The organism is Enterobacter sp. Li2LvB3 (assembly GCF_056156645.1).
Genome location: NZ_JBSICG010000003.1, coordinates 1 through 113,694, shown reverse-complemented (window position 1 = coordinate 113,694; position 113,694 = coordinate 1). Strand labels below are relative to the sequence as shown.

Annotated in this window: 115 protein-coding genes, 2 tRNA genes, 1 other RNA gene, 1 pseudogene and 1 other annotated feature; of the genes and pseudogenes, 48 read left to right on the top strand and 71 right to left on the bottom strand. The window is 52.9% G+C overall.

Annotated features, from left to right (window positions below):
- Positions 1–41: 41 nt before the first annotated feature.
- Complete coding sequence (grxD, locus tag ACS603_RS03530; protein ID WP_014069964.1) at positions 42–389, bottom strand: monothiol glutaredoxin 4; 348 nt, start codon at positions 387–389, stop codon at positions 42–44.
- A 338-nt stretch (positions 390–727) separates the two neighbouring features.
- Between grxD and ACS603_RS03525 the strand changes: the two genes are divergently transcribed.
- Both ACS603_RS03525 and sodB read left to right on the top strand, forming a co-directional pair.
- Positions 728–1,486 carry a C40 family peptidase gene (locus tag ACS603_RS03525; protein ID WP_182060768.1) on the top strand — a complete coding sequence of 253 codons (759 nt, stop codon included), beginning with the start codon at positions 728–730 and terminating at the stop codon, positions 1,484–1,486.
- 121 nt (positions 1,487–1,607) lie between these two features.
- Positions 1,608–2,189: a superoxide dismutase [Fe] gene (gene sodB, locus ACS603_RS03520; protein ID WP_014069962.1), complete on the top strand. Its 582-nt coding sequence runs from the start codon at positions 1,608–1,610 to the stop codon at positions 2,187–2,189.
- A gap of 36 nt (positions 2,190–2,225) precedes the next feature.
- On the opposite strand, the gene ACS603_RS03515 is transcribed toward sodB, so the two are convergent.
- Together ACS603_RS03515 and cydH are read right to left on the bottom strand one after the other, a co-directional pair.
- On the bottom strand, positions 2,226–3,392 hold the full coding sequence (locus ACS603_RS03515; RefSeq protein ID WP_474943772.1) for an MFS transporter: 1,167 nt from the start codon (positions 3,390–3,392) through the stop codon (positions 2,226–2,228).
- A 165-nt stretch (positions 3,393–3,557) separates the two neighbouring features.
- Positions 3,558–3,647 carry a cytochrome bd-I oxidase subunit CydH gene (cydH, locus tag ACS603_RS03510; RefSeq protein WP_041162048.1) on the bottom strand — a complete coding sequence of 30 codons (90 nt, stop codon included), beginning with the start codon at positions 3,645–3,647 and terminating at the stop codon, positions 3,558–3,560.
- Positions 3,648–3,944: 297 nt separating this feature from the next.
- Here cydH and purR point away from each other — a divergent pair, with 297 nt between their 5' ends.
- Entirely contained in the window at positions 3,945–4,970 is a 1,026-nt protein-coding gene (gene purR / locus ACS603_RS03505; protein ID WP_182060765.1) for an HTH-type transcriptional repressor PurR, read from the top strand.
- A gap of 16 nt (positions 4,971–4,986) precedes the next feature.
- Here purR and punR read toward each other — a convergent pair whose 3' ends face one another.
- Positions 4,987–5,898 (bottom strand): DNA-binding transcriptional activator PunR, encoded by a 912-nt coding sequence (gene punR, locus ACS603_RS03500; RefSeq protein ID WP_182060764.1) that lies wholly within the window; start codon positions 5,896–5,898, stop codon positions 4,987–4,989.
- 114 nt (positions 5,899–6,012) lie between these two features.
- Here punR and punC point away from each other — a divergent pair, with 114 nt between their 5' ends.
- The gene (punC, locus tag ACS603_RS03495) at positions 6,013–7,212 is read left to right on the top strand and encodes a purine nucleoside transporter PunC (protein WP_182060763.1); all 1,200 of its coding nucleotides are present in this window, start codon (positions 6,013–6,015) and stop codon (positions 7,210–7,212) included.
- Positions 7,213–7,513: 301 nt separating this feature from the next.
- Entirely contained in the window at positions 7,514–8,662 is a 1,149-nt protein-coding gene (gene cfa / locus ACS603_RS03490) for a cyclopropane fatty acyl phospholipid synthase (protein ID WP_182060762.1), read from the top strand.
- Positions 8,663–9,215: 553 nt separating this feature from the next.
- Here cfa and ACS603_RS03485 read toward each other — a convergent pair.
- The gene (locus tag ACS603_RS03485) at positions 9,216–9,854 is read right to left on the bottom strand and encodes a riboflavin synthase subunit alpha (protein WP_182060761.1); all 639 of its coding nucleotides are present in this window, start codon (positions 9,852–9,854) and stop codon (positions 9,216–9,218) included.
- A 224-nt stretch (positions 9,855–10,078) separates the two neighbouring features.
- On the opposite strand from ACS603_RS03485, the gene mdtK reads away from it, so the two are divergent.
- The 4 genes from mdtK (at position 10,079) to ACS603_RS03465 (ending at position 13,476) form a co-directional block, all read left to right on the top strand.
- Positions 10,079–11,452 (top strand): MdtK family multidrug efflux MATE transporter, encoded by a 1,374-nt coding sequence (gene mdtK / locus ACS603_RS03480; RefSeq protein ID WP_182060760.1) that lies wholly within the window; start codon positions 10,079–10,081, stop codon positions 11,450–11,452.
- A 153-nt stretch (positions 11,453–11,605) separates the two neighbouring features.
- Positions 11,606–11,682: transfer RNA gene (locus tag ACS603_RS03475), tRNA-Val, on the top strand.
- Positions 11,683–11,686: 4 nt separating this feature from the next.
- Positions 11,687–11,763: transfer RNA gene (locus ACS603_RS03470), tRNA-Val, on the top strand.
- Between the two features lie 117 nt (positions 11,764–11,880).
- Positions 11,881–13,476 carry an FAD-NAD(P)-binding protein gene (locus ACS603_RS03465; protein ID WP_474943771.1) on the top strand — a complete coding sequence of 532 codons (1,596 nt, stop codon included), beginning with the start codon at positions 11,881–11,883 and terminating at the stop codon, positions 13,474–13,476.
- 28 nt (positions 13,477–13,504) lie between these two features.
- Here ACS603_RS03465 and ACS603_RS03460 read toward each other — a convergent pair whose 3' ends face one another.
- A complete protein-coding gene (locus ACS603_RS03460; protein ID WP_182060758.1) occupies positions 13,505–14,140 on the bottom strand; it encodes a carbonic anhydrase in 636 nt (211 codons plus the stop codon).
- Between the two features lie 228 nt (positions 14,141–14,368).
- Between ACS603_RS03460 and ACS603_RS03455 the strand changes: the two genes are divergently transcribed.
- The gene (locus tag ACS603_RS03455) at positions 14,369–14,509 is read left to right on the top strand and encodes a hypothetical protein (RefSeq protein ID WP_003857665.1); all 141 of its coding nucleotides are present in this window, start codon (positions 14,369–14,371) and stop codon (positions 14,507–14,509) included.
- A gap of 48 nt (positions 14,510–14,557) precedes the next feature.
- Here ACS603_RS03455 and ACS603_RS03450 read toward each other — a convergent pair whose 3' ends face one another.
- The 7 genes from ACS603_RS03450 to ACS603_RS03420 all read right to left on the bottom strand — a co-directional run bounded on the left by ACS603_RS03450 (position 14,558) and on the right by ACS603_RS03420 (position 20,262).
- Positions 14,558–14,731 carry a hypothetical protein gene (locus ACS603_RS03450; RefSeq protein WP_259349651.1) on the bottom strand — a complete coding sequence of 58 codons (174 nt, stop codon included), beginning with the start codon at positions 14,729–14,731 and terminating at the stop codon, positions 14,558–14,560.
- 239 nt (positions 14,732–14,970) lie between these two features.
- A complete protein-coding gene (locus ACS603_RS03445) occupies positions 14,971–15,138 on the bottom strand; it encodes a hypothetical protein (protein ID WP_182060757.1) in 168 nt (55 codons plus the stop codon).
- 309 nt (positions 15,139–15,447) lie between these two features.
- Complete coding sequence (locus ACS603_RS03440) at positions 15,448–17,319, bottom strand: DUF4209 domain-containing protein (protein ID WP_474943770.1); 1,872 nt, start codon at positions 17,317–17,319, stop codon at positions 15,448–15,450.
- Between the two features lie 104 nt (positions 17,320–17,423).
- The gene (fumD, locus tag ACS603_RS03435) at positions 17,424–17,633 is read right to left on the bottom strand and encodes a fumarate hydratase FumD (protein WP_014069945.1); all 210 of its coding nucleotides are present in this window, start codon (positions 17,631–17,633) and stop codon (positions 17,424–17,426) included.
- 108 nt (positions 17,634–17,741) lie between these two features.
- Positions 17,742–18,554, bottom strand: coding sequence for a MetQ/NlpA family ABC transporter substrate-binding protein (locus tag ACS603_RS03430; protein WP_003857677.1), 813 nt, complete (start codon positions 18,552–18,554; stop codon positions 17,742–17,744).
- A gap of 24 nt (positions 18,555–18,578) precedes the next feature.
- Positions 18,579–19,247 carry a methionine ABC transporter permease gene (locus ACS603_RS03425; RefSeq protein ID WP_474943769.1) on the bottom strand — a complete coding sequence of 223 codons (669 nt, stop codon included), beginning with the start codon at positions 19,245–19,247 and terminating at the stop codon, positions 18,579–18,581.
- On the bottom strand, positions 19,240–20,262 hold the full coding sequence (locus tag ACS603_RS03420; protein ID WP_474943768.1) for a methionine ABC transporter ATP-binding protein: 1,023 nt from the start codon (positions 20,260–20,262) through the stop codon (positions 19,240–19,242). Before ACS603_RS03420 ends, ACS603_RS03425 begins: the two co-directional genes overlap by 8 nt.
- A 400-nt stretch (positions 20,263–20,662) precedes the next feature.
- On the opposite strand from ACS603_RS03420, the gene ACS603_RS03415 reads away from it, so the two are divergent.
- The 5 genes from ACS603_RS03415 to lpp all read left to right on the top strand — a co-directional run bounded on the left by ACS603_RS03415 (position 20,663) and on the right by lpp (position 25,536).
- The gene (locus ACS603_RS03415) at positions 20,663–22,033 is read left to right on the top strand and encodes a pyridoxal-phosphate dependent enzyme (protein ID WP_315688398.1); all 1,371 of its coding nucleotides are present in this window, start codon (positions 20,663–20,665) and stop codon (positions 22,031–22,033) included.
- 11 nt (positions 22,034–22,044) lie between these two features.
- Positions 22,045–23,190, top strand: a complete 1,146-nt coding sequence (locus tag ACS603_RS03410; RefSeq protein WP_474943767.1) for a trans-sulfuration enzyme family protein — start codon at positions 22,045–22,047, stop codon at positions 23,188–23,190.
- Positions 23,191–23,263: 73 nt separating this feature from the next.
- Positions 23,264–23,560, top strand: coding sequence for a protein YnhH (gene ynhH / locus ACS603_RS03405; protein WP_474943766.1), 297 nt, complete (start codon positions 23,264–23,266; stop codon positions 23,558–23,560).
- 7 nt (positions 23,561–23,567) lie between these two features.
- Positions 23,568–24,989: a pyruvate kinase PykF gene (gene pykF / locus ACS603_RS03400; protein WP_182060748.1), complete on the top strand. Its 1,422-nt coding sequence runs from the start codon at positions 23,568–23,570 to the stop codon at positions 24,987–24,989.
- A 310-nt stretch (positions 24,990–25,299) separates the two neighbouring features.
- Positions 25,300–25,536 (top strand): murein lipoprotein Lpp, encoded by a 237-nt coding sequence (lpp, locus tag ACS603_RS03395; protein ID WP_001082307.1) that lies wholly within the window; start codon positions 25,300–25,302, stop codon positions 25,534–25,536.
- A 57-nt stretch (positions 25,537–25,593) separates the two neighbouring features.
- Here lpp and ldtE read toward each other — a convergent pair whose 3' ends face one another.
- From ldtE to ACS603_RS03345, 10 genes are all read right to left on the bottom strand, one after another.
- Positions 25,594–26,607 (bottom strand): L,D-transpeptidase LdtE, encoded by a 1,014-nt coding sequence (gene ldtE, locus ACS603_RS03390; protein WP_182060747.1) that lies wholly within the window; start codon positions 26,605–26,607, stop codon positions 25,594–25,596.
- Positions 26,608–26,704: 97 nt separating this feature from the next.
- Positions 26,705–27,121 (bottom strand): cysteine desulfuration protein SufE, encoded by a 417-nt coding sequence (gene sufE, locus ACS603_RS03385; protein ID WP_182060746.1) that lies wholly within the window; start codon positions 27,119–27,121, stop codon positions 26,705–26,707.
- A 14-nt stretch (positions 27,122–27,135) separates the two neighbouring features.
- On the bottom strand, positions 27,136–28,356 hold the full coding sequence (gene sufS, locus ACS603_RS03380; RefSeq protein WP_474943765.1) for a cysteine desulfurase SufS: 1,221 nt from the start codon (positions 28,354–28,356) through the stop codon (positions 27,136–27,138).
- Entirely contained in the window at positions 28,353–29,624 is a 1,272-nt protein-coding gene (gene sufD / locus ACS603_RS03375; RefSeq protein WP_474943764.1) for a Fe-S cluster assembly protein SufD, read from the bottom strand. The genes sufS and sufD overlap by 4 nt, the downstream gene beginning before the upstream one ends.
- A complete protein-coding gene (sufC, locus tag ACS603_RS03370; protein WP_446492870.1) occupies positions 29,599–30,345 on the bottom strand; it encodes a Fe-S cluster assembly ATPase SufC in 747 nt (248 codons plus the stop codon). The genes sufD and sufC overlap by 26 nt, the downstream gene beginning before the upstream one ends.
- 9 nt (positions 30,346–30,354) lie before the next feature.
- Positions 30,355–31,845 carry a Fe-S cluster assembly protein SufB gene (gene sufB / locus ACS603_RS03365; protein ID WP_182060742.1) on the bottom strand — a complete coding sequence of 497 codons (1,491 nt, stop codon included), beginning with the start codon at positions 31,843–31,845 and terminating at the stop codon, positions 30,355–30,357.
- A gap of 8 nt (positions 31,846–31,853) precedes the next feature.
- Positions 31,854–32,222: a Fe-S cluster assembly scaffold SufA gene (sufA, locus tag ACS603_RS03360; protein ID WP_182060741.1), complete on the bottom strand. Its 369-nt coding sequence runs from the start codon at positions 32,220–32,222 to the stop codon at positions 31,854–31,856.
- Between the two features lie 565 nt (positions 32,223–32,787).
- Positions 32,788–33,294, bottom strand: a complete 507-nt coding sequence (locus ACS603_RS03355) for a YqhG/Tai3 family protein (protein WP_182060739.1) — start codon at positions 33,292–33,294, stop codon at positions 32,788–32,790.
- Positions 33,294–33,662 (bottom strand): hypothetical protein, encoded by a 369-nt coding sequence (locus ACS603_RS03350; RefSeq protein WP_474943763.1) that lies wholly within the window; start codon positions 33,660–33,662, stop codon positions 33,294–33,296. The genes ACS603_RS03355 and ACS603_RS03350 overlap by 1 nt, the downstream gene beginning before the upstream one ends.
- Before the next feature lie 228 nt (positions 33,663–33,890).
- The gene (locus ACS603_RS03345; protein ID WP_182060737.1) at positions 33,891–34,136 is read right to left on the bottom strand and encodes a hypothetical protein; all 246 of its coding nucleotides are present in this window, start codon (positions 34,134–34,136) and stop codon (positions 33,891–33,893) included.
- A 270-nt stretch (positions 34,137–34,406) separates the two neighbouring features.
- On the opposite strand from ACS603_RS03345, the gene fdhF reads away from it, so the two are divergent.
- Entirely contained in the window at positions 34,407–36,557 is a 2,151-nt protein-coding gene (gene fdhF / locus ACS603_RS03340; RefSeq protein ID WP_474943762.1) for a formate dehydrogenase subunit alpha, read from the top strand.
- A gap of 40 nt (positions 36,558–36,597) precedes the next feature.
- On the opposite strand, the gene ACS603_RS03335 is transcribed toward fdhF, so the two are convergent.
- Positions 36,598–37,230 carry a LuxR C-terminal-related transcriptional regulator gene (locus ACS603_RS03335; protein WP_182060735.1) on the bottom strand — a complete coding sequence of 211 codons (633 nt, stop codon included), beginning with the start codon at positions 37,228–37,230 and terminating at the stop codon, positions 36,598–36,600.
- A gap of 122 nt (positions 37,231–37,352) precedes the next feature.
- Here ACS603_RS03335 and ACS603_RS03330 point away from each other — a divergent pair.
- Positions 37,353–37,493 (top strand): annotated as a pseudogene (locus ACS603_RS03330) (helix-turn-helix domain-containing protein); the annotation flags it as partial.
- 31 nt (positions 37,494–37,524) lie between these two features.
- On the opposite strand, the gene ACS603_RS03325 reads toward ACS603_RS03330, so the two are convergent.
- From ACS603_RS03325 to ACS603_RS03300, 6 genes are read right to left on the bottom strand one after another with little or no spacing between them, the layout of a single operon-like run.
- Positions 37,525–38,124 (bottom strand): LuxR C-terminal-related transcriptional regulator, encoded by a 600-nt coding sequence (locus ACS603_RS03325; protein ID WP_182060734.1) that lies wholly within the window; start codon positions 38,122–38,124, stop codon positions 37,525–37,527.
- 15 nt (positions 38,125–38,139) lie between these two features.
- Entirely contained in the window at positions 38,140–38,655 is a 516-nt protein-coding gene (locus tag ACS603_RS03320; protein ID WP_474943761.1) for a fimbrial protein, read from the bottom strand.
- A 7-nt stretch (positions 38,656–38,662) separates the two neighbouring features.
- Entirely contained in the window at positions 38,663–39,610 is a 948-nt protein-coding gene (locus ACS603_RS03315) for a fimbrial protein (protein ID WP_474943760.1), read from the bottom strand.
- A gap of 1 nt (position 39,611) precedes the next feature.
- On the bottom strand, positions 39,612–42,152 hold the full coding sequence (locus tag ACS603_RS03310; RefSeq protein WP_315688393.1) for a fimbria/pilus outer membrane usher protein: 2,541 nt from the start codon (positions 42,150–42,152) through the stop codon (positions 39,612–39,614).
- A 43-nt stretch (positions 42,153–42,195) separates the two neighbouring features.
- On the bottom strand, positions 42,196–42,873 hold the full coding sequence (locus ACS603_RS03305; protein ID WP_315688392.1) for a fimbrial biogenesis chaperone: 678 nt from the start codon (positions 42,871–42,873) through the stop codon (positions 42,196–42,198).
- A 57-nt stretch (positions 42,874–42,930) separates the two neighbouring features.
- The gene (locus ACS603_RS03300; RefSeq protein ID WP_182060730.1) at positions 42,931–43,461 is read right to left on the bottom strand and encodes a fimbrial protein; all 531 of its coding nucleotides are present in this window, start codon (positions 43,459–43,461) and stop codon (positions 42,931–42,933) included.
- 444 nt (positions 43,462–43,905) lie between these two features.
- Here ACS603_RS03300 and ACS603_RS03295 point away from each other — a divergent pair, with 444 nt between their 5' ends.
- Both ACS603_RS03295 and ACS603_RS03290 read left to right on the top strand, forming a co-directional pair.
- Positions 43,906–44,565, top strand: coding sequence for a winged helix-turn-helix transcriptional regulator (locus ACS603_RS03295; RefSeq protein ID WP_182063566.1), 660 nt, complete (start codon positions 43,906–43,908; stop codon positions 44,563–44,565).
- 66 nt (positions 44,566–44,631) lie between these two features.
- Complete coding sequence (locus ACS603_RS03290; protein ID WP_182060729.1) at positions 44,632–45,261, top strand: helix-turn-helix domain-containing protein; 630 nt, start codon at positions 44,632–44,634, stop codon at positions 45,259–45,261.
- A gap of 45 nt (positions 45,262–45,306) precedes the next feature.
- Here the strand turns inward: ACS603_RS03290 and ACS603_RS03285 are convergent, their stop codons facing one another.
- From ACS603_RS03285 to ydiJ, 3 genes are all read right to left on the bottom strand, one after another.
- Positions 45,307–45,501 (bottom strand): YdiH family protein, encoded by a 195-nt coding sequence (locus tag ACS603_RS03285; RefSeq protein WP_014069924.1) that lies wholly within the window; start codon positions 45,499–45,501, stop codon positions 45,307–45,309.
- A gap of 94 nt (positions 45,502–45,595) precedes the next feature.
- Positions 45,596–46,006: a 1,4-dihydroxy-2-naphthoyl-CoA hydrolase gene (menI, locus tag ACS603_RS03280; RefSeq protein ID WP_474943759.1), complete on the bottom strand. Its 411-nt coding sequence runs from the start codon at positions 46,004–46,006 to the stop codon at positions 45,596–45,598.
- On the bottom strand, positions 46,003–49,059 hold the full coding sequence (gene ydiJ / locus ACS603_RS03275) for a D-2-hydroxyglutarate dehydrogenase YdiJ (protein WP_474943758.1): 3,057 nt from the start codon (positions 49,057–49,059) through the stop codon (positions 46,003–46,005). Before ydiJ ends, menI begins: the two co-directional genes overlap by 4 nt.
- 197 nt (positions 49,060–49,256) lie before the next feature.
- On the opposite strand from ydiJ, the gene ydiK reads away from it, so the two are divergent.
- Both ydiK and rprA read left to right on the top strand, forming a co-directional pair.
- Positions 49,257–50,369, top strand: a complete 1,113-nt coding sequence (ydiK, locus tag ACS603_RS03270) for an AI-2E family transporter YdiK (protein ID WP_474943757.1) — start codon at positions 49,257–49,259, stop codon at positions 50,367–50,369.
- Between the two features lie 196 nt (positions 50,370–50,565).
- Positions 50,566–50,673, top strand: an RNA gene (rprA, locus tag ACS603_RS03265) — antisense sRNA RprA.
- Between the two features lie 5 nt (positions 50,674–50,678).
- Here rprA and ACS603_RS03260 read toward each other — a convergent pair.
- The 3 genes from ACS603_RS03260 to ppsA all read right to left on the bottom strand — a co-directional run bounded on the left by ACS603_RS03260 (position 50,679) and on the right by ppsA (position 57,073).
- Entirely contained in the window at positions 50,679–53,054 is a 2,376-nt protein-coding gene (locus ACS603_RS03260) for a glycoside hydrolase family 3 N-terminal domain-containing protein (RefSeq protein WP_474943756.1), read from the bottom strand.
- Between the two features lie 3 nt (positions 53,055–53,057).
- Complete coding sequence (locus ACS603_RS03255; RefSeq protein WP_474943755.1) at positions 53,058–54,458, bottom strand: MFS transporter; 1,401 nt, start codon at positions 54,456–54,458, stop codon at positions 53,058–53,060.
- 236 nt (positions 54,459–54,694) lie between these two features.
- On the bottom strand, positions 54,695–57,073 hold the full coding sequence (gene ppsA / locus ACS603_RS03250) for a phosphoenolpyruvate synthase (protein ID WP_182060723.1): 2,379 nt from the start codon (positions 57,071–57,073) through the stop codon (positions 54,695–54,697).
- Between the two features lie 337 nt (positions 57,074–57,410).
- Between ppsA and ppsR the strand changes: the two genes are divergently transcribed.
- From ppsR to ACS603_RS03210, 8 genes are all read left to right on the top strand, one after another.
- Positions 57,411–58,244 carry a posphoenolpyruvate synthetase regulatory kinase/phosphorylase PpsR gene (gene ppsR / locus ACS603_RS03245; protein WP_182060722.1) on the top strand — a complete coding sequence of 278 codons (834 nt, stop codon included), beginning with the start codon at positions 57,411–57,413 and terminating at the stop codon, positions 58,242–58,244.
- A gap of 152 nt (positions 58,245–58,396) precedes the next feature.
- On the top strand, positions 58,397–59,443 hold the full coding sequence (gene aroH, locus ACS603_RS03240; RefSeq protein WP_182060721.1) for a 3-deoxy-7-phosphoheptulonate synthase AroH: 1,047 nt from the start codon (positions 58,397–58,399) through the stop codon (positions 59,441–59,443).
- A gap of 176 nt (positions 59,444–59,619) precedes the next feature.
- A complete protein-coding gene (gene hemP, locus ACS603_RS03235; protein WP_182060720.1) occupies positions 59,620–59,808 on the top strand; it encodes a hemin uptake protein HemP in 189 nt (62 codons plus the stop codon).
- A 77-nt stretch (positions 59,809–59,885) separates the two neighbouring features.
- Positions 59,886–61,871 carry a TonB-dependent hemoglobin/transferrin/lactoferrin family receptor gene (locus tag ACS603_RS03230; protein ID WP_182060719.1) on the top strand — a complete coding sequence of 662 codons (1,986 nt, stop codon included), beginning with the start codon at positions 59,886–59,888 and terminating at the stop codon, positions 61,869–61,871.
- A 48-nt stretch (positions 61,872–61,919) separates the two neighbouring features.
- Entirely contained in the window at positions 61,920–62,948 is a 1,029-nt protein-coding gene (chuS, locus tag ACS603_RS03225) for a hematinate-forming heme oxygenase ChuS (protein WP_474943754.1), read from the top strand.
- Positions 62,945–63,766 carry a heme/hemin ABC transporter substrate-binding protein gene (locus ACS603_RS03220; protein WP_474943753.1) on the top strand — a complete coding sequence of 274 codons (822 nt, stop codon included), beginning with the start codon at positions 62,945–62,947 and terminating at the stop codon, positions 63,764–63,766. Before chuS ends, ACS603_RS03220 begins: the two co-directional genes overlap by 4 nt.
- A complete protein-coding gene (locus ACS603_RS03215) occupies positions 63,766–64,758 on the top strand; it encodes a FecCD family ABC transporter permease (RefSeq protein ID WP_182060716.1) in 993 nt (330 codons plus the stop codon). Before ACS603_RS03220 ends, ACS603_RS03215 begins: the two co-directional genes overlap by 1 nt.
- Positions 64,751–65,530, top strand: a complete 780-nt coding sequence (locus ACS603_RS03210) for a heme ABC transporter ATP-binding protein (RefSeq protein WP_474943752.1) — start codon at positions 64,751–64,753, stop codon at positions 65,528–65,530. Before ACS603_RS03215 ends, ACS603_RS03210 begins: the two co-directional genes overlap by 8 nt.
- Here the strand turns inward: ACS603_RS03210 and selO are convergent.
- From selO to thrS, 14 genes are all read right to left on the bottom strand, one after another.
- Positions 65,527–66,969 carry a protein adenylyltransferase SelO gene (selO, locus tag ACS603_RS03205; RefSeq protein ID WP_474943751.1) on the bottom strand — a complete coding sequence of 481 codons (1,443 nt, stop codon included), beginning with the start codon at positions 66,967–66,969 and terminating at the stop codon, positions 65,527–65,529. The genes ACS603_RS03210 and selO overlap by 4 nt on opposite strands.
- Before the next feature lie 64 nt (positions 66,970–67,033).
- On the bottom strand, positions 67,034–67,744 hold the full coding sequence (locus ACS603_RS03200) for an EAL domain-containing protein (protein WP_474943750.1): 711 nt from the start codon (positions 67,742–67,744) through the stop codon (positions 67,034–67,036).
- A gap of 294 nt (positions 67,745–68,038) precedes the next feature.
- The gene (locus tag ACS603_RS03195) at positions 68,039–68,503 is read right to left on the bottom strand and encodes a C40 family peptidase (RefSeq protein ID WP_014069907.1); all 465 of its coding nucleotides are present in this window, start codon (positions 68,501–68,503) and stop codon (positions 68,039–68,041) included.
- Between the two features lie 73 nt (positions 68,504–68,576).
- A complete protein-coding gene (btuD, locus tag ACS603_RS03190; protein WP_474943749.1) occupies positions 68,577–69,332 on the bottom strand; it encodes a vitamin B12 ABC transporter ATP-binding protein BtuD in 756 nt (251 codons plus the stop codon).
- Entirely contained in the window at positions 69,332–69,883 is a 552-nt protein-coding gene (locus tag ACS603_RS03185) for a glutathione peroxidase (RefSeq protein WP_182060711.1), read from the bottom strand. The genes btuD and ACS603_RS03185 overlap by 1 nt, the downstream gene beginning before the upstream one ends.
- A 35-nt stretch (positions 69,884–69,918) precedes the next feature.
- Complete coding sequence (btuC, locus tag ACS603_RS03180; RefSeq protein ID WP_474943816.1) at positions 69,919–70,899, bottom strand: vitamin B12 ABC transporter permease BtuC; 981 nt, start codon at positions 70,897–70,899, stop codon at positions 69,919–69,921.
- A 101-nt stretch (positions 70,900–71,000) separates the two neighbouring features.
- Entirely contained in the window at positions 71,001–71,300 is a 300-nt protein-coding gene (gene ihfA / locus ACS603_RS03175) for an integration host factor subunit alpha (RefSeq protein WP_003857805.1), read from the bottom strand.
- 4 nt (positions 71,301–71,304) lie between these two features.
- The gene (gene pheT, locus ACS603_RS03170; RefSeq protein WP_474943748.1) at positions 71,305–73,692 is read right to left on the bottom strand and encodes a phenylalanine--tRNA ligase subunit beta; all 2,388 of its coding nucleotides are present in this window, start codon (positions 73,690–73,692) and stop codon (positions 71,305–71,307) included.
- A 15-nt stretch (positions 73,693–73,707) separates the two neighbouring features.
- Complete coding sequence (gene pheS, locus ACS603_RS03165; RefSeq protein ID WP_014069902.1) at positions 73,708–74,691, bottom strand: phenylalanine--tRNA ligase subunit alpha; 984 nt, start codon at positions 74,689–74,691, stop codon at positions 73,708–73,710.
- Between the two features lie 62 nt (positions 74,692–74,753).
- Positions 74,754–74,878, bottom strand: a sequence feature (Phe leader region).
- Entirely contained in the window at positions 74,829–74,873 is a 45-nt protein-coding gene (gene pheM / locus ACS603_RS03160) for a pheST operon leader peptide PheM (protein ID WP_001386830.1), read from the bottom strand. (Overlaps the previous feature by 45 nt.)
- 117 nt (positions 74,879–74,995) lie before the next feature.
- Complete coding sequence (gene rplT / locus ACS603_RS03155; protein ID WP_000124850.1) at positions 74,996–75,352, bottom strand: 50S ribosomal protein L20; 357 nt, start codon at positions 75,350–75,352, stop codon at positions 74,996–74,998.
- Positions 75,353–75,404: 52 nt separating this feature from the next.
- Positions 75,405–75,602, bottom strand: coding sequence for a 50S ribosomal protein L35 (gene rpmI, locus ACS603_RS03150; RefSeq protein ID WP_003030583.1), 198 nt, complete (start codon positions 75,600–75,602; stop codon positions 75,405–75,407).
- 97 nt (positions 75,603–75,699) lie between these two features.
- On the bottom strand, positions 75,700–76,242 hold the full coding sequence (gene infC, locus ACS603_RS03145) for a translation initiation factor IF-3 (RefSeq protein ID WP_014069901.1): 543 nt from the start codon (positions 76,240–76,242) through the stop codon (positions 75,700–75,702).
- Between the two features lie 3 nt (positions 76,243–76,245).
- Positions 76,246–78,174 (bottom strand): threonine--tRNA ligase, encoded by a 1,929-nt coding sequence (gene thrS, locus ACS603_RS03140; RefSeq protein ID WP_315688380.1) that lies wholly within the window; start codon positions 78,172–78,174, stop codon positions 76,246–76,248.
- A gap of 142 nt (positions 78,175–78,316) precedes the next feature.
- On the opposite strand from thrS, the gene yncL reads away from it, so the two are divergent.
- Complete coding sequence (yncL, locus tag ACS603_RS03135) at positions 78,317–78,589, top strand: stress response membrane protein YncL (protein WP_474943747.1); 273 nt, start codon at positions 78,317–78,319, stop codon at positions 78,587–78,589.
- A gap of 100 nt (positions 78,590–78,689) precedes the next feature.
- Positions 78,690–78,797, top strand: a complete 108-nt coding sequence (gene yniD, locus ACS603_RS03130) for a small membrane protein YniD (RefSeq protein ID WP_008500658.1) — start codon at positions 78,690–78,692, stop codon at positions 78,795–78,797.
- A 211-nt stretch (positions 78,798–79,008) separates the two neighbouring features.
- On the opposite strand, the gene ACS603_RS03125 is transcribed toward yniD, so the two are convergent.
- Together ACS603_RS03125 and ACS603_RS03120 are read right to left on the bottom strand one after the other, a co-directional pair.
- Positions 79,009–79,242, bottom strand: coding sequence for a YdgH/BhsA/McbA family protein (locus tag ACS603_RS03125; protein ID WP_166716884.1), 234 nt, complete (start codon positions 79,240–79,242; stop codon positions 79,009–79,011).
- Positions 79,243–79,507: 265 nt separating this feature from the next.
- Positions 79,508–80,266 carry a DUF481 domain-containing protein gene (locus ACS603_RS03120; RefSeq protein ID WP_182060650.1) on the bottom strand — a complete coding sequence of 253 codons (759 nt, stop codon included), beginning with the start codon at positions 80,264–80,266 and terminating at the stop codon, positions 79,508–79,510.
- A gap of 295 nt (positions 80,267–80,561) precedes the next feature.
- Here ACS603_RS03120 and pfkB point away from each other — a divergent pair, with 295 nt between their 5' ends.
- From pfkB to ACS603_RS03105, 3 genes are all read left to right on the top strand, one after another.
- Positions 80,562–81,494, top strand: a complete 933-nt coding sequence (gene pfkB / locus ACS603_RS03115) for a 6-phosphofructokinase II (RefSeq protein WP_182063563.1) — start codon at positions 80,562–80,564, stop codon at positions 81,492–81,494.
- A 103-nt stretch (positions 81,495–81,597) separates the two neighbouring features.
- A complete protein-coding gene (ghoS, locus tag ACS603_RS03110; protein ID WP_474943746.1) occupies positions 81,598–81,888 on the top strand; it encodes a type V toxin-antitoxin system endoribonuclease antitoxin GhoS in 291 nt (96 codons plus the stop codon).
- Positions 81,889–81,993: 105 nt separating this feature from the next.
- Positions 81,994–82,854, top strand: a complete 861-nt coding sequence (locus ACS603_RS03105) for a fructosamine kinase family protein (RefSeq protein WP_182060648.1) — start codon at positions 81,994–81,996, stop codon at positions 82,852–82,854.
- Positions 82,855–82,891: 37 nt separating this feature from the next.
- On the opposite strand, the gene ACS603_RS03100 is transcribed toward ACS603_RS03105, so the two are convergent.
- On the bottom strand, positions 82,892–83,428 hold the full coding sequence (locus ACS603_RS03100) for a YniB family protein (protein WP_315688379.1): 537 nt from the start codon (positions 83,426–83,428) through the stop codon (positions 82,892–82,894).
- 149 nt (positions 83,429–83,577) lie between these two features.
- Here ACS603_RS03100 and hxpB point away from each other — a divergent pair, with 149 nt between their 5' ends.
- The 4 genes from hxpB (at position 83,578) to ACS603_RS03080 (ending at position 87,350) form a co-directional block, all read left to right on the top strand.
- Entirely contained in the window at positions 83,578–84,249 is a 672-nt protein-coding gene (hxpB, locus tag ACS603_RS03095; protein WP_474943745.1) for a hexitol phosphatase HxpB, read from the top strand.
- 137 nt (positions 84,250–84,386) lie between these two features.
- Positions 84,387–85,148: a 2-dehydro-3-deoxy-D-gluconate 5-dehydrogenase KduD gene (gene kduD / locus ACS603_RS03090; RefSeq protein ID WP_474943744.1), complete on the top strand. Its 762-nt coding sequence runs from the start codon at positions 84,387–84,389 to the stop codon at positions 85,146–85,148.
- A gap of 93 nt (positions 85,149–85,241) precedes the next feature.
- A complete protein-coding gene (locus ACS603_RS03085) occupies positions 85,242–85,832 on the top strand; it encodes a metal-dependent hydrolase (protein ID WP_182060644.1) in 591 nt (196 codons plus the stop codon).
- A gap of 126 nt (positions 85,833–85,958) precedes the next feature.
- Entirely contained in the window at positions 85,959–87,350 is a 1,392-nt protein-coding gene (locus ACS603_RS03080) for an L-cystine transporter (protein WP_182060643.1), read from the top strand.
- A gap of 48 nt (positions 87,351–87,398) precedes the next feature.
- Here ACS603_RS03080 and cedA read toward each other — a convergent pair whose 3' ends face one another.
- The 8 genes from cedA to osmE all read right to left on the bottom strand — a co-directional run bounded on the left by cedA (position 87,399) and on the right by osmE (position 93,728).
- On the bottom strand, positions 87,399–87,653 hold the full coding sequence (gene cedA / locus ACS603_RS03075) for a cell division activator CedA (protein WP_220458416.1): 255 nt from the start codon (positions 87,651–87,653) through the stop codon (positions 87,399–87,401).
- A 213-nt stretch (positions 87,654–87,866) separates the two neighbouring features.
- Positions 87,867–88,625, bottom strand: coding sequence for a chitin disaccharide deacetylase (gene chbG, locus ACS603_RS03070; protein ID WP_182060641.1), 759 nt, complete (start codon positions 88,623–88,625; stop codon positions 87,867–87,869).
- Positions 88,626–88,636: 11 nt separating this feature from the next.
- The gene (locus tag ACS603_RS03065; protein ID WP_315688376.1) at positions 88,637–89,992 is read right to left on the bottom strand and encodes a 6-phospho-beta-glucosidase; all 1,356 of its coding nucleotides are present in this window, start codon (positions 89,990–89,992) and stop codon (positions 88,637–88,639) included.
- A 111-nt stretch (positions 89,993–90,103) separates the two neighbouring features.
- A complete protein-coding gene (chbR, locus tag ACS603_RS03060) occupies positions 90,104–90,922 on the bottom strand; it encodes a transcriptional regulator ChbR (protein ID WP_182060639.1) in 819 nt (272 codons plus the stop codon).
- 29 nt (positions 90,923–90,951) lie between these two features.
- A complete protein-coding gene (chbA, locus tag ACS603_RS03055; protein ID WP_014069884.1) occupies positions 90,952–91,299 on the bottom strand; it encodes a PTS N,N'-diacetylchitobiose transporter subunit IIA in 348 nt (115 codons plus the stop codon).
- Positions 91,300–91,346: 47 nt separating this feature from the next.
- A complete protein-coding gene (gene chbC, locus ACS603_RS03050) occupies positions 91,347–92,705 on the bottom strand; it encodes a PTS N,N'-diacetylchitobiose transporter subunit IIC (RefSeq protein ID WP_014069883.1) in 1,359 nt (452 codons plus the stop codon).
- Between the two features lie 80 nt (positions 92,706–92,785).
- Positions 92,786–93,127: a PTS N,N'-diacetylchitobiose transporter subunit IIB gene (gene chbB / locus ACS603_RS03045; RefSeq protein WP_259349714.1), complete on the bottom strand. Its 342-nt coding sequence runs from the start codon at positions 93,125–93,127 to the stop codon at positions 92,786–92,788.
- A gap of 256 nt (positions 93,128–93,383) precedes the next feature.
- Positions 93,384–93,728 carry an osmotically-inducible lipoprotein OsmE gene (osmE, locus tag ACS603_RS03040; protein WP_182060638.1) on the bottom strand — a complete coding sequence of 115 codons (345 nt, stop codon included), beginning with the start codon at positions 93,726–93,728 and terminating at the stop codon, positions 93,384–93,386.
- A 231-nt stretch (positions 93,729–93,959) separates the two neighbouring features.
- Here osmE and nadE point away from each other — a divergent pair, with 231 nt between their 5' ends.
- Both nadE and cho read left to right on the top strand, forming a co-directional pair.
- Positions 93,960–94,787, top strand: coding sequence for an ammonia-dependent NAD(+) synthetase (gene nadE, locus ACS603_RS03035; RefSeq protein ID WP_474943743.1), 828 nt, complete (start codon positions 93,960–93,962; stop codon positions 94,785–94,787).
- A gap of 155 nt (positions 94,788–94,942) precedes the next feature.
- Positions 94,943–95,821, top strand: coding sequence for an excinuclease Cho (gene cho / locus ACS603_RS03030; RefSeq protein ID WP_474943742.1), 879 nt, complete (start codon positions 94,943–94,945; stop codon positions 95,819–95,821).
- Here cho and ves read toward each other — a convergent pair.
- From ves to astC, 7 genes are all read right to left on the bottom strand, one after another.
- A complete protein-coding gene (gene ves, locus ACS603_RS03025; RefSeq protein WP_474943741.1) occupies positions 95,799–96,356 on the bottom strand; it encodes an environmental stress-induced protein Ves in 558 nt (185 codons plus the stop codon). The two genes, cho and ves, sit on opposite strands and share 23 nt — an antisense overlap.
- Positions 96,357–96,650: 294 nt before the next feature.
- Entirely contained in the window at positions 96,651–97,148 is a 498-nt protein-coding gene (gene spy / locus ACS603_RS03020) for an ATP-independent periplasmic protein-refolding chaperone Spy (protein WP_315688374.1), read from the bottom strand.
- Positions 97,149–97,519: 371 nt separating this feature from the next.
- Complete coding sequence (gene astE / locus ACS603_RS03015) at positions 97,520–98,485, bottom strand: succinylglutamate desuccinylase (protein ID WP_446492831.1); 966 nt, start codon at positions 98,483–98,485, stop codon at positions 97,520–97,522.
- Positions 98,486–98,495: 10 nt separating this feature from the next.
- A complete protein-coding gene (astB, locus tag ACS603_RS03010; RefSeq protein ID WP_474943740.1) occupies positions 98,496–99,821 on the bottom strand; it encodes an N-succinylarginine dihydrolase in 1,326 nt (441 codons plus the stop codon).
- Entirely contained in the window at positions 99,808–101,295 is a 1,488-nt protein-coding gene (astD, locus tag ACS603_RS03005; protein ID WP_474943739.1) for a succinylglutamate-semialdehyde dehydrogenase, read from the bottom strand. Before astD ends, astB begins: the two co-directional genes overlap by 14 nt.
- Complete coding sequence (gene astA / locus ACS603_RS03000) at positions 101,292–102,326, bottom strand: arginine N-succinyltransferase (RefSeq protein ID WP_182060631.1); 1,035 nt, start codon at positions 102,324–102,326, stop codon at positions 101,292–101,294. The genes astD and astA overlap by 4 nt, the downstream gene beginning before the upstream one ends.
- Positions 102,323–103,543 carry a succinylornithine/acetylornithine transaminase gene (gene astC, locus ACS603_RS02995; RefSeq protein ID WP_474943738.1) on the bottom strand — a complete coding sequence of 407 codons (1,221 nt, stop codon included), beginning with the start codon at positions 103,541–103,543 and terminating at the stop codon, positions 102,323–102,325. Before astC ends, astA begins: the two co-directional genes overlap by 4 nt.
- A 433-nt stretch (positions 103,544–103,976) precedes the next feature.
- Between astC and xthA the strand changes: the two genes are divergently transcribed.
- The 6 genes from xthA (at position 103,977) to ACS603_RS02965 (ending at position 110,177) form a co-directional block, all read left to right on the top strand.
- Positions 103,977–104,783: an exodeoxyribonuclease III gene (gene xthA / locus ACS603_RS02990; protein ID WP_474943737.1), complete on the top strand. Its 807-nt coding sequence runs from the start codon at positions 103,977–103,979 to the stop codon at positions 104,781–104,783.
- 6 nt (positions 104,784–104,789) lie between these two features.
- Complete coding sequence (locus ACS603_RS02985) at positions 104,790–105,470, top strand: TVP38/TMEM64 family protein (protein WP_474943736.1); 681 nt, start codon at positions 104,790–104,792, stop codon at positions 105,468–105,470.
- Positions 105,471–105,492: 22 nt separating this feature from the next.
- Positions 105,493–106,656: an ABC transporter substrate-binding protein gene (locus ACS603_RS02980; RefSeq protein WP_474943815.1), complete on the top strand. Its 1,164-nt coding sequence runs from the start codon at positions 105,493–105,495 to the stop codon at positions 106,654–106,656.
- Positions 106,629–108,164, top strand: a complete 1,536-nt coding sequence (locus tag ACS603_RS02975) for an ABC transporter permease family protein (RefSeq protein ID WP_474943735.1) — start codon at positions 106,629–106,631, stop codon at positions 108,162–108,164. Before ACS603_RS02980 ends, ACS603_RS02975 begins: the two co-directional genes overlap by 28 nt.
- Positions 108,164–108,784 carry an ATP-binding cassette domain-containing protein gene (locus tag ACS603_RS02970; RefSeq protein ID WP_182060626.1) on the top strand — a complete coding sequence of 207 codons (621 nt, stop codon included), beginning with the start codon at positions 108,164–108,166 and terminating at the stop codon, positions 108,782–108,784. Before ACS603_RS02975 ends, ACS603_RS02970 begins: the two co-directional genes overlap by 1 nt.
- A gap of 85 nt (positions 108,785–108,869) precedes the next feature.
- Positions 108,870–110,177: a sulfurtransferase gene (locus tag ACS603_RS02965; RefSeq protein WP_474943734.1), complete on the top strand. Its 1,308-nt coding sequence runs from the start codon at positions 108,870–108,872 to the stop codon at positions 110,175–110,177.
- Here ACS603_RS02965 and ACS603_RS02960 read toward each other — a convergent pair.
- Together ACS603_RS02960 and ACS603_RS02955 are read right to left on the bottom strand one after the other, a co-directional pair.
- Positions 110,174–110,791, bottom strand: coding sequence for a CDP-alcohol phosphatidyltransferase family protein (locus tag ACS603_RS02960; RefSeq protein ID WP_474943733.1), 618 nt, complete (start codon positions 110,789–110,791; stop codon positions 110,174–110,176). The genes ACS603_RS02965 and ACS603_RS02960 overlap by 4 nt on opposite strands.
- On the bottom strand, positions 110,784–111,353 hold the full coding sequence (locus ACS603_RS02955; protein ID WP_446492821.1) for a carboxymuconolactone decarboxylase family protein: 570 nt from the start codon (positions 111,351–111,353) through the stop codon (positions 110,784–110,786). Before ACS603_RS02955 ends, ACS603_RS02960 begins: the two co-directional genes overlap by 8 nt.
- A 75-nt stretch (positions 111,354–111,428) precedes the next feature.
- Between ACS603_RS02955 and ACS603_RS02950 the strand changes: the two genes are divergently transcribed.
- A complete protein-coding gene (locus tag ACS603_RS02950) occupies positions 111,429–111,839 on the top strand; it encodes a pyrimidine (deoxy)nucleoside triphosphate diphosphatase (RefSeq protein ID WP_315688362.1) in 411 nt (136 codons plus the stop codon).
- On the opposite strand, the gene ACS603_RS02945 is transcribed toward ACS603_RS02950, so the two are convergent.
- Entirely contained in the window at positions 111,805–112,077 is a 273-nt protein-coding gene (locus ACS603_RS02945; protein ID WP_446492819.1) for a YnjH family protein, read from the bottom strand. The genes ACS603_RS02950 and ACS603_RS02945 overlap by 35 nt on opposite strands.
- A gap of 227 nt (positions 112,078–112,304) precedes the next feature.
- Here ACS603_RS02945 and gdhA point away from each other — a divergent pair, with 227 nt between their 5' ends.
- Entirely contained in the window at positions 112,305–113,648 is a 1,344-nt protein-coding gene (gene gdhA / locus ACS603_RS02940) for an NADP-specific glutamate dehydrogenase (RefSeq protein ID WP_315688361.1), read from the top strand.
- Positions 113,649–113,694 lie beyond the last annotated feature (46 nt).

Below are 113,694 nucleotides of genomic sequence, written 5' to 3'. Positions count from 1 at the left end.
AAGCGACCTCGACAGGTCGCTTTTTTATTTTCGCAGATAACTTACTCTGCGTCTGGTTCTTCAGTTTTGTACTTAGCAGCAGTTTCTTTGATCAGCTGTTGCAGTTCGCCACGCTGATACATTTCGATCAGGATGTCACAACCGCCAACCAGCTCGCCATCAACCCACAGTTGCGGGAAGGTCGGCCAGTTAGCGTATTTTGGCAGCTCAGCGCGAATGTCCGGGTTTTGCAGGATATCAACGTAAGCAAAGCGCTCGCCACAGGCAGACAGCGCCTGAACTGCTTGTGCGGAGAAACCGCAGCTTGGCAGTTTCGGAGAACCTTTCATGTACAGGAGAATTGGGTTTTCAGCAATCTGGTGCTGGATTTTTTCAATAGTGGTGCTCATGTCTTGCTTCCTTTAACTTCTGTTACGGCATTCGTCTGACATTGTAGCGGTTCAGAGCGGCATCGGAAAATAACATTTTTTTCACGTCTATATATTTTAAACGTTACCGGCATAAGTTGCATTCCAAATGTAGCTTAACCCTACTGCAGATAAGGTTTTGCTTAAGGAGTAAGCAATAATGCTACAGATTGATGTTTTTTTTTGCACTTGCTAACGAAACACAATTTTAGATTGAAAAATGCTATTAACTTCTCGGGTTTTTATAGATTAGAATCGACAGGTTTTGAAAATCACACGCAGGCATGATTGATGACCTGCATTTACCAGGGGACTGGCCAGTGGCGCGGATAAATAAAATCTCGATCACGCTCTGTGCTTTATTGTTTACAACACTCTCTTTCACGCCAGTGGCTAACGCCTCCCAGCAGGCGCGGCATTCTGCTGTACAAAAAACGCACCTGGCTAAAGTCACAGAACGTAAGAAAAAAACCACCAGTAAGAACGAAAAGAAAAAAACCACCACACAGACTAAACGTACTGCCTCCAGCAAAGCTAAAACCACTCACACCACTTCGCGCAAAGCCCAGCAAACTGCCGCTAATCTCGTTACCGAAAAATGCACTGCCCGCAAAGGTCACAAAGCGAAGTGCGTCAAAGTCACGAAAGTAGCGGAAGTCCATAAGGTACGCGTCCAGAAAGCGCAAAAAACCGCGATGAACAAGCTGATGGGACAAATTGGCAAGCCTTATCGCTGGGGCGGAACCTCACCCCGTACCGGTTTCGATTGCAGCGGTCTGGTGTACTACGCCTACAAAGATCTGGTGAAATTCCGTATTCCGCGTACTGCGAACGAAATGTATCACCTGCGCGATGCTTCACCGGTCGATCGTGGTGAACTGGAAAGTGGCGATCTGGTCTTCTTCCGCACTCAGGGTCGCGGCATGGCCGACCACGTGGGTGTTTACGTTGGCAACGGGAAATTCATCCAGTCGCCACGTAGCGGCCAGGACATCCAAATCACCTCTCTGAGCGAAGATTACTGGGTACGCCACTACGTTGGTGCACGCCGTGTGATGACCCCGAAAACCATCCGTTAATCCTTGCCCTGCCGCGTCTGCGGCGGGGTAAGTTCCTCTTTTGCATACCCTTTCAATTTGCTACTCTATCCCTGTTGTCTTTATGGTTATTGGCAACGTAAAAATAATAAGGAGAGAAGCAATGTCGTTCGAATTACCTGCACTACCGTATGCAAAAGACGCCCTGGCTCCACACATTTCCGTGGAAACCCTGGAATATCACTACGGCAAACATCACCAGACGTATGTCACCAACCTGAACAACCTGATCAAAGGCACTGACTTTGAAGGCAAAACGCTGGAAGAGATCGTGCGTAGCTCAGAAGGTGGCGTGTTTAACAACGCCGCTCAGGTCTGGAACCACACGTTTTACTGGCACTGCCTGGCACCTAATGCAGGCGGAGAACCCACCGGTGAACTGGCCGCAGCCATCAATGCCGCGTTCGGCAGCTTTGCTGATTTCAAAGCGAAATTCACTGACGCAGCAATTAAAAACTTTGGATCTGGCTGGACCTGGCTTGTGAAAGAAGCCGATGGCAAACTGGCTATCGTATCAACATCCAACGCGGGTACACCGCTGACCACCAGCGCAACCCCGCTGATGACCGTCGATGTGTGGGAACATGCTTACTACATCGATTACCGTAACGCACGCCCGAACTACCTGGAGCATTTCTGGGCGCTGGTTAACTGGGAATTTGTTGCGAAGAACCTCGCAGCGTAAGAGACACGCAGAAGGGTTCGCCCTTCTGCGTTATGATTATTCAGCCGCGCAGGCCGTTTCTGGCTGTTTACGACCCGACATCAGTACCAGCAGTAACCCCAGAGCCGCAATAATCGCCCCCATTACCGGCACAAAGCTGTACCCCAGGCCACCCGAAATCACTGCACCACCGGCCGCAGCGCCCAGTGCATTACCCAGGTTAAACGCACCAATATTCACGGATGAAGAGAGTCCTGGCGCTTCATGCGCCACACGCATTACCCGCATCTGCAACGGCGGAACCACGGCAAAGGTCGCCGCACCCCATACCACCATCGCAATGGCTGCGCCAAATTCGTTACGCGCCAGCCACGGAATGGCCACCATGATGACAATTAGCAGCGTTAAGAAGCCTTTCAGCGTGCCACTCACGGAACGGTCTGCCAGCTTACCGCCCAGGTAGTTACCGATAGAGAACCCTACGCCAATCAGCACCAGCATCGCGGTAATAAAGACCGGCGTGACATGAGTAATGTCGTGCAGCACGGGCGAAATATAGGTATAGAGCGTGAACATCGCCCCAGCCCCCAGCACGGTGGTCAGCAGCGCAGACAATACCTGAGGACGAACCAGCACGGACAGCTCTTTGCGTACATCAGGGCGTTCGCCTGCGCTGCCTTTTGGCAACGAGAAGAACAGTGCGACCATAGCAATCACGCCCAGTGCAGCGGTTGCCAGGAACGACATACGCCAGCCGATCGCTTCACCCAGCCACGTGGCCGCAGGTACACCGCCGATGTTGGCAATGGTCAGACCCATAAACATGGTTGCCACGGCGCTGGCCTGCTTATGTTTAGGTACAACGCTTGCTGCAACCACCGAGCCCAGTCCGAAGAAGGCACCGTGGTTAAGGCTGGTCAGGATACGTGACAACATCAGCGTCGTGTAATCCGGTGAAAGCGCGGAAAGCACATTCCCCAGGGTAAAAATAGCCATCAGGAAAATCAGCGCATTACGGCGCGCACGGTGTGAAAGCAGCAACGTCATTAACGGTGCCCCTACCATCACGCCAATCGCGTAGGCGCTAATCAGCATACCGGCCGCCGGGATAGAGACGTCTACACCCCGGGCGATAACAGGCAATAACCCCATCGGGGAAAATTCGGTGGTGCCAATCCCAAAAGCGCCAATCGCCAGGGCCAGCAGAGGATAATTGATTTTCATGAGTCAACTCCGGATGCCGTGTCGTACCGCGACACAGAACAAAGAAGCAAAAAGCATGACACCAATCACAAAAAATGAGAAGTTAACAATTTGGCAAAAGATTATTGCCGGAGAAGTAACAATCAGCGAGGAATGTGGAGGGAGAGAACTCTCCCCCCGCGTAAATCAGTGCAATACAGCCGTCAGACCAGCTGCAACAATCAGTGCCAGCACGATAACGGTGGTCGTCAGCGAAAACTTAAGATCGGTACTCATCAATTTTTCTCCTTTTAATCACCTTACGAAAAGTGAGCTTGCTCATTTTTACACAGTTTACGTCAAAAATCTTCCTGGATTTAAACTGATATCCACTTTTGCTCTTCCCCTTTTCATCAAGATAGGACAAAATTCCACGCTAAATTTATTAGCGTACCGGCCATTGACCCCCTCCTGACGTCCTGTGTCGTTTTCCCGGCGTGTCGCAATTCCAGATTGCGTGATAAGGGTGAGAGAAGGCAAACGTTTACCTTCAAGTTTTTCAGGAGCTTAGGATATGGTCTGGAGTGACATTTAATGGCAACAATTAAAGACGTGGCAAAACGCGCAAACGTTTCCACTACAACCGTATCACATGTAATTAACAAAACCCGTTTTGTAGCGGAAGAGACGCGTAATGCCGTCTGGGCGGCGATCAAAGAACTGCACTATTCGCCAAGCGCGGTCGCACGTAGCCTTAAAGTTAATCACACCAAATCCATTGGTTTGCTGGCCACCAGCAGCGAAGCTGCATATTTCGCAGAGATAATCGAGGCGGTCGAGAAAAACTGCTTCCAGAAAGGCTATACCCTGATCCTGGGTAACGCGTGGAACAACCATGAGAAACAGCGCGCTTATCTGTCAATGATGGCGCAAAAACGCGTGGATGGCCTGCTGGTCATGTGTTCCGAATACCCGGATTCTGTGCTCTCCATGCTGGAAGAGTACCGTCACATCCCAATGGTGGTGATGGACTGGGGTGAAGCGCACGCCGATTTTACTGACTCAGTAATCGATAACGCCTTTGAAGGCGGTTACATGGCCGGTCGTTATCTGGTAGAACGGGGTCACCGCGAGATTGGCGTGATTCCAGGTCCACTGGAGCGTAACACCGGTGCAGGCCGTCTGGCCGGATTTATGAAAGCCATGGAAGAAGCACTGATCACCGTTCCAGAAAACTGGATTGTTCAGGGTGACTTTGAGCCTGAATCCGGTTACCGCGCAATGCAGCAAATAGTCTCCCAACCGCATCGTCCGACTGCTGTCTTCTGCGGTGGCGATATTATGGCGATGGGTGCGCTTTGTGCTGCCGATGAGCTGGGTTTGCGCGTACCGCAGGATATTTCTGTGATCGGGTATGACAACGTGCGCAACGCGCGTTTCTTCACCCCGGCGCTGACCACTATTCATCAGCCGAAAGATTCTCTGGGTGAAACAGCCTTCAACATGCTGATGGACAGGATCGTTAACAAACGTGAAGAGTCGCAGTCAATTGAAGTCCACCCGCGTCTTATCGAACGTCGCTCCGTGGCGGACGGTCCTTTCCGCGACTACCGCCGTTAATCGTGTACGGAGCCAGTTAATCTGGCTCCCGTAACCACTCCCTGTTCAGCGTTTCACTGTCCCCCAGGTAATCCAGCAGCCAGGCCATCGCGGGCGATACGTCACTTTGCTGCCAGGTCAGACAACAGGCCGCGTCCGGGAATGGGTTTTCAAGCTCAAGGGCAACCCACTCCCCGGCATCGATTCGTGGTCTGGCAAAATGGACCGGCACCATTGCCACACACAACCCGGCAGAAAGGCAGGTCGCGGAGGATTCCCAGTCGGGCGCAATCACCCGTCGCTGGTTATCCAGAAGCCAGGTCACACGCTTGGGTAACGAGCGTGACGTATCTTCCAGTACCAGCGATGGCCAGTTACGCAGGGTATCATCGCTTAACGGCCCTGCCATTGCCGCCAGCGGGTGATCGCTTGCCACCACGCATTTCCAGCTTAACATTCCCATATCGCGAAATGCGTAACGTCCCCCAACGGGTATGGCCTGTGTTGCGCCGATCGCCATCTCTGCCCTGCCATCTGCCAGCGCATCCCAGACACCGTTAAAGACTTCCTGCGATACCCGCAGCTCGACATCGGAGAAGTGGCGATAAAAATCGACAATCATCTGCCGGGTACGTTCAGGTTTTACGATGTTATCCACCGCAATAGAAAGATGACCTCGCCAGCCATTAGCAATCTGCTGACACTGTTCACGAGTGATCTGCATTTTTTTGATAACAGAACGCCCTTCTTTCAAAAACCACGCCCCGGCAGGCGTTAACTCCACGTCGCGATGGCGGCGTTCAAACAGCGGAACGGCCAGCCACTCCTCAAGCTGACGCACCGTGTAGCTAATGGCCGAGGGGACGCGGTGTAGTTCCTGCGCGGCTCCGCTGAAGCTGCCGTTACGGGCGACAGCATCCACAACTTCAAGAGAATAATCTGACCACATTTTCTGCCTGCAAAAAATTTGAATGCACCCGCCAAATATTAGCGTTTCACAAGCCGCTTTGCACTCCCTACACTCTGCGCCAACGTACCCTGCCTCCTTAAGGAGAATAAAACAATGCAACCCAGGAAAGGTTTTTTAGTCTGGCTCGGCGGCTTAAGCGTGCTGGGCTTTTTAGCTACCGATATGTACTTACCCGCATTCGCTGCAATGCAGGAAGATTTGCAAACGCCTGCCGCGGCCATTAGCGCCAGCCTGAGTTTGTTCCTCGCCGGTTTTGCCTTTGCACAGCTGCTGTGGGGGCCGCTCTCCGACCGTTTTGGTCGTAAACCAGTGCTGTTACTGGGTCTGGCAATTTTTGCCGTAGGCTGTCTTGGGATGTTGTGGGTACGCGATGCAACCTGGTTACTGGTGCTGCGTTTTGTTCAGGCCGTCGGCGTTTGTGCCGCAGCGGTCACCTGGCAGGCGCTGGTGACGGATTACTATCCGGCTTCACGGACCAATCGAATTTTTGCCACTATTATGCCGCTGGTTGGCCTCTCTCCCGCGCTTGCACCACTGCTGGGCAGTTGGATCCTGGCGCATTTCGACTGGCAGGCGATTTTCGCCACCCTGTTTGCCATCACTCTGGTGCTGATGCTGCCCGCATTCGCCCTGAAACCTGCGCATAAAAAAGAGACACATCCGGAAGCGAAGCCAATTACCTTTACCTCTTTGCTGCGCACCAAAGCGTACCGCGGCAACGTGCTTATCTACGCCGCCTGTTCAGCCAGCTTCTTTGCATGGCTGACCGGCTCACCCTTTATTCTGCACGATATGGGGTACAGCCCGGCGGCCATCGGCCTGAGCTATGTTCCACAGACTATCGCCTTCCTGGTGGGCGGTTACGGTTGCCGTGCGGCGCTGCAAAAATGGCAGGGGCAGCAGATGTTACCCTGGCTGCTGGCGCTGTACGCTTTAAGCGTTATTGGTACCTGGGCCGTCGGCTTTATTCCGGGTGCTGGTCTGGCGGAAATCCTGATTCCATTCTGTGTGATGGCAATTGCTAACGGTGCCATTTACCCGATTGTGGTGGCGCAGGCTTTACGGCCGTTCCCACAGGCAACGGGCCGTGCGGCAGCCTTGCAGAACACACTGCAACTGGGGCTGTGCTTCCTGGCAAGCCTGGTGGTATCGGCACTGATTGCAACACCACTGCTCACCACCACCAGCGTGATGCTGGTTACCGTTGCACTTGCTGGCATCGGCTATCAGATGCAGTCATCGGCACACCGTGAGGATAATACGGCAGCCCAGGCTGAAACATCGCACGCATAATCGCACCAGCAATTATGTTACATTTCAGTGATTAGGTTGCTAAGAATTTTCTATTGAATCACCAAATTTTGAGGCCTATACTAAATTTGGTTCGATTAAATACGATAAATATTAAGTGTTAACGGGAGCCGGAGTGCTCCCGTTTTACCATGGAAGGCCTTTCGGCAAGGGTTATCTCCCTTCCTCTGTTCTACGTCGGATACTAGCCTCACGGGGCGTAATACCGTGAGATTTCTCACAAACCAAAAAAAGCGTCTACGCTGTTTGAAGGTTCTGATCACAGCAAGGTGATGGAGAAGCTATGAGTTCATCGTGTATAGAAGAAGTCAGCGTTCCGGACGACAACTGGTCCCGGATCGTCACTGAACTATTGGGTCGTGCAGGCATCACTATCAACGGGCCTTCCCCATCCGATCCCCAAATCAAACATCCCGATTTTTTCAAGCGTGTATTGCAAGAGGGATCGTTAGGACTGGGTGAAAGTTATATGGATGGCTGGTGGGAATGCGAGCGGCTGGATATCTTTTTCTCAAGCGTTTTACGCGCCGGGCTGGAGAGTCAGCTTCCCCGTAATGTGAAGGATACCCTGCGTGTCGCTGCTGCCCGCTTGTTCAACCTGCAAAGCAAAAAACGGGCATGGATCGTGGGTAAAGAGCATTACGATCTGGGTAATGACCTCTTTAGCCGGATGCTTGATCCCTACATGCAATACTCTTGTGCCTACTGGAAAGAGGCCTCGACGCTTGAAGAGGCCCAGCAGGCGAAACTGCGTCTGATCTGCGAGAAATTGCAGTTACAGCCGGGGATGCGCGTGCTGGATATCGGCTGCGGCTGGGGTGGTCTTGCATACTATATGGCGAAAAACTACGGTGTCAGCGTGGTAGGTGTGACTATCTCTGCAGAACAGCAGAAAATGGCGCAGGAGCGGTGTCACGACCTGGACGTCAATATTCTGCTCCAGGATTACCGCGAGCTACACGATCAGTTCGACCGCATTGTCTCTGTCGGGATGTTCGAGCACGTTGGGCCTAAAAACTACAGAACCTATTTTTCGGTAGCAGACCGTAATCTGAAACCGGATGGTATCTTCCTGCTTCACACCATTGGTTCGAAAAAGACCGACCATAGTGTTGATCCATGGATCAATAAATACATCTTTCCGAATGGCTGTTTACCGTCGGTTCGCCAGATAGCGAACGCCAGCGAACCCCACTTTATTGTGGAGGACTGGCATAACTTTGGCGCAGATTACGACACCACGTTGATGGCATGGCAGTCGCGTTTTCTCGATGCCTGGCCAGAGATTGCCGACAACTATTCCGAACGATTCAAACGGATGTTCATATATTACCTGAACGCCTGCGCGGGTGCATTCAGGGCGCGTGATATACAGCTATGGCAGGTGGTTTTCAGTCATGGTGTTGAACATGGTTTGCGGGTCGCCCGCTAAAAAATAACCCCGGATATCCGGGGTTATACCAGTCAGTTAAGCGATATTAAGCCACTCTGTTATTTTAGTGGCATCGTTCCGTTCACTCAGACTCTCCTGCTACCTGCCTAATCCGCTGTGGTGAACGTGCTAAGGGGGTCGCCGCCCCCTTAGCAATCCCGGCTCCCGGCAAAGAAAATCGCCGCTTCGGCGATTTTCAGCCGGACTCACGCTCCCTCAACCTTCTCTGCGGCCTGAAAGTGGCACGGATGTTGAGTCCCGCAGAAATCGGCGAACCGGAGGCCGGATGACAAGGGCTGGACGCCAGGGATGGCGGCCAGAGGCGAAATGAGACAGGATGTCGAGTCGAGCCGACCGCAGGCAAACGGTCGGGAGGTGAGCGCAGTGCGAAGCACCGATTTCTTTGCGGGCCGCGGGGATTGATAAGGGGGCCGCGGTGGCCCCCTTATCCCGTTCACGTGTTCTGAACGAATTATTTTCTGCGGGTATTAAGGTGAACGGAACCCTGCACCGAGCTTAACTGACAAGCATTACGGATAGCCGGGGTTATTTTTTATTCTTCTTCTGATTTTATTACTGCGGCTTCTTTTGCCGCCAGCACGCGCTCAACGGTATCCACAACCGCCTGCGTTTGCGGATCTATTTCAATATTCACGCGATGCCCCAATTTTTTAGCGCCCAGCGTGGTGCGCTGTAATGTTTCAGGAATTAAATGCACGCAAAAACGCGTTGGCGTCACTTCGCCTACCGTCAGGCTAATACCATCAATGCCAATATATCCTTTGTACAGGATGTATTTCATTAATGTCGTATCCTGCACTTTAAACCAGATTTGGCGGTTATTTTCAGAAGTCAGGATTTTCGCAACTTCAGCTGTCGTCATGATATGGCCAGACATCAAATGCCCGCCGATCTCATCGCTGAACTTCGCCGCACGCTCGACGTTGACGCTATCACCAACCACCAGTTCACCCAGATTGGTGATGCGCAGCGTTTCTTTCATTAAATCAAAGCTGATGTGGTTGCCGTTTATTTCAGTGACTGTCAGGCAGCAGCCGTTATGCGCAACCGACGCCCCGGTTTCCAGGCCATCGAGCATATATTCTGGCAGCTCGACAACATGGGTGCGGAAATTGGGTTTCTCATCAATGGACACCAGTTTAGCCGTGCCCTGAACAATACCAGTAAACATGCTTACAACTCCTGTTTCTTCGGACGGTGCTGACACCGTTTAATCCCACCACAATAACAGTTGGAAAAACAGGTTGCCAGTGGAGCGCATTTTCTGGCTATTTTTTCACTAGATAATTAGTTAAAGCCCGCTACAATAGCTGCCATCCCCCTGCATTTTCTTCTTGCTGCCAGTAACGGCGGCTTTTTTAGTCTCTCAAATAACTACAATACAAAGGTGTTCACGTGCAGAAGTACATGAATGAAGCGCGTCAGTTGTTGGCACTGGCTATACCAGTGATCATCGCGCAGGTTGCCCAAACCGCAATGGGATTTGTGGATACGGTGATGGCAGGTGGCTATAGCGCCACCGATATGGCCGCCGTTGCAATCGGAACCTCTATCTGGCTGCCGGCCATTCTCTTTGGCCATGGTCTGTTGCTGGCCCTGACCCCGATTATCGCGCAGTTGAACGGCTCCGGGCGTCGCGAGCGTATCGCACACCAGGTGCGTCAGGGATTCTGGCTGGCGGGTTCAGTTTCTGTGCTGATTATGGCCGTGCTCTGGAACGCAGGCCACATTATCCGATCCATGCATAATATCGACCCTGCCCTCGCGGATAAGGCCGTGGGCTATCTGCGCGCATTACTGTGGGGCACGCCGGGATATCTCTTCTTCCAGGTGGCGCGTAACCAGTGCGAAGGGCTGGCAAAAACCAAGCCCGGTATGGTGATGGGTTTCATCGGCCTGCTGGTGAATATTCCGGTGAACTACATCTTTATTTACGGGCACTTCGGGATGCCTGAACTGGGTGGCGTCGGTTGTGGTGTGGCGACTGCGGCGGTGTTCTGGGTCATGTTCTTTAGCATGATGACCTATGTCAAACGCGCGCGCTCAATGCGTGATATCCGTAACGATGAGCCTTTCAGTAAGCCTGATATGGCTATCCTGACCCGTCTTGTGCAGCTCGGTCTGCCGATTGCACTGGCGCTGTTCTTTGAAGTGACGCTGTTCGCGGTGGTTGCGCTGCTGGTGTCTCCGCTGGGCATCATAAATGTCGCCGGGCACCAGATAGCGCTGAACTTTAGTTCGCTAATGTTCGTCATGCCGTTGTCACTGGCTGCGGCGGTCACCATTCGTGTCGGTTTCCGTCTGGGGCAAGGTTCAACCATTGATGCGCAAACGGCGGCGCGTACCGGGTTAGGCGTGGGCGTTTGTATGGCAGTGTGTACCGCACTGTTTACCGTCACACTGCGTGAGCAGATTGCCCTGCTCTATAACGACAACCCGGAAGTGGTTCTCCTGGCATCGCACCTGATGCTGCTGGCGGCGGTATACCAGATTTCAGATTCGATTCAGGTTATCGGCAGCGGGATCCTGCGTGGGTATAAAGATACGCGTTCTATCTTCTTTATTACCTTTACAGCGTATTGGGTTCTTGGGCTGCCTACTGGCTATATCCTGGCGCTGACCGACCTGGTGGTTGACCGTATGGGGCCTGCCGGATTCTGGATGGGCTTTATCATCGGCTTAACGTCAGCGGCTATCCTGATGATGCTGCGTATGCGCTTCCTGCAACGTCAGTCTTCGGCCGTCATTTTGCAACGTGCAGCACGTTAAATGCACAGTAGCCGCTGGCAAGCGGCTACTTTCTCTTCATTTTGCGCGGGAATAAAGCAATTGCGTGAAATCTGAGAGAAAATTGCATTTTCCCTCTTGCCTCATCCGGGCAGTGCCGCTAATATTCGTCCCCGTTGTCGCCGACAACACGTTGCGTTCATAGCTCAGTTGGTTAGAGCACCACCTTGACATGGTGGGGGTCGTTGGTTCGAGTCCAATTGAACGCACCATTCTGCGTCCGTAGCTCAGTTGGTTAGAGCACCACCTTGACATGGTGGGGGTCGGTGGTTCGAGTCCACTCGGACGCACCATTTCAGTCCTGAAATGGTGCAAATCCTCTCTTAGTATTCTGAATAATCCCAATTTCCTGATTTATTAATTCTTCACCTGCTACGCTTTTCTCATGAAAAAACGCAGGAATACCGTCGATGAAGAAAATCGCCATTATCGGTTCGGGTCCCACCGGGATATATACCTTTTTTGCTCTGCTGAATAACAAAACACCCCTCTCGATCTCCGTCTTTGAGCAGGAAAAGGAAGCCGGAGTTGGGATGCCATACAGCGTTGAGGATAATTCGCGCCTGATGCTGGCGAACATTGCGAGTATTGAAATCCCCCCCATCTTCATCACCTATCTCGACTGGCTTAAGACACAGAGTCAGACCCATCTCGCCCGGTATGGCGTTGATAAAACTTCACTGCATGACCGCCAGTTTTTACCGCGTATTTTACTGGGCGAATATTTCCGCGATCGATTTTTAGCCATTGTCGCAGAGGCCAGAAAGCGTGGTTTTGAGGTGCAGGTATACGAATCAAGCTGTGTGACCGATATCGATGCCCACGCAGACGGAGTCGCCCTTTCGGTAAACGATAAACCCTTCAGGGAGAGCGTGGACCTTGCCATCGTTGCCACCGGCCACGTCTGGCCCGACGATGATGAAGCCACCCGCGCCTACTTCCCAAGCCCATGGTCCGGGCTGATGGACGCGAAAATCCGTCCCTGCCGCGTCGGCATTATGGGCACCTCCCTGAGCGGACTGGATGCCGCCATGGCGGTGGTTATGCAGCACGGAACGTTTGTCGACGACCAGTTCAGGCTGGCGGAAAAAAGTCAGGGGCTGAAAATTACATTAATGTCGCGCACCGGGATCCTGCCGGAGGCCGATTTTTATTGCCCGATCCCGTATGAACCGCTCGCCATATTGACCCCCGCAGTCGCAGAGGCTGAAATCAAAAAAGGCGCTAACGGACTGCTCGACCGGATATTTGCTCTCATGGTGAAAGAGCTCAGGAATGCCGACCCGCAGTGGTGCGACGCAATTGCGCTTCACAGGCTGAATGCCGACACACTCCTTGATGCCTGGTTTGCCGATCGCAAAAAGCACGATCCGTTCTTATGGGCAGAAGACAACTTACAGGAGGTGGTGCGGAACAAACATGAAAAACGCACCGTCGCCTGGCGCTATACCGTCCTGCGGTTACACGACGTGGTGGGGGAAATTGTCCCTCACCTTAACGAGAAAGACAGTGAGCGTTTTAAAATAGGGCTGGCGCGGGTATTTATTGATAACTATGCCGCCATCCCGCCGCAGTCCATTCGCCGGTTACTGGCACTGCGAGAGGCGGGGATCATTAGCGTTCTGACACTTGGGAATGAGTACGAACTGAATATCGGCAATGACCATACGGTTATCACGACCCAGGACGACACCTGGCAATTCGATGTATTTATCGATGCGCGCGGACAAAAACCACTTAAAACCAAAGACCTGCCCTTCCCGACACTTCGTAAGCAGCTTCTGACTACAGGAGATGAAATACCGGACGTAGGAGAGGACTATACGTTGCAGGCGCCCGAATCGCAGTGCGGACGGGTAGCCTTTGGCGCAATCCCCTGGCTCATGCACGATCAGCCTTTTGTTCAGGGGCTGGCGGAATGCGCAGAGAGAGGAAAAGCGATGGCAAAAGCGGCAGAGAAACCCGCGTCCCGGCCACGCAGAAAAGTGTTTTTTGCGGAGAATTAACAGGGCGTCCCTGCCCTGATTAGCCGGATTATTCGAAGAACACTTCCGGGTTATCAGACAGGGACACGAAGGTTTTAGTCTCTTTATCCAGAGCGCGAATATCACCGCTTTCGATATCGTAAACCCAGCCATGCAGGCGAATAGAGTTATTGCGCAGACCGACCGCCACAGATGGATGCGTTTTGATGTTGCTCAGCTGCGCGAACACGTTTTCCTGCACCATCGCATTCACTTTTTCCGTGCCATCGGTCCAGGTTTTGTTTTCCACAACCGCTTTCGCTGCATCGGAATAACGCAACCAGTGGGATACCGCTGGCATAGGATCCAGGTTTGCGTTGTCGGCAATCGCTTTCATTGCGCCACAGTTGGAGTGGCCACAGATAACAATATCGGTCACACCCAGAGCTACTACCGCGTATTCGATCGTCGCAGACACACCGCCTGGTTCAGGTCCGAACGGCGGAACGATATTACCAGCATTTCGAATGACAAAGAGCTGTCCAGGTTCTTGTTGAGTCACCAGCTCTGGTACCAGACGACTATCGGAGCAGGAAATGAACAGCGCTTTGGGATTCTGGCTGGACGCTAAACTGCGGAAGAGTTCTTTACGTTGCGGGAAAACTTCTTTTTGAAAGCTCAGGAAACCTTCAATGATATGTTGCATAGCAATGTCTCTTTATCTGTTTTAGTTTAGGCGTGACAGTGATCACGTTCGTAAAGTTTAACTACCCCGCTTAACATCATACAAGAATTATATTGTTGGCCCGACCACATCGCCTGTCGCCACCCGGCATTTTGCACTTCGGGCTGTTCTGCCGCCCGTGGGATACATCCCCCCCTGTTTTTGCCCTATACTGTGCTGACCGCAAAAACTGAACAAAGCAGGTAAATGATGGAAATTGATCTCGACAATCTGGTGTTTAACGGACTGGATGAAGCCGAAGAGCGCAACGCTGAACGTCTGGATGACGCAGATAAAAAGGCTCAGGCTATTGTGGCTGACGATGACTGCGGCGACGCCTGCAAAATCTAATTACGCAATTGACCCGCACCGGATGCAACACCCCGTGCGGGTCAGCCGTTACAGCTTCAGGCTATCAATCGCCTGCTGAGCGCACGCTTCATCAAGATGGCCGCCCGGCGCACGATCGGTTGTCTTTTCAAGTGCCAGAATATGTGGGAATTTTTTACGCGGCGCGGTGATATCTTCATCGCCACTGAGGAGCGGCAGCACCGATTCGTTTTGCGTCAGCACGGCACCGTTCGAGGAATAGAGCGTCGAAAACTCGCGATGCTGCGTTTAATCAGGATAGTATTACTCATCGTGGTAACGGGTGTCGTCATTCAGACAGTCGACATTACCAACTAACCCTTATGAGAACAAAAAAACAGTACCGTTACCCAATAACCGGGGGTTTAACGTCCTCTTTTCCTCAGCACCCTTCGCACCCTTCGCACAGCTCATTCCAGTACATTTCGCGCTTTAGGCGCAATTCAGCGTGACGTTTGATCATGGAACCACTCCGGGTCTATGTTCGCGATATCCACACCATACAGGCTGGCAACAGGCAGTATCGACTCAAGAACACGTTGCGCGCTGTTCTCCGCACTTGCTGATGAACCCGCAAAAAACCGCCGTAACGTGCTTATCCACTTTTTCATTGTCTTTACCCCTCGTTGCTAAACCTGCCTTAAGTTAAACACCCCTTTCCCGCGCAAGTGAAATATCAATATCGACTGTTGATGTGCAGTAAGTGCAAATAGAGCCCTTTCATTTACCTGACGATAACACCTTGTTCACTAATGCTTTTTCGTTAATTACAAAGCACGATTTCTTATTTTAAAAATATGATTGTAAGTAAGCGGGATAAATGATCTTATGCTTGTAGAATTAATACAGAAACAAGAAATCCATTAGATTGAGGAGTCAGATACAACTCCTCAGGTGAAAATCATCCAACTGATGAAAAGTCACTCTAATTCATCAATTGAAGGGGCGATATGTGTTTCCCAGCTATCAATCAAGGGCCAACATGCCAAATGATAAATAAGCCAACAGGCGCAAATAGCCGCCGCACTAAGACAATCATTGCTGGATAACTTTCCGTGAGCAACTTCATGACGTAGAGACGGACCAGGTTTATAATTGAACAATAGGTCAAATATGTTTATCAAGTCTTCACCAAATACCTCTTCCAAATCTATTTTTAAATTCTCCAGCATTCCAGAGAGAGAGCGGTCCTCTTGAATTAGATCGTTATCCATTTTCGACGTATCTCGATTTAAATTTAGCATGTAGTAGCGTATTGAATTTTCAAGCTGAGGAATAAGGAGGTATGCTGAAGATACATAATCCCCCTGAAACATTCGGGAAAAACCGAGCATGAAAATATAACGATGGCTTGGTGGAATAAAGGGACTTGACACCACAATTGTTTCAAAATGTCTTTCTTCAATTGAAAATCGAGCTGAAAGACTGTAACGAGCAGGGAAGATGACACCATTTATGAAATTATGATAAACAATATTAAGTGTTTTTATATTCTCAGATTTATACCATTCTTCCGAGGGACGTTCATCTAATGGCGCAGCTGGTGTTTTAGCATACACTTTTCCTTCATTATCGGTATGCACTGAGCTCATAAAGCTACTGAAAAAACTCTTCTTACGTATAGAGTCAGCATGTTCTCTAAGTGATGTTTTAGGAATTATAAATGGCTCTAATGCAAACCGTAAAAAACAGTCAGATAGCGATAGTTCGGAATATACCTTTTCAGTTTCGGCTCGCTCTTTCTCTGTATCAATTGGTGTTGTGAATGTTGCAATATCATCACGTGCAACCATCTGTAATAAACGCTGTTCTTCAAATAATTTAGAGATCCGTTCTTTTTGCCCTCCCATTGCACGAAGTTCACTAATTGCAACTGAGACCCAGTGCGCTTTTGCAGATGACTGGCTAACCTCATCCCTCATTCTTAGTGTTTGTTCTACAGCTTTTTCCTTACAAAAATCACTTTTTCCTTTATCGCCAATTTTTTCAAAAGCAGTAGCAGCTAAATACCATACTTTTTTAACAGCCTCTGGGTTGCTAGTGTTCTCTGCCTGGCTTGCGAGATTTGATGCCTCTAACGAAATCACTGACCAGTCAATTAATTTCTTATTACAACCAAGTCTAGAGATTCGCTCATACAAAACATAATTTTTAGCATCAATAGTTTTTAAACGTATAACTTCGAATGCCTTTAATAAATCATCTGACAGATCACTTTTTTTTCTAGAAAGTGCTGTAATTTGCATTGCTCGATTAAACATTTTTTCCATACTACTAATCTTAATATAACTATCTTCATTACCTTCCTCTCTATTTCCATATTTAATGATGATATCGCAGTAAGCACCAACTGCAATGCAGGCTTCATTTTTTTTAGTTTTATCATTGGACCAAACCACATCGGCTATTCTGGCACGCAATGGTAGATTGACTATTTTCTGAACTATAGTCGAAAGGATATTATTTTGCTCACCGCAAAAATCACTTGGCACATAAGATCTACCATTTGGTCCTTGCCATAACGGTCCCCACGGTTCATTAGGGTCATCAATTTTTGAATGAAAACTACATATGGCACTCAATAGGTCATAGACACATCTGTGAGAGCTGCTCTGTGATTCCTTAGCTAAGGCAGTAAACTCGCGTGACATAGAATGGTAATCAAATAATATTTTTTCGGATGATAACAAGTCAATGTCAAAATTTGAAAAATCATGTTCTGTTGCAAGAACAATCGGCGTTAACGTTATCATTTTTTTATCATTTGACTTTCGACTCTGATTATTTCCCATGACTGTTCCTTTACTCATCAATGGAAAATATCTGTAGCTAACTTATGAGCCACAGATATCATGTAATATTTGGTAACGAATCTAATATAAATAACGCTGGCGCGTTACCCGGCCAGCGCTTTAACCACCGTTTCCATTGCCTGAGTGGTCAACTCGCTACGCTTGACGCGCTGGTTCGCCAGCGCGGTACGCAGCACCCCGGCAATAACAATATGTTTCGGCTCTTGTCCTAAATCACGCATCTCAAGCACGACCTTCCCTACCACCCGGCACATTTCCTGATAAAGCGCGTCGTCTTTAGTCACATTGCCCATTGCTCTCACTCCATTGCTCTAAAGGCTCAGCTTAAATGATTCGTCGGCGGGATACAAAAAAGAAGCCCGGCGAGAAACTCGCCGGGCTTCATCTGTGAAATCAAATAATTAGTTGTTTACCGGAATAACCGCGCCTTTGTATTTGGTGCGGATCCAGTCCTGAATTTCTTTGGAGTGCAACACGTTCACCAGCGCCACGATATCTTTCTTCTTCTCGTCACCACGGTGTACCGTAATGATATTGGCATACGGGTTATTTTCACCGCTCTCTACCGCGATTGGATCGTGAACCGGGTCCAGACCTGCGTCAATGGCGTAGTTCGCGTTGATAACCACCGCAGCGCCTTCGTCGTTGTTGTACATCTGCGGTAACAGAGACGCTTCTACGTTAGGTGTGAATTGCAGTTTTTTCGGGTTCTCAACGATATCGCTGATGCGTGCCGTCACTTTGTCGATACCTGGCTTGAGCTTAATCACCCCCTCTTTTTCGAAGATGGAGAGAATACGGCCTTCTTCAGACACTGCATCACGCATGATGATTTTGCCACCTTCCGGCAGATCTTTCAGGGACTTGTATTTTTTGGAGTAAATACCGATTGGCTCGATATGGATAGCACCTGCGCTGACAAAATCGTAATCCTTGTCGCCCGCATGATCTTTGAGCACGCTGTTCAGATAAGGAATGTGCTGGAAGTAGTTCGCATCAATGTCGTGCCCTGCCAGCGCCGTATTTGGCAGGATGTAATCCTGGAACGGTTTAATCTCCAGGTCGATACCTTGCTTTGCCAGAATCGGCTTCGCCTGCTCCAGAATTTCGGCATGCGGGGTGTTGGACGCGCCCACGGTCAGGGTATCAGCCCACGAGGCGAAGCTCAGGGCACTCAGAGTTGCTGCGGCGATCAGAGTCAGTGTTTTTTTCATGATGATGGTTCCTGTGTGTTGTTATTAGCGTTTGTCTAAAAGTGATGTAAGGATGTCGCCGCAGAACTGGATAATGAAAACGATGATCAAAATGGTCACCGTTGCCACCAGCGTGACGTCACCGTGGTTGCGCTGGAATCCTTCCAGATAAGCCAGATTTCCCAAACCACCGGCGCCAATCACCCCTGCCATTGCGCTGTAACTCACCAGCGCAATCAGCGTCACCGTAATACCTGATACCAGTGCAGGTGATGATTCCGGCAGTAAAACCCGAAAAACTAACGTGCTCAGCCGTGCGCCCATCGAGCGCGTGGCCTCAATGACCCCTTTGTCCACTTCACGCAAGGCAATCTCTACCAGACGCGCGTAAAACGGTGCCGCGCCCACAATCAGGGCGGGTAGCGCGGCGTTCGCGCCAAGAATGGTGCCGACGATGGTCTTGGTGAACGGGATCAACAAAACAATCAGGATGATGAACGGGATTGAGCGGAACACGTTCACCACAATCGAAATCACGCTGTAGACCGTCCGGTTCTGGAATAGCCCGCCGCGTGCGGTCAGGAACAACGCCAGGCCAAGCACAATGCCCAGCACAAAGGTCGCAACACCCGAAAGCGCAGCCATGTACAACGTTTCCTGCGTTGCCGCCCAGAGCTGGTCCCATTTCAGATGGGGGAGCAGATTTTCAGCCATGTTTAATTACCTCGCCTTCAATATCGCTTTGCTTCAGGTCGGCGAGGATATTGTTCAGTTGTTCGTCAGATGCCACCACGTGTACCCATAACTGGCCAAAAACACCGTGGGCGGTTTGCGTCATTTTCCCGTGCAGAATGTTAAACGGCAGGCCGTAGCGTAACGTCAGCTCACCGACCACCGGCTTGTGCGTGCTGTGCCCGGTGAACGTCAGTCGGATCACCGTCCCTTCCAGTTCGCTTGCCAGCTCGGTATTAAATGTCTCTTCTTCCGCATACTGGCTCACCTGGCGCACAAACTGTTGGGTGATCGGTTGCTGCGGATGGGTAAAGACACTCAACACGTCCCCTTCTTCCACCACGTTGCCGTTTTCCATCACCGCCACACGGTCACAGATTTTGCGCACCACATGCATTTCGTGGGTGATCAACACGATGGTCAGTTTGAATCGGCGATTAATGTCCAGCAGCAGATCGAGGATCTGATCGGTGGTCTGCGGGTCGAGTGCAGACGTTGCCTCGTCGCACAGCAATACGTCAGGGTTGTTTGCCAGCGCACGCGCAATACCTACACGCTGTTTTTGCCCGCCGCTCAGCTGTGACGGATAGGCATTCTCACGACCTTTCAGCCCCACCAGCTCTACCAGTTCAGCCACTCGCGCTTTGATGTTGGCTTTTGGCACGCCCGCAATTTGCATTGAGAAGGCGATGTTCTCGTTCACCGTGCGCGACCACAGCAGGTTGAAGTGCTGGAAAACCATACTGATTTTCAGGCGAGCCTGGCGCAGCGCCTCACCTTTTGCAGCCGAGATATCCTGCCCGTTGATGGTCACGCTGCCGGTGCTGGGTTTTTCCAGGCCGTTCAGCAGGCGGATCAGGGTACTTTTGCCTGCGCCGCTGTAACCAATGATTCCGTAAATCTGTCCCTGTTCAACCGTCAAATTGACGTTATCAACGGCAGTGAGCGCCACCTTCCCGTTGTCAAAAATCTTCGAAATATTCCTGAGAACTATCATTCTTCTTCGTTATCCGTTACGCATATAGCGGTTTAGCAGTATGGATGTCCAAATGATAGTAATCAGCGATTATCCGCTTTTAAATGACCAAAAAAGAATTTGTTATAACCAAAAGAAATAAAAGGCGGATTTACTGGGCGGGAAGCAAATAGCTCAATTTCAGCAATGATTATCTGCCAGATGCATATATCACGGCCCTGAGAGAGATAATTTGCTCATTTTTACAGCATTTTATGCCGGTATAGCCATCCTCACTTCCAGACCACTTTACGTCTTGCTAGCTATACTGCCGAAATAGTCATTAATATTACTTTTCGTTCTAAAAGGCAGTTAAACGTTCTTTATCGGTAAATTTTCGCCGCACTATCATCCCGCCATGACCTTCATACAGGAAAAAACCATGGCGATTTATCACTCTGTCACTGAACTGATAGGCCGTACTCCGCTTATTCAGTTGCACAAGCTCAATACCGGTCCTTGCGCCTTGTTTCTGAAGCTGGAAAACCAGAACCCGGGTGGCTCTATCAAAGATCGCGTTGCGTTATCGATGATTAACGAAGCAGAGCGCAACGGCCTGCTACAGCCCGGCGGGACGATTATTGAGGCCACCGCTGGCAATACCGGGCTTGGCCTTGCGTTAATTGCCGCACAAAAAGGCTACTCGCTGATCCTCGTGGTTCCCGACAAAATGAGCCGCGAGAAGATTTTCCACCTGCGGGCGTTGGGCGCACAGGTGGTGCTGACGCGTTCAGACGTTAATAAAGGCCATCCGGCTTATTATCAGGATTACGCGCAGCGCCTGGCGAACGAACTTCCCGGCGCGTTTTACATCGATCAGTTTAATAATGACGCCAACCCGCTGGCTCACCGCACCACCACGGCCCCGGAGCTGTATGAACAACTTGATGGCGATATCGACGCCATTGTGGTTGGCGTGGGCTCCGGCGGCACGCTGGGCGGCCTTCAGGCGTGGTTTGCTGAACATTCTCCCCATACCGAATTTGTACTCGCCGATCCCGCTGGCTCAGTTCTGGCCGATCAGGTCGAAACCGGGCGTTATCATGATGCAGGCTCGTGGCTGGTCGAGGGAATTGGGGAAGACTTTATTCCCCCGCTGGCCCATATCGAAGGCGTTAATCGCGCCTGGCGTATTACTGACCGCGAAGCTTTCGCTACCGCCCGCGAGCTGCTGAAAACAGAAGGCATTCTGGCGGGCTCTTCCAGCGGGACTCTGCTGGCGGCGGCGCTGAAATATTGCCAGGCGCAAACAACCCCCAAACGCGTGGTGACGTTCGCCTGCGACAGCGGGAATAAGTATCTGTCGAAGATGTTCAACGACGACTGGATGCGCCAGCAGGGGCTTATCTCTCGCCCGCAGGCAGGCGATCTCTCTGACTACATCGCCCTGCGCCATGATGAAGGCGCCACGGTGACCGCCGCGCCGGATGACACGCTCTCCACCGTGCTGGCACGAATGCGTCTGTACGACATCTCACAACTCCCGGTGCTGGATGACGGCAAGGTCGTCGGCATCATCGATGAGTGGGATCTGCTGCGCCACATCGGCGGTGACGGCGACCGTTTCGCCCTCCCCGTCACCGATGCCATGACGCGTCAGGTGGAGTTTCTGGATAAACGCGCCCCGGAAAGCGCACTGAACACGATTTTCGATCGTGGGCTGGTGGCGGTCATTAATGATAACGATCGCTTTCTGGGTCTGATTACGCGCAGCGACGTTCTCACCGCCTGGCGCAACCGTCTGCAACAATAAAGGAAGAGACAATGACAAATTTAGCCACCCTCAGCGTTCACAGCGGTGAATTTAACGACCAGCACGGTGCAGTGATGCCACCGATTTACGCTACTTCGACGTTTGCGCAACCGTCACCGGGTGAACATACCGGCTACGAATATTCCCGCAGTGGCAATCCAACCCGTGACGCCCTTGAAACCGCCATTGCCACGCTGGAAAGCGGCACCCGCGGTTACGCCTTCGCATCCGGTCTGGCGGCTATCGCCACGGTGCTGGAATTGCTGGATAAAGACAGTCACATCGTTGCTATTGATGATGTCTATGGCGGGACGTACCGCCTGTTTGAAAATGTGCGCAAACGCAGCACCGGGTTGCAGGTCAGCTGGGTTAAGCCGGGCGACGTGGTGGCGCTGGAAGCCGCAATCCGGCCCGACACGCGTATGGTGTGGGTCGAAACGCCGACGAATCCCTTGCTGAAGCTGGCCGATCTGGCCGCCATTGCGGATATCGCCCGTCGCCATCACCTTATCAGCGTAGCCGACAACACGTTTGCTTCGCCGGTGATCCACCGCCCGCTGGAGTCGGGGTTTGATATCGTGGTGCACTCCGCAACCAAATACCTGAACGGCCATTCCGATGTGGTTGCCGGGGTAGCCGTTGTGGGCGACAACCCGGAACTGGCCGATAAACTGGGCTATCTGCAAAATGCGGTGGGCGGTGTACTCGATCCGTTCAGCAGTTTCCTCACGCTGCGAGGAATTCGTACCCTTTCACTGCGCGTGGAAAAGCACAGTGCCAACGCCCTGGCGATTGCGCAATGGCTGGAGCACCACCCGCAGGTGGAAAAAGTGTGGTTCCCGTGGCTTGAGTCCCATCCGCAGTATCAGCTCGCGCGCCGGCAGATGGCCCTGCCCGGTGGCATGATTTCGGTGGTGGTAAAAGGAGATGCGCAACGGGCGACGGAGATCATCCGCAAGCTGAAACTGTTTACCCTGGCGGAAAGCCTGGGCGGCGTTGAAAGCCTGGTCAGCCAGCCTTACAGCATGACCCATGCCTCTATTCCGCCCGAGCAACGATGGGCAAACGGCATTGTGCCGCAGCTGATCCGTCTTTCTGTGGGTATTGAAGATGTGCAGGATTTGATTGCCGACCTGGATCAGGCGCTAAAAATTTGAGCTAAATGCGGCGGGTGACGAGCCTGCCGCCATAAGTTGTCATTATGCTTTAACGCCTTGATAACAATCTTATGTGAATCTGCACAGATTATTTTTGAAACGCTGTTTTCATTTTCCTTTTATCAGAAAATCAGCGTATAATGCGCGCCTAATCCCTGGTGAATGGTTTCAGCGCTTGGAATACAAAAAACAACGTACAACTTTTCCTCTCCTCCGTTGGGCTGACACTCAGGCACACTTTCTTCTGCACGCTCATTTGATGTCTCCTATCCTTATTGCGTGTCATATACTCTTTTGCAACACAGGTTTGGCTCCGCGGCGGTGCGCCCCCGGAGCGAGATTTCCATATCCTTCCCAACTTAAAGACTAAGACTGTCATGAAAAAGACGAAAATTGTTTGCACCATCGGCCCGAAAACCGAATCTGAAGAGATGCTGACCAAAATGCTGGACGCCGGCATGAACGTTATGCGTCTGAACTTCTCCCACGGTGACTATGCTGAACACGGTCAGCGTATCCAGAACTTGCGCAACGTGATGAGCAAGACCGGTAAAAAAGCCGCTATCCTGCTCGATACCAAAGGTCCTGAAATCCGTACCATCAAACTGGAAGGCGGTAACGACGTCTCTCTGAAAGCTGGCCAGACCTTCACCTTCACCACTGACAAGTCTGTTGTCGGCAACAACGAAATCGTTGCTGTGACCTATGAAGGCTTCACCAGCGATCTGTCCGTCGGTAACACCGTTCTGGTGGACGATGGTCTGATCGGTATGGAAGTTACCGCTATCGAAGGTAACAAGGTTATCTGTAAAGTGCTGAACAACGGCGACCTGGGTGAAAACAAAGGCGTTAACCTGCCAGGCGTTTCCATCGCGCTGCCAGCACTGGCTGAAAAAGACAAGCAAGACCTGATCTTCGGTTGCGAACAAGGCGTTGATTTCGTTGCAGCGTCCTTTATCCGTAAACGTTCCGACGTGGTTGAAATCCGTGAGCACCTGAAAGCGCACGGCGGCGAGAAGATCCAGATCATCTCCAAAATCGAAAACCAGGAAGGCCTGAACAACTTCGACGAAATTCTCGAAGCGTCTGACGGTATCATGGTTGCTCGTGGTGACCTGGGTGTTGAGATCCCGGTTGAAGAAGTTATCTTCGCGCAGAAGATGATGATCGAGAAGTGTGTTCGCGCGCGTAAAGTGGTTATCACTGCAACGCAGATGCTGGACTCCATGATCAAAAACCCACGCCCAACCCGCGCTGAAGCAGGCGACGTGGCGAACGCCATCCTGGACGGTACTGACGCAGTAATGCTGTCTGGCGAATCCGCTAAAGGTAAATATCCGCTGGAAGCCGTGAGCATCATGGCCACCATCTGTGAACGTACCGACCGCGTGATGACCAGCCGTCTGGATTACAACAACGACAGCCGTAAACTGCGCATCACTGAAGCAGTGTGCCGTGGTGCGGTAGAAACTGCTGAGAAACTGGAAGCACCACTGATTGTGGTTGCGACCCAGGGCGGTAAATCTGCCCGTGCTATCCGTAAATACTTCCCGGATGCCACCATTCTGGCCCTGACCACCAACGAAACCACTGCTCGTCAGCTGGTACTGAGCAAAGGTGTTGTTCCTCACCTGGTGAAAGAGATCGCGTCTACAGACGATTTCTACCGTCTGGGTAAAGAAGTGGCGCTGCAACTCGTTGAACGCGGCCTGGCACAGAAAGGCGACGTTGTGGTGATGGTTTCTGGTGCTCTGGTACCAGCTGGTACAACCAACACTGCATCTGTTCACGTACTGTAATAATTCTCGAACGAATTAATTTTTGATAAAAGCGCCCTTCGGGGCGCTTTTTTTATTCCAGGCATTAGCCAGATTTATTCAAAAAGCAAATCGGGTTTTTCTATTTAATAGCGAATTATCTAAGATGAATCCGATGAAAAATGCCTTTTTTAACATAGCTTTTTCGACAAAAATGCCGAATTCGTTGCTTCTTTGAGCGAACGATCAAAAATAGGCGTATTCCCATCAAAAAAATATTCTCAACCTAAAAAACTTTGTGTAATACTTGTAACGCTACATGGAGATTAACTCAATCTAGAGGGTATTAATAATGAATCGTACTAAACTGGTACTGGGCGCGGTAATCCTGGGTTCTACTCTGCTGGCTGGTTGCTCCAGCAACGCTAAAATCGATCAGCTGTCTTCTGACGTTCAGACTCTGAACGCTAAAGTTGACCAGCTGAGCAACGACGTGAACGCAATGCGTTCCGACGTTCAGGCTGCTAAAGACGACGCAGCTCGCGCTAACCAGCGTCTGGATAACCAGGCTACTAAATACCGTAAGTAATAGTACCTGTTAATAAAATGGCGCACATTGTGCGCCATTTTTTTTGCCTTCACATTCCTACTGCGTAACCTTCTCACCCTCGCCTTCTGATACCGCCGCAGACACCCGGCTGTTCTGTACCGATAACACCGCATTATTCGCTGACGGACCATTGCCAGCTGACACCACCACAGGTATCCCTGCGCGGCGCGATAACGCTTTGTTGATGAGCCCTTTATCACTCCCGGACTGAGTGACAAAAGAGGCAAAGTCTGTTGAGTGGTTAATTGGCGTTGTCTGTGGGTTCTCCCCTTCTTGCTGCGCCAGAGGACGGTGGACTTCGACGTAACGTCTGCCATCAGGTTCAACGGAGTATTTCACCGGCTCGTTGATGATTTGCACACGCGTACCGACGCGCGCCTGTTCAAACAACGCCTTAATATCCGGCGCGTTCATGCGCATACACCCGGAACTGACCCGCAACCCTACACTGTCGGGCGCACTGGTCCCGTGAATGAGATATTCCCCATGCCCCACACCTAAACGCAGTGCAAAGCGTCCTAACGGGTTATTTGGCCCTGCGGGGACTACCGGGGGCAGTTTAATACCCTGCGCCAGTGAGCGCGCTCTGATGCCGGGTGTAGGTGTCCAGGTTGGATTAGGGATTTTCTGACTCACGCGCGTAGTGGTGACCGGGGTTTCCAGACCCAGTTGCCCAATGCCCAGCGGGAAAACCTGAACAATGTTTTCACCTGGAGGGAAGTAGTAAAGCCGTAGCTCAGCCAGGTTCACGACTATGCCTTCGCGCGGCGTGTCTGGCAGTAGCATCTGTGAGGGGATCGTAATTACGGTTCCCGGCGCAGGATTAACCGGGGCTATCGTATTATTGGTTTCGAGGATCAACTGTGCAGCCGTATTAAATCGTCGGGCAATGGCCTGAAGTTTATTGTCCCCTTCCTGAATGGTGTAGGTTTGATTTTGACCAATAAGTCTACTGCCGACAGGCGGCAATGGATAATCAACCGCCCAGGCCGAATTAAGCGCACCGAGCGAACCGAGGAGTAATAGAGTAATAATAGACGCGCGCTTCATGCTGAGATTCCTTATTCACTGGCAGAAAGCCAGAAAGCTGAAAAACCAGCGAGGCGGGAACCACCTCGCGAAACAGAATGAATGCTGTCTGTTAAGTCTAGCTAATGATTGACGCTTTGGAGCGAATTGCGCGAATCATCGCTTCGAGTCCCTGAGAACGGGACGGGGTGAGGTGTTGTGTCAGCGCCATTTTTTCAAACCACGGGCGCACGTCAAAAGTGACAATATCCTGTGCTGACATCTGGTGATAAAGAATAAACACCACCGCGATAAGCCCCTTCACAATGGCCGCATCGCTGTCGCCCTGCAATTCAATTACGCCAGCATCGTTCTGGCGCATGACGATCCACACCTGGCTCTGGCAGCCCTGAATACTGTTTTGTGGGTTATGCTCTTCCTCACCGAGTGGGGGCAAACGCTGCCCCAGCTCGATAATATAGAGATATTTCTCTTCCCAGTTTGCACAACGCCCAAAGTTACGCAGCAGTTTATCTCTGTCCGGCAAATCGGCCATCTCTTGCCTCTCCGTTATCCAAGCAGCTGGTGGATACGTTTAAGTCCCGCCACCAGTCTGTCGACCTCTTCCATTGTGTTATACATCATCAGCGATGCCCGGCACATCGCCGGCACCTGGTAAAATGCCATCAGCGGCATGGCACAATGATGCCCGGTACGCACGGCCACGCCGTAATTATCCAGGAAACTGCCCACATCGTAGGCATGGTGTTTACCCAGATTAAAGGCAATCACCCCTTTCCTGTCGGCCGGGCCGTATAAGACCAGATCCGGTACACTGGAAAGCTCCTGTAAGGCGTAGTGCATCAGCACCTGTTCGTACTCCTGAATGGCATCAAGACCAATCGAGGAGATATACGCAATCGCCGCCCCAAGGCCGATAATCCCACCCGTATTAGGCGTGCCCGCCTCAAAGCGCCACGGCGCACGTGTGTAAGTGGTACCTTCCGTCAGACTGACGGTGGCAATCATTGACCCGCCCCCTTCCCAGGGTGGCATAGCCTGCAAAATCGCGTCTTTAACATACAGCACGCCGATGCCGGTTGGCCCGTAGAGCTTATGCCCGGAAAAAACGTAGAAATCGCAATCCAGCGCCTGCACGTCAATGGCGTGGTGCATCACGGCCTGCGCGCCATCAACCAGCACTTTCGCACCTACCTGATGCGCGTTTTCGATAATCTCCGCCACCGGGTTTTCGGTCCCCAGGACGTTAGATACTTGCGTGACAGCCACCAGCCGGGTGCGTGCATCAAGCAACACGTCGAGTTGCGCCAGCTGTAGAGTGCCGTCCTTGTTCAACGGGATCACGCGCAGCTGTGCGCCTGTGCGCTCGCAGAGCATCTGCCAGGGAACGATATTCGCGTGATGTTCCATCTGGGTAATGATGATGTTATCCCCGGCGTGGACCTGTGCGCTGCCCCAGCTGTTCGCCACCAGGTTTATCCCTTCGGTGGTGCCGCGCACAAATACCAGCTCTTCCGGCGAGCGCGCATTGAGGAACGCCGCCACCTGGGTGCGCACGTTTTCCATGCTCTGCGTTGCCTCAGCGCTGAGCGTATGAATACCGCGATGCACGGCGGCATAGCCGTGGCGGTAGAACTCCGCTTCAGCGTCAATCACCTGATTCGGTTTCTGAGCGCTGGCAGCACTGTCGAGATAGGCCAGCGGCAGACCGTTCACTTCACGGGTCAGAACCGGAAAATCCGCCCGTACTTTCTCTACGGGAAAACTCATGCTTCGCCTCCAGGCAGACGCTGACCAATACGCTCCAGCACCTGCTGTTTTAACGCGTTATCACGCAGCGCTTCCGTCAGTTCTGCCGCAAACGCGTAAATAATCATCTTCTGCGCCGCCTGTTTGTCGATCCCACGCGAGCGCAGATAGAACATCTGTTCATCGTCAATACGGCCAACCGTGGCGCCGTGGCTGCACTTCACATCGTCGGCGTAGATCTCAAGCTGCGGTTTGGTATCCACTTCCGCCAGGCGCCCTAACAGCAGGTTGTTGTTGGTCATCTGCCCGTCAGTTTTGATGGCGTGTTGCGCCACGTTAATCAGGCCGTTAAATACCGCGCGGCCTTTATCGCTGACGATGGTTTTATGCAGCTGGCGGCTGTTGCAGTAGCCTTTGTTGTGCTCAAGCCAGGTGCGGGTATCGCACACTTCCGATTTAACCGGCATCGCCAGACTATTAATGCGAAGCGTAGTGTTTTCACCATTCAGCTGCGTGCTGGTGTTATGGCGCAGCACTGCGCCGCCCAACAGGAAGCTGTGGCTATATGCCGCCGCATCGGCTCCCAGCAGAATATCGTTATGGGCAAAGTGGTGGCTGGCCGGGTTTTCAAACGCCAGCTTGATATGGTGAAGTTGCGCATTTGCCGCCACGTTCATCGTCAGGCGTGCGCCGGTAAAGTGCGGCGCGTCATTCAGGCTAACGTAGTGTTCGATGATCGTCGCCTCCGCCCCTTCGGCCAGTTCAAGATGGTGGCGATAATGCGCGGTGTTGATCTCTTCACCCGGCAGCCCCTGAGTGATATGCATCAACAGCAACGGCTTCGCCGGGCGCTGGTTACGTTTTACGCGGATCTGCGTGACACTCTGCGCCAGGCTTTCGGTAAGGTGCAGGAACACCTCCGGCTGTACCGGCACCGCGAGCGGCTGGCGGTCGTTATTCACAGTTATTTCAAAGCCGCTGTTCTGCGTATCGTCACTCAGTTCCGGGTGGAAGCGCCCGTCAACAAATACCAGACGCACTGCCGCCACGCTCAGCGCCAGCAGATCGCACTGAGCCTTGCTGACATCCGCCAGACGGGTCACGAACTGGCCGTTCAGCAATCCGTCGAGCGGGGTGTATTTCCAGTTTTCATGCTTACGCGTCGGCAATCCCAGGCGCAGCATCTGTTGAAGGTGCTGTTGGGCATGTTCAGAGCGCGAGTCGCCCTGCGCTTCAAACAGGCGATGCCACTGCTGGAGCGCGTTACTGCTGTTCGGTAAGCCAGCCATAGCCCTGCTCCTCCAGTTGTTTGACCAGCGTAAAATCGCCGGATTTCACAATGCGCCCTTGCCAGAGCACATGGACGTAATCCGGTTTGATGTAGTCAAGAATTCGCTGGTAGTGCGTGACGATAATGAACGAACGTTTACCGTCGCGCAGGGAGTTTACGCCGTCAGCCACAATCTTCAGGGCATCGATATCCAGACCAGAATCGGTTTCATCGAGAATGCACAGTTCCGGCTCCAGCACCGCCATTTGCAGAATATCGTTACGCTTTTTCTCACCGCCGGAGAAGCCGACGTTCACAGAGCGGGTCAGGAGATCTTCCGGCATTTTCAGCAGCTTGATTTTTTCTTCCATCAGATCCTGGAAGTCAAATCGGTCGAGCGCCTCCAGTCCACGGTATTTACGCACCGCATTGAGCGCCGTTTGCAGGAAGAACTGGTTACTGACGCCAGGAATTTCTACCGGGTACTGGAAGGCCATAAAGATGCCCTCTCCCGCACGGTCTTCCGGTGACATCTCGAGCAAATCTTTGCCGTTAAACTCGACAGAACCGTGGGTGACTTCGTAATCTTCACGTCCTGCCAGCGTCGCTGAAAGCGTACTTTTCCCGGAGCCGTTTGGCCCCATGATGGCGTGAACTTCTCCCGGTTTGACGTCAAAATTGAGGCCACGCAGGATCTCTTTGTCTTCAACGCTTACCTGTAAATCTTTAATGCTTAACATGTGCTTTCCTTAACCGACGCTGTGTTCAAGACTAATGGCGAGGAGTTTTTGGGCTTCAACGGCAAATTCCAGCGGCAGTTCAGAGAACACATCCTTACAGAAGCCGTTAACAATCATTGATATCGCATCTTCTTCACTGATCCCGCGTTGCAGGCAGTAGAAGAGCTGATCTTCACCAATACGCGATGTGGTCGCTTCATGCTCCAGTTGGGCGCTGTTGTTTCGGCATTCCACGTACGGGAAGGTATGCGCGCCGCTATCAGGGCCAATCAGCATCGAGTCACACTGGGTAAAGTTACGAGCGTTGGTGGCCGTAGGCATGATTTTCACCAGCCCGCGATAGCTGTTCTGGCTGTGCCCGGCGGAGATCCCTTTCGAGATAATCGTTGATTTGGTGTTTTTACCAATGTGGATCATCTTGGTGCCGGTATCCGCCTGCTGGCGTCCGCTGGTGAGCGCCACAGAATAAAACTCACCGATGGAGTTATCCCCGCGCAGAATGCAGCTTGGGTATTTCCAGGTGATCGCAGAGCCGGTTTCCGACTGGGTCCAGGACATTTTGCTGTTTTCGCCTTCGCACAGCGCGCGCTTGGTGACGAAGTTCAGGATGCCGCCGGTGTTACCATCGCCCGGGAACCAGTTTTGCACGGTGGAGTATTTCACTTCGGCGTCTTTGTGGATGATGACTTCCACCACTGCCGCGTGCAGCTGATAGCTGTCGCGAACCGGAGCAGAACAGCCTTCGATGTAGCTGACGTAGCTTCCCTCATCGGCAATCAGGATCGTGCGTTCGAACTGGCCGGTTTTTTCGGCGTTGATGCGGAAATAGGTCGACAGCTCCATCGGGCAGCGCACGCCTTTTGGCACGTAAATAAAGGTGCCATCGGACGCCACCGCAGCGTTGAGCGCGGCAAAAAAGTTATCGTTACCCGGTACAACCGTCCCCAGGTACTTCTTCACCAGATCGGGGTGTTCGTGGATGGCTTCGCCAAACGAGCAGAAGATAATGCCCTGCCCGGCCAGCTTTTCACGGTAGGTGGTGGCAACTGAAACGGAGTCAAAAATGGCGTCAACCGCCACCTCTTTACCTTCCCGCACCGGCACGCCCAGCTGATTAAATGCCTCTTCGACTTCTTTGCTCAGGAAGCTGTTCTCGGCACCGGTTTGCTGTACGGCTCCCGGCTGCGAGGCGCAGGTATCATCACAACTGCCGCAGGATGGCGCGGAGTAGTAGCTGTAATCCTGATAGTTCAGCTTGTCATAGTGCGCTTTTAGCCAGTGTGGCTCTTCCATTTCAAGCCAGGCACGGAAAGCATTCAGACGGAACTCAAGCATCCACTCCGGCTCATTACGCTTGGCCGAAATCGCGCGGATGACATCTTCATTGATGCCTTTTGCCAGTTCATCTGTTTGCAGGTGGGTGAAGAACCCCTCTTTATAGTTGAGGTGCCCGCCGCTCCAGGTGTTGACATCATCAGTTGCTTCAGTATTACGAGACATAGTACCGCCTATACGCCAAAGCTTTCGCCGCAGCCGCATTCGTTCTGGGCTTTCGGGTTATGAAATTTAAAGAGCTGGTTTAACCCTTCGCGAACGTAGTCGACTTCAGTTCCGTCGATAAAGGGCATGGCCTGTAGCGCGACGTACAGTTTCGCGCCATCGGTTTCAAATACCAGGTCGTCTTTTGCGGGTTCCGTGACGGTATCCAGCACGTAGCCGAAGCCTGCACAACCGGTCTGCTTAACGCCTAAGCGCACGCCGAGGATCCCGGTTTGTTTAGCCACCAGCTCGTGAATATGTGCCGCAGCCGCTGGCGTTAGCGTTAAGCCACGCCAGGCAAAGTCGGCAGGATTGAAGGTTTCTGAATGCAATTCCATAGGTCCACCTCATGTATTGAGCCACCAGGGCATAACATCATGTTAGTGATAACGATTATCACTTCAACCCCCTGACAGCAGGGGCTTTCCGCTAAATCGCCCTTTTTGGCTACTTTTATTAAGCATAGACCCTGTTGCGACAGGCCGGAGGGATGGATTTAATTGTTCAATACATTGATAAATAATGCATTTAACATTCTAAATAGACGTACAGGTGGGAATGAAGAAATATGTATCGAAAATACCTATTTATAGAATAGATTTTTTTAATTTCTACTAAATCAGTCGATTACATTAAAATCAGCAACTTAAGATTTTGGGGATGCGGACAATATAGGACAATTTATCGCTCCCCAATTTACCTCCACGTAGTTCCTTCCAGTTCCTGCCACCATGGCGGCCCGGTGTAGGAGGCTCGCGCGACCACAGCCACAGCGGAAAGCAGCATCAGGTCGATCATTCCGGCATGCCGCGACAGAAAATACAGGATAGTTTATTGGTGAGGCATTTTATTCTGTCCATAAACAAGCCTCGGCAGATACCGAGGCTTGTTATTGTTTGCTTTTTAAAGCCCACTTTCCGCTGCGGCCTTTTCCCGGGCAATAGCTCCGGTATTGAAAATTGGGTGCTCGTGATTGTTCGTTACGTCACGAACGCGGTAGATTTTCCATGCATCATTTTCACGACGAAGAAAAACTTCAAGGTGTATGCTTCTCCCGTCACCCGCCCCCTCAATGACCTGGACCACTTCACCGTTTAAAAATGGCCTTGCGTTTTCTACTCGTAACGCAGCTACCCATTCACGAGAGTAATCCTGGGTATACGTAAAATAGTCAGACTCTATTAACTCCTGTTCAGAGATTTCCTGAATGGCATCAATGCGAGCAATAGTATCAGCAGAAACATATTTACGTAGTTCGTCGGCAGGGTAAAGCCTGGTTTCATCGCTGCCGAATACGGAAAGATAGGATTTATAAAATGATTCAGTAGCGTCTTTTGCGCCCTGATCTTGATTGGCAGCTGAAGTGCATCCCACCAGCAAAATAACGAATGATAAAAATATCCTTTTCATCAACGCATCCTGTAAATTTTAAAGGGTGGTTGCATTTTTCTGTACCCAGGCCCCGGATACATGCTTTTTTGAACAAAGTCTGAAATCCACTGCGTGCCATCATACATGGTCATATGACCTATGCCATTTCCGCCGGGATAAGGCTGTATCACAGCCACATCGCCAGAAATTAAAGTTGAACCGGGCGGCAGTTCACTGAATCCAGCACGTAGTAATTCCGCCCCATAATCTTTTGCATAATCTGTGTTCGGTACCTTAACACCTCCAGCCAGGATGGCCAGGCGGGTAAACTTAGCACATTCACTATGAGATCGCCCCAGAGCGTGTGAACGGAGATACGAAACTGCGGCTTCTTTATTCCAACTCATTCTTAGTTCCTTTAAGTAAGTAAGAGCGGAATTATCACGTTAACCATTAAAGTGCTGTGGGATTAAAAATGCTGTTCTGAATAATTAGATCGCGATATGACTGGGGCTCTGATGTAATGCATCTTTATGAAAATCCGGGGGGACTATTGCGCATGACCAAAGAAAGCCCAGTTGATATTGTTCACGCTCATTTCGCCATAGACGGAGGGAGGCCTCCGTCTCCTGTAATCAAAGCAGGCTAAATATAATCGCCGGGATAGTCATATCTTTGGTGTACTCCGCCAGAGCCTCGGTATTCTCCCGGAAATGCTGCAACATCCTATCCACCGCGTCTGATTCATCCTTTGCCTCGGTATCAAACGGCAATCTATGAAATCCTTCGGCCTTAAGACTTTTTGCGCGTTCGGCGGTGAGTGTCTTTTTCTCATAAACATTGACAGCAATATCATTCATATAGAACAGCCAGGTTTTCATCGTGTTTTCCTTACGCCTTATCCGGTCAGAACCCTTTCTGCACATCAGGTTATTCATCATATCCGAAATGATTTTTACCCAATAGCTCCTGGAATTTAGCTGACGAATCATCGTCAAATTTGACGAATTCACTGCCGACGACAGACCCGACATCGAAATAAATGCCCGTATGACAACCTTTTCAGATTTGGCACGGATCCTGCTAATCACGCTAACGGGACTGGGCTAACCAGTTAAACATCTCTTCATTTATTAACAGGTCTGTTATTGATGAAAAAAATCGCAAGCGTCTGCCCTTACTGTGGTGCAGGCTGCAAATTAAACCTTGTCGTTGAAAATAACCGCATTATCCGTGCCGAAGCCGCCGATGGCGTAACAAACCAGGGCACGCTGTGTCTGAAAGGCTTTTACGGCTGGGATTTCCTTAACGACACTCGTCTGCTGACTCCTCGCTTAACGCAACCGATGATCCGCTACCATAAAGGTGAAGCGTTCACCCCCGTTACCTGGGAAGAAGCCATTCGCTACACCGCCCACAAACTGAAAAGCATTAAAGAACAGTTCGGCCCACGGTCGATCATGACTACCGGTTCCTCTCGCGGAACAGGCAATGAAACGAACTACGTGATGCAAAAATTTGCCCGGGCGGTGCTTAACACCAACAACGTAGACTGCTGCGCGCGCGTCTGCCACGGCCCTTCCGTTGCAGGCCTACAGGAGACGCTTGGCAATGGCGCCATGAGCAACTCCATCAACGATATTGAAAACTCAAAATGCCTGCTGGTCTTTGGCTATAACTGCGCCGACTCGCATCCGATTGTGGCAAGACGCGTGCTTAAAGCGCGTGAAAATGGCGCGAAAATTATTGTCTGCGATCCGCGCCGTATCGAAACCGCGCGCATTGCCGATCAGCATCTACAGCTGAAAAACGGCAGTAATATGGCGCTGGTAAACGCCTTTGGCTATGTACTTCTGGAAGAGGAGTTGTACGACAAAAACTATGTTGCGCGTTTTACCGAAGGGCTGGATGCCTACCGCGAGGCGGTAAAAGATTACGCTCCAGAGAATGTCGAACATCTGACCGGCATTGCCGCCAGCGACGTTCGCCAGGCAATGCGTACTTTCGCGGCAGCACCGTCTGCCACCGTTATGTGGGGGATGGGCGTCACCCAGTTTGGGCAGGCCGTCGATGTGGTTAAAGGGCTTTCCAGCCTCGCCCTGCTGACCGGTAATCTGGGGCGCCCGGCGGTCGGCGTCGGCCCGGTGCGCGGGCAGAACAATGTTCAGGGTGCGTGTGATATGGGTGTGCTGCCTAACATGTTCCCAGGTTATCAGGATGTCACCGATACTGCGGTCCGGCAAAAATTTGCCGATGCCTGGCACATCGATGTCAACCAGATGGATGACCGCGTGGGGACACGCATAACGGAAGTTCCGCACCTCGCGCTGGAAGGCAAGATCAAGGCCTATTACATCATGGGGGAAGATCCACTCCAGACGGAGGCCGATCTTGGCCTGGTGCGCCAGGGGTTTGAGGCGCTGGATTTTGTGGTGGTGCAGGACATTTTCATGACCAAAACCGCCGAAGTGGCTGACGTGCTGCTTCCGGCGACCTCCTGGGGCGAGCACGGCGGCGTATTTACCTGCGCTGACCGTGGCTTCCAGCGATTCGGCAAAGCCATTGAAGCCCGCGGCAACGTGAAGCGCGACTGGGAAATTATCAGCCTGCTTGCCACCGAAATGGGCTTCCCGATGCACTATACGTCTGACCAGCAGATCTGGGATGAGATGCGCGAGCTGTGCCCACTGTTCTATGGCGTGACGTACGAAAAAATGGGCGAGATGGGTCATGTCCAGTGGCCGTGTCCAACCCTGGAACATCCCGGCACGCCTTATCTGTATAAAGACAATCAGTTCGACACACCAACCGGCAAGGGGCAGCTTTTTGCGACCGCGTGGCGTCAACCGGCCGAAATTCCTGATGCGGAATATCCTCTGGTGCTCTGCACGGTAAGGGAAGTTGGCCACTACTCCTGTCGCTCAATGACCGGTAACTGTGCCGCACTGCAAAGCCTGGCCGACGAGCCTGGTCGCGTGCAGTTAAACCCGGCAGATGCCGACACGCTGGGCATCCGCGACGGCCAGCTGGTTTGGGTGCGCTCGCGCAGGGGGAAAGTGATTACCCGTGCCAGCATCAGTGAGCGCATCAATACCGGTGCGGTTTACATGACGTATCAATGGTGGATTGGCGCCTGTAACGAACTGACGCAGGATAACCTCGACCCAATATCCAAAACGCCGGAAACGAAATATTGCGCGGTACAGATTGAGGCCATTGAGGACCAGCGCTGGGCGGAGGATTATGCGGCGTCGGCCTATCAGACCATGAAAACGCGGTTACTAGATGCGGTGAATATTTAACAACATTGCCGGGTGGTATTTATGCCTGACCCGGCAATCTTCAACGCACTATTCTCTTCCTGAAATTCATCGTTATGCTTACTTTTTTCGCCAGCATGTTGAGAAACCCCTTTAAATCGCTATCTGTACGAAGGTTAAATTTATGCATAACCAGGTATTTATGGGCAAAGATTGTTTTACTGCTGACGCCCAGATCGCTGGCAATTTCATTGATTGTTTTGCCTTTATGAAAATGCTCCAGTAAACGGAACTGGTATTCAGACATTTGGCGATGCTTGCACCAAAGGCAGTAGGTGTCCGCCACGAACGTTTTCGACGTTAGCCATTTATTCCAGACCGTAATGATTTTATTCGTCATGCTGTCGAGTGAACTGCTCCTCGTGATGTATACAATATCTGAGAAACACGAGGGTGACATTTCGGGTGTGTCTTCTTCATTTACCAGCCCAATGATAATGCCTTTGGTGCGTGCCCGCAGCTCCGGGAAGCAGGTATAACGCTCCCCCTTACACAATGAGAGAACAATAACGTCCGAAAGGGCGATATTCTCAGGCGTATATTCGCTAACGTATTTTACGGTTTCATTAAAGCGGTGTTCGAAGAGCTCCTTGAAAAGAAATTCCATCCCATTCATAAAGAACAAATCGTTATCTTTGATAAGTATTCTAATCATCTGCCACCGACATATAATGCAATGAATATCGCTCTTCTGGCCACATAAACCACTGGAAATAAGGAATATACTCCGGTAAAAGATCGTCAATCCACACCTCCGCACCGCAGGACTGAAGCGCCCAGCTTAATGAGCTAATTAGCGAAGCCCCCGTATTGCGAGAGAACATCACCGCTGAGCGTTATATTCGCGATAAAACGCACCTTTCCCGCAGTGGGATAATGCGCATTTTGGCGAGTTTAAAGAAAGGGGTCATTATATAAAGCATATAAGTACCATGACGCGTATGCTGTTCTATGTCTTCCTCTCCATCACTTTGCGAATCAGGGCAATCAGCTCAACATCGCTTCGCAGGTTAAATTTCTGCATCATCATATATTTATGCGTAAACACGGTTTTATTGCTCATTTTTAGCGAACGGGCAATCTGCATCACCGACAACCCCCGGTAAAAATTCACCATCATTCGCATTTGCTGCGGGGAGAATGTTTTATGCTGACAGTCAGCGCACTCTTTTTTCCTCCAGCGGTAACCGGGTATTTGCGTGCGGTACCAGGCGAGAAATAGCACCTCGCTTATCCGATCAAGCGACGCGCTGCGGGAAATAAAAGTAATATCCTGAAAACATGAGGGTGATGCCGAAAAACGACGCGCGTCATCCACGACCCCAATCACGATACCTTTTTGGCGCGCCTGCAATTCGGGATAACAGATGTGCGTCTCCCCCATACAGAAAGGGAGAACGATAATATCGGCAGCGCTGACGTTATCACGGCTAAGCTCGACGTCGAAATGGATCGGCTGCTTAAAATTACGCGTAAAGAAATCTACAAAAAAACACTGCAGCCCACGGTGGAAAAACTGGTCTGTCTCTTGAATCAGGATATTCAGCATAGCGTGTACCGAATCTTAGTTGTATTGCATCGTCATCACAACGACGGCACTTATACTTCCCGGCGTCGCGCCGCCGGTGACAGATGTTACCGAAGCCTGCATGGCGATCGTCGCCGTTCGGTCGGCCGCAATATTTTGCGTGATGCTGGAGCCTGTTCCCTTCAGCGTACCCGTTGCGGCCTCGCGCATGGCTATCGCCACGTGGGTCGCCGAACCGCTGTTCCGGTAGTAATCCGCACCGGCAGCCGGATCGGGATTGCCGGTGAAGGAGACCGTGACGCTGCGGGTCCCCGCCGGGCACTGGGTAAAAAGCAGGTTAAAGTCCACCGGATCGGATGACGATCCGGGCGTAACCATATTGGTAGCCTGAATATTGCCAAGATGAACATCCAGGTTTGCATTACCCTCATTGAATATACAGGGAGAGGCAACGATATTTCCCGTTACGCCGAGGTTAACGCTGTCAGCAGAGAAAACCCGCCCGCAGCATAAAAGCAAAATAAGCGCGCACCTGCGTGTTAATTTCATCATGCCATCCTTACTGGTACGTCAAATTTAGCGTGGCCGACGCATTTGCGGAGCCGGACTCAACGGACGTTAAGGTCTGGTAGTAACGCGCCGTTAACGGAAGCGTCTCCTGCCCGCCGGAAGATTGTTTTAATAAAAGGCGGCTATTCAATGCCAGCGGCGTGCCGTTATAAAGAAGCTGCACGCCAATACCTTTTGCCGTGCCGGGATTTCCCTGCCCTGTTAATGCCATCACGCTGGTATTCGCACCGTCCGGATTCTGTATTCCGCTCAGGGAAACCATAATATTGGTTCCAGGACTGCAGTTTACTCCCAGGTTTTGCGTATTCTGCGCGACCGTTGGCGTGGTGCCCACCACGGAGCCAAACGCTGAAGCCGAAATATCCCCTATCGGGAAGGTCAGCTGCGGTGTGGTAATCGAACAGGCCAGCGCATTAATGGTTCCGCCGGTAAGCTGCACGGTCAGCCCGTCGCGGTAAACTCCGTCGCTGCCCTGCAGCGTCACCACGCCTATGGCCCCAGGCGTTAAGGCCCCGGACGATACCGGGCCGGTCACCACCAGCTCGACCCAGCCGCCGTACCACTCCACGAAAGAGGTTTGCGCATTGTAAGAGAAGGTATTGCTCGGATTCTCAAAATAGGCATTTGATGACAGTCGGATACCGATGCCGCTGACATTGGTGTTGTACACATGATTTCCGTAATTGCTCAGCGTGGCATTGTTATATCGCATGCTAAAACCCAGCATGAGCGGATTGCTACACCCGCTAAGATAAGATCCGGTATACGCTCCCGCACCGGAAAAAATCACCGTCCCGACCGGCGCATCGCGCTGAACGTTAATCGTCCCGACCGACAGCGTCGAGATCTGGGGAGTCATAGTGTTGCAAGTCCCTGCCCTGGCGCTATGCCATCCGAAAAGACAGCAAAGCAGTAAAAGCGTAGTAAACCGTTTCATATTACTTTTCCTGGCGGCATCTGACGCTCATGTCAGTAATGCCACCGTATTGGGTTCTTTCCGGCAGGCTAAAATCCGCCCGACACTGCTGGTGAGATTGATTCCCCCATGTCGCCAGAACGGTGCCCTGCTCGCGCAGGCCCGTTAAATAAACCTGACCGCGATCGCCGACAATAAAACTGCTGTTATCCTCATCTGCAAGGGTGACCACCGCCCCAAACGGGACGACATGGTTATCGTCCGTTAAGGTCATCAGCGCCCGACGTCCCACTTTGGCGTGATAATCGGCTTTCACCACCGCCCCGCGTGTAGGGGTCACCGAACGCGTATTGATCTGCAGCTCCACGTCATCAGGCATATTTTCCGGATCGAGGGCGAGATCGTTTTTTCGGTATACGGCGAGGTTATTCGCCACCGTAAAGCCCCGGTAATCGGTCCGCACGCCGGACTGATTGCGGATATTCACCCCGTAGGCACCAGAGGCTTTGATCAACGCATTGGTTTCCCCCAGCGGTTGAGACAGCGTTATACCGTCAGCATGGGCGAGGATCCCTCCCTGCAAACCGTAATTCAGGCGCTCGCTATTTTTGTCGTAGCCATATCCCGCCGTGACCTCGCCATACGTCCCTTTATAGTCGCCGTTCATCGTGCCGGTATACCCGACGCCATCCGTGCCGTAACCCTGCTGAATATTCCAGTTCAGCGCGCTGTTTTCGAGCGCGACCCCGTTGATGCCGATACTGTGTGTCGTGCCATTATTCTTACTGGCGTTCAGGCCATAGTTGGCCCACGTCTGCGGCAGGAATTTATCCAGCGGAACGCTGACGGTAAATGCAAGAAGCTGGTCGCGATCGTAGGATTTTGCGCTGCCGCTCGCTGATGACGCCGTGCTGTCATTTTTACTGTAGGTCCAGGTCACGCCATAGCTGATGCTGTGCCAGTCGTTGTTGTAACCGACACTCCATGAAGCCATCGTTCTGTCGGAGTTCCAGTACTCTTCCCGTGCGGCGCTGAGCGTTAGTGCCCCCCGCTCATCGCCTAGCGTCTGGCTCATGGTCAGCTCCACGCGGTGCCGCCGTCGGTCCTGAAGCGCGCTACTGTCGCCGTACGAGTCCAGCACGTCCTGGAGGCCGTAATAGCCCCGGGTTGAATAGCGGTATCCCGCAATCGAAAATTGGGTGCCGGTATTGAGTACGTTCTTGCTGTAGCGCGCGCGCAAAGACTGCCCATGCGTTTTCGCCGTGTGGGCCGGTGATGACCAGCCCTGAGTGACATCGGCGGAGAGCGCCCCGAACTCCCCCATGTTTTTACCTGTCCCGACCGCAAGCGACTGGTACTTGCTGGAGCCCTGCCCACCGCCATAGAGGGTGATGCCATGCTGCAGACCATAGATAGCGGTGATTTGCCCGAATGGGGTTTTCTCCACGCTGCTGTTATAAGCGCGATACTGTCCGCCGGAGAAGGCATATTTCAGTCGTCCTTCACGCTGTAAAACCGGTACCGAAGCGTAAGGCAACGTGAAATGCTGCTCGCTTCCATCTGCCTCTTTAATGGTCACGTCTAAATCACCCGCGCCGCCAGTGGGATACATATCCGTAATTTCAAACGCGCCCGGTGCCACATAGCTCTGGTAGATCTGATAGCCATTCTGGCGTATCACGACCTGGGCGTGGGTACGCGCAATCCCGCGGACCACGGGCGCATAGCCCTTCATGGAGTCCGGGAGCATGTCATCGTCCGACGCCAGCTGGGCACCGCGAAAAGGCACGCTGTCAAAGACATCAGCCGGGGCGGAGCTGTCCCCGACGGTAAGCTGCGCTTTCAGCGGAATAACGGCACGCTGCAGATAGCTATAAACCGTGTCCCAGCGATCCTTCCCGGACGTATCCCGTGACCAGGTGGTGTAGTTGCGTAAACGCCACGGCCCAATATTGATCCCTGGACGCAGGTTCGCATACTGGCTATCGCTGCTGCCCCCCGCGCCCGTTCTCGCCCGGCTATTCGCCCCACTCAGGCTGTAATTGAGCATTGCGGCCGTTATCCCCTCGTCCCACATCTCTGGCGGCACATAGCCTCTCGCCGGAAGATCGATGGCGGCCTGAGGAACAGTTAACACCAGACGCTGGGCGGCAAACTGGAAATCCGCAGTGGCCTGAGGAATCGCAAGGAGATTCACGCAATCGCGATTCTCCGCATCGAGCGCCGGAAATAACGCCGTTTTAACGCCCCACCTTTTTAATTGCGCCATATTCAGACAAGGCTGCAGGGCGTCATTGCCGCTGTCGGTTTTACCCGCGGTAAAGTGAATATCAGCCGTCTCTACAAACTGGTCGTCAACAACAATATCAACATGGTAGATCCCCGGCGCCTGAGCTCCAGATTCAAAGGCGGAGAGATCGGCCTTACCCATTCCGGGATTATCCAGTTCAATCAGCTCTGTGTTAAATGCCACACTGGCGTAAAGCGCCGGCGGCACTTCACCGAACGCTAAAGCGATAACTATCGCCAGAGGGGCGGGTCTCAGCCTGTTATTTTCTGTCATTGCGAATTACCGGGTTAATGCAGGCATGCCGGATGTAAAAAGATCACAACGTGGTTTGATGTAATACGCCGGGACTGCCATAGTCGTTAATAATGTTAAACGTGAGCGAATGCCCTCTGGCCTCGTTCGGTAATACAAACCGGGTTGAGGAGCCGGGTAAAACATAGGTCACCTCATCCAGTTTCTTACCCCCCAGCGTAATTTCATTAAAATTGATGACATATTGCGTGGGGTTGTTGACCTGAATTTCATTCCCGGTTCGTTGCCAGGTTAATTTATTCGCTTGTTCCTCTGGTGTTGACGCCCGCAGGCCTTCCGGCCGGTATATCAGTTTGATCCGCGTTTTCACTGCAATTTGCAGAGCGTTCGTCTGCATTGATGCCGAAGGGATCGCTTTGACATTCAGCCAAAACAGACTTTCCTGCTCTTGAGGCAGTGCGCCCGTCATCACAATACGCTCAATATTTTTTTGCCCTCCATCAAGGCGATATAATGGCGGTGTAATAATAAACGGCGCTTTACCTGCATGCCCTTCCTGCATCTCTATCCATGACTGAATTAAATAAGGCGTCGCGTCAGGATTACTTATGTTTATTGACGCTTCTTTTTTAGTCCCTTCAAATATGAGCCGGGTACCGCCAATAATAACGCCGGCATTAGCCGTGGCCAGCGTCAGTGCTGACAGCGCCAGGGCGAGTCCTGCTGTGGTGATAAAACGCATGATAAACCTCATACTACAAAGGGGCCGGGCTGGCCCCTTACAGATTGCTGCAAAATATTAGTTGTAAACCACTGAGAAGTTAGCCACAGCGTTCGCCGGACCCGCGGTAACCGTTGCGGCGGTGGAAATATACTGTGCATAAAAACTCAGCGTATTATCCGCGGTGCTGATAAGCGGATAGCTATAGCTGTTGCTGCCATGGAGCGGCAAGTCCGCCTTATCCGCGCTCATCAGGTTGATCGCCACACCGGTCGCGGCACCTGCCGCAGACGAATCAATCGCCAGCAGGCTGGCATTGGTTGTATCTGGGGTACCATCAAAACGAACCTTCGCGTTCGTGACTGTCACCGGGCAGTTTTTCAACACGATATTAAATTGCGTTGCTGCGGTTCTTGCTCCGGTCGCTAAGAACTCGGTCTTATAATAATCCCCTAATACCACGACCTGATTCTGAGAAGCCACATCGACGTCGCAAGCAGAATCCAGAATATTTCCGTTAAAATTAACGGTGCCCGCGGCGGAAAAAGCGTGGGTTGTTGCCAACGCGGTACTGACTGCCAGTATTGCTATCATCATCTTATTTTTCATAACTTGTTCCTGCATCACTTTATTTATTACTAAAATCCAGATAAAGAGAGTCGTGGATATTCACCCATCATCTCTTGCCTTTTATATTTTTCAGGCGCCCATTAAATAACACCGCTTCAAAGCGCTGATTAAACATGTTGGGTCATGCCTGTTGACGAATAAAATTTATACAACTCTTTTTCGGCACACAATCTTTTTTGCGGTCTAGCTGTAGACTTCTGTTTAACAAAATTAAAACAATTTTATTTTTGAAATATCTTACGTCGATTTATTTTCGGTCTACTTTTAGACCCATAATGTTCAACCTTAAAATTCATAGTATTAGGAACATCAATTGCAGCGGTCTACTTTTAGACCTGCCTTATATATTCCATGACATGCTGTTTTTTAAGATAATTCTCTATGCCGATCAAAAAACGATCGCATCCGTCAGTGAGGTATCTTATGAACACCCGAATGTCCCCCATTCTCGATATTGAAAAAACACCCGTGCTTACCGCCAAACCCTATAAACACATCGAGAAAATAATCGATAACCTCCTCCCTTTTGCAGAAAGACGCATAATGTCGCGAGGCGAAGTCATCCAATATTATAATAACGATATTCGTCAGTGCTTTTTGCTACTCCAGGGGAGTGTGGCGCTGCACCGTCGGGGAGATGGCATTGTGCTCAATTCCGAATCCTCACCGTTTGTGCTCGGCGTGAGCAGTCAATTCTCCTCAGAGCACTTGTACGTCAGGGCACTGGAAACCGCCGAGATAGCGGGTATTTCACTGGCATGCTTCAACAGTGTGGTTGCGCAACGCAATTTATGGGAGCCCTTTTCGCATCTGCTGATCTATACCGCGTCCCGCGTTTACGAACACTGCTCGCGGATCTCGCAGATGTCCGCCTATGACATTATCCGTTTTCAACTGCTTGAGCTGATGCAGGAGCCTGAAGCAATACGGCTGAACATGACGGCGGCAGGGTATATACAAAGCCGAACGTGGCTGTCGCGCAGCGGGATCATGCGCATACTGGCGGAACTGCGCACCGGGAAGTACATCACCATGGCGCGCGGTGTCCTGCTTGATATCCATCATTTGCCACGAAAATACTGACCCCGCGACTGTCGGTGAAGTGGAGTATCGCTATAATCAGAAAGAGGATTCTTTCGGGTTCAGATTATGTCCGCCACAGAAAAGCTGCATCGCGGTTCTCCCTATGCACAAGAGCTCATTACTCAATTACAACCTTATTCTGCCCTTCGTAGCGCAGGTCGTGGAGAGATGCTGGCTCTGGTGGTTAATGGTCAGGGAATGAGTTATTTGATTCTGGAAGGGACCGTTGCCATTTATCGGCGAAGCGACAATCTGATGCTGTCGACGGCAAAGAGCCCGGCCTTTTTTGGCGTGGCCAACCTCAATGACATCTTTTTTGACGACTACCTAAAAACGGTCACACCCTGCAAGATTGGTACGCTGCCTACGGCGCAGCTCAACGTCATCATTCAGGAAAAGGGGCTATGGGGGCTGGTATCAAACCATCTGATGTTTATGTACAACCGGCTCTATCATACCATTATGCCTAACGGTGCCCCGACGGCGTATGAGATGATCCGCCAGCAGCTGATGCTGTTAATGAGTGAAGAAGAATCATATCGCAGGGGTATTACCGCTGAACGCTACATTCGTGATAAAACCCAGCTTTCCCGCAGTGGTGTGATGCGCATTCTGGCCGACCTGAAAGCAGGTGGGTATGTAGAGATGGAAGAAGGCAGGCTCATTAAAATTAACAAACTCCCGGCGAAGTACTGAATGCCAGAGACAAAAAAGGCCGCAAGCGCGGCCCTTTTTCAGCAATTAATGGACATGAACGCCCAACCGCCAGGCAAAATAGATCTCTTCTTTCAGCTCGCTGGAAGAGAGCGCCAGCAAATCTGCAAATTCCAGCTCAAGCTGTTTCAGCTTTTTCAGGTACTGCGCCGGAGACAGGTTGCTCTTATCGCGACGTAAATATTCAACTGCCAGTTGGGTTGGGTTCAATTCGGTATCCATGATGTCCTCGCTTGTGTACAAAACCTGAGCAGTATAACACGTTTTACTGCGCAGATTTTGACCAAAGGCAAAACATCCTGGATGTTTACATGCGTTACACCACCGCCGTCGTCAGACGCGATGAGCAGCACAGCCGTTCCTGCTCGTCCAGAATATCAATCTGCCACACCTGATGACGGCTGCCTGCGTGCAATGCACGGCAGACACCGCGCACGCGTCCACTGCGAACAGAGCGAATATGGTTGGCGTTCACTTCCAGCCCCACCACTTTGTGTTCCCCTTCGGTACACAAATAGCCTGCGACTGAGCCAAGCGTTTCAGCCAGCACCACCGAGGCACCACCGTGAAGCAGGCCAAACGGCTGATGCGTGCGGCTATCGACAGGCATGGTCGCTTCCAGCGAATCTTCACCAATGCGGATAAACTGGATATCCAGCAAGCCCACCATATTCCCTTCGCCCATAGCATTGAGCGCCTGAAGCGTCACTGCTCGTTTCCAGATCATCCCATAATCTCCAGTAAAGCCTGCAATGGATGGCGTACGCCGTTACCTTCAACGCGTTTCACCTGGCTGCGACAGGAGTAACCCGTCGCCAGGCAACGGTTGCGCGGTAAACGTTGCATGGCCTGATGCCATGACAACTCGTAGATCCCAAGTGAGTTTTCATGATTTTTTACTTCATGCCCGTAGGTTCCCGCCATGCCGCAACACCCAACGCTGACGCTCTCCAGCTTCGCACCGAAGCGGGCGAAAATAGAGGCCCATTGTCCAGGTGCCCCCGGCAATGCCGTCACCTCGGTACAGTGTCCAAACAGATACCATGACTCACCGCTGACCTCTTTGGTCGCTGTTTTTTGCAACGCCGCAGGCAGCCATTCATGCACCAGCATAACGTGGAAATCCCCGCGTTTTTCGCCAAGCGTCTGCTTGTACTCATCGCGATAACAGAGCACCAGCGCCGGATCGACGCCGACCATCGGGATCCGCAGCGTCGCAACACGGTTAAGGAAGTCCGACGTTTTCTGTGCGGTTTTCGCAAAGCGGTTCAGGAAGCCTTTAATGTGCTGCGCCTTACCGTTTGGCGAGAATGGCAGCACCACCGGCTGATAACCGATTTTTTCAGCCAGACGGACAAAATCGGCCACGACCTGCGCATCGTAGTAGCTGGTGAACGGGTCCTGCACCACCAGTACCACGTTGGCTTTTTGCTCTGCGCTTAGCGCTTCAAGCTGCTCCAGGGTCATGTTTGCAGAACGATGCCCCACCAGCTGACGCTGTAACGATGGCGTCGACAGCAACGGCAGATCCACCATGCCGATATGTTTTTCGGAGAGCTTACGTACCAGCGGTTGATTGATAAAGAAGTTGAACGTCTTAGGCGCTCGCGCCATCAGTGGTGCATAGCTTTCCACCGTGGCGACCAGGTGATCGCGCACCGGGCGCAGATAGCGCGTGTGGTAAAGTTGCAGGAAACGCGAACGGAATTCCGGGACGTCGATTTTAATCGGGCACTGGGTCGAACAGGCCTTACAGGCCAGGCAACCGGACATGGCTTCTTTGACTTCATGAGAGAAATCATATTCGCCTTTCCGGGCGTGCCAGCTGTTCCGCGTGCGTTCGATAAGCGTGCGCAGGCTGGCCGCTTTTTCCGGTAGCTCACTTTCCAGCTTCAGCGGATCGACACCGCGATCGGCCAGCAGACGCAGCCATTCGCGTACCAGGGTTGCACGCCCTTTTGGCGAATGAATACGGTTACTGGTGATTTTCATCGACGGACACATCGGGCTTTTCGCGTCGAAGTTAAAGCACAGACCGTTACCGTTACACTCCATTGCACCGCGCCAGGATGAGCGTACGGCGATAGGAATTTGCCGGTCATAAGTGCCGCGTTTTACCGCATCCACGCGCAGCATCGGCGCATCCACACCTTCTGGCGGGCAAATCTTGCCCGGGTTAAGGCGGTTATCGGGGTCAAACGCCGCTTTGACTTTGCGCAGTTCCCCGAACAGTTGCTCACCGAAAAACGCCGGGCTGTATTCGGCGCGGAAGCCTTTGCCGTGTTCGCCCCACAGCAGGCCGCCATATTTTGCCGTTAACGCAACGACGTCATCGGAGATCTGTTTCATCAGGATCTCCTGCTGCGGGTCGCACATATCCAGAGCCGGGCGCACGTGCAGTACCCCGGCGTCTACGTGGCCAAACATGCCGTAGCTCAGCCCGTGGCTATCCAGCAATGCGCGGAACTCAACAATATAATCAGCCAGATGCTCCGGCGGTACGCAGGTGTCTTCCGCAAACGGGATAGGTTTAGCGGCGCCTTTGGCATTGCCCAGTAATCCCACCGCTTTTTTACGCATCGCATAGATACGCTCGATACCGGAAAGGTCGTTACACAGCTGCCAGCCAATGACCCCGCCCTCACCTCTGGCGATAAGCTCGTCCAGGCGCTGACAGAGCGTCGACACCTGGCTTTCAATCAATTCGGCGTCATCGCCTGCAAATTCAACGATGTTCAGGCCAAGCATCTCTTTATCCGGCACGTCGGTGATCAGTTCGCTCACGGAGTGCCAGACAATGTCTTCCCGCGCCAGGTTAAGCACTTTTGAGTCGACGGTTTCAACCGACAGCGCCCGCGCGTCAACCATAAACGGCGCATTGCGCAGCGCAGAATCGAAAGAGTTGTATTTCACATTGACCAGACGGCGGACCTTCGGCAGCCGGGTGATATCCAGACGCGCCTCGGTAATAAATGCCAGCGTGCCTTCCGAACCGGTCAGAATGCGGGTCAAATCGAACTGGGTCAGGTCATCGTTAAACACATGACGCAGATCGTAGCCCGTCAGGAAGCGGTTCAGTTTGGGGAATTTATCGAGGATCAACTGACGGTTGTCGCGACAGCGTTCCAGTACGGTGCGATAAATTCGCCCGCTGGCGGTGTTATCTTTGCCCAGCGTTTCGGCCAGCGCAACGGGCATTGGCTGAGTATCAAGGATGTCGCCACCCAGCAGTACCGCGCGGACGCCCATCACATGATCGGAGGTTTTGCCATACACCAGCGACCCCTGTCCGGACGCATCAGTGTTGATCATCCCGCCAATGGTCGCACGGTTACTGGTAGACAGCTCCGGTGCGAAAAAGTAGCCATAGGGTTTTAAATACTGATTGAGCTGATCTTTGATAACACCCGCTTCAACACGCACCCAGCCCTCTTCAGGGTTGATTTCAATAATGCGGTTCATATAGCGGGACATATCAATGATGATGCCCTGATTAAGCGCCTGGCCGTTTGTGCCGGTGCCGCCGCCACGCGGGGTGAACACCAGGGAAGTAAAGCGCTCCTGCGCCGCCAGACGGGAAATTAATGCCACATCTGCCGTCGAGCGGGGAAAGACGACTGCATCGGGAAGAAGCTGGTAGATACTGTTATCGGTCGCCATTGTTAGCCTGTCGGCATAATTTGTGGCGGTATCACCTGTAAAACCCTGTTGCTCCAGTGCCTGCAAAAAATTAAGCACCAGCTGAACGACGCCAGGTGCCTGAGAAATCTGTGGGATCATTACGGTCGACCCTAATTAGAGGTGTGAAATCGTTTGCGTTGTGTCTGGAAAGTTTTATCACATTTTTTTCTTATACGCTCAGCAGAATTACATGCAGAATCTGCCTGTCAAAAATCGCTGAAATCACTAATGATTAGAGTGACGCGGTTTCATGTTCTCGCCAGCCTGGCTGGTGTTATCAAAGGAAAGTTTCATTTATGGTCAATCTTCGTCAGCCGAGGGATGTTGCGCAAATTCTGCTGTCAGTGCTGTTTCTGGCAATCATGATTATTGCGTGTCTGTGGATTGTTCAGCCTTTTGTGCTCGGCTTCGCCTGGGCCAGTACAGTAGTCGTCGCCACCTGGCCATTACTGTTGCGTTTACAGAAACTGCTGTTTGGCCGCCGTGCGCTTGCCGTACTGGTCATGACCTTACTGTTGTTCCTGCTGTTTATTATTCCCATTGCCTTACTGGTTAATAGCCTGGTTGATACCAGCGGCCCGGTTATTCGCGCCATCAGCACTGGCGACATGACGCTGCCGGACCTTGCCTGGCTGAACAGTATTCCGGTGATGGGTTCAAAACTGTACAGCGGCTGGCACGGCCTGCTGGAGATGGGCGGCAGCGCATTGATGGCGAAAGTACGCCCCTATATTGGCACCACGACGACCTGGTTTGTCGGCCAGGCCGCGCACATTGGTCGCTTTATGATGCACTGTACGCTGATGCTGGCCTTTAGCGCCCTGCTGTACTGGCGTGGTGAGCAGGTTGCACTGGGTGTGCGACATTTTGCCACCCGTCTGGCCGGTAAACGTGGTGATGCGGCTATCCTGCTGGCGGCTCAGGCCGTACGTGCCGTTGCGCTGGGTGTGGTGGTGACGGCGCTGGTTCAGGCCGTTCTGGGTGGTATCGGTCTTGCGATTTCTGGTGTGCCATACGCCACTATCTTTACCGTCATCATGATAATGACCTGCCTTGCGCAACTGGGGCCATTGCTGGTGTTGATCCCCTGCATTATCTGGCTCTACTGGACCGGGGATACCACCTGGGGTACCGTTCTGCTGGTCTGGAGTTGCGTGGTCGGTACGATGGATAACGTCATTCGCCCAATACTTATTCGTATGGGTGCGGATCTGCCGCTGATTCTGATCCTGTCTGGCGTTATCGGCGGGTTGATTGCATTCGGCATGATTGGTCTGTTTATTGGCCCGGTGCTGCTGGCTGTCACCTGGCGACTGTTCTCTGCCTGGGTGCATGAAGTGCCACCACCAGGCACCGACCCCGACGAGATCCTCAGCGAACTGGAAGAGCGGGAAGACAAAAACAGGTAATAACGGTATCGCCGGGTGGCGCTGCGCTTACCCGGCCTGATTTCCTCGTAATACTTAAACATCATTAATCATTTCACTGGTCAGACCGGCTACATCGCCTGTAACTCTGTCATTCACCTCAAAAAATCTTTACGTCTCTTTAACTATTGAGACGAATCTGATCGACGCAAAAAACCTCAATGCCTACTATTAGCTCACGGTTATAAATCAACACCTTGATTTATAAGCATGGAAATCCCCTGAGTGAAACAACGAATTGCTGTGTGTAGTCTTTGCCCATCTCCCACGATGGGCTTTTTTTTATCCTTCTCAAACGTTCTTCGCCTCACAATGACTTAGCATCCGCCAGTCGGCAGGCAACACCCGCGTCTCACCCGTGACATTCACCGTGACCACCTCGCGAATATCTGCCGATGACGTGCCGATCTGTAGCTCAAACTCGCCCGGCTCGACAATTCGCTTACCATCACGGCGGGTGAAGTTGAACATATCGACCGGCAACGTGAAGGTCAGCCGGGTTGTCTCTCCGGGTGAGAGCGTCACCCGCTGGAAGGCTTTCAGCTCCTGCAAAGGGCGCACCTGGCTTGCCACTTTATCGCGTACGTAAATCTGCACCACTTCGCTGCCGCTGCGTTCGCTGCTGTTGATCACATCAATACTCAGGGTCACTTCCCCTGTAATATCAATCTTATTTGATGCCAGAATCGGGTTGCTTAAGCCAAATTTGCTCCAGCCCAGACCAAATCCGAAGGGATAACGCGAGCCAAAGTGAAACGCAAATGGCGTGCCGCCGCTTTTGAGTTTGTGGTTGTAGTAATACGGCGTTGCCCCCGCGCTTTTCGGCACGCTGACCACCAGCCTGCCCTGCGGCTCTGCACGGCCGGTCAGCACATCGGCAATCGCCCAGCCGCCTTCCTGTCCGGGTGCCCAGGCCAGCATAAATGCCGCGACCTTGTCCTCCAGGCCTTGCAGGTTGTACGGCCGGCCCCCGGTCATCACCACCACTACCGGTTTACCTGTTGCGACAAGCGCTTCCAGCAATTGCTGTTGCACCCCAGGCAGGTTCAGGGAGTCCGTGTCGGAACCTTCCCCGACGGTACCGCTCTGGAACAATCCGGCAAGATCCCCGACACAGGCCACCACCACATCACTCTCTTGTGCCGCGCGTACGGCCTCGGGAATAAGGGCGGTACTGTGTGAAACCGGGGATTGCTGCATCGGTTTCCCGCCGCTGTCGCCCGGGAAGACTGGCGCGCCCGCCATGCGTTTTTCGATGATGTGACAGCCTTTGGCATAACGGACCTGCGATGCCCCCAGGTAGTGCTCAAGCGCCGCGCGCGGTGTCGTCACTTGCGAGGTTTCTTCCACCATATCGCTGATGATTAAGTGCACCGGGAAGCTATAACCGCTCAGCAATGCCAGCGGATCGTCCGCCGTTGGCCCCACCACCGCCACACGCGGTTTTCCGCTGAGCGGCAGAATGCCGTTATTCTCAAGCAAGGTTAGCGAACGGGTCGCTACCTCGCGCGCAACCTGCCGGGTGGCGTCATTTTGCAGATCAATGGCATTTTCATCGGCATAAGGTTTTTCAAACAGCCCAAGACGGAATTTCTCGGTCAGTACGCGGCCTACGATTTCATCCACTTTCGCCATGGTGATAAGCCCACGTTCAACCGCCTGTGCCAGATGGCGCGCGCAGTCATCTTTTGGTAGCTCAACGTCCAGCCCGGCATTAAACGCCAGCGCTGCCGATTCAGCCGCATCATGCGAAATACCGTGGTGCTGATGCAGAAGGCTCACGCCACCGTAATCGGCAACGATAATGCCGTCAAAACCCCACTGCTCACGCAGCACCGTTGTCAGCAGGAAGCTGTCGCTGTGGCCTGGCTGGTTGTCGATATCGTGATAAGCAGGCATCACCGACCCTGCGTGAGCGAGCTTTACCGCCATTTCGAATGGCAGCAGGAAGGTATCATTCAGCTCGCTGAATCCCAGATGCACAGGCGCATGGTTACGCGCTCCTTCGCTGAACGAGTGGCCCACATAGTGTTTCAGGGTGGCCAGCAGGTCGCGTTTTTCTCCCTGTAATCCCTCCACATAGGCGCTGGCCATCACGCCTACTAACCACGGGTCTTCACCAAACGTCTCTTCGGTACGCCCCCAGCGGACATCGCGCGAGACATCCAGTACCGGTGCCAGCCCCTGCTGACAGCCGACTGAGCGGGCCTCGGCACCAATGTGCTCTGCGGCACGCCTGACGAGCTCCGGGTCCCAGCTTGAACCATAGTTCAGCGATGAGGGGAACAAAGTGGCGTCCTTACAGAGCAAGCCGACCAGGCACTCCTCGTGGAACAGCGCCGGAATGCCAAGCCGCGTCTCTTCCATCATCATTCGCTGCAAGCGGTTTGCCGCCCGCACGCCCGTTCTGGCGTCAACAATATGCGTACCCAATGGCCGGGTTATCTGCCCGACACCCAGCTTCAGCCTCTCGCCCAGCGCTGCCTGCTCGCTGACGCCCGCAAACTCATCACTCAAATCCGTCCGCTCGCGATGGTTGCCGTGTTCGTCGAGGATCAGCCAGTACGCGTGCATCTGGGCAAATTTTTCTTCTGGCGTCATACGGGCCAGTAAATCCGCCACGCGTTCCTGCACGGGACGCCCCGCATCCTTATAGATTGCAGTCATATTTTACTCCTTGATTACATGATGAAGTGCCGGGTTGAGTGCTTCCGCGTCCGGGCGCGCCTGGCGCTTGCTGGCAAGTTCGCGGGCAATAGTGTCAACCAGTCGGCTATTGAGTTTGTAAACGGTGAGCAGCGCGACCATACCAATGAACAACGCGCAGGGGATCAGGGTAAAGAGTGCGTTGATGGTGCTCAGCACATGCGGAGCCTGTATGGCCTGGCCCGGCACATAGTCCACCATGCCCAGCACCCAGCCCACCACAGCGCCACCCAGTGCAAGGCCAAATTTGATGGCAAACAGCGCGGTGGAAAACACCAGCCCATCCAGTCGACGGCCACTACGATGCTCTTCGTAGTCCACCACATCAGAGAACATGGTCCATTGCAGCGGCGTGGTCAGGTTTTGAATAAAGCTGAAGATAATGTTCAGGCCGAATATCAGCCAGACCTGTGACGGCGGCAGGAAGAAAATAAGTGCGCCGAATACAACGAAGGTGATAATCGTCCACTGATAAGCCCGAACCCGGTCGAATTTACCCAATAACCGTTCAGACAATAATGCCCCACTGAGAGAGGCCACCATACCGGAAACAATAAAGGCGAAAACCAGTTCCGGGCGCACCAATACATAGTTAACGTAATACAGGGTTGCCGAGCCGCGCGTAACCACTGCGGTCAGCAATAAAATATTAAACACAAACACTATCCGCCACTGGCTATTTCCCGCCAGGCGTTTTAAATCGGTAAGCATCGAACCGGAAGTATCGCTGCGGGGAGAATAACGCTCGCGGGTCATCATAAAACAGCAGAAAAATAAAACGATGCCTAATAGCCCCATTAAACTCATGGCGTAGAAATAGCCTTTCTGCACATTGCCATCACCCAGTTTTGCCACCAGCGGCAGGGCAATAACCGTGACAATCAGACCGCCGATAAAGGACAAACCAAAGCGCCAGGATTGCAGCGAATGGCGTTCACGCGGGTCAAGGGTTAGCGCTCCGGGCATCGCGCAATAGGGCACATTAATGGCCGAATAGATAAGACTCAGGATGGTATAAGTCACGCAGGCATAAGTGATTTTCGCCGTGGCCCCTACATCGGGAACATAGAACGTAATCAGGCAACTCACGCCAAAAGGAATGGCAAACCACAACAGCCACGGGCGAAAGCGGCCATGACGGGTTTGCGTGCGATCCACCAGCGCGCCAATACAAGGATCGACAAAGGCATCAACCACGCGCACCACTAAAAACATGGTTCCCATTATTGCTGCCGGCAAACCAAATACATCCGTATAAAAATAGGCAAGAAATAATGTTGCGGTTTGCCAGACCAGCGCGCTGGCCATATCACCTAAACCGTAACCTATTTTATCTTTCGTACGTAAGACAGGAGAGATGTTCATTTTTATGGGCCTTTTATCAGGTTAAAACGTATTTCAACCAGTTGCACACCATGTAGGGTAATGCGCAGTTAAGGCTCAAGTATTAGCAACGCTTTGCGCGCTAACAATTGTCTAAATTAACAGACAAATTATGATATTTGGTTTTTTGCTTTATTTGTGACGGGGAGCATGTCAGCGGGGAAATAAAAAAGGTGAGGATTAATATCCTCACCTTTCAGCATACAGGGATTACGACATTACTTTTTCAGTTCGGCCAGGCTCAGCCAGGTTTGCACCACAGTGTCCGGGTTCAGGGAAAGACTGTCGATCCCCTCTTCCATCAGCCAGGCGGCAAAGTCTTCATGGTCGGATGGACCCTGACCACAAATCCCGACGTATTTGCCCTGTTTCTTCGCCGCCTTGATGGACATTGACAGCAGCGCTTTTACCGCGTCATTACGCTCATCGAACAGCTCGGAAACCACGCCAGAATCGCGGTCAAGACCCAGAGTCAGCTGCGTCATATCGTTTGAACCGATAGAGAAACCGTCGAAGTACTCCAGGAACTGCTCAGCCAGCAGGGCGTTGGACGGAATTTCGCACATCATGATGAGCTTCAGTCCGTTTTCACCACGCTTCAGACCCTGACGCGCCAGCTCTTCCACCACCGCTTTGGCCTGCGCCACGGTACGCACGAACGGAATCATGATTTCAACGTTGGTCAGCCCCATATCGTTGCGCACGCGTTTCACCGCATCGCACTCCAGCGCGAAGCAGTCACGGAAGCTGTCAGACACATAACGTCCGGCACCACGGAAGCCCAGCATCGGGTTCTCTTCTTCTGGCTCATAACGCTCGCCGCCCACCAGGTTGGCGTATTCGTTAGATTTGAAGTCAGACAAACGCACGATGACGCGTTTCGGATAGAACGCAGCCCCCAGCGTCGCGATCCCTTCGGTCAGGCGGCCAACGTAGAACTCTTTCGGCGAGTCGTAGCCTTTCATCATTTCGCGAATTTCGTTTTGCAGTTTCGCGTCCTGATCGTCGAACTCCAGCAGTGCACGCGGGTGCACGCCAATCATACGGTTGATGATGAATTCCAGACGCGCCAGGCCAACACCTTCGTTTGGCAGGCAGGCGAAGTCAAACGCCCTGTCCGGGTTACCCACGTTCATCATGATCTTCAGCGGCAGATCCGGCATGGTATCCACGCTGGAGCTTTTCACGCTGAAGTCCAGCAGCTCGGCATAGACATAACCGGTATCGCCTTCCGAACAGGAGACGGTCACGTTCTCGCCATCCTTCATGCGTTCGGTCGCATCACCACAGCCAACAACCGCCGGGATACCCAGTTCACGGGCGATGATCGCCGCATGGCAGGTACGGCCACCACGGTTGGTAACAATAGCCGCAGCCTTCTTCATGATCGGTTCCCAGTCCGGGTCGGTCATGTCGGTGACGAGGACATCACCCGGCTGAATGCGGTTCATCTCGCTGATATCCTGGATAACTTTCACCGGGCCTGCACCAATACGGTGACCGATGGCACGGCCTTCAGCAATCACTTTGCCCTGCGCATGAAGCGTATAGCGCTCCATCACCTGACCACGAGAGCGGACGGTTTCCGGTCGCGCCTGCACGATAAATAGCTTTCCGGTGTTGCCGTCTTTGGCCCACTCGATATCCATCGGGCGGCCATAGTGTTTCTCAATCTGCACTGCCTGCTTCGCCAGTTCCTGCACTTCGGCATCGGTCAGAGAGAAGCGGTCGCGCTGTTCCTGCGGCACGTCTTCAATTTTAACCTGCTTGCCGTGCTCCTGAGTCGGGGCGTAAATCATGCGGATCTTTTTCGACCCCATGGTGCGGCGCACGATAGACGGACGGTTTGCCGCAAGCGTTGGTTTGTGCACGTAGAATTCGTCGGGGTTAACCGCACCCTGCACCACCATTTCACCCAGACCCCACGCAGAGGTGATAAATACCACCTGGTCGAAGCCGGATTCGGTATCAATGGAGAACATCACGCCGGATGAGCCGACATCAGAGCGCACCATGCGCTGAATGCCTGCCGAGAGCGCCACGCCACGGTGGTCATAGCCCTGATGCACGCGATACGAAATGGCGCGGTCGTTGAACAGGGAAGCAAACACGTGCTTCACCGCCACCAGCACGGCATCGTAGCCCTGCACGTTGAGGAAGGTTTCCTGCTGACCGGCGAAGGAGGCATCCGGCATATCTTCTGCAGTGGCAGAAGAGCGTACCGCAAACGAGGCCTGCGCATCGTCAGAGGAAAGCTGGTCGTACGCGTCGTGAATCGCTTTTTCCAGTTCCGGCTGGAAAGGTGTGTCGATGACCCACTGGCGGATCTGTGCGCCGGCTTTCGCAAGCTCAGCAACATCATCGATATCCGTTTTATCCAGCAGTTCGTAAATGCGCTGGTTTACACCGCTTTGATCAAGAAACAGGTCAAACGCTTCGGCGGTAGTGGCAAACCCATTCGGTACGGAGACACCCATACCGGACAGGTTAGTAATCATTTCACCAAGGGAGGCATTTTTGCCCCCAACTCTGTCTACATCATTCATGCCGAGTTGGTTATACCAAAGCACCAGCGGTGACGAGCCATTGTTGGACATCGAAACAATCCTTTTGTGATATTTGAACGGGATTAAGAAACACCTTAATGCGTATTTATCCTCGCATATTTGTTGTCGTGAAAAAAACGGTGAATCGTGTAAGCAACTTTATTTTTTATTTTTTCGGATACTTTCCCATCAACCTCTAACTCAATGATTCCAATGGATTCCCACAAAAATGTTCGGTTTATATCGGTTTTTCAAAAAATGAAATCCACTTTTCATTAAAATTAAAAATACCGTTTCATTTATAATTAAGACGATTCCCTCTCTGTTGTATTTTACTTTTTTAATTTATGCTTTCAGTCAATTAGGTCCGATATTCAGGGTGAGAAAAATGGATAATGCTGTCGATCGCCACGTTTTTTATATTTCTGATGGTACGGCGATTACCGCCGAAGTGCTGGGACATGCGGTCATGTCGCAGTTCCCGGTTTCCATCAACAGCATCACGCTGCCGTTTGTGGAAAATGAAAGTCGCGCAAAAGCCGTGAAAGACCAGATTGACGCCATCTACCAGCAATCGGGCGTGCGTCCGCTGGTCTTCTATTCCATTGTGATCCCAGAAATTCGTCAGATCATTCTGCAAAGTGAAGGGTTTTGTCAGGACATCGTGCAGGCCCTGGTAGCCCCGCTGCAGGGTGAACTGAAGCTTGATCCCACGCCGATTGCCCACCGCACCCACGGCCTTAACCCTGGAAACCTGATCAAGTACGATGCCCGTATCGCGGCCATTGATTACACCCTGGCTCACGATGACGGCATCTCCCTGCGTAATCTCGATCAGGCGCAGGTGATCCTGCTTGGCGTATCACGCTGCGGTAAAACCCCGACCAGCCTGTACCTGGCCATGCAGTTTGGGATCCGTGCGGCAAACTACCCCTTTATTGCCGACGATATGGATAACCTGGTTTTACCCGCTGCGCTTAAGCCACTGCAACATAAGCTGTTTGGCCTGACAATAAACCCGGAACGCCTGGCCGCTATCCGTGAGGAACGCCGCGAGAACAGCCGCTACGCCTCAATGCGCCAGTGCCGTATGGAAGTCTCAGAAGTTGAAGCGCTGTACCGGAAAAACCAGATCCCGTGGCTTAACAGCACCAACTATTCGGTAGAAGAAATCGCTACCAAAATCCTCGATATCATGGGACTGAGTCGTCGCATGTACTAATATGCTAGTACATTAATCCAGATTAAGGTATCATTCTGCACATCATCGGGGCGGCTTCGCCCCGAACTTGAAATCAGCAGGGATTGGTTTAAGGTGATGCCCATCACTTCCCGGTAGTCTGCCGATGAAGCAAAAATTTTCTGAGATATTCCATGAATAAAACCGACGAACTCCGCACTGCGCGTATTGATAGCCTGATTACCCCGGCTGAGCTGGCGGTGCGACACCCTGTTTCCGCAGGCGTTGCGGAACATGTCACGGCCTCCCGCCGTCGTATTGAAAAAATCCTGAATGGTGAAGACCGCCGTCTTCTGGTGATCATCGGCCCTTGCTCCATTCACGACCTGGATGCCGCGATGGATTACGCCAAACGACTTCAGGTTCTGCGTGATAAGCACCAGCATCGCCTGGAAATCGTGATGCGTACCTACTTTGAAAAACCACGCACCGTTGTCGGCTGGAAAGGGCTGATTTCAGACCCTGACCTGAACGGCAGTTATCGCGTGAATCACGGTATTGAGCTGGCGCGTAAGCTGCTGTTGCAGGTCAATGAACTGGGTGTCCCTACCGCGACCGAATTCCTCGATATGGTGACCGGGCAATTTATTGCCGACCTTATCAGCTGGGGCGCGATCGGCGCGCGGACCACTGAAAGCCAAATCCACCGCGAAATGGCGTCTGCCCTCTCCTGCCCGGTTGGGTTTAAAAACGGCACCGACGGCAATACCCGCATCGCGGTTGATGCAATCCGCGCGGCCCGCGCCAGCCATATGTTCCTCTCGCCGGATAAAAACGGCCATATGACCATTTACCAGACCAGCGGTAATCCGTACGGCCATATCATTATGCGCGGTGGCAAAAAACCGAATTACCACGCAGAAGATATCGCTGCCGCCTGTGAAACGCTGGCCGAGTTTGATCTGCCAGAACACCTGGTGGTGGACTTCAGCCACGGCAATTGCCAGAAACAGCATCGCCGCCAGCTGGACGTGTGCGATGAGGTTTGTCAGCAGATCCGCAGTGGCTCGACGGCCGTGGCCGGGATTATGGCTGAAAGTTTCCTCAAGGAAGGGACGCAGAAAGTGGTGGCTGGCCAGCCGATCGTTTACGGCCAGTCGATTACCGACCCGTGTCTGAGCTGGGAAGACAGCGAGCTGCTGCTGGAGAAACTGGCGGCTGCGGTGGACTCACGTTTTTGATGTTATAGCCCTTCCCTCTCTCCCTGTGGGAGAGGGCCGGAGTGAGGGCACCAGACCGCCCCCTTCTCCCCTCAAATTTGATCCCGTCACAAATTTTTCACAAAAAGGCTTGCTGTGAATTTTGACTTTGTTGATAATGATTATCATTGTTACATTGATTATTATTTGTAAACATTATGTCACGTATGGATAACACCCCGGCTACGCCTGTAAAAACACACACAGCGCCTTCCCCCTCTCCTGACGACCGCCGTATTGACAGCAAAAGTCTGCTGGGTGATGAGGGGCGGGTCATTATCGAGCATGACGGCCAGCACTACCTGCTGCGCCAGACCCATGCCGGAAAACTGATCCTGACTAAATAAATTACTCAAAAAAATACGCCAGCCACCCAGGTGATCCCCAGGCAGCCAGCGCTTTCGATTCTTAATGGAGAGTTGCTATGCCACACCTGCATTCCGCGTCTTTGCGTCCATCACTTCTGGCGCTGGCCATTGTCAGCACCCTGCCGGGTGCCGCGTTTGCTGCCGCAGATGATATTACCGTTACCGCGACCGGTAATGCCCGCAGTGCCTTTGAAGCCCCGATGATGGTGAGCGTGATTGACGCTACCGCCCCGGAAAATCAAACCGCCAGCTCCGCCGCAGACCTGCTGCGCAAAGTCCCGGGGCTGACGCTCGACGGCACCGGACGTACTAACGGCCAGGATGTCAACCTGCGCGGTTACGATCGTCGCGGTGTGTTAGTGCTGGTTGATGGTGTACGCCAGGGCACCGACACAGGTCACCTCAACAGCACTTTCCTGGATCCGGCGTTGATTAAGCGCATTGAAGTGGTTCGCGGCCCGTCTGCCCTGCTGTACGGCAGTGGTGCGCTGGGTGGCGTGATTTCCTATGACACCGCCGATGCCAAAGACCTGCTGGAGCAGGGCAAAAACAGCGGTTATCGCGTATTCGGGACAGGGGCGACAGGCGATCACAGTATCGGGATGGGGGCGAGCGCCTATGGCCGCACCGATACCCTGGATGGCTTAGTCGCCTGGTCAAGCCGCGATCGCGGGGATATTCGCCAGAGCGACGGCACGACCGCACCAAACGATGAATCCATCAGCAATATGCTGGCGAAAGGCAGCTGGAAAATCGACACCGCCCAGACACTGAGCGGCTCGCTGCGCTACTACAACAATGCGGCGCAGGAGCCAAAAAATCCGCAAACTTCTGAAGCCAGCGATTCCAGCAACCCAATGACTGACCGTTCCACCATCCAGCGGGATGCCCAGCTCGGCTACAACATTGCCCCGGAAGGCAACGACTGGCTCAATGCCGATGCAAAAGTCTACTGGTCGGAAGCGCGCATTAATGCTCAGAACGTTGGTGGCTCGGGCGAATTTCGCAAGCAGACCACCAAAGGTGGGAAGGTTGAAAACCGAACTCGTCTGTTCTCTGATACTTTCGCATCGCACCTGCTCACCTACGGCGGCGAATACTACCGCCAGGAGCAGAACCCGGGTGGCGTAGCCACCGGTTTCCCGGACGCAAAAATTGACTTCAGCTCCGGCTGGCTACAGGACGAAATCACCCTGCGTGACCTGCCTGTGACGATCCTCGGCGGAACGCGTTATGACAACTATCGCGGCAGCAGTGATGGTTATGACGATGTGGATGCCGACCAGTGGTCATCCCGCGCGGGGTTAACAGTAAGCCCAGCAGACTGGCTGATGCTGTTCGGTTCTTACGCCCAGGCATTCCGTGCCCCGACAATGGGTGAGATGTACAACGATGCGAAGCACTTCTCCATCGGCAGTTTCTACACTAACTACTGGGTGCCAAACCCGAACCTGCGCCCGGAAACCAACGAAACCCAGGAGTACGGATTTGGCCTGCGCTTTGACAACCTGATGCTGGCGAGCGATGCGCTGGAATTCAAAGCCAGCTACTTCGACACCAAAGCCAAAGACTACATCTCAACCACCGTCGATTTTGCTGCCGCGACGACCATGTCCTATAACGTGCCAAACGCCAAAATCTGGGGCTGGGACGTGATGGCGAAATACTCCGCCGACCTGTTCAGCCTGGATATGGCTTATAACCGTACACGCGGTAAAGACACCGACACCGGCGAATACATCTCCAGCATCAACCCGGATACCGTCACCAGCAAGCTGGACATCCCGGTGGCGCAAAGCGGATTCTCTGTGGGCTGGATCGGCACATTTGCCGATCGTTCAACGCATATCAGCAGCAGCTACAGCGAACAACCCGGCTACGCGGTCAACGATTTCTACGTGAGCTATAAGGGCCAGGAGCAGCTGAAAGGGGTAACCACCACGCTGGTGCTGGGTAACGCCTTTGATAAAGAGTACTGGTCGCCGCAGGGTATCCCGCAGGATGGCCGTAACGGTAAGATTTTCGTGAGTTATCAGTGGTAATCCCCTCGCCCCGGCTCGCCGGGGCAAATATTAAGAAAGGAAGAGACAATGAATCACTACACACGCTGGCTTGAGCTAAAAAAAGAAAACCCGGGTAAGTACGCGCGTGACATCGCAGGCCTGATGAATATCAGTGAAGCCGAGCTGACCTTTGCACGCGTGGGACATGATGCATGGCGGCTACACGGAGAAATTCGTGAGATCTTAGGCGCACTGGAAACCGTGGGTGAAACCAAGTGCATCTGCCGCAACGAATATGCCGTTCACGAGCAGGTTGGCGCCTTCACCAACCAGCACCTCAACGGCCACGCCGGGCTGGTGCTGAATCCGCGTGCGCTGGATTTACGTCTGTTCCTGAACCAGTGGGCGAGCGTGTTCCATATCAGCGAAACCACTGCCCGTGGTGAACGTCAGAGCATCCAGTTCTTCGACCATCAGGGCGACGCGCTGCTGAAGGTGTACACCACTGATAATACTGACGTCTCTGCATGGGGGGATGTGCTCACACGCTTTATCTTTGCCGATAACCCACCTCTGGCACTGAAAGCCGCTGAACTGCCTGTTCATGCTGAAAACGCCGACGGTGCTCTCGTGGATAAAGAGTGGCGCGCCATGACCGACGTCCATCAGTTCTTTACCCTGCTGAAACGCCATAATCTGTCCCGCCAGCAGGCCTTCCGCCTGGTGGGTGACGATCTGGCGTGCAAGGTCGATAACCGCGCGCTGGCGCAACTGCTGGATACTGCTCACCAGGACGGCAACGAAATTATGGTATTTGTCGGCAACCGCGGCTGCGTGCAGATCTTCACCGGCGCAGTGGAAAAATGGGTACCGATGAAAGGCTGGCTGAACATCTTTAATCCAGCCTTTACCCTGCATCTGCTGGAAGAGACCATCGCCGAAACCTGGGTGACCCGCAAACCCACCGCTGACGGCCATGTGACCAGCCTGGAGCTGTTTGCCGCCGACGGTACACAAATCGCACAGCTGTATGGTCAGCGTACCGAAGGTGAACCTGAACAAAGCCAGTGGCGCAGCCAGATTGATGCCCTGACACCAAAAGGGCTGGCCGCATGAAAAAATGGTTCGCCCTGCTCAGCGCCTTACCGCTGGTAGCGTTTGCCGCCACGCCTGAGAGAGTGGTCACGCTCGGCGGCGATGTCACGGAGATTGTCTATGCGCTGGGTGCGCAATCGTCGCTGGTCGCACGCGACAGCACCAGCCAGTGGCCGCAGGCGGCAAACGACCTGCCGGATGTGGGGTATTTGCGCCAGCTTAATGCCGAAGGGATTTTATCCATGCGCCCGACGCTGGTGCTGGCAAGCGCGCAGGCACAGACTTCTCTTGCCTTAGAGCAGGTCGAACAAAGCCATGTGAAAGTCGTCACCGTACCCGGCAGCAATGACCTGAGCGTGATTGATGAAAAAGTCCGGGTGATTGCGCAAGCCACTCACCAGCAGGCACAGGGCGAGATCCTGCGCGGCAAGCTGCGTCAGGCGTTAGCGGCACTGCCCACGACACCGCTTAACACGCGTGTGCTGTTTATCCTCAACCATGGCGGCATGACCGCAATGGCGGCAGGACAACAGACCGGGGCCGATGCCGCCATTCGCGCCGCAGGGTTGCAGAATGCCATGCAGGGCTTCACCCGCTATCAGCCACTCTCTCAGGAAGGGGTTATCGCAAGCCAGCCCGATCTGGTTGTTATTTCGCAAGACGGCGTGAAAGCGCTCGGCGGTGAAGAGAATCTGTGGAAGCTGCCAGGTCTGGCGCAGACACCGGCAGGGCGTAACAAGCAGGTGCTGGCTATTGATGATATGGCGCTGCTGGGCTTCAGCGTGCGCACGCCACAGGCCATTCAGCAGTTGCGCACTAAAGCAGAGCTACTGCCCTGATGACCCGGCGTATCACACTCGCACTGTGTATGCTGGCCATGGCGCTGCTGGTGATGACGCTTCTGGCAACCGGTTTTGGCGCGTTGCGTCTGCCGGTAAGCCTGCTGTGGAATAACAGCGATGACGCGCTTCGTCAGATCTGGCTTACCATCCGTCTGCCCCGCGTGCTGCTGGCACTGGTGATTGGTGGTTCGCTGGCGCTGGCGGGCTGTGTGATGCAGGGGCTTTTTCGCAATCCACTTGCTGACCCGGGCCTGCTTGGGATTAGCAGTGGTGCTGCGCTGGCCGTTGCGCTGTGGGTGGTTATCCCGCTTTCACTGCCGGCCCTGGTGATGTTATACGCGCCCATGCTCGCGGCATTTCTCGGTGCGCTGGCGGCAACCGTGGTGATTTTCCTGCTCAGTCAGCAGCGGGAAAGCTCACTGTCGCGGCTGCTGCTGGTGGGCATTGCCATCAACGCGCTGTGCGGCGCGGCGGTGGGGGTACTTTCCTGGATCAGTAACGATGCCCAGCTTCGCCAGCTGTCGTTGTGGGGAATGGGCAGCCTTGGGCAGGCCCAGTGGTCAACGCTTCTGGCCGTGACCTCGCTGATGGTACCCACGGTATGGATTATCTGGCGCCTTGCGACTGCGCTCAATCTGCTGCAACTGGGTGAAGAAGAGGCGCATTATCTCGGGGTCGATGTGAAGGTCGTTCAGCGCGTTTTACTGCTGTGCAGCGCGTTGCTGGTGGCTGCGGCCGTTGCCATCAGTGGCGTTATCGGCTTTGTCGGGCTGGTGGTGCCGCATCTGATTCGAATGTGGCTCGGCGCCGATCACCGGGCGGTGATCCCCGGTTCCGTGCTGGCAGGGGCATTTTTACTGTTGATTGCCGATACGGTTGCGCGAACCCTGGTTGCTCCGGCGGAAATGCCGGTTGGGCTACTGACCAGCATTCTTGGCGCGCCCTGGTTCCTGTGGCTTATTTTCCGTCGGGGAGGCCAGCATGGCTGATTGTTTTAGCGCTGAAAATCTCACCTTCAGCGTGCCTCACCGCACCCTGATTAATGACGTATCCCTTTCGTTACCCCGGGGTGAGCTGGTGGCGCTGATTGGCCCTAACGGCGCAGGGAAATCGACGTTATTGCGCCTGCTCACGGGTTATCTCAAACCTACAAGCGGGCAATGCTTACTGGCCGGAAAACCCCTTCACGCATGGCACCCGGAAACATTATCGCGTCGCCGGGCAGTGATGCGACAGCAGACACAGCTTGGCTTTGACTGGCCTGTAGAAGCCGTAGTGGGAATGGGGCGCGCGCCCTGGACACGTCATCCTGAAGCAGCGCTGGTGCGTGAGGTGATGCAGATAACGGGTTGTTTACCGCTCACCGGGCGGCAGTTCGCAGCGTTGTCAGGGGGAGAACAGCAGCGCGTGCAGCTTGCCCGCGCGCTGGCGCAGTTGTGGTGTGACGACGAGCCAGGCGGCTGGCTGTTTCTGGATGAGCCAACCTCGGCGCTGGATCTTTACCACCAGCAGCACCTGCTGCGTCTGTTGAAAACCTTAACCGGCCGGGGAAAATTACACGTTTGTGTTGTTCTGCACGACCTGAATCTCGCCGCGCTGTGGGCGGATCGGGTCGTGTTATTACATAACGGGCAGATAGTTTCCCACGGCACGCCGGAACTGGTCTTGCAGGCCGACACGCTGGCGCGCTGGTATGGCGCGCAGGTTCACGTCGGCAAGCATCCGGCTCACCACGCACCGCAGGTTTTTCTCACCCCTTAGCTTGAGCAACTGACTTCCAGCCGCTTGCCCCAGTCAGGTGGGCGGCTGACATAATCATCATCCCTGTCGGCAAAAGGTGTACGCAACGCCGAGTGCAACCGATGCAGCTCCGCGTATTCGCCCTGCTCTGCCTGTTCAATCGCCCGCTGCGCCAGCCAGTTGCGCAAGACCATCGCCGGGTTAGCCGCATTCATTTGCGCCTGACGGGTTGCATCATCCACATTTTCGCGCTGCAAACGCTCACGATACTGCCGGTACCAGTCATCAAAAGCCGGGCGGTCGATGAACTCATCGCGCAGCACAGAAGCGCTGCTGTGCTGCTCCGTCTGGCCCAGAATCCGGAAGGTACGGGTGTAATCACTGCCCTCACGCGCCATCAGCGAGAAAAGCCCGTTCAGGATGTCGTTGTCGCCCTTCTCTTGTGTTACCAGCCCCAGTTTCCCGCGCATTAATACCCCGTATTCGCGCAGCAGAACCTCCTGATAGGTATCGAGCGCATCGTTGAGGGCATCAACATCGATAAACGGTGATAAGGATTGCGCAAGGCGCTGCAAATTCCACAGCCCTACCGCCGGCTGGTTGTCGAAGCTGTATCGCCCCTGGTAATCGGAGTGGTTACAGATATAACCCGGCTGATAATCATCAAGGAAGCCGTACGGGCCATAGTCAAAGGTCAGCCCCAGGATGGACATGTTATCGGTATTCATCACGCCATGCGCAAACCCCACGCTTTGCCAGCGGGCGATCATCGACGCGGTGCGCGCCACCACATCACAGAACCAGAGGCGGTATTTATCCTCCTCGTCCTGCAATGCGGGCCAGTGGCGGCGAATGGCGTAATCAGCAAGCTGGCGGACCTTGTCCGGCTCACGACGATAATAGAAATGTTCGAAATGGCCAAAACGCAGGTGGCTTTGCGCAACGCGCATCAGCATCGCCCCCTGCTCCATCGTTTCTCGCGCGACAGGCGTGTCGCTAGTCACGATTGATAATGCCCGTGTGGTGGGGATCCCCAACGCGTGCATCGCTTCCGACGCCAGACACTCGCGAATGGTTGAGCGCAGCACCGCGCGGCCATCGCCCATCCGGGAATACGGGGTAAGACCCACACCTTTCAGATGCCAGTCGAATGATTGTCCATCGGGAAGTTGTTGTTCACCCAGCAAAATGCCTCTGCCATCACCCAACTGACCCGCCCAGACGCCAAACTGGTGTCCGCTGTAAACCTGGGCCAGGGGTTTCATGCCTGGGAGCAGCGTTTCGCCGCCCCAGACGCCAGCACTTTCGGAAGGCTGGAATAACGCAGCCGGAACGCCCAACGTATCGGCAAGCAGGTCGTTATGCCAGATCAATCGGGCATTTTGTAATGGGGTTGGATTGAGCGCGGTATAAAAGCCGGGCAACTCGTCATGCCAGTGTGCAGTAAAAGACAGGGTCATAAGTCCTCCTGCTTTTAGTGTAGAGGGTTTACCTGGACTTAAACACGGGCGAAAACAAGGGTTATCACTGAACAAGCTGGGTGACATGTTCCGCCGTGACTGCAGGCCAGAGTGCGCCCAGCATTGCGCCGAACTCAAATGGCATCACGCGCTGCAATGTTCCGTGGTCATCGATACCTGCCACAATCACCGACTTGCAGTGTGGTGTTATTTGCCAGAGGATCGCACGCATAAATGGCTCAAATGACAACTCGGTTACGCGCTGTTGAATAAAGCTTCTGTCGATGATCACACGTTTAAACAAACCGTCATAAACAGGCTTCAGCGAAGCGGCCCCGGCACCAAAATTGGCCAGCGCCAGCGGATAACGGATCGCCATCCTTGCCATCTCCAGATCGTCCTTCCCGTTATTTAAACCCGGATAATTCTCATTAACGGTAAACTCCAGAAATGGGAAACGTTCGATTATTGAAACAGCGTTTTCATTTGTTAATAAAAACTCAACAATTGCAGGTGTAATATTAATCCATGCAATAAGTTGATGCTGAATAAAGAACAGTTTGCATGTCGCGAGCAGTTGCAGTTTTTCCTGAAACAGCGCGAGCTCTTCCGTAGGTGAAAGATGTGGGATAACAAGTTCAGTGGGGATTCGTACGTTTGTATCCACGCCAACAAAGTTAACCATAATTTCTAAAGCTTTAAGTTCCCCGGCACTATTACGTGCAGGGCAAAGTAAAAAATCAGACTGGTAAGCATTATCTAACGTGATAATCATTGCGCTCGCCCCGCTTTAAAGATGATAGAGGACATCCTGGAGCAATTGCTGACACAATTCCACTGTATTGATTTTAATAAGATTAATTTCATTAGTTCCGTATTAATTTTCAGATTTATCCCTGAATCTAAAATAATCTTATCCTGGTTACTCGTTAATAGCCAGTTTTAGATAAAACAGACACATACAGACATAATTAATTCGGCATGAATTTAACTTTAATCAACATATATCTGAAACTCAGGCGCGTTTTTTTAGCCAGTGCGCGCCAGGAAACTGACATGTTCAACGTTGCTAAATACGCCTGGCTTGCCAGAAATTTTTGCGCCAGTAAACATTATCGAGAGATGAACGCATCACCCCGCGACTGGTTGAGGCATGAATGAACTGGTTATCCGTATCATAAATGCCAACATGAAGGCCGCTTTCACCCGAGCCTGTTTTGAAAAATACGAGGTCGCCAGGCAGTAAATCGTCCTTATCAATTTCAGTGCCGATTTCAGCCTGTTTACGCGTTTCACGTGGCAGCTGTAAATCAAACTTATCGCGAAACGTCATGAGCACAAAACCCGAGCAATCCACACCACCACGGCTCATCCCACCGTAACGATACGGCGTACCGCGCCAGTTGCTCAGCTGATCGTTAAGGCTGGCAATGACCGTAATGGAATCAGACAATCGCGCATTTGGTGGCGGTGCTCGATGGCTACTGCATCCCGCAAGAAATAACGCCGCTGCAAGGAGAAACCAGAATCGCATTTCAGACGAATCCTCTGCTTTTATTGTTCTTTTCGTAATTTAGCGTGCAATTGTGCAACCGCGCAAGAAACGGTTACTCCTGAGTCGTGGAAATCAGCATCTTATGTCCTTCGATATCCAGTCTGCGAAAATGCATGTTATAGGCGCTGGCCAGATGAGGAGGCGTCAGTACGCTATCCCGCGCGCCGCTGGCAATCATTTTCCCCCGAGCCAGCAGCCATACCCGGTGGGCATGGCGTAGCGTATGGTTCAGGTCGTGGCTGCTCATGATCACAGCGATACCCGCACGGGAAAGTGAGCTCAGGATGTTGTCGAGCGCAGCCTGTTGAGCGACATCCAGGCTGCTCATTGGCTCGTCCAGCAACAGCAAACATCCATGAGGATTGCCTGCCGGATGGATTTGAAGAATAACGGCCGCCAGACGCACACGTTGCCACTCGCCGCCAGAAAGCTGGCTGGCATTTCGCGACAGTTTGTCCTCTAAGCCCAATGCCGCCGCCACCTCTTCGAGAAGCGCTGTGTGGCTTTTATCATGCAGATGCAGCGTAAGATAGTGCCAGACCGGCATCGCAAACGGCGGGACTTGCTGTTGCACTAAATAACCCCGCCGGTGCGCCAGTGACACAGGTGACCATTCGGCAAGAGAGTGCCCCAGCAGGGTTATCTCGCCTTGTCCGCTGGTCAGCCCCGCGATGCGCGCCAGCAGCGTGCTCTTTCCTGCGCCATTCGGCCCCACAAGATGCAGGATCTCTCCTGCATTGATTGCAGCGCTCATCGGCTCAAGACGTCCTTTTTCAGCCACATCCGTAAGCTGCATCAGCAAGGTCATTAGTGAGCCAGCGCCTTTTTAATCGCGTCAGTCACTACGGCGTCTTCCGGCGTCATATCCGGTGAGAAACGCTGTACAACCTCTCCATCACGGCCTATCAGGAATTTTTCAAAGTTCCACAGGATATCGTCCGGGTAGAGCGGCGCACGTCCTTTACTGGCCATACGCTCGTAGAAACCACTGCCCTGCGGGGCAACTGCGGTCGGTGCAGCAGAAACCAGTTTTTCATACAGAGGATGACGGTGCTCGCCATTGACATCAATCTTGCTGAACAGCGGGAAGGTCACACCATAGGTGGTACTGCAAAATGTTTTGATCTCTTCTTCGCTGCCCGGCTCCTGCCCCAAGAACTGATTGCAAGGGAACCCAAGCACGGTAAAGCCTTCGTTCTCCCAGTTTTTTTGCAGCGCTTCAAGCTGCTCGTACTGCGGCGTCAGGCCACATTTAGAGGCCACATTCACCAGCAGCAAAACTTTGCCCTTGTAGCCCTCAAGCGTTGTCTTTTCGCCGTCAATGGTGGTCACTTCGGTATTCAGAATATCGTACTGCATAGCATCCCCTCAGTTTATCCCGTGGTTGGGTAGATTTAACGTCCGGCTTTTAATAGTAGCCAGATAAATACTGGCGCGCCTAGCGTGGCGGTTACCACACCAATTGGCAATTCAGCGGCAGTCAGTGCAAGCCTGGCGATAATGTCAGCTACCAGCAGCGTCGCCGCACCGGCTATGGCCGCGCTTGGGAGTAACGTGCGATGGTCCGTGACTCCGCAAAGTCGTAGCATGTGCGGGATGACAAGGCCAATAAAACCAATCGCGCCGGCCAGCGCCACACTCACCCCTACCATCCAGCCAATGGCAATGACCAGCACATTGCGCCATAAGTTCATCGACATGCCGAGCTGACGGGCAGAGGTTTCGCCCAGTGCAAGGATGTTCAGTGGTTGCGCCTGGCAGCACGCCCAGGTTATCACCGGGATAAGCAATACCATCAGCCATCCCTGACGCCAGTCAACACCGCCAAACCCGCCCATCATCCAGTACATTAGCTGGCGTAAATCAAATGAGGTGGAAAAGTAGACCGCCCAGGTCATCAGCGCGCTGCAAATGATCCCCAGCGCAACCCCTGCCAGCAACAGACGGCTGGTCGATAGATGACGTCTTGCGAAGCGCAGGAGTATCACGGTAATGATTAGCGCACCGACAATGGCGCTCAGGCTAACGCTCCAGGCAGAAAGCTCGCCGCCCCCCAGCATAACCGCCGCAATCAGCCCAACACCGGCCCCATTCGATACCCCCAGCAGCCCCGGCTCCGCCAGCGGGTTTTCAAACAGAGCCTGCATCATGGTGCCACAGAGCGCCAGCGCCGCACCAACGAGGATCACCGCCAGGGTACGCGGCAGACGGATTTGCCAGACAAATAGCTGCCCGTCTGCGCCAAACCAGCTTTCCGGCCCCAGCCACCGGTCGCCCGCGCACAGGCTGACGGCTGCGGCAACAAGGAGCAGCAGCACAAGAATAAGCAAGCGGCGCAGGTCGTATTGGCGCTGGCGATGAGCGAAGTCAGGCATAGACATGATTTTATCAGGATGAGATGTAATTGATTTTACGGTGGGTTTACAGGAGAGCAAAGAAAAAAGGCCGCGAATGCGGCCTTTTTAGTTAGTTCATATTACTCTGCTTTGGGCGTTGCGTTTTCGACACGGCTTTTTAACTTCTGGCCGGGTCTGAAGGTCACCACGCGGCGGGCTGTAATGGGAATATCTTCCCCCGTCTTCGGGTTGCGGCCCGGACGTTGGTTTTTGTCTCGCAAATCAAAATTGCCAAAACCGGAGAGTTTTACCTGCTCGCCGTTTTCCAGAGCGCGACGGATCTCTTCGAAAAACAACTCTACCAACTCTTTGGCATCCCGTTTGCTAAGCCCAAGCTTATCAAACAGATATTCTGACATTTCAGCTTTTGTAAGCGCCATAGGTTCAATCCCTCAATGAGGCCTGGAATCGCTCTTTTAATGCCTCTACACATTTGGCGACGGTAGCGGCAATCTCCTCTTCTTCGAGTGTACGGCTGGTATCCTGAAGGATAAGGCTGATAGCGAGGCTCTTGAAACCTTCTGCTACGCCCTTGCCGCGGTACACGTCAAATAAGTTTACGCCAACTACCTGATTTACGCCAACTTTCTTACATTCGACCAAAATATCTGCTGCGGGAACGTTTTCAGCGACCACAACCGCGATATCACGGCGGTTCGCCGGGAAGCGTGAAACATCCTGCGCCTGAGGAATGACGCGGTCTGCAACCGGATTCCACTCCAGCTCGAACACGATGGTACGGCCATTCAGATCCAGTTTGCGCTCCAGCTCAGGGTGAACAACACCAATGAAACCAACGCGTTTGCCATCTAAATAAATGGCAGCACTCTGGCCTGGATGCAGGGCCGGGATGGATTCCGCACGGAATTCAATTTCAGATAATTTACCGGTCAGATCGAGAATCGCTTCCAGATCGCCCTTCATATCGTAGAAATCAACCGTCCCTTTTGCCAGGTCCCAGTGTTCTTCATAGCGGTTGCCGCTAATGGCGCCAGCCAGCATGAGATCCTGACGGATGCCTAAATTTGCCTGATTATCTGGTACAAAGCGCAATCCACTCTCGAAAATGCGCACGCGGTTTTGCTGACGATTCTGGTTATAAACGATAGTCCCGAGCAGACCCGTCCACAAGGACAGACGCATCGCTGACATTTCGCTTGAAATTGGGCTTGGCAGGATGAGTGCTTCCTGAGCCGGGTGGATCCACTGCTGTACCTTCGGATCAACGAAGCTATAGGTGATCACTTCCTGGTAACCTTTGTCGTTGAGCATGGTTTTCACACGCTTCAGGGACAGGTCGGCTTCACGGTGAGAGCCCATCACCAGACCTGCCTGTACCGGCGCGTCCGGGATGTTGTTGTAGCCGTAAACACGCGCCACTTCTTCCACCAGGTCTTCTTCGATTTCCATATCGAAACGCCATGATGGCGCAACAGCCTTCCACTCGTCCTGACCTTCGGTGACGTCGCAGCCCAGACGTTTAAGAATGTCGCTAACCTGCGCATCTTCCACATGGTGGCCAATCAGACGATCCAGCTTGCTGCGGCGCAGGGTGATGGTTGCGCGTTTCGGCAGAGTGGCTTCGTTTGTGACATCAATAACCGGGCCAGCATCGCCGCCACAGATATCGATCAACAGGCGCGTTGCACGCTCCATTGCCTTGTATTGCAGTGCCGGATCAACACCACGCTCATAACGGTGAGAGGCGTCGGTATGCAGGCCATGGCGACGTGCACGGCCCGTGATAGACAGCGGGCTGAAGAAGGCGCATTCCAGCAGCACGTTCTGCGTTTCGTCATTCACACCGGAATGTTCGCCACCGAAGATGCCGCCCATCGCCAGCGCTTTACCATGATCCGCAATCACCAGGGTGTCAGCGTTCAGTTTTGCTTCGCTGCCGTCCAGCAGAACCAGGGTTTCGCCCTCTTTCGCCATACGCACAACGATACCGCCTTCGATACGATCTTTATCGAACGCGTGCATTGGCTGGCCCAGCTCCAGCAGAACGTAGTTAGTTACGTCTACAACCGCATCAATGGAGCGAATGCCGCAACGACGCAGCTTCTCTTTCATCCACAGTGGGGTTGGCGCTTTAACATTAATACCTTTCACGACACGACCCAGATAACGCGGGCACGCATCGGCGGCTTCAACCTGAATCGGCAGAGTGTCGGTGATGGTGGCAGCAACCGGGGCAATTTCTGGCGCATTCAGTTCGGTCTGGTTCAGCACAGCAACATCGCGCGCTACGCCGATAATACCCAGGCAATCTGCACGGTTCGGAGTCACGCTGATTTCGATGGTGTTGTCATCGAGTTTCAGGTATTCGCGAATATCAGTACCGATTGGCGCATCCAGCGGCAGCTCAATAATGCCGTTGTGATCGTCGGAAATACCCAGCTCAGAGAAAGAACACAGCATCCCTTCTGACGGCTCACCGCGCAGTTTTGCGGCTTTGATTTTGAAATCACCTGGCAGTACCGCACCAACAGTTGCCACAGCAACCTTCAGCCCCTGACGGCAGTTTGGCGCGCCACAGACGATATCCAGCAGGCGTTCGCCGCCCACGTTCACTTTTGTTACGCGCAGTTTGTCTGCATTAGGATGCTGACCACATTCGACCACTTCCCCTACAACCACACCGTTAAAGGCACCTGACACTGGCTCAACGCCGTCAACTTCCAGGCCTGCCATGGTGATTTGGTTGGAAAGCGCTTCGCTATCGAGAGAGGTGTTCACCCATTCGCGTAACCACAGTTCACTGAATTTCATTATTCTGTCCTGCCCTTATTTAAACTGTTTGAGGAAACGCAGATCGTTTTCGAAAAATGCGCGCAAATCGGTTACGCCATAGCGCAGCATGGTCAGACGCTCCATGCCCATACCGAAGGCAAAGCCAGAGTAGACTTCAGGATCAATGCCGACATTACGCAGAACATTTGGGTGCACCATACCGCAGCCCAGCACTTCCAGCCATTTGCCGTTTTTACCCATCACGTCAACTTCCGCAGAAGGTTCGGTGAACGGGAAGTAGGACGGACGGAAACGTACCTGCAAATCTTCTTCAAAGAAGTTATTCAGGAAGTCGTGCAGCGTCCCTTTCAGGTTGGTAAAGCTGATGTTTTTATCAACGATCAGGCCTTCCATCTGGTGGAACATTGGGGTGTGCGTCTGGTCGTAATCGTTACGATAAACACGGCCTGGCGCGATGATGCGAATTGGCGGCTCTTGATCTTTCATGGTGCGGATCTGAACGCCTGAAGTCTGGGTACGCAACAGACGCGTAGCATCGAACCAGAAAGTGTCGTGGTCAGCACGTGCCGGATGATGGCCAGGAATGTTCAGGGCATCGAAGTTGTGATAGTCATCTTCGATTTCCGGGCCAGTCGCCACGGTAAAGCCGAGCTCACCGAAGAAACTTTCAATACGGTCAATGGTACGGGTAACCGGGTGCAGACCGCCGTTCTCAATACGACGACCAGGCAGTGAAACATCGATGGTTTCTTCAGCCAGACGCGCGTTCAGTGCCGCATTTTCCAGCGCGGATTTACGCGCATTCAGTGCCTGCTGTACCTGCTCTTTAGCTTCGTTAATCACCGCACCCGCTGCCGGACGCTCTTCTGCTGGCAATTCACGCAGGGTAGTCATTTGAAGGGTCAGGTGCCCTTTCTTACCCAGATATTCGACGCGGACGTTGTCTAACGCGGCAACATCTGAGGCCTGGTTAATGGCGGCCGTTGCACTGGCAACCAGCTCTGCGAGATGTGACATGGTTTTCCTCATTATGTCGGTGCAGACACCGATTTGGTGGACTTAATCTCTCGAATTTAGACACAAAAAAAGCCTCCATCAGGAGGCTTATTCGGCGCTGTTTTTCGTTTCATCTTTCACGCGCTAGCCTCCTGATATCAGGTGCTAAAGTAAAAGAAGAAGCGGAAAATAGCAGCATTCATGCTTGCGTTACCTTATAGGTTTAGAGCCGTTAAGACCTTATTGAAAAGCCTGGACGGGTAAAAGTCAATGTTCTGATAAGGTTAAAACAAAAGAGGGAGCAAAGCCCCCTCTCTCAACTGGCTTACGCCAGTGCTGCTTTCGCTTTTTCGACCAGAGCGGTGAACGCTACTTTGTCGAATACTGCGATGTCAGCCAGGATCTTACGGTCGATTTCAACAGAGGCTTTTTTCAGGCCGTTGATGAATTTGCTGTAAGAAATACCGTTCTGACGTGCTGCTGCGTTGATACGCGCAATCCACAGTTGACGGAACTGACGCTTACGTTGACGACGGTCACGGTAAGCGTACTGACCAGCCTTGATAACAGCCTGGAAGGCAACGCGGTATACGCGTGAACGCGCACCGTAGTAGCCTTTAGCTTGTTTCAGAATTTTTTTGTGACGTGCACGAGCAATTACACCACGTTTTACGCGAGCCATGTGAGCTCTCCTGTATCTATATTCTTAGTAAAAAAAATTAAACGTTAACGGCTTATGCGTACGGCAGGCACGCGATAACCAGACCCAGATCGCCTTTAGACACGAGGCCTTTTGGACGCAGGTGACGTTTACGTTTAGTAGATTTTTTGGTCAGAATATGACGCAGGTTTGCGTGCTTACGCTTAAATCCACCACCACCGGTTTTTTTGAAGCGCTTAGCAGCACCGCGTACGGTCTTAATTTTTGGCATCTTAATAACTTCCACTTCGCATTGTTAAATAAACGAAACATAGGCGAGCAAAACCTATGAGGCCCGAAGGCTCCACAGATTTTGCTGCTTGAAGGCCTTACTGTTTCTTCTTAGGAGCGAGCACCATGATCATCTGGCGGCCTTCGATCTTCGTAGGGAAGGATTCGACTACTGCCAGTTCACTCAGATCGTCACGGACGCGGTTAAGCACTTCCATACCAATCTGTTGGTGGGCCATCTCACGACCGCGGAAACGCAGTGTGATTTTGGCCTTATCGCCATCTTCCAGAAAGCGAATCAGGCTGCGGAGTTTTACCTGATAATCGCCATCGTCGGTACCAGGACGGAATTTAATTTCCTTAACCTGGATAACTTTTTGCTTTTTCTTCTGTTCCTTAGAAGACTTACTCTTTTCATAAAGGAACTTGCCGTAGTCCATAATACGACAAACTGGCGGTTCGGCGTTAGGGCTGATTTCAACTAAATCTACTCCAGCTTCTTCAGCTTTTTCGATCGCTTCTCTCAGACTCACAATCCCCAGTGGCTCACCTTCCAGATCTGTTAAGCGAACTTCCTGGGCGCGAATCTCGCCATTGATACGATTCGGACGTGCCGTTTGAACTCGTTTTCCGCCTTTAATACCTTATTCCTCCAGTTGTTGAAGACTGCGGCTGCGAATCTCTTGTTGCAGCTTCTCAATCACTTCACTTACGTCCAGGCTCCCCAGGTCTTTACCACGGCGGGTGCGAACGGCAACTTTGCCTGCTTCCACCTCTTTATCACCACAGACCAACATATACGGGACACGACGTAAAGTGTGCTCGCGGATTTTAAAGCCAATCTTCTCATTTCTCAAGTCTGCTTTTACGCGAATGCCCGCATTTTGTAGTTTCTGCGTCAATTCTTTAACGTAATCAGCCTGAGAATCGGTAATATTCATCACTACGACCTGCACTGGCGCAAGCCAGGTTGGGAAGAAGCCAGCAAACTCTTCGGTAAGGATGCCGATGAAGCGCTCCAGAGAACCGAGGATTGCACGGTGAATCATGACCGGTACCTGACGCTCGTTGTCTTCGCCAACATAAGAGGCGCTTAAACGCTGCGGCAGGGAGAAGTCCAGCTGTACAGTACCGCACTGCCATGCGCGATCGAGGCAGTCATACAGGGTAAATTCAATTTTCGGGCCGTAGAAGGCACCTTCGCCAAGCTGATATTCGAACGGAATACCGTTCTCTTCCAGCGCCACGGCCAGGTCCGCTTCTGCACGATCCCATGTCTCATCGCTACCGATACGTTTTTCCGGACGCGTAGAGAGTTTGACGACGATTTTCTCGAAGCCAAAGGTGCTATACATATCGTAGACCATACGAATACAGGCGTTAACTTCGTCACGTACCTGATCTTCCGTACAGAAGATATGCGCATCATCCTGAGTAAAACCACGAACACGCATCAGACCGTGCAGCGCACCTGATGGCTCGTTACGGTGGCAGCTACCGAATTCCGCCATACGCAGCGGCAGATCGCGGTAGGATTTCAGACCCTGGTTAAAGATCTGAACGTGACCCGGACAGTTCATTGGCTTAATGCAGTATTCACGGTTCTCAGACGAGGTGGTGAACATCGCATCTTTGTAGTTGTCCCAGTGGCCGGTTTTTTCCCACAGCACACGGTCCATCATGAACGGGCCTTTCACTTCCTGGTACTGGTATTCTTTCAGCTTGGAACGCACGAAAGTTTCCAGTTCACGGAAAATAGTCCAGCCATCGTTATGCCAGAACACCATACCCGGCGCTTCTTCCTGCATGTGATACAGGTCAAGCTGCTTACCGATTTTACGGTGGTCGCGTTTTGCGGCTTCTTCCAGGCGTTGCAGGTAGGCGCTCAGGGCTTTTTTATCTGCCCATGCGGTACCATAGATGCGCTGCAACATCTTGTTGTTGCTGTCGCCACGCCAGTAAGCGCCTGCTGTCTTCATCAGTTTGAAGTGATGACAGAAACGCATGTTCGGCACGTGCGGCCCACGGCACATGTCGATGTATTCTTCGTGATGGTACAAGCCAGGCTTGTCATCATGAGAGATGTTTTCATCAAGAATAGTGACTTTATAGTTCTCGCCGCGTTTCACGAAGGTTTCACGCGCTTCGTGCCAGCTGACTTTCTTCTTAATGACGTCATAGTTGGATTCAGCGAGCTCGTGCATACGTTTTTCGAGCGCGTCGATATCTTCCTGGGTCAGGGTGTGGTCAAGGTCAACGTCATAGTAGAAGCCGTTGTCGATAACCGGGCCAATCGCCATTTTGGTGTTTGGCCAAAGTTGCTTGATCGCATGACCTAACAGGTGCGCACAGGAGTGACGAATGATCTCCAGACCTTCTTCGTCTTTCGCAGTGATGATTGACAGTTTCGCATCGTGTTCAATCAGATCAGACGCATCAACCAGCTCACCATTTACACGGCCAGCAATGGTCGCTTTCGCGAGTCCAGGACCGATGTCCAGGGCCACATCCATTGGGCTTACAGCGTGGTCGTATTGGCGTTGGCTGCCATCAGGAAGAGTAATTACAGGCATTTTATATCCTTATTTGCAGTGATGCCCCACACATAAGAGCATATACAAAGAAAATAATCGTTATTTAACAGTAGATTACGAAACCATCTGACCAACAATCGTCAAATTGGTTCGTTATCATGCACCTGACGAAATCAGACAAATGCGGATTTACGGCAGACCTTGCAATGTTAACACTAACAAAAGGGAGAATGCACCCTCTGTGGCAGACAGAAGTACCTGGTACTTTCGCATGAGTTTGCACGGGGTCGCTTCCTGGCGCTCGCATTACAGTCGTGCTGAGCTATTCTTGAACAGGTCCTTAAACCCTAAGGGGCACAACATGAACGTATCCAGTAGAACCGTAGTTATATTGAATATACTTTCAGCCACCGGTTTATTGTTGATTCTCGCCGAAAGATTCCACTGGTTCTGAACCGTACCAGTATGATGCGGCATAACCTCATCCCCTGGATAATGCGCATTTCACCGCTCTCTTTGGTACACTGGCATTATCAACAGACAAGGATTAGGTTATGCCAACAAAACGATTTGCCGTGAAACACTGGAAAATGGTGCTGGTGTTAATTGCTATCTGCGGTGCGATGTTACTGTTGCGCTGGGCGGCAATGATCTGGGGCTAAAACGATCGTCATGGAATTAGATAAGCGAAATGCCTTTACCGAATAATACATTTCGGTGAAGGTTTTTTTGCGAATACGAAATACAGGTAATGAATAAATTTTAATTATCTTTACATCATTCTGAACCGTAAAAAAACCGGTACAACACAATCCGGTTTTTGACGGGTTGATTTATTGGTTTACTTTCAATAACAACGCGACAAGGAACGTATCAGGACCACTCACCTGCAACCAGTTTATGCACATCAAAAGCGTCATTCATTGATTGACCAGTAGATTGTGAGCCTGGGGCAATGTTAGAGCCAGCCTCAACGTCAGAAGCTTTAGCAATGCCGACCTGGGTATTGGTGTTACTGGCAGGTGGAGTAACTTCATCAGCAGCGAATACGCCAAAGGAAAGTGCAGAAAGCACCATTGCTGCTGCGGCAGTTTTGATTTTTTTCATAATCATTGTTCTCTTACTGAATTAATTCAAAACGACTTAAGGCGGAATTTTGCCTGTCTTATTAGTGTAGATCTGGATCACACTTTTGCCTAGTCGATTTATTTATCAATTCGTGTCAAATAAAATGAATGTAATACGAAGGGAGTCATTATGGAGAAATTATGGAGATATCAGCCGAATAAATATTTTAAAACACTGTTCAATATAAAATAGCACAGTTCGCAAAAATAAAAAAACGGGCCGATAATATTTCGGCCCGTGGAAATTACATTTTGTAGCCCAGAGAAATCGTGGTTCTGCGGTCGGTATGATCCGGTGCAGTATCTGGAGGCGAAGAGTTCCAGGTCACGTTGTAAGCCACTTTTAAACCAAAGTGTTCATTGATTGCGACATTCAGCGCCGTTTCGGAGTTTAGCGTTGTATCATCGGCACCGAATACAGAAACACCCTGAGTAAATTTGGTGTTGTCGGTCATCTGCCAGGCATAAGTACCAGACGCGTAGCCTAACGGTTGGGTTTTGGTATCGCCGTCAGTGTACTCGTCATAACGTACGCCTGGACCGAATTCAAAACGGAAGCTGTGAACAGGCCCGTTCAGGAACTGGCGACCATAACCTGCGGTGAATATATCACGCTGGCGATAGCCGTTGTAACGGTCGGTTAACCAGCTTGCCTGGCCAAACAGGTAGTCGAAATCGGTCATATTGTAACGGCTACGTCCACCTACTGCGTATTTTTCGGAAGAGCGTTCGTCGTTAGCGGAGGTGTTGCTGGCGTTACCCCACAAGGACCAGGCCGTGTTGCTGCCGTACCAGGTCAGCGTGCTGTCCGCCGTCAGCGAAGAACTTTTCGTGTTACCGGATTGCGCCAAATATCCGGCGTTCAGGTTACCTTCAAAGGGCTTTTGCGCCGTGGTGGGATCGTCCATGACAGTAAAAACGGTATCATCGGCGGTCGCATTCATTGACGCAAACACGCCACCCGCCAGCATCAGTGCAGCGGGTACTGTCTTCAAAAGCTTCATTTTATTAAGGAGTCCGTACAACAAAAAAAGAGACCATCTCGGTCCCGGAAACTTTCTTGAGGATCAATGACAAGGCGTCCAGAGAAAGGTAATAAATTATAAAAAGGCTCAAATAACATAGCAACGTTTTCTTATTTCATTTTTTGAATAAGAACGATCCCAAAACGAGTTTTATTTTATAAAACAATTTGGTTACTTTTCTCATTATTCATATTGAAAATCATGATGTTAATTACTTTGCCTTCTGGTGAATTGGTGCCAGGATTACTGATACCCATACTAAAAGGAGGTAATGATGGTTTCTATTTATACACTGACGCTCTCCCCTTCCCTCGACTCCGCCACCCTGACGCCGCAGATTTACCCGGAAGGTAAACTGCGCTGTAGCGCCCCTGTGTTTGAACCAGGCGGTGGCGGGATCAACGTGGCGCGGGCCATTACGCACCTCGGCGGAAAGGCAACGGCAATATTCCCCGCGGGCGGCGCTACCGGGGAGCATCTGGTCGCACTGTTGGCAGACGAAAAGGTCGCGGTTTCAACCGTTAATGCCCAGGACTGGACGCGACAGAACCTGCACGTTCACGTGACGTCCAGCGACGAACAGTACCGTTTTGTTATGCCTGGCGCGAAGCTCAGCGAAGATGAGTTTCGCCAACTCGAGGAAAAAGTCCTGGCTATTGAGAGTGGCGCATTGCTGGTCATTAGCGGCAGTCTGCCGCCTGGCGTCAAAGCGGAAAGACTGACGCAACTGATTCGGGCAGCGCAGTTGCGGGGGATCCGCTGTATTGTTGATAGCTCGGGTGAGGCGCTTCAGGCCGCTTTAGCGCCAGGGCAACTTGAGCTGGTCAAACCCAACCAGAAAGAGTTAAGTGCGCTGGTCAATCGCGAGCTCACCCAGCCTGACGATGTTCGTACCGCAGCGCTAGAACTGGTTCGCAGCGGCAAAGCCCTACGCGTGGTCGTGTCTCTTGGCCCACAAGGAGCATTAGCCGTTGATGGTTCCAGTTTTGTGCAGGTCGTCCCGCCGCCAATGAAAAGCCAGAGCACCGTGGGTGCTGGCGACAGCATGGTGGGAGCAATGGTGCTCAAACTCGCTCAAGGGGCCTCGCTACTTGAGATGACACGTTACGGTGTGGCGGCGGGTAGCGCGGCAACCATCAACCATGGTACGCGGTTGTGTTCCCTTACCGATACGCAAAAAATTGTGGATTACCTCTCCAGAAGTTAAGGCATTTACCCCTTCTTTATGGAGGGGAAATGCGCTCCGGATTCGCCAAACGCGTACTATCGACTATGCTAAGAAAACTTTCATGATAACAATGAGGTGAAATATGAGCAGTGGGGACATCACTCGCTACGTCATAACCGTTAGTTTTCATGATGCATCACTGACCGAACTCAATGAAATCAATAATGCCTTCACTCGCGCAAACTTTTTACTCACGCTGACGGATGAAGAAGGCAATATTCATGAGCTCGGCACGCTGACGTTTGGGCTGATAAGCGCGTTAACCATCGATGAGGTAAGCGCGCTGGCAAACAGCCTGATTGAAAGTGCCACCCACAAAACAGCCGAAATTGACGTAGGCACCTGGGAAAACTGGCAAAAAAAAGAACAATAAGTGCCCTGCATGGATCCAAACAGCTCAGGTGTGCGTTAGTTCGTATTTTTTTACAGCGGTTTTGCGCTAACTTTATGATCTGGCAGACAACATGGGAGAGACATCATGTGGCAGGCTATCAGTCATCTTTTAAGTGAGCAACTGGGTGAAGGTGAAATTGAACTGCGTAACGAACTGCCAGGCGGAGAGATCCACGCCGCATGGCATTTACGCTACGCAGGACGTGATTTCTTCGTGAAGTGTGATGAACGGGAGCTTCTCCCTATCTTCACTGCCGAAGCCGACCAGTTAGAGCTATTATCTCGCAGCAAGACCGTAACAGTCCCTCAGGTCTGGGCGTTAGGCAGCGATCGTGACTACAGCTTTCTGGTCATGGATTATCTCCCTGCCCGTCCGTTAGATGCCCATAATGCCTTTATTCTTGGGCAGCAACTGGCGCGTCTGCACCAGTGGAGCGACCAGCCCCAGTTTGGGCTAGATTTTGATAACGATCTCTCCACCACTCCGCAACCCAATACCTGGCAACGCCGCTGGTCAACCTTCTTTGCCGAACAACGTATCGGCTGGCAGCTTGAGCTGGCCGCGGAAAAAGGGCTGGAATTTGGCAATATCGACGCCATTGTTGAACATGTTCAGCAACGTCTTGCTTCGCATCAGCCGCAACCTTCGCTGCTGCATGGCGATTTATGGTCAGGAAACTGCGCGCTGGGTCCAGATGGGCCATTTATTTTCGACCCGGCCTGCTACTGGGGCGACCGAGAGTGCGACCTTGCCATGCTGCCTCTCCATCCTGAACAGCCTGCGCAAATCTACGACGGGTATCAGTCAGTTTCGCCACTCCCGGCAGACTTCCTACAGCGCCAGCCGGTTTACCAGCTTTACACCCTGATTAACCGTGCGATTTTGTTTGGCGGCGAGCACCTCGTGAATGCCCAGCGTGCGCTGGAGCGCGTACTGGCGGCATAAGACAGGAACGGGTGGGCCAGATGCCACCCGTTAATTCTTATAAAAAACCGAGTAACGAGAAGAAGAAATATCCGGCCACGATAATTATCACCGGCAGGATGTAGAGCGGGAAAATTTGCAGGAAAATGGTGTGACGCGGGACCACAATGCGGGACTCAATTTGCTCGCGGCTCATTCCTTCTGCCCCTTTCGCCTGCTCCAGAATCAGCTGGTCTTCCACACCTTCACGCAAAAAGCGTGTCTGACGGCTCATTCTGGCACCCGATGCCTGGAGCGCCATCGCCACAAAGATCAGGGCATAGATTATCCAGAATCCGACATTGAGCTTCTGATGAAAATCGGGTGTTGGCGAGTTGAACCAGAAGAAGTTTAAAAAAGGCGTATTAAAACGCATCATCTCAATCATAACATGCGCAAAATCAAGCATTACCGCATTGATACCCGGCTGTTTTTCGCTGTGATCGTACATAAACTTAAGCACAGAAATCAGCGTGGAAATCACGGCCGGAATAAAGATCACCCACCCGGCAATACGTTTTAAGACAGCAATGCGTCCAGCTTGTTGATACGTCATCAGTTCCCCTTCCAAAAGACGCGTTATTTGTGCCTAAGTCTACCTGCTGCCCATCATTTTCGCCCGCTCTTTAAAGGCAATATGCTAAATTGCAGACTGCACTTAGCACTTATCGTCTGTCGTACACCCTGAATTAAGGAGAAGTTGTGATGTCGACACCGCGCCAAATTCTTGCCGCTATTTTTGACATGGATGGATTACTTATTGATTCCGAGCCGCTGTGGGATCGTGCAGAACTGGATGTCATGGCCAGCCTTGGCGTGGACATTCGTCGCCGTAACGAACTTCCCGATACGCTCGGGTTACGTATCGACATGGTGGTTGAACTTTGGTACGCCCACCAGCCGTGGATTGGGCCCGACCGCGACGAAGTGACTGCGCGCATTATCAATCGCGCGATTGCCCTGGTTGAAGAGAACCGCCCGTTGTTACCCGGCGTGCGTGACGCAATCGCCCTGTGCAAAGCGCAAGGCCTTAAGGTTGGGCTGGCTTCTGCTTCACCGCTGCATATGCTGGAAAAAGTGCTGACGATGTTCGAGCTGCGTGACAGCTTTGATGCACTGGCATCAGCAGAAAAGCTCCCCTATAGCAAACCGCATCCACAGGTCTACATGGACTGCGCCGCGAAGCTTGGGCTTGATCCTCTCAGCTGTGTTGCGCTGGAAGATTCCGTTAACGGCATGGTGGCATCGAAGTCTGCGCGGATGCGCTCAATTGTCGTCCCTGCCGAAGAAGGCCGGCACGATCCGCGCTTTGCGCTTGCTGACGTTAAACTTGCCTCGCTGAACGACCTTACAGTGCAACATCTGCGCGGTGAATAACCCATTCTCTCAGGCAGCACTCGCTGCCTGAATCTGCAAATCACAAAAATAAAACATCGTTTCATTTTATTTGCTTTTCTGCTTATTGCCTCCTATTCTTGGGTCAGAACGACAATAACCCTACTTCTGAGGCGCATATGATACAGGATACCTTCACTCTTTCTGGAAAAGTGGCCATCGTCACCGGGTGTGATACCGGGCTTGGACAAGGAATGGCCGTTGCGCTGGCTCAGGCCGGGTGTGATATCGTGGGGGTAAACCGGAAAATCCCTGAAGAAACGGCCGCCCGGGTCACCGCCCTCGGCAGACGTTTTCTGGCGATTAGGGCCGACCTCGGCCAGCAGGAAAGTATCCATGACGTCGTCACTAAAGCGGTTGCAGAGATGGGGCACGTCGATATTCTGGTGAATAATGCAGGCACCATCCGCCGTGCAGACGCACTTTCCTTCAGTGAAAAAGACTGGGACGAGGTCGTTGACCTGAATCTGAAATCTGTCTTTTTCCTTTCTCAGGCAGTCGCCCGGCAGTTTATTGTCCAGGGCCAGGGCGGTAAAATCATCAACATTGCCTCTATGCTCTCGTTCCAGGGCGGTATCCGCGTTCCCTCTTATACGGCCTCGAAAAGTGGCGTCCTTGGTATCACCCGCCTTCTGGCAAATGAGTGGGCGGCTCAGGGGATTAACGTCAATGCGATTGCGCCGGGCTACATGGCAACCAACAATACACAGCAGTTACGTGATGATGAGCAACGCAGCCAGGCGATCCTTGACCGTATTCCTGCGGGGCGATGGGGGTTACCCGAGGATCTGCAAGGCCCGGTAGTATTCCTGGCGTCACCGGCATCAGACTACATTAATGGTCACACCTTAGCCGTTGATGGCGGTTGGCTCGCACGCTAGCGCAGTTTGTGACAAAGAGTTACACCGTCACCTCTTCCGCCCACTGTATAAAAACCCTATACTGTATGAATTGACAGTTTCCTGGGTTTTATCATGACGGCGGAAGGCCACCTGCTTTTTTCTATTGCTTGTGCAGTGTTTGCCAAAAACGCTGAGCTAACGCCCGTGCTGGCCCAGGGTGACTGGTGGCATATTGTGCCTTCAGCGGTGCTGACCTGCCTGCTACCCGATATCGATCACCCTAAGTCATTTCTTGGGCAGCGGTTGAAGTGGGTTTCCAAACCCATCGCCCGGGCGTTTGGTCACCGGGGGTTCACTCACAGCCTGCTGGCCGTATTTGGTCTGTTGACCCTCTTCTATTTAAAGGTTCCTGAAAGCTGGATTGTGCCCGCAGATGCTATTCAGGGCATGGTACTCGGCTATCTGAGCCATATTCTCGCCGATATGCTGACCCCTGCGGGTGTACCGCTGCTGTGGCCGTGCCGCTGGCGGTTCCGCCTGCCGATTCTTGCCCCGCAGAAAGGTAATCAGCTGGAGCGCTTTTTATGCATGGCGCTTTTTGCCTATGCCGTGTGGATGCCGCAAACCTTGCCCGAAAATGGTGCAGTTCGCTGGTCTTCTCAGATGATCAATTCGCTGCAATTTCAGTTCAATCGATTTATTAATAATCAAATTGAACATTAAACCCGCAGATTCAACGCATTTGTCATAACCCATTCCATTTGGATATAAGCGCTACATCACACTTCTGCTAACCTTGCGCCAACAGGTTCGGGAATACCGACCACATAATAAATCAGGAGAACGGGGATGAACTTTCCACTCATCGCGAACGTGGTTGTGTTCGCTATTTTGCTATTGCTTCTGGCTCAGGCGCGCCACAAACAGTGGAGCCTGGCAAAGAAAGTACTGATCGGTCTGGGTATGGGTGTCGTGTTTGGTCTGGCATTACAGGCTATTTACGGCTCAGATAATCCGGTACTGAAAGATTCTATTCAGTGGTTCAACATCGTGGGTAACGGCTACGTACAGCTGCTACAGATGATCGTTATGCCGCTGGTGTTTGCTTCTATTCTGAGTGCCGTTGCACGTCTGCATAACGCCACTCAGTTAGGTAAAATCAGTTTTCTGACCATCGGCACGCTGCTGTTCACCACGCTGATTGCCGCACTGGTGGGTGTTCTGGTGACCAACCTGTTTGGTCTGACCGCAGAAGGTCTGGTGCAAGGCTCTGCTGAAACCGCGCGTCTGGCTGCCATTCAGTCTAACTACGTGGGCAAAGTCGCCGACCTGACCGTTCCGCAAATGGTGCTCTCCTTCATTCCGAAGAACCCGTTTGCTGACCTGACCGGTGCGAACCCAACCTCCATTATCAGTGTGGTTATCTTCGCAGCCTTCCTGGGTGTGGCAGCACTGAAACTGCTGAAAGACGATGCTCCGAAAGGTGAACGCGTTCTGACGGCTATCGATACCCTGCAAAGCTGGGTAATGAAGCTGGTGCGTCTGGTGATGCAGTTAACACCATACGGCGTACTGGCCCTGATGACCAAAGTCGTCGCAGGATCTAACTTGCAGGACATCATTAAGCTGGGTAGCTTTGTGGTTGCCTCTTACCTGGGTCTGGGCATCATGTTCGTGGTGCATGGCATCCTGCTGGGTGTGAACGGCGTTAGCCCGCTGAAATACTTCCGCAAAGTGTGGCCGGTACTGACATTTGCCTTCACCAGCCGTTCCAGCGCAGCATCCATTCCGCTGAACGTTGAAGCGCAAACCCGTCGTCTGGGTGTGCCTGAATCTATCGCCAGCTTCTCTGCTTCCTTTGGCGCTACCATCGGTCAGAATGGTTGTGCGGGTCTTTACCCGGCAATGCTGGCAGTGATGGTTGCTCCTACTGTGGGTATTAACCCGCTCGACCCGGTGTGGATTGCAACGCTTGTGGGCATTGTCACCGTGAGCTCCGCAGGTGTTGCTGGTGTGGGTGGCGGTGCGACCTTTGCAGCGCTGATCGTATTGCCTGCGCTGGGTCTGCCGGTCACTCTGGTTGCGCTGCTGATTTCCGTAGAGCCGCTGATTGATATGGGTCGTACCGCACTGAACGTGAGCGGCTCCATGACCGCGGGTACGCTGACAAGCCAGTGGTTAAAACAGACTGACAAAGCTGTTCTGGAAAGTGAAGACGACGTCGAACTGGCGCACCGTTAATCACTGGTGAATTAAAAAAACCGCCTGATGGCGGTTTTTTTATGGTTGTTATTCTTCAACATCTTCATCCTGGCGGGTCTGTACCGCCCAGCGCTGCGCCGATTCCGGCACCGTAAACACAGGGGAACGACGGAAGTGTTCGCCTATCAGCACAAAGGCCACGTATTTTCCCCGTAGCTGCCAGACATCGCGAAAACCATCCACTTTCAGAGCATGGTCAGGCGGAGCGGGTTCAACGCGGGGCACATAGCTAATAACCTGGCGGTTTTGTTGACGAAGAGGTTTCATAAGAGACTGGTTCACTAAAGCAAATTCTGGAAACAGGAAAATTCTATGATAGCCGATCCTTCCCCCACGCGTCGCGCCTTCCATGCTGTATGTCCTTTCTTTTGCTCGTATCGACCTAAAAACCGTACGACCTGATGCCCTCACCCAATCTCCCCACGGGAGAAAGAGAAAACAAAAAAAACGGTAACGCCTGTTACCGTTTTGCTTTTACCTCGTACCCGGCACTGCTTACAGATCCTTGAACGTCCCCAGACGATACCCGCGCTCGGCAATCGCATATTTCAGCGATGCCGATGTCAACACATCCAGCTCCGCCAGGCGTGGCCAGCAGTAGGCGCTTTTGCGCACGGTGTTGTCGACAAACGCCGGGTGCGCCATCACCTCCAGCGATCGTTCACCGCGAGCAGCGGAATCATCCAGCACGCTCAGAAACAGTGCTTCGCTTATCTCATCACCGTAAAATGCGCTACTGAAACCTTCGGTCGTTGCCGCAGACGATAACAACAGCCCGTGCAGCGCCTGTACTTCACGATCCACACGCATCGCCACCCCTTTACGGCGTGCAAAATCAGCAACAATCGGGAATATCGCCGGGATCATATGCACGTGATGATGGCTATCAATATGCGTCGGCTCACAACCGAAGAGATCGACAAACCGGTTGAACTGACAATCCAGCTCACGGGTAATTTCCTCAAGTGGCAACGTATTCTGCTCGGCCATTTCCCAGATCCATTTACCCAACTGTCCATCGCGTGTCAGCCCTGGCATCGGTGAAATCGGCATCCCGAGTGTGAGGACAAAGTGCATCCCCACCCCCAGCTCCGGGACTTCACGGCTCAGGGATGCCGCATGGTCAACCGCCTCGCCGTTGACAAGCGCAGTGGTCGAGGTCACCACACCCCGACGACAGGCTTCAATGATGCCGTAGTTCTGCCCTTTCGACAGGCCAAAATCGTCGGCGTTTACGATCAGCAGGTTTTCCATCGCTCTCCCTCTTAACGGTGGTTGAACTTCAGTTTCTCAACCGTTGCAGCAAAGTTTGGCAGCCATTTTTCATGCGCCAGGATCATCTCGCTCGCCAGCTGTTCTGCGTCACGATCGGAATGCACCAGCGGGCTCAGGTTCAGCGCCAGAAGCACATCATTCAGCTCGCCGCTCAGCGCCGCGTTGCTTGCAGCCACTTCAAACCCTTTGATTGTGTGGATGAGCCCCATGACTTTGTCATCAAAGTGAGTGATACGCGGATGTGGTTTCGCGCCATCGCGACCCAGGATGCAAGTCATCTCAACTGCCCAGTCAGCCGGAATGTTGTCGATGTGTCCATGGTGCGGCACGTTGACGTAGTGCTCTGCCTGCTTGTCGTTGTAGATAGCGTTGATCACTTCACAGGCTGCGTCTGAATAGTACGCCCCGCCGCGCTGTTCCAGCTCTTTTGGTTTCACGTTCAGGTTTGGATCTTTGTACAAATCAAACAGTTGTTTTTCAACTTTCTGCACTACCTGCGCACGCGCGCCGCCTTTATAGTACTCGCCCATTTCGATGGCCAGCATCTCTTTCTGCTTGAAGTAGTAAAGCAGATACGAACATGGCAGCAGGTTCAGGGAGCGGATCAGCCCTTCGCTGAACGGCAGATCGAAGATATTTTTAACTGATGCCGCGGTCAGGCGACCCGAAGCCACGCCGTCCAGCAGTTCAGCAAAGCGCGATTTACCGTTAACAATCACATCTTTGATAAAGACCATGTGGTTCAGGCCGAACAGATCGATGGAGAGGTCGTCGCTGTCGCTCAGTTCCAGCACGTCGCTGATAAACATTTTCATGCCGATCGGAATGTTACACACACCGATAAAGCGTTTAAAACCGGTATGACGATAGACGGCTTCGGTCACCATGCCAGCCGGGTTGGTAAAGTTAATTACCCACGCATTCGGGCAAATTTCTTCCACATCTTTGATGATGTCGAAAATAACCGGAATGGTACGCAGACCTTTAAACAGACCACCCGCGCCGTTGGTTTCCTGGCCCAGATAACCGTGGCTCAGCGGGATGCGCTCGTCCAGTTCACGTGCTTTCAACTGGCCTACTCGCAGCTGAGTTGTCACGAAGTCGGCATCTTTCAGCGCCAGACGGCGATCCAGTGTTTTATGCACGGTTAACGGTACGCCCGCTTTTTCGACCATACGCTTGCACAGTTCGAAAATAATATTCAGCTTCTCTTGCCCTTCTTCAACGTCCACCAGCCATAATTCGCTGACCGGCAACTCATGATAACGCTTCAGAAAACCTTCGAGTAATTCCGGGGTATAACTGCTGCCGCCGCCAATGGTTACGACTTTTAATTTCTGTTGCATAATATCTCCCTTAACGTATCAGGTTAACCGCCTGCAAAGTATAGCGCTCTCGTCCCGCTATTTTGGGCAAGCAATTACGTCAATATTTCTGGCGGATAATACCGCCGATAGTCAATTAATTACCGTTAAGTTTTTCCGGTAACTGTTTGGCGTGAATGAGGTGAATTTTTTAAATGTTTTAATAAACAGGCTGGGACTACTGTAGCCGGACTCATACGCAATATCGGTTACAGAGTAGTTGGTAATTTCCAGTTGTTTTTTTGCAAAGTTGATGCGGATCTCATTAATAATTTGCACCGGCGTCTTGCGATAGTAACGCTGCGTTGCCCGGGTTAAATATTCCTGAGATTTACCTGACAGGGTCACCATATTCTCCAGCGCGTTGTCGCTGAACTGGCCTTTATCGTGCATAAGCTCGACGGTGCCACGTAACCACTGTGGGATATCGTCAATCACCTGCTGCTCTTCACGATGGTGACGCAGGCGGTTCATCACGTAGAAGGTTACCGTTTCAATAAACTCGTCGAACTCATTGTCGCGGAAGTTAAGTGAAGCAATGACCGTTTCTATCCAGGTCATAAACTCGTTTTTAACGCGATACACCTGTGACGCCACAAAGCAGAACGGCACCAGCGGCAGATAGTGTTTCTCAAAGAAGCGTTTGCTGACGCCGACATTGAGAATACGCGTCGCGCCAAATTCGTAAAAGCTCTGGTGGTAGGAGCCCATCGGCAGGAAGACAAAATCACCACGTTCCAGCAGAACACGCTTACCGTTGATCTCCTGGTAGTAACGTCCGGTCAGAACAATCGTGAACTCGTAGTAGTCATGCTGGTGCAGGCCACTGGCGCTCTCCGTCTTGTTGTAAATAACCACGTGAAAATTCTTGCCATTAAACAGTTGCTGCTCAAGTGCGGTTTTAATTTCCATCGTGCTGACCTCCTGCTACTCAATCTGACTTAGTGCATTTTTTCGTGAAGCTCGATTAACTCTGCCACCAGCTCGCGCGCCAGCATCGAAGTCATCAGGTGATCCTGTGCATGAACCAGCACCAGACTCACTTTCATTTTCCCTTCTCCCTGGTCGCCTTCGATGAGCTTCGTCTGTACCAGATGCGCTTCATTCAGTGCGGTACGGGACTGATCCATCATGGTTTTCGCTGCGGCGAAATCACCCTGCTTAGCCTGCTTGAGTGCGGCATAAGCCAGGCTGCGTGCTTGTCCTGAATTGATGATAAGGCCCATCACCACTTCTTCCAGGTCGTTTTCTTCGGTTTCTTCAGCAACGATACTATCCAAATCTAACATCTTTTAGCTCCTTTTCGCTGGCGCGGGTTGCCCCGCGCCGGTCAAACTTAGAATTTCAGTGAGAGGGCAATATCTTCTTCGCTCTCTTCTTCATCGATGATGGTTGCGGCTTTGTTCGCAATCGCCACGAACGGCATATAAAGCAGAGTTGCAATCCCGAGGTTGAATATCGCCAGCAGGAAGGCCGCGATGCTACCGTTGGTGTTGAAGAACGCGCCCAGACCTGCCGGCATTGTCCACGGTGCAATGTTGGTGATTGGCGGGATAATACCCAGGTAATACGCCGTCAGGGTAATGGCGGCCAGCAGCGGCTGAATCAGAATGAACGGAATGAACATTACCGGGTTCATGATGATTGGCAGACCAAACAGAATCGGCTCGTTAATCTGGAAGATGCCAGATGGCAGCGCCAGTTTCGCAACCTGACGGTAGTCAGCGCGACGAGAGACAATAAAGACCGCGATGATAAGACCCAGCGTTGCCCCTGTACCACCCAGGAAGATATAGGAGTCAAGCATCGGCTTCGCCCACACATGGAAGGTTTTACCGGCTGCCAGTGCCGCATCAACGGAACCGTACTGCTGGTAAAGCGCAACGTTTTCCAGTGCCCACGGGGTCATGATGCCGCTGTCCAGCGCTGCCAGTGCCAGTGAACCATGCACGCCGAAGAACCACAGCAGAGAGGTGAAAATCACGTACGCCCAACCAACCACACCACCCATCGACGCCAGTGGCGTAGAGATAGAGTCCATGATTATCTGGTGGAAGTTTGTACCCCAGTGAGAAAGCGCCCAGGCAATAATCCCCATAATGGAGAGAATAATGAAGCCTGGAATCAACGCGGAAAATGAACGAGAAACAGATTCAGGAACACTGTCCGGCAAGCGAATAACCCAGTTGCGGCGGACAATAAAGGTGAACATCTCGGCAACCACCAGACCGATCACAATACCGGAAATAATGTTTGCACCACCTAACCAGTTAGCGCCTACAGCATACGCTTCACCCACGCTGTAAGGGGTAACGGTCATAAAGGCAGCAACGGATAATAAGCCCGCTGCCAGCGGATCCACTTTACGCTCTTCTGCAAGCGCCATCCCGATAAAGAATGGCGCCATCAGCGACATAATACCCAACGTACCGTTGTATACGTTGCCGCCGATGGCTTTAAAACCATTAAGGGTTTCAATTGTAGAAGCGTCTAACCGAATTCCTAATGAATAAAAGAAGGAACCTTCACCAAAGCTCAGAAAAACGTTGTTAATTAAAACGAACATTGCCCCGGCCAGCGTCAACGGCATTAATTTAATAAAACCGTTTTTGATGGCATTAACGTGAGGCTGCTTTCCTATTTTAACAGCAAAAGGAAGGAGTACCTTTTCAAGTGAAGCGATGACTTTACTCATAGGAAAATACCCTTAAATGCCGTAACTCATGTTACGGCGTATTGTGTGTGAAATAACTCTTTGACGGGAAAAATAAAAAATTAATTAGCAGCTTTTTTAATTGCTGCAACAGCAGCTTTCAATACACCTAAACCATCGATCTTGCCGTACAGCCCCGAGTCGATAACTTCGACCGGTTTATTCGGTAACAGACGTTGAATTTCTGGCAACATGTAAGCGATTTGCGGCCCTAAGAGCACAACATCGGCACTCTGACCCTTTTCACCCGCCAGCGTTTCAGGAAACGCTTCAATCACCACAGGGACTTCATATTTTTCAGCCTGCGCACGCATCTTGGAAACCAGCAGTGAGGTTGACATGCCTGCAGAGCAAAACAGGTAGATATGTTTCTTTTCCATAGTAACTTCCCTCTTTTTAACCACCCGACGTCGCACTCTCACTCGACTCGCTATCCCGGCTGACGGATGGTTCGCTTACCATTGTTTGTCGTTGGAGTGAGTATACGCAATGGTACAGAGAGGGGATAATTCTGAACAGACACAAATTGTCTCTCATTGACCTGGCTTGTTGACTACCTTCACATTTCGGGCAAATAATTCGCGCAAAGAAATAAGATTTTCCAATACATAAAAAAACCGGCCATCTGGCCGGTTTTTTTACATACTCAGGCAAGCAGGGTTACTGCGCCTTAGTTGCCTGCGGATCGGTATCGTATTCGGCACAAGTCTGATAACCGGAATTGATCACGTGTCCCGTGTCATCCAGAGCAACAAAGTAGGTTTCAGCCTTACCATCACGTTGACCCAGGATATAGGTCTGGCAGGTCCCTTTTGCATGAATCATAGTAATTTCAGAAGAAGGTGTACCGGCAATCGCTGCCACCTGCGAACGTGTCATACCTTTTTTGACATCTTTAACTACGGGCTGTGTGAACTGATCTTTGGTGCGATCGTAAGCCGTACACCCTGCCAGCATAGTCAGAACCGCCGCTGCACTTAGAATTCCTGCTACATTCTTGTTCATATTCCGTCCTCTTGTATATCAGCGTGTTATCTAAGCATGGAATAAAAAGTACTATTGTTCAACTTTGTGATTTACGCCAGACGAATTTCGGATAATTTATCTAAAACAAAGATAACCTGCTAAATCGCCGTAAATTGCCGCACTCAAAACTGTGATCCTTGTCGTTTTACGCCCAAAGGGTTAATTTTAACGGATCATACATTCTGTTTAGTTCTGCATATGGAGGGCGTAATGGCTCTGCAACAAGAGATTATTCAGGCGCTTGGCGTCAAGCCAGCGGTCGATGCACACGAAGAGATCCGCCGTAGCGTCGATTTTTTAAAATCCTATTTAAAAACAAACCCTTTCCTGAAGTCACTAGTACTGGGCATCAGTGGAGGTCAGGATTCCACGCTGACCGGCAAACTGTGCCAACAGGCCATTTCAGAACTGCGGGAAGAGACCGGAGATATTGCGCTGCAATTTATTGCTGTGCGCCTTCCGTATGGTGTGCAGACCGATGAACAGGATTGTCAGGACGCCATTACCTTCATTCAGCCCGATCGTGTGCTTACCGTGAACATCAAAGGGTCAGTGCTGGCGAGTGAACAGGCCCTGCGCGAGGCAGGCATTGAGCTGAGCGATTTTGTCCGTGGTAACGAGAAAGCGCGCGAGCGTATGAAAGCGCAATACAGCATTGCAGGTATGACCAAAGGAGTCGTGGTAGGGACTGACCATGCAGCAGAGGCCGTTACCGGCTTCTTCACCAAATATGGTGACGGTGGTACCGACATTAACCCTATCTTCCGTCTCAACAAGCGTCAGGGTAAGCAGTTACTTGCCGCTCTGGGTTGCCCGGAACATTTATATAAGAAAGCACCTACGGCCGACCTGGAAGACGATCGCCCTTCCCTGCCGGATGAAGCTGCGCTGGGTGTGACCTATGAAAATATTGATGATTACCTGGAAGGTAAAACGCTGGATGCAGGTACCGCGAAGATTATCGAAGGCTGGTACCTGAAAACCGAGCACAAGCGTCACACGCCGATCACGGTGTTCGACGATTTCTGGAAGAGATAGTCTCATTTTCCCGGTGGCGCTTCGCTTGCACGGTCCTACTATATATAGGTCGGGTAAGCAAAGTGCCTCCCGGCAATTCCCCCTGCGCCACAGCCTCTTTTTTAACCACCCCACACCTGCTAGACTGTATGCATAAACAGTATCCGGAGTGCTATGTGAGCAGGCGTCAATCTGCCCCGCGTCTTGAGTTTGAAGCGGCGGCTATATATGAATATCCCGAACATCTTCGCCCCTGGCTTGAAGCATTACCGAAACAGCCGGGCGTGTATCTCTTTCACGGCGAAAGCGACACTCTGCCGCTGTATATCGGCAAAAGCGTCAATATTCGCAGCCGGGTTATGTCCCATTTCCGCACGCCGGATGAGGCGGCAATGCTTCGCCAGTCCCGGCGAGTCACCTTTATCAGGACGGCTGGCGAGCTGGGTGCGCTGTTGCTTGAGGCACGCCTGATTAAAGAACAACAACCGCTTTTTAATAAACGCCTGCGCCGCAATCGCCAGCTCTGCTCTTTACAGATACTCAACGGCAAGCCGCAGGTGGTTTACGCGCGTGAAGTTGATTTCGCTCATACGCCCAACCTGTATGGCCTGTTTGCCAGTAAACGTGCCGCGCAGCAAACATTGCAGACGCTGGCTGACGAACTCCAGCTCTGTTACAGCCTGTTGGGGCTTGAAGCCACAACCAGAGGTCGCGCCTGTTTTCGCTCCGCGCTAAAGCGCTGCGCCGGAGCCTGCTGTGGAAAAGAGAGTATTGCGGATCACCAGACACGTTTGCTTGCCGGGCTTGCGGCCATCAGCATTACCTGCTGGCCGTGGAAAGGCGCCATTGCGCTAAAAGAAACCGGGGATGAAATGACGCAATATCACATCATCCGCAACTGGCTATGGTTGGGGACGGTCGACAGCGTAGACGATGCGACAACATTACTGCGCATACCCGCCGGATTCGATCACGATGGCTACAAAATTCTCTGTAAGCCATTATTCACCGGCGAGTATGAGGTTATTTCACTCAGTGACCTGCCAGCCAGATGATCTCACCAAACAGCAGCGTGCCTTCGGATTCAAGCAGACGCAGGGTATGCGTCCCTTCATCCCAGCTGGCACCCTGATCCGCCGTCAGCAGTTTATCGCCAAGCTGCCATGCGCCGCTGAGCACAAACGCCACACCACCGCGTGAAGCAAACGTGGTGAAGGTACGGTCGGCCACGCGTACTTTCGCTTTACAGCGATCGCGACGGGTCATGACGTTGAAGTCCATCGACATCTGGCCATCACTGAGCAGAGCCTTCACCGGCAGATCGCCTGTGAAGCTAAAGGGCTGGTGGTGCTTCAGGGTATGGCAAAATGCCTGACCGGCATCCAGCGTCACTTCTCCCCCTTCCAGCAGGGTAATAACCCGGTCGACCCCCGGGAAAGAAGAGAATTCGCCGTTGCTGGCGATAGTCGCAATACTGGCGCGCCAGGAAAAATCGCGCGTCGCGGGAGGAAAACAGCAAATTTCACGTGTCTCGCCGGCACCATTGCGCCAGAGACTGACCGGCATTTTACGGATATCAAAGAACTCCATCACCACTCCTGAAAGGCACAACATGTGCCAGGGCAGCAATATCGCTATCACTGCATTCTTGGTTGTTATCGTTGGGAACTCACAGACGTATTATCGGCAGCAGAACGCGCAGGCCTTAGACGGGATAAAGAAAAAAACGCCATGACTCTGCTGAACATTCTCTGGAGCGACTACAGGAGGATACCGCGCTTCTGGCGGCAGACAAGAGGGTGTAAAAGAAAAAACCGCCGGTCCTGTCCACAGCGTTTGCGCTTTTGTGGACAGGATCCCGGCGGTCTTAAGATGTTGAACCGATTATTCGGTTGGTGCAGGCATTTTACCTTCCGGCGCCGGGCGTTCTGTCAGACGCTTCTCAAAATTGGCATTAAATTGTTTTTTCTGTTCCGGGGTCAGAATGTTGTAGATCTTGTTCTGGGTTTCCATGCGAGCCAGCATTCCTGCTTTGTGCTGCTCAGCCATTTTGTCGATCTGCGCTTCGGCTTTCGCTTTATCGAAGCTGTCGCTGGCGATGATGTCATGCATCGCGCGGCGTTCTTCCAGCGGCGGACGTTTCATCTGGTCACGCTGGCTTTTCATGATGTCGCGAACCTGCTGTTTCTGTGCATCGGTCAGGTTCAGATCATTGAACATCATCATGTCGTGGTGCATCCCCGGCTTGCCTTTATGATGCATCATCATTTTGCCTTCAGTTGGCGCGGCAGTCGTGGTGGTCGCGGTATCTGCGGCGAACGCCACGCTGGTAGCGCCCAGAGCCAGGGTAGAAGCAACAAACAGTGCAGTTAACTTACGCATAATTTATTTCCTTACTTTCAGTTATTCTTCGGCGCTATGCCGTGTTGACGAGATTAACTTTACGGGGTTTATCGTCAATAAGTCAGAGCAACGGTAAAACAATGAAAGTGTAAAAAACAAATTATCGCCAAATGTGGAGAAATTAAGGATAAAACGTGGAGAGTTGAAACAAAAATATACAACATGGTGATTTTAAAGAGATTATGAAGGAGTATATAGAATCGATGATTATTTTAAAAGCAAATAACCAGGAATAATCTGCAAAAAACAGCATTCCGCAATAATAGCTAAGAAAATAAGTTTGTCAGTGTCAGTGAAAATAACTATTCGGGACTGCGGCCCACAGCCTGCTGCTGAGGGCCACAACAGTATTAACGCATTTTTTCCAGCATCAGCCCTGCTCGCAGGCCAAATGCCACAGAAGGGTTTGGAAACAGCACATACTCTGTTGTTTCATGCACTTCATAACGTTCATCACCATCCTCTGCCAGTAAAACCCCCTGACGAAACGGCGTGAAGTTCAGCGTATGCGCGGCCATGTGCAACTGGAACGCATCGCTGCGCCGCGTGATCTGCTGTACCACCCGATAGCGCTCAACATGTTCCTGGCAATGTTCTGGCGAAGTGCCACCCAGCAACGCCCGCAGCGCCAGATGCGTAGGGGCAAAACGCGAGAGATCGTTCTGCCCGAACGGCAGCGCTTTGCCCAGCTCCAGCGTGCAGGCCAGCGCGCCAAATTTATCGCAGGTGAAGTGGGTAAAGGTCCCGCCAGGCGACTGATGGAACACCAGTGCCTCAAGGCCCGCATCGCCCAGCCAGGCCAGGAATTCCTCATCCCACGGCTGATTACGCTGCGGTAAAACGCCAAATCGCACATGGTATGAGGCGCGGATCGCCGTATGCAAATCGAGATGCCAGCGGTTTTCCCCGCCAGTGGCGAAAAAGTCTGTCACCACATTTTCCAGCCACTGCGCGCGGTCGGTTTCATCACTTTGCGGGAACTGCGACCAGCGGCCACCAAACATCCGGTTAATGTCGCTGACGACATAACGTTTGTTTTGCGCCAGCGCCAGCGGGTTTCCTAATACCACCAGCAGCCGACAATGCAGGGCGATATCACCGCCATACAGCGCGTGTAACAGCAAATCGACAATCTCAACCGGCGCGGTTTCGTTGCCATGAATACCGCAAGAGAGCACCAATGACCGCTCGCTTGTCTCCCGTGGCGTCAGTTCAAGAACGCCCCGCCCCAGCCACCGCCAGCGGAACGAGGGGCCGTCACCTTCTTGCTGCTCGGGTGTTTCATCCGCCAGCGTCAGCGCCAGTAAATTCTCCATAACTGCTCCTTTAACGCTGGAACGGGTAAACAGAGCCCAGTTGCAGAATGGTGGTGAGGTCATCCAGCGCCTCACGTCCTTCGCGCAACAGTTGCGGGTCGACCAGATCGGCCTGGGTTAACCTGTCGCGGTAGTAGCGATCCACCCAGTTATTCAGCGTGTTAAACAGATTTTCATTCATCATCACCGCGGGATTAACCGCCTGCATCTCCTGCTGGGTTAACACCACGCGCAGGCGCAGACATGCTGGCCCACCGCCATTTGCCATGCTTTCGCGCAGGTCAAACACCCGCAATTCATCGATGGGGTTATCCGCCTTCACCAGTTCGCTCAGATAGCGCCACACGCCAGCGTGATTGCGCGATTCTTGCGGCAGTACCAGCACCATACTGCCGTCATCCCGGCTCAAAAGCTGGCTATTAAAGAGGTAGGTTTCTACTGCATCCTGCACGCTTACCGCGTCTGTTGGCACCTGCACCGGCATAAAGCCGGGCACGCGTTCATGCAGCGTGGCCAGGAGTTTGTCCTGATGCGCAAATGCCTGTTCATGGCAGAACAACACCTGGCGGTTAGAGACGGCAATCACGTCGTTATGGAACACGCCCTGATCGATAACATGCGGGTTTTGCTGGGCAAAAATCACCTGCTGCGGGTTAACCTGGTTCAGACGAGCTACCGCCTGGCTTGCCGCCAGCGTCTGACGTGCCGGATAGCGGGATGGCGCCGTACTGCCGCCCTCGTCACGCCCGTAAATAAAGAGTTGCAGACCCGGTTCCCCGTAATCCCCACCCAGACGATTGTGGTTAGCGGCACCTTCATCGCCAAACATCGCCACCTGCGGCAGCGCCGGATGCACACTAAAATGCGCATCATGGCTGAAAATGGCGCGCAGGACACGCTCGGTGGTTTCCGCTTCAGTGGCGCGATGGAATTTGTTATTCAGGTTTGCAACGGTGAGATGTACTTTACCATCCAGCGTATCCGCTGAAGGCGCGACGGTTGCGGCATTCGCCACCCACATCGAAGACGCGGAACTGGCGGCGGAGAGCAGATAAGGTGCCTGAGTTCCGGCTTTCTCGACAACCTGCTCATCACTGCCGCTGAACCCCAGTTGGCGTAAAACCGGCACATTCGGGCGTTCCTGCGGCGGAATAACCGCCTGCGGAAACCCGGCATCCGCCAGCGCTTTCATTTTCAGAAGCCCCTGCTTCGCCGCCAGCTTCGGATTAGACATCTGATAACGGTGCTTTGTAGAGGCCTCATTACCAAACGACAGTCCGGCGTAGTGGTGCGTAAGCCCCACAAGTCCGTCAAAGTTCACTTCACGCGCTTTCATGGCCATTCCCCTGCGTAAAATCCAGACCCGGGTTCAATGTTTCCGGCAGCGTCAGCGCTGGCGTTTCGAGGCTAGCCATCGGCCATGCGCAATAATCTGCGGCATACCACGCGCTCGCACGGTGGTTCCCCGACGCCCCCACGCCACCAAACGGCGCGGTGCTTGCCGCACCGGTAAGCGGTTTGTTCCAGTTAACAATCCCGGCTCGCGCTTCCAGCAGCAGCTGGTCGAATTTTTCACGCTGCGGCGAAATAAGCCCGCTCGACAGGCCATAACGGGTGTTATTCGCCATCACAATGGCGCTGTCAAAGTCATCGTAACGCCAGACGCACAGCAGCGGGCCAAAGACCTCTTCATCCGGTACGTTGCTCGCGCCGCTCATCTCAATAATGCCCGGCGTTAACAACGAAGTCCCCGCCTGCACCTGCCTGGGCTCCAGCAGCGTTTTCGCCCCACGCGCCACATGATCCTGCCAGGCTTTCAGCACGTTCAGCGCCGCGTGTTCAGAGATCAACCCGCCGATAAACGGCTGCGGATCGGCATCCCATTTTGCGGGCACCAGACGCGCAGTGACTTCAACCAGACGTTTCAGGAACGCATCACCTTGCGCGCCACGTTTTACCAGCAAGCGACGCGCACAGGTGCAGCGCTGCCCGGCGGTAATAAAGGCGGACTGAATGGTGAGATGCACTGCAGCATCGATATCATCAGGATCTTCAACAATCAACGGGTTATTGCCGCCCATCTCCAGCGCAAGAATTTTTTCCGGCTGCCCCGCCAGCTGGCGATGCAGCTGATACCCGGTTCCGGCGCTGCCGGTAAACAGCAAGCCGTCGATATCGCTAAGCGCACTCAGCGCCTGGCCGGTTTCACGTCCGCCCTGCACCAGGTTCAGCACCCCTGGCGGCAGGCCAGCCTGCTCCCAGAGTTTGACCACGGCTTCACCGCTCAGCGGCGTTAACTCGCTGGGTTTAAAAATCACGCTATTGCCCGCCAGCAGCGCAGGCACGATGTGTCCATTCGGCAGATGACCCGGGAAGTTGTACGGCCCAAACACCGCCAGCACGCCGTGTGGACGGTGGCGCAGGGTGGCCGCACCATCCGGCATCTCTGTCTGTTGCTCACCGGTACGGGTATGGTAAGCCTTCACTGAAATGGCGATTTTATTGATCATCGCTGTGACTTCAGTGGCTGCTTCCCAGCGAGGTTTACTGGTTTCTGACGCAATAATGCGCGTCAGCTCAGCTTTGTTGGCGTCGAGCAGTGCGGCAAATTTCTCAACCACCGCCTGGCGCACGGTAAAGGGCTGTTTGGCCCAGGCCGGGAACGCGCGTCTTGCCGCTCTACAGGCCTGTTCCACCTGCGCGGCACTGGCATCGTTCCCCTGCCACAGCACCTCTTTGCCCACCGGGTTGGTTTTAATGCGTTGTTCGCCTTCGCCCGTTACCCAGTCACCATTAATCCATAAACTCATGCTGTTTTCTCCTCAGGGCAGAGTCTCACCAGGCGAACCGTGTCGCCAGCATTACATTTCAGGGCATCCAGCTGCGCAGGCGTCAGCACCAGACGTTCACATTTCGGGTTGGTATGTACCAGCATGGCGCGGAAATTGTCATAGTGCTCGTTGGCAACCAGGCAGGCAGGCCACTCACCCGGAGCGGGCTGGCCTTCAGACACTTCTACCAGGCGGCTTTTGCGGATTGCGCGAACCCGGTCGATATCGCACTCAAGCGTTGGCCCACCGTCGAAGATGTCCACATAGTTACGGTAGCGGAAACCCTCTTTCTCAAGCACCGCGCGGGCAGGCGCAGTTTGCGGATGCACCTGGCCAATCACCGCCTGCGCTTCGGGGCTTAAGAAATGGGTATAGATAGGATGTTTTGGCATCAGTTCGGCAATAAAGGCTTTCTGCCCGGTGCCGCACAGATAATCCGCACGGCTGAACGCCATCGAGAAAAAGCGCTCGCCCAGGCTTTCCCAGAATGGGGAATACCCTTTGTCATCGATAACACCGCGCATCTCGGCAACCACTTTTTCATTAAAACGATCGCGAAAAGCGGCCATAAACATAAAGCGCGACTTCGAGAGCAGATACCCGTTGCCCTCTTTGCGCCAGGCCGGATCCAGGAACAATGTGCAGAGTTCGCTTGCCCCGGTGTGGTCATTGCAGAGAAAAAGCGTTGGCAGCGCGTTATAAACGTTCAGCTCTTTCGATGCATGAACCATCGTGCCAACGCGGTAGTTGTACCACGGGTCGTTTAGCCCAACCGCCACCTCAATGGCGCAAATCCCGGCAACGGTTCCCGTTTCAGTATCTTCCAGCACGAACACATAGCCCTGTTCGCTTTTTGGCAACGTCCCCTGCCAGGTATGCAGGGCGCGCTCAATGCGCGCCGACAGCGTTTTTTCATCGGCAGGAAGCGAGGTCAGCCCGCCTCCCGTCTTTCCGGCAAGCAGCATGAGCCCGGCAAGGTCGCCGCGCTCAACGGGACGGATGACCATCATGATGACACCCCGGATTTCACGTGTTCACAGGCCAGCGCAAAACGGTCTAAACCGGTTTTAACCTCTTCATCGCTAACGATAAGCGCAGGGGCAAACCGCACCACATTGGCACCGGCAATCAGCACCATCACGCCCATTTTTGCGGCTTCCTGTGAAATAAGTTTAGCTTTTCCGGCAAATTCAGGCGTGAGTTCGCAGCCAATTAACAGCCCCAGACCGCGGATCTCTTTAAACAATCCCGTCTTGCTGTTGATGGCGTTCAGACGCTCAACAAACCAGTCATGACGCTGCTTCACGCCATTAAGCACTTCTGGCGTATTGATGATATCCAGTACCTGGCCGGCCACAGCAGAAGCCAGCGGGTTACCGCCGTAGGTGGTTCCGTGGGTGCCGACCGTCATCACGCTCGCACATTTATTGGTGGTCAGCATCGCCCCGACCGGGAAACCGCCGCCCAGTGCTTTAGCGGTAGAGAGTACATCCGGCGTCACACCGTAGTGCATATAAGCATACAGTTCACCGGTACGGCCAACCCCGGTCTGCACTTCATCGAAAATCAGCAGCGCGTTGTGGCGGTCGCACAGTTCACGCAAACCTTGCAGGAACGCTTTTTGCGCCGGAAGCACGCCGCCTTCGCCCTGCATAGGTTCAACAATCACCGCGCAGGTGGTATCGTCAATCAGCTCAGCGGCCGATTGCAGATCGTTGTAAACGGCGTGGCGGATATCCGGTGGCAGTGGCGCAAAGTCTTGCGAATACGACGGCTGACCGCCTGCGCTCACTGTGAAGAGCGTACGGCCATGGAAGGCGTTCTTAAAGGCAACAATACCACTCTTATGCGCGCCAAATTTATCGTGGGCATATTTACGTGCCAGCTTCAGCGCCGCTTCGTTGGCTTCTGCCCCGGAGTTACAGAAAAAGACTTTTTCGGCAAAAGTGGCATCAATCAGTTTTTTCGCCAGACGCAGCGCAGGCTCGTTGGTATAGCCGTTACCGGTGTGCCAGAACTTCGCAGCCTGATCGTTCAACGCCTGACGCAGCGCCGGGTGCGCATGGCCCAGCGCGTTTACCGCAATCCCACCCGCAAAGTCGATATACTCTTTGCCCTGCTGATCCCACAGGCGCGAGCCTTCCCCACGAACCGGAATAAAAGCCGCCGGAGCGTAAACCGGCATCATCCATTCATCGAAATTTTCACGCGTAATTGACAGAGACATAGCGACCTCATCCGGTAAATAAAAGGTTGTTTAAATGTTAAATAATTGAGTGTTTGCACTGTGAATGTAGATTGCAGACTTCGTGCCAGCCAGCGATAAAAATGCATAAAAGGGGTGAGAGAACAGAATATCAATAAGTTACGATATGGAGTTATTCACTGTTATTGCATAAAAAGTGAATATTTTTACGATACGCGGCGGTTTGCCGAACGAAAACATGAAAGACTATTCACAGGCCAAATATAATTCTGGAATTGTGATCGCCAGCGAAATTTATTGGCCATTTACGCACCGTTTGAGGGCGTGCCGCGTTGGAATGGTGCAAATTTTGCACCGTTGGCATTATCTGTCGCAGTTATTGGTCATACCCTGTAACAGATGCGCCAAATTCTGCTACCATCCATGCACTATTCACCTTGCATTGGCAGCGACTATGAAATTTGTCTCTTTTAATATCAACGGCCTGCGTGCCCGCCCTCACCAACTGGAAGCCATCGTTGAGCAACATCAACCGGATGTGATTGGCCTACAGGAGACAAAAGTTCACGACGATATGTTCCCTCTCGAAGAGGTAGCAAAACTGGGTTACAACGTCTTCTATCACGGGCAAAAAGGCCACTATGGCGTCGCGCTGCTGACCAAAGAAACGCCGGTATCCGTGCGTCGCGGCTTCCCGGGTGATGAAGAAGAAGCCCAGCGCCGGATTATCATGGCGGAGATCCCTTCGCCGCAGGGAAACATCACAGTGATCAATGGTTATTTCCCGCAGGGAGAAAGCCGTGACCACCCAACCAAGTTCCCGGCAAAAGCGAAATTTTATCAGGACTTACAGGACTATCTGAACACCGAGTTAAACAAAACAAACCCGGTGCTGATTATGGGCGATGTGAACATCAGCCCAACGGATCTGGATATCGGCATCGGTGAAGACAGCCGTAAACGCTGGCTACGCACCGGCAAATGTTCTTTCCTGCCGGAAGAGCGCGAGTGGATGCAGCGCCTGATGGATTGGGGCCTGGTGGATACCTTCCGTGCAGCTAACCCGGAAACGCAGGATCGCTTCTCGTGGTTTGACTACCGCTCGAAAGGTTTCGATGACAACCGTGGTCTGCGTATAGACCTGCTGCTGGCAAGCCCTCCGCTGGCCGAGCGCTGCATTGAAACCGGTATCGATTATGACATCCGCAGTATGGACAAACCGTCTGACCACGCGCCGGTGTGGGCTAAATTCAAACTGTAACTGCATGTGAAAATTAGAAAAATCATCTTCCTGTGCGCCCTTCTGGGCGCCTTTGTTTTGGCATTTTCCTTTCTGCCGCCGGGAGTGCTTTCCCTCGATTCGGTCCGAACCCATCACCAGGCGTTGCAGGCAACGGTTGCGCACTCCCCGGCGCAAAGCGCAGCACTCTATTTCGCGGTGTACGTGGTGGTGTCTGCTCTGTCTATTCCCGGGGCGGCCATTCTGACGTTACTGGGTGGCGCGCTGTTCAGCTTATGGCAAGGGATTGTGCTGGTTTCGTTTGCATCCACACTTGGCGCAACACTGGCGATGCTCGTGAGCCGTTACCTGCTTCGTGACTGGGTGCAGCAGCGCTTCGCCCAGCAAATGAATACCGTTAACGCCGGTATAAACCGCGATGGCGCTTATTACCTTTTTGCGCTTCGCCTGATGCCGCTATTCCCCTTTTTCCTGGTCAACTTGCTCGCCGGGTTGACCCGTCTTGGCGTGTGGCGTTACTGGTGGGTAAGCCAGCTTGCCATGCTGCCCGCAACGGCTATTTTTCTTAATGCCGGACGCGAGCTGGGAAAACTGACCTCCCTGCGCGATATTCTGTCGCCGGGAATGGTAATCGCCTTTACACTACTGGGGTTATTACCGTTGGTCACTCGCTGGCTATTTTCCCGCTACTTTCACTCTTTGCATTAAACAGGGAGGCATTATGCGCCGTGTGCGTTTTTGCGCGTTTCTGACAGGCCTGCTGCTGGCAAGCTCATCCTTTGCCGCGGATAGCTGGCAAGACACCCAACACCAGGCCAGTGGACAAACTGTCTGGTTTAATGCCTGGGGCGGCGACCCGGCGGTAAACCGCTACCTCGACTGGGTCAGCGGCGAGATGAAATCGCACTACGCCATCACCCTGAAAATCGTCCACCTGGCAGATGCGGCCGATGCGGTTAAACGTATCCAGACCGAACACGCTGCCGGACGGAAAACCAACGGGTCGGTCGATCTTCTGTGGGTGAACGGTGAAAATTTCCGCACCTTAAAAGAGGCCGGTTTACTGCAAACCCAGTGGGCGCAAACGCTCCCTGCGTGGCGATTCGTTGATACCCGCAAGCCGGTGACGGAAGATTTCTCCATTGCCACAGACGGCGCGGAATCCCCCTGGGGTGGCGCACAGCTGACCTTTATCGCCCGTCATGCAAGCACCCCGGCACCGCTGCGCGATCCTCAGGCGTTGCTGGAATATGCAAAAAACCATCCTGGCAAAGTCACCTATCCGCGCCCGCCCGATTTTACCGGCACCGCCTTTCTTGAACAGCTTCTGCTGACGCTCACCACCCAACCCGATGCGTTAAAAACCGCGCCGGATAACCGCACCTTTGCAGCAGTAACCGCTCCGCTGTGGGACTATCTCGATACACTGCACCCACTGCTGTGGCGTGAGGGAAAAGATTTTCCGCCCTCACCGGCACGCATGGATGCGCTGCTGGCCAGCGGCAACCTGAATCTGTCGCTGACGTTTAACCCCGCACATGCCCGGCAAAAAGTGGCCAGCGGTGAGCTGCCTGCCGACAGCTACAGCTTTGGCTTTGAGCATGGGATGATTGGCAACGTCCATTTTGTTGCGATTCCGGCAAACTCCGCAGCCAGTGCGGGCGCGAAAGTGGTGGCGAACTTCCTGCTTTCCCCCGCCGCGCAGGCGCGTAAAGCCGATCCCGCCATCTGGGGCGACCCGAGCGTACTGGATGCCCGGAAATTACCGCCTGCGGATGCTGCGCAACTGAACGCCCACACCACTGACGGGCTACCGAATATGCTTGCAGAGCCGCACGCTGCCTGGGTTAATGCGCTGGAGCAGGAATGGCTGCGCCGCTACGGCACGCGCTGAGCGGCTGTGTCTGGCTGGCAATGGCGGTCATTTATGTGCCGCTGATCCCGGCTGGCGTTGTGCTGATAACGCCAGCGTTTTCTGTTGCCAGCTGGCAATCCCTGCTGAATGACCCTCAGTTGCCCCAGGCATTTATCGCCACCCTGGTATCGACCCTGATAGCCACGGCAGGCTCACTGTTTATCGCCCTGGGTCTGGTTACCGCACTCTGGCCCGGCAAGCGCTGGCAACAGCTAAGCACGCGGCTGCCGTGGATGCTGGCCATTCCTCACGTTGCCTTCGCCACCAGCGCCTTACTTGTTTTTGCAGAAGGTGGCCTGTTTTATCAGTACGTTACCTTTTTATCGCCGCAGCAGGACAGCGCGGGTATCGGATTGGGACTGACGCTCGCCATCAAGGAGAGTGCGTTCGTCCTGTGGGCCATTTACGCCGTGTTGCCAGAAAAACAACTGGCACAACAAAACGTGGTATTACAGAGCTTTGGCTACGGGCGTATTCAGCGACTGTGCTGGCTGGTTCTTCCGGCCATTGCTCCCGCGCTGGGAGCCGTGATGCTTGCCGTGCTGGCCTGGTCGCTATCGGTTGTTGATGTGGCCATCGTTCTCGGGCCTGGAAATCCTCCGACGCTTGCAGTGCTGGCCTGGCAGTGGCTGAATCAGGGTGACGCTGAACAGCAAATCAAAGGGACGTTATTATGTCTGCTGTTACTGCTGCTGCTGGCGATCCTGGCCACGGCGGGGCTGTGCCTCTGGAAAATGTGGCGGCGAACGCTGCCGGATGTAAGCGGTGTTCGTCATAGCAGCCATCACGCTTTGCCGGTAAAAACGCTCGGCTGGTTAGTGCCCGGCTGCGGGCTATTTTGCGCGCTGGTGCTCGTTTTACTCGCCAGGGGCAGTGATACCGCCATTGCCCCTTACGCCACCAGTTTCTCATTGGGTATGGTATCCAGCCTGCTGGCGCTGATCATTCTCCTGTTCTGGCTGGAATGGGGGCCGCAACGTGGGGCCTTTTGGGTCTGGCTTCCCCTGGCACTTCCGGCATTACCGCTGGTGTTTGGGCAATACCTTGTTGCACTGCAACTCGGGATCGACGGGCAATATGCCGCAGTGCTGTGGAGTCATTTACTGTGGGTGACCCCCTGGATGTTGCTGGTGCTTCAGCCCGCCTGGCGCAGGATTGACCCGCGACTGATACTGATTGCCAGAACGCTGGGCTGGTCACGCGCTAAAATCTTCTGGTTAGCCAAATGCCCGCTGCTGGTTCGCCCGGCGCTGCTTGCCATCGCGACGGGGTTTTCCGTCAGCATGGCGCAGTACATGCCCACCCTGTGGGTGGGTGCCGGACGCTTTGCCACACTCACGACTGAAGCTGTGGCACTCAGCAGCGGAGGCAGCCCATCACTTCTCGCTAACCGCGCGCTTGGCCTGCTTTTGCTGACAGGCACGATATTTGGTATTGCCGCGCTCTTATCCCGGCTTGCGGGCCGCTACCGACAAGGACTACGTTAATGCTGAGCGTGAACCATCTCACCATAGAGCCACTCTTTCACGAGGTTAACTTCAGTGTGCCGCGCGGAGAAATCGTGACGCTGATGGGGCCATCCGGCAGCGGAAAATCCACGCTTTTTTCGTGGATGATTGGCGCACTATCCCCGGATTTTAAGGCTCAGGGCGAGCTGTGGCTCGACGAAAAACGCTGCGACACACTCCCGGTCGAAAAGCGCGGGCTGGGAATTTTATTTCAGGACGCCCTGCTGTTTGACAGTTTTAGCGTGGGGCAAAACCTGATGCTGGCCCTGCCTGCGCATATTACCGGGCAACAGCGCAAGGACGACGTACAACATGCGCTGCACTCCGCGGGGCTTGCCGGACATTACACCAGCGATCCTGCAACGCTTTCTGGCGGGGAACGTGCCAGGGTGAGCCTGCTGCGCGCTTTGCTTGCACAACCGCAGGCCCTGCTGCTTGACGAACCCTTCAGCCGTCTTGATAAAACGTTACGCGCATCGTTTCGGGCATGGGTTTTCGCTGCCGTTCGTGCGCGCAATATTCCGGTGGTGCTGGTCACGCATGATGAAGAGGATATTCCGCCCGGGGGTGATGTTATCCAGCTCTCTCGCTGGCAATAAACGCCCCGGCCCTGTGCTAACGCAAGGTTTTCTGTTTCAGGTGAGATAACAATGAGCCCCTCTTTTACTGACGTCAGGCTTTTCGATGAAACGTGTTTCTCAACTGACTGCGCTGGCCCTGCTTTGCGGCCTCGCTTCAATATCCTCTCGGGCGGCTGAGATGCCCCATTCCCTTACACTGGAACAGATCCAGCAACAGCATGGCGCGGTGATTGATACGCGCGCCAGTGCCTTTTACAACGGCTGGCCGCAAACCCTGACCGGCACATCCGGGCATGAACCTGCGGCGCTCAACCTCTCTGCCTCCTGGCTCAGCGCAATGAGTGACGAGCAGCTTGCAAGCTGGGCGAAACAGCACCAGCTCACGTCTGAAACGGCTATTGCACTGTACGGCAGCGATGCCGATAACCTGGCAATAAAAGCACGCCTGAATAAAGCCGGATATAGCCGTATCTCACTGTTAAGCGATGCGCTGCAAACCGCTGACCGCCTGCAACGTTTACCGCATTTTGAGCAGTTGGTTTATCCGCAGTGGTTACATCAGTTGCAGCAGAAAAAACCGGTTGTTGCCGCCCCGGCGGGAGACTGGAAAGTGCTTGAAGCGGGCTGGGGAGCACCGAAATATTACCTGCTGAGTCATATTCCAGGTGCCGGCTACCTTGATACCAATGAGATTGAAAGCGAACCGCTGTGGAATAAAGTTTCTGATGATAAACTTAAAGCGATGCTGGCCAGACACGGGATCCGCCACGACACCACGGTGATCCTCTATGGTCGTGACGTCTATGCTGCCGCCCGCGTCGCGCAGATCATGCTCTACGCGGGGGTGAAAGATGTGCGCATTCTGGATGGCGGCTGGAAAACCTGGTCAGATGCCGGTCTGCCTGTTGAACGGGGTACGCCAGCCGACGTGAAACCCACCCCCGACTTTGGTGCACCGCTACCCGGCCAGCCGCAGTTGATGGTTGATATGTTACAAGCCCGCGGAATGTTGCATCGTCAGGATGCTTCGCTGGTCAGTATCCGTTCCTGGCCTGAGTTCACCGGCATCACCAGCGGTTACAGTTATATTAAGCCAAAAGGTGAAATCGCCGGTGCGCGCTGGGGCCATGCCGGTAGCGATGCAACACACATGGAAGACTTCCATAACCCGGACGGCACCATGCGCAGTGCCGATGATATTACCGCCATGTGGAAAACGTGGAATATCCAGCCAGAACAGCATGTTGCATTCTATTGCGGTACCGGCTGGCGCGCGTCAGAGGCCTTTATGTACGCGCGGGCGATGGGCTGGAAAAACGTCTCCGTTTACGATGGCGGCTGGTACGAATGGAGCAGCCATCCGCAAAACCCGGTTTCCACCGGGGAGCGCGGGCCGGAAAGTTCGCGCTAACGGGTGAGCGATTTTAACGTTACATAACCGCTCCAGATGCGCGTTGTGGTGGTAAGCCAGCACAACGCGCCAAATACCCAGGCGAAGAGTGAAAAGTGCGCCGGAAACAGACAGCAAAGCACGAACAGCGCGATAGTCTCCGTCCCTTCCGTTAAGCCACCAATGTAGTAAAACGACTTGTGCGCATAGCCGGGGTTATCAATATTGTGTTTTGCTGCAAGCGCCGCAAACGCCAGAAAACTGCTGCCCGTCCCCATAAAAGCAAACAACAGCCAGGCCGCAGCCAGCGCATTTTCCGCAGGTGCCGCCAGCGCAAAGCCAAACGGCACCAGCGCGTAGAAAAGAAAATCGAGTGCAATATCCAGAAACCCGCCTGCGTCACTCAACCCGCGACGTCGTGCCAGCGCACCGTCAAGCCCGTCCAGCAGGCGATTGAGCACAATCGCGACCAGCGCCGCAAGATAGCTGTTCAGCGCCAGAAAAGGTAGCGCCAGCACCCCAATGACAAACCCCGCCAGCGTTAACCCGTCCGGGGAGATAAATGGCCTGTCGAGCAGCGCCGCAAGCTGGTTCAGCATCGGTTTCACGCACGGATGCAGGTGACGGTCAAGCATCAGGTTTCCCTTTGAACGTGGCGCAAAGCCCCTGCGCCGGGATATCCAGCGCGGCATTAAAGCGCGCGGATAAGTTCTGAAACGCAATCAGCGCCGTCATCTCAGCGATCGCCTCATCGGTGTAGTGGCACTTGAGCTGCGTTTTTATGGCCGCATCCACCTGCGGCGGCGTGGCGGTTACCGCTTCGGCATAGGCCAGCGCCACGCGCTCCTCTTCACTGAAAATGTCGGCATCGTGCCAGTTGCTCACCGCCTGCACTTTATCCATCGCACCACAGCGCTCGGCCAGACGCAGGCTATTGGCATCAATGCAGAAATCACAGTGGCAAATCTGAGAGACTCGCGTCATCAGCAGGGAACGCAGCACAGGGCTCAGGCGCGCGTCACGACGCTCCAGAAAACCCACAAACAGGGCCACCAGCCAGAACAGGCGCGGCATTCGTCCCCACCAGCGGGTGGGATTAAGCACCGCGCCGTAGTGTTTTTTCTGCATCGCTGCGATCGGTTTTAAACTGACGGGAAGATTTTTTAAGGGGGCTACCCAGGCGGGTGTCTCTTTCACCTGACTCTCCTGATGGCTGGACTCTTTGAAAGGGCACGATAATATGTCGTTTTTCGTTATCAATTATTGACGACCATGCTGAAAACCATCGATGTAGTGGCTGCCATTCTTGAAAAAGAGGGCAAAATTTTGCTGGCACAGCGCCCGCCCCATGCCGATCAGCCCGGTATGTGGGAATTCGCCGGCGGGAAAGTGGAAGCCGGAGAGACGCAGCCCGAGGCGCTTGTCCGCGAATTAGGCGAAGAGTTAGGCATTAACGCCGGGCCTGCACGTTATGTGGCAAGCCATCAGCGAGAAGTCTCCGGGCGGCTTATCCATCTTCATGCCTGGCATGTCCCCACATTCAGTGGCGAGCTGACGGCGCATTACCACAGCGCGCTGGTGTGGTGTACGCCGCAGGAGGCGCTAACTTATACCCTGGCGCCTGCGGATATCCCGCTGCTTAATGCGTTTATCCTTTTACGCGACGCCAGACCAACGGATTAGTGCTGACAGCCCGTTCATCACGCTGACACTGTAGCAGCACACCGTCGGCTTTCACCACGGCCCCTTCTGAATAGTTCTGATCCTGATAGATACAACACTGGTTGCAGGGCTGCGTACTTTGACCGCTGGAGCTAAATACCTCCGGCGGGACATTCACTTGCACATCCGGGCGAATACGGTCGGCCTGCGCGCTTGCGGATAAAAGGGCAAACAAAGCAGTCATCACATAACGGTTCATAGAAGTCTCTTCCTGTTGTCTCCTGATAATGACTATAACGGTAAACCCGGCAGAATCTTTAATTTCTCTCATCATCGTTTTTTGTTATGACCCGGGGGCAATGATGAATTTCCTTTTAGGGGGAAATTTCTGCTTGCCTCACAAAGCGGTACGGGTGATATAGTCAAAAAAACGTCATAAAACGTCTACGCAACACACATAAAATACAATAAGAGGTTCTTATATCTATGGATCAGACACGCTCTCTGGAAACCTTTCTTACCCACGTTCAACAACGCGACCCGCACCAGAGCGAGTTTGCTCAGGCCGTTCGTGAAGTCATGACCACCTTGTGGCCATTCCTTGAAGAAAACCCGCGTTATCGTCAAATGTCTCTGCTTGAACGTCTGGTCGAACCGGAGCGTGTGATTCAGTTCCGCGTGACCTGGGTTGACGATCGCAATCAAGTGCAGGTTAACCGCGCGTGGCGCGTGCAGTTTAACTCGGCAATTGGTCCGTTTAAGGGCGGGATGCGTTTCCATCCGTCCGTTAACTTATCCATTCTGAAATTCCTCGGCTTCGAACAGACCTTTAAAAACGCCCTGACCACGCTGCCTATGGGTGGTGGTAAAGGCGGCAGTGATTTTGATCCTAAAGGCAAAAGCGAAGGTGAAGTGATGCGTTTTTGCCAGGCATTAATCACTGAGCTGTATCGTCATCTGGGCCCGGACACCGATGTCCCGGCAGGTGATATCGGCGTGGGTGGCCGTGAAGTGGGCTTTATGGCCGGGATGATGAAAAAACTCTCCAATAACAGCGCCTGCGTGTTTACCGGTAAAGGCCTCTCCTTCGGCGGCAGCCTGATCCGCCCGGAGGCCACAGGTTACGGTCTGGTCTATTTCACCGAAGCCATGCTGAAACGCCATGGTCTGGGCTTTGAAGGGATGCGTGTCGCGGTGTCGGGCTCCGGTAACGTGGCGCAGTACGCTATCGAAAAAGCGATGCAGTTTGGCGCACGGGTTGTGACTGCCTCAGATTCCAGCGGGACCGTCGTCGACGAAGCAGGCTTTACGGCTGAAAAACTGGCGCGTCTTTGCGAAATCAAAGCCAGCCGCGACGGTCGCGTAGCGGATTATGCCCGCGAGTTTGGCCTGACCTACCTCGAAGGCAAGCAACCCTGGGCTGTGCCGGTGGATATCGCGCTGCCGTGTGCGACCCAGAATGAACTGGACGTAGACGCCGCGCGTACCCTTATCGCCAACGGTGTGAAAGCCGTTGCCGAGGGGGCGAACATGCCAACCACCATTGCCGCAACCGATCTGTTCCTGGAAGCTGGCGTCCTGTTTGCGCCTGGCAAAGCAGCGAATGCAGGCGGGGTGGCAACCTCTGGTCTGGAGATGGCGCAAAACGCCGCGCGTCTGGGCTGGAAAGCGGAAAAAGTGGATGCACGTCTGCACCACATCATGCTGGATATTCACCACTCCTGCGTGGAGTTTGGTGGCGAAGCATCACAAACCAACTACGTGCGTGGCGCGAATATCGCCGGGTTCGTGAAGGTGGCGGATGCGATGATTGGGCAAGGTGTGATCTAAAGTTACGATCGTGCGGCCGGGTGCCCTCACCCCGGCCCTCTCCCAC

Bases quoted from the DNA above. Each gene is read 5' to 3' on its own strand.
- ACS603_RS03195 (WP_014069907.1), bottom strand. From the start codon at position 68,503: ATGCGATTCTGGTTTCTCCTTGCAGCGGCGTTATTTCTTGCGGGATGC.
- ACS603_RS03215 (WP_182060716.1), top strand. From the start codon at position 63,766: ATGACCCGGCGTATCACACTCGCACTGTGTATGCTGGCCATGGCGCTG.
- ACS603_RS03325 (WP_182060734.1), bottom strand. From the start codon at position 38,124: ATGCTGAATATCCTGATTCAAGAGACAGACCAGTTTTTCCACCGTGGG.
- ACS603_RS03415 (WP_315688398.1), top strand. From the start codon at position 20,663: ATGGCGATTTATCACTCTGTCACTGAACTGATAGGCCGTACTCCGCTT.
- ppsR (WP_182060722.1), top strand. From the start codon at position 57,411: ATGGATAATGCTGTCGATCGCCACGTTTTTTATATTTCTGATGGTACG.
- ACS603_RS03410 (WP_474943767.1), top strand. From the start codon at position 22,045: ATGACAAATTTAGCCACCCTCAGCGTTCACAGCGGTGAATTTAACGAC.
- ACS603_RS03425 (WP_474943769.1), bottom strand. From the start codon at position 19,247: ATGGCTGAAAATCTGCTCCCCCATCTGAAATGGGACCAGCTCTGGGCG.
- sufC (WP_446492870.1), bottom strand. From the start codon at position 30,345: ATGTTAAGCATTAAAGATTTACAGGTAAGCGTTGAAGACAAAGAGATC.
- ACS603_RS02970 (WP_182060626.1), top strand. From the start codon at position 108,164: ATGCTGAGCGTGAACCATCTCACCATAGAGCCACTCTTTCACGAGGTT.
- ACS603_RS03305 (WP_315688392.1), bottom strand. From the start codon at position 42,873: ATGCGTTTTATCACCACAGCAGGACTCGCCCTGGCGCTGTCAGCACTG.
- ACS603_RS03515 (WP_474943772.1), bottom strand. From the start codon at position 3,392: ATGAAAATCAATTATCCTCTGCTGGCCCTGGCGATTGGCGCTTTTGGG.
- ACS603_RS03120 (WP_182060650.1), bottom strand. From the start codon at position 80,266: ATGAAGCTTTTGAAGACAGTACCCGCTGCACTGATGCTGGCGGGTGGC.
- hemP (WP_182060720.1), top strand. From the start codon at position 59,620: ATGTCACGTATGGATAACACCCCGGCTACGCCTGTAAAAACACACACA.
- ACS603_RS03355 (WP_182060739.1), bottom strand. From the start codon at position 33,294: ATGAAAAGGATATTTTTATCATTCGTTATTTTGCTGGTGGGATGCACT.
- grxD (WP_014069964.1), bottom strand. From the start codon at position 389: ATGAGCACCACTATTGAAAAAATCCAGCACCAGATTGCTGAAAACCCA.
- ACS603_RS03485 (WP_182060761.1), bottom strand. From the start codon at position 9,854: ATGTTTACTGGTATTGTTCAGGGCACGGCTAAACTGGTGTCCATTGAT.
- hxpB (WP_474943745.1), top strand. From the start codon at position 83,578: ATGTCGACACCGCGCCAAATTCTTGCCGCTATTTTTGACATGGATGGA.
- ACS603_RS03065 (WP_315688376.1), bottom strand. From the start codon at position 89,992: ATGCAACAGAAATTAAAAGTCGTAACCATTGGCGGCGGCAGCAGTTAT.
- ACS603_RS03285 (WP_014069924.1), bottom strand. From the start codon at position 45,501: ATGGATACCGAATTGAACCCAACCCAACTGGCAGTTGAATATTTACGT.
- lpp (WP_001082307.1), top strand. From the start codon at position 25,300: ATGAATCGTACTAAACTGGTACTGGGCGCGGTAATCCTGGGTTCTACT.
- ACS603_RS03185 (WP_182060711.1), bottom strand. From the start codon at position 69,883: ATGCAGTACGATATTCTGAATACCGAAGTGACCACCATTGACGGCGAA.
- chbA (WP_014069884.1), bottom strand. From the start codon at position 91,299: ATGTTAGATTTGGATAGTATCGTTGCTGAAGAAACCGAAGAAAACGAC.
- ACS603_RS03260 (WP_474943756.1), bottom strand. From the start codon at position 53,054: ATGACTGCAATCTATAAGGATGCGGGGCGTCCCGTGCAGGAACGCGTG.
- ACS603_RS03465 (WP_474943771.1), top strand. From the start codon at position 11,881: ATGAAGAAAATCGCCATTATCGGTTCGGGTCCCACCGGGATATATACC.
- sodB (WP_014069962.1), top strand. From the start codon at position 1,608: ATGTCGTTCGAATTACCTGCACTACCGTATGCAAAAGACGCCCTGGCT.
- pykF (WP_182060748.1), top strand. From the start codon at position 23,568: ATGAAAAAGACGAAAATTGTTTGCACCATCGGCCCGAAAACCGAATCT.
- ACS603_RS02950 (WP_315688362.1), top strand. From the start codon at position 111,429: ATGCTGAAAACCATCGATGTAGTGGCTGCCATTCTTGAAAAAGAGGGC.
- ydiK (WP_474943757.1), top strand. From the start codon at position 49,257: ATGGTCAATCTTCGTCAGCCGAGGGATGTTGCGCAAATTCTGCTGTCA.
- aroH (WP_182060721.1), top strand. From the start codon at position 58,397: ATGAATAAAACCGACGAACTCCGCACTGCGCGTATTGATAGCCTGATT.
- cydH (WP_041162048.1), bottom strand. From the start codon at position 3,647: ATGAGTACCGATCTTAAGTTTTCGCTGACGACCACCGTTATCGTGCTG.
- thrS (WP_315688380.1), bottom strand. From the start codon at position 78,174: ATGCCTGTAATTACTCTTCCTGATGGCAGCCAACGCCAATACGACCAC.
- ACS603_RS03335 (WP_182060735.1), bottom strand. From the start codon at position 37,230: ATGATTAGAATACTTATCAAAGATAACGATTTGTTCTTTATGAATGGG.
- ACS603_RS02975 (WP_474943735.1), top strand. From the start codon at position 106,629: ATGGCTGCGCCGCTACGGCACGCGCTGAGCGGCTGTGTCTGGCTGGCA.
- ACS603_RS03080 (WP_182060643.1), top strand. From the start codon at position 85,959: ATGAACTTTCCACTCATCGCGAACGTGGTTGTGTTCGCTATTTTGCTA.
- ACS603_RS03430 (WP_003857677.1), bottom strand. From the start codon at position 18,554: ATGAAAAAAACACTGACTCTGATCGCCGCAGCAACTCTGAGTGCCCTG.
- yniD (WP_008500658.1), top strand. From the start codon at position 78,690: ATGCCAACAAAACGATTTGCCGTGAAACACTGGAAAATGGTGCTGGTG.
- ACS603_RS03300 (WP_182060730.1), bottom strand. From the start codon at position 43,461: ATGAAAAATAAGATGATGATAGCAATACTGGCAGTCAGTACCGCGTTG.
- ACS603_RS03210 (WP_474943752.1), top strand. From the start codon at position 64,751: ATGGCTGATTGTTTTAGCGCTGAAAATCTCACCTTCAGCGTGCCTCAC.
- ACS603_RS03200 (WP_474943750.1), bottom strand. From the start codon at position 67,744: ATGATTATCACGTTAGATAATGCTTACCAGTCTGATTTTTTACTTTGC.
- ihfA (WP_003857805.1), bottom strand. From the start codon at position 71,300: ATGGCGCTTACAAAAGCTGAAATGTCAGAATATCTGTTTGATAAGCTT.
- ACS603_RS03295 (WP_182063566.1), top strand. From the start codon at position 43,906: ATGAACACCCGAATGTCCCCCATTCTCGATATTGAAAAAACACCCGTG.
- chbC (WP_014069883.1), bottom strand. From the start codon at position 92,705: ATGAGTAAAGTCATCGCTTCACTTGAAAAGGTACTCCTTCCTTTTGCT.
- ACS603_RS02965 (WP_474943734.1), top strand. From the start codon at position 108,870: ATGAAACGTGTTTCTCAACTGACTGCGCTGGCCCTGCTTTGCGGCCTC.
- ACS603_RS03125 (WP_166716884.1), bottom strand. From the start codon at position 79,242: ATGAAAAAAATCAAAACTGCCGCAGCAGCAATGGTGCTTTCTGCACTT.
- ACS603_RS03255 (WP_474943755.1), bottom strand. From the start codon at position 54,458: ATGAACATCTCTCCTGTCTTACGTACGAAAGATAAAATAGGTTACGGT.
- ACS603_RS03220 (WP_474943753.1), top strand. From the start codon at position 62,945: ATGAAAAAATGGTTCGCCCTGCTCAGCGCCTTACCGCTGGTAGCGTTT.
- fumD (WP_014069945.1), bottom strand. From the start codon at position 17,633: ATGGGCAATGTGACTAAAGACGACGCGCTTTATCAGGAAATGTGCCGG.
- ACS603_RS03460 (WP_182060758.1), bottom strand. From the start codon at position 14,140: ATGCAACATATCATTGAAGGTTTCCTGAGCTTTCAAAAAGAAGTTTTC.
- pheS (WP_014069902.1), bottom strand. From the start codon at position 74,691: ATGTCACATCTCGCAGAGCTGGTTGCCAGTGCAACGGCCGCCATTAAC.
- ydiJ (WP_474943758.1), bottom strand. From the start codon at position 49,059: ATGATCCCACAGATTTCTCAGGCACCTGGCGTCGTTCAGCTGGTGCTT.
- punC (WP_182060763.1), top strand. From the start codon at position 6,013: ATGCAACCCAGGAAAGGTTTTTTAGTCTGGCTCGGCGGCTTAAGCGTG.
- chuS (WP_474943754.1), top strand. From the start codon at position 61,920: ATGAATCACTACACACGCTGGCTTGAGCTAAAAAAAGAAAACCCGGGT.
- sufE (WP_182060746.1), bottom strand. From the start codon at position 27,121: ATGGCCGATTTGCCGGACAGAGATAAACTGCTGCGTAACTTTGGGCGT.
- astB (WP_474943740.1), bottom strand. From the start codon at position 99,821: ATGAAAGCGCGTGAAGTGAACTTTGACGGACTTGTGGGGCTTACGCAC.
- fdhF (WP_474943762.1), top strand. From the start codon at position 34,407: ATGAAAAAAATCGCAAGCGTCTGCCCTTACTGTGGTGCAGGCTGCAAA.
- ACS603_RS03445 (WP_182060757.1), bottom strand. From the start codon at position 15,138: ATGAAAAAGTGGATAAGCACGTTACGGCGGTTTTTTGCGGGTTCATCA.
- ACS603_RS03345 (WP_182060737.1), bottom strand. From the start codon at position 34,136: ATGAAAACCTGGCTGTTCTATATGAATGATATTGCTGTCAATGTTTAT.
- ACS603_RS02945 (WP_446492819.1), bottom strand. From the start codon at position 112,077: ATGAACCGTTATGTGATGACTGCTTTGTTTGCCCTTTTATCCGCAAGC.
- rplT (WP_000124850.1), bottom strand. From the start codon at position 75,352: ATGGCTCGCGTAAAACGTGGTGTAATTGCTCGTGCACGTCACAAAAAA.
- ACS603_RS03085 (WP_182060644.1), top strand. From the start codon at position 85,242: ATGACGGCGGAAGGCCACCTGCTTTTTTCTATTGCTTGTGCAGTGTTT.
- ACS603_RS03350 (WP_474943763.1), bottom strand. From the start codon at position 33,662: ATGAGTTGGAATAAAGAAGCCGCAGTTTCGTATCTCCGTTCACACGCT.
- gdhA (WP_315688361.1), top strand. From the start codon at position 112,305: ATGGATCAGACACGCTCTCTGGAAACCTTTCTTACCCACGTTCAACAA.
- ACS603_RS03315 (WP_474943760.1), bottom strand. From the start codon at position 39,610: ATGAAACGGTTTACTACGCTTTTACTGCTTTGCTGTCTTTTCGGATGG.
- kduD (WP_474943744.1), top strand. From the start codon at position 84,387: ATGATACAGGATACCTTCACTCTTTCTGGAAAAGTGGCCATCGTCACC.
- pfkB (WP_182063563.1), top strand. From the start codon at position 80,562: ATGGTTTCTATTTATACACTGACGCTCTCCCCTTCCCTCGACTCCGCC.
- ppsA (WP_182060723.1), bottom strand. From the start codon at position 57,073: ATGTCCAACAATGGCTCGTCACCGCTGGTGCTTTGGTATAACCAACTC.
- ACS603_RS03420 (WP_474943768.1), bottom strand. From the start codon at position 20,262: ATGATAGTTCTCAGGAATATTTCGAAGATTTTTGACAACGGGAAGGTG.
- cfa (WP_182060762.1), top strand. From the start codon at position 7,514: ATGAGTTCATCGTGTATAGAAGAAGTCAGCGTTCCGGACGACAACTGG.
- osmE (WP_182060638.1), bottom strand. From the start codon at position 93,728: ATGAACAAGAATGTAGCAGGAATTCTAAGTGCAGCGGCGGTTCTGACT.
- chbR (WP_182060639.1), bottom strand. From the start codon at position 90,922: ATGGAAATTAAAACCGCACTTGAGCAGCAACTGTTTAATGGCAAGAAT.
- pheT (WP_474943748.1), bottom strand. From the start codon at position 73,692: ATGAAATTCAGTGAACTGTGGTTACGCGAATGGGTGAACACCTCTCTC.
- purR (WP_182060765.1), top strand. From the start codon at position 3,945: ATGGCAACAATTAAAGACGTGGCAAAACGCGCAAACGTTTCCACTACA.
- ACS603_RS03230 (WP_182060719.1), top strand. From the start codon at position 59,886: ATGCCACACCTGCATTCCGCGTCTTTGCGTCCATCACTTCTGGCGCTG.
- sufD (WP_474943764.1), bottom strand. From the start codon at position 29,624: ATGGCTGGCTTACCGAACAGCAGTAACGCGCTCCAGCAGTGGCATCGC.
- sufA (WP_182060741.1), bottom strand. From the start codon at position 32,222: ATGGAATTGCATTCAGAAACCTTCAATCCTGCCGACTTTGCCTGGCGT.
- ACS603_RS03100 (WP_315688379.1), bottom strand. From the start codon at position 83,428: ATGACGTATCAACAAGCTGGACGCATTGCTGTCTTAAAACGTATTGCC.
- ldtE (WP_182060747.1), bottom strand. From the start codon at position 26,607: ATGAAGCGCGCGTCTATTATTACTCTATTACTCCTCGGTTCGCTCGGT.
- xthA (WP_474943737.1), top strand. From the start codon at position 103,977: ATGAAATTTGTCTCTTTTAATATCAACGGCCTGCGTGCCCGCCCTCAC.
- chbG (WP_182060641.1), bottom strand. From the start codon at position 88,625: ATGGAAAACCTGCTGATCGTAAACGCCGACGATTTTGGCCTGTCGAAA.
- ACS603_RS02960 (WP_474943733.1), bottom strand. From the start codon at position 110,791: ATGCTTGACCGTCACCTGCATCCGTGCGTGAAACCGATGCTGAACCAG.
- sufS (WP_474943765.1), bottom strand. From the start codon at position 28,356: ATGAGTTTTCCCGTAGAGAAAGTACGGGCGGATTTTCCGGTTCTGACC.
- rpmI (WP_003030583.1), bottom strand. From the start codon at position 75,602: ATGCCAAAAATTAAGACCGTACGCGGTGCTGCTAAGCGCTTCAAAAAA.
- ACS603_RS03320 (WP_474943761.1), bottom strand. From the start codon at position 38,655: ATGATGAAATTAACACGCAGGTGCGCGCTTATTTTGCTTTTATGCTGC.
- punR (WP_182060764.1), bottom strand. From the start codon at position 5,898: ATGTGGTCAGATTATTCTCTTGAAGTTGTGGATGCTGTCGCCCGTAAC.
- ACS603_RS03310 (WP_315688393.1), bottom strand. From the start codon at position 42,152: ATGACAGAAAATAACAGGCTGAGACCCGCCCCTCTGGCGATAGTTATC.
- btuD (WP_474943749.1), bottom strand. From the start codon at position 69,332: ATGACCTTGCTGATGCAGCTTACGGATGTGGCTGAAAAAGGACGTCTT.
- sufB (WP_182060742.1), bottom strand. From the start codon at position 31,845: ATGTCTCGTAATACTGAAGCAACTGATGATGTCAACACCTGGAGCGGC.
- spy (WP_315688374.1), bottom strand. From the start codon at position 97,148: ATGCGTAAGTTAACTGCACTGTTTGTTGCTTCTACCCTGGCTCTGGGC.
- btuC (WP_474943816.1), bottom strand. From the start codon at position 70,899: ATGCCTGACTTCGCTCATCGCCAGCGCCAATACGACCTGCGCCGCTTG.
- astD (WP_474943739.1), bottom strand. From the start codon at position 101,295: ATGAGTTTATGGATTAATGGTGACTGGGTAACGGGCGAAGGCGAACAA.
- astA (WP_182060631.1), bottom strand. From the start codon at position 102,326: ATGATGGTCATCCGTCCCGTTGAGCGCGGCGACCTTGCCGGGCTCATG.
- ACS603_RS03290 (WP_182060729.1), top strand. From the start codon at position 44,632: ATGTCCGCCACAGAAAAGCTGCATCGCGGTTCTCCCTATGCACAAGAG.
- yncL (WP_474943747.1), top strand. From the start codon at position 78,317: ATGCGGATTTACGGCAGACCTTGCAATGTTAACACTAACAAAAGGGAG.
- ACS603_RS03105 (WP_182060648.1), top strand. From the start codon at position 81,994: ATGTGGCAGGCTATCAGTCATCTTTTAAGTGAGCAACTGGGTGAAGGT.
- astC (WP_474943738.1), bottom strand. From the start codon at position 103,543: ATGTCTCTGTCAATTACGCGTGAAAATTTCGATGAATGGATGATGCCG.
- nadE (WP_474943743.1), top strand. From the start codon at position 93,960: ATGGCTCTGCAACAAGAGATTATTCAGGCGCTTGGCGTCAAGCCAGCG.
- ghoS (WP_474943746.1), top strand. From the start codon at position 81,598: ATGAGCAGTGGGGACATCACTCGCTACGTCATAACCGTTAGTTTTCAT.
- menI (WP_474943759.1), bottom strand. From the start codon at position 46,006: ATGATCTGGAAACGAGCAGTGACGCTTCAGGCGCTCAATGCTATGGGC.
- ves (WP_474943741.1), bottom strand. From the start codon at position 96,356: ATGGAGTTCTTTGATATCCGTAAAATGCCGGTCAGTCTCTGGCGCAAT.
- ACS603_RS03440 (WP_474943770.1), bottom strand. From the start codon at position 17,319: ATGGGAAATAATCAGAGTCGAAAGTCAAATGATAAAAAAATGATAACG.
- astE (WP_446492831.1), bottom strand. From the start codon at position 98,485: ATGGAGAATTTACTGGCGCTGACGCTGGCGGATGAAACACCCGAGCAG.
- ACS603_RS03455 (WP_003857665.1), top strand. From the start codon at position 14,369: ATGGAAATTGATCTCGACAATCTGGTGTTTAACGGACTGGATGAAGCC.
- selO (WP_474943751.1), bottom strand. From the start codon at position 66,969: ATGACCCTGTCTTTTACTGCACACTGGCATGACGAGTTGCCCGGCTTT.